This window comes from Polaribacter sp. L3A8 (assembly GCF_009796785.1).
In the GTDB taxonomy this organism is placed as follows: Bacteria; Bacteroidota; Bacteroidia; order Flavobacteriales; family Flavobacteriaceae; genus Polaribacter.
Genome location: NZ_CP047026.1, coordinates 2,200,172 through 2,315,514 on the forward strand (window position 1 = coordinate 2,200,172; position 115,343 = coordinate 2,315,514).

The window sequence follows — 115,343 nt, forward strand, 5'->3', positions numbered from 1 at the left end:
CCTAAATTTGCACGCTTAACAACACAACACTAAATGAGCACTTCAAAAACAATTAAATCCGCATTAATTTCGGTATTTCACAAAGATGGTCTAGAACCAGTTGTAAAAAAATTAAATGATCTTAATGTAACTATCTATTCTACAGGTGGTACAGAGAAATTTATTAAAGATTTAGGAATCAATGTTATTCCGGTAGACGAGGTTACTTCTTACCCATCTATACTTGGTGGTAGAGTTAAAACATTACATCCTAAAGTTTTTGGAGGAATTCTTAACAGACAAGATAACGAAAGTGATGTTGCTGAATTAGCAGAATTTAATATTCCACAAATAGATTTAGTAATCGTAGATTTATATCCGTTTGAAAAAACAGTTGCTTCTGGAGCACCAGAACAAGATATTGTTGAGAAAATTGATATTGGGGGAATCTCTTTAATAAGAGCCGCTGCAAAGAATTTTAAAGACACATTTATTGTTTCTTCTATGGACCAATATGAAGGTTTCTTAAATATTCTTAATGAGAATAATGGAGAGACAACTATTGCCGACAGAAAGAAATTTGCTGCAAAAGCCTTTAATATTTCTTCTCATTATGATACTGCTATTTTTAACTACTTTAATGAAGATGAAATAGTTTATAAAGCTAGCGAACAAAACGCAAACGTTTTACGTTATGGAGAAAACCCTCATCAAAAAGGATATTTCTTTGGAGACCTAGAAGCAATGTTTGATAAACTTCATGGTAAAGAATTAAGCTACAACAATTTATTAGATGTTGATGCTGCTGTAAATTTAATTCAAGAATTTAAAGGAGAAGCACCAACTTTTGCTATTTTAAAACACAACAATGCTTGTGGTTTTGCACAAAGAGAAACAATTAGTCAAGCTTACACAGATGCTTTAGCAGGAGATCCTGTTTCTGCTTTTGGTGGTGTATTAATTGCAAACACAGAAATAGACAAAGAAACAGCAGAGAAAATTCATACTTTATTTTGTGAGGTTGTAATTGCACCTTCTTTTTCTGATAATGCTTTAGCTATTTTAAAAGGAAAGAAAAACAGAATTATCTTAATTCAAAAAGACGCAGTGTTACCTACAACAACTGTAAGAACTTGTTTAAACGGTTCTTTAGTTCAAGATAAAGATAGTATTACAGATCAATTATCAGATTTAAAATACGCTACTAACAATAAACCTACTCAAAGCGAGTTAGATGATTTGTTATTTGCTTCTAAATTGTGTAAAAACACAAAATCTAACACTATAATACTTGTTAAAAACAAACAATTATTAGCTGGAGGAACAGGACAAACTAGTAGAGTTGATGCGTTAAACCAAGCTATTGAAAAAGCAAATTCTTTTAATTTTGATTTAAATGGATGTGTAATGGCAAGTGATGCATTTTTTCCTTTTCCAGATTGTGTAGAAATTGCAGATAATGCAGGTATAAAAAGTGTTATTCAACCTGGAGGATCAATTAAAGATCAATTAAGTATAGACTATTGTAATGAACACAATATATCTATGGTAATGACAGGAACAAGACATTTTAAACATTAATTTTTAATATGTATTTTGCACTCAGAAATTTAGTAAGTTTGTAGGGATACATCAAGAATAAAACAACAAAGATATTTTATGGGTTTTTTCGATTTTATGACGGAAGATATTGCGATTGATTTAGGAACCGCAAATACTTTAATAATTCACAACGGTAAAGTGGTTATTGATAGTCCTTCTATAGTTGCAAGAAATAGGATTACTGGAGAAATTATTGCAATTGGAAAGGAAGCCAATTTAATGCAAGGAAAAACCCATGAAAATATTAAAACAATTCGTCCTTTAAAAGACGGAGTTATTGCAGATTTTGAAGCTTCAGAACAGATGATAAAGGAATTTGTAAAGCAAATTCCATCAATTAAGAAGCGTTTATTTCCGCCTGCATTAAGAATGGTTATCTGTATTCCTTCTGGAATTACAGAAGTAGAAAAACGAGCTGTTCGTGATTCTGCAAAACACATGAATGCAAAAGAAATCTATTTAATTTATGAACCTATGGCTGCTGCTATTGGTGTTGGTATAGACATTATGGAGCCAAAAGGAAACATGATTATAGATATAGGTGGTGGTACAACAGAAATTGCTGTAATAGCACTAGGTGGTATTGTTTGTGATCAATCTGTAAAAGTTGCAGGAGATCTTTTTACAAATGATATTATGTACTATATGCGTACCCAACACAATTTACACGTTGGAGAATCTACTGCAGAAAAAATTAAAATTACCATTGGTGCAGCAACAGAAGATTTAGAAACTCCGCCAGATGAAATGTTAGTTCAAGGTAGAGATCTATTAAGTGGAAAACCAAAACAAGTGCAAGTTTCTTATAGAGAAATAGCCAAAGCATTAGACAAATCTATTTTAAGAATTGAAGATGCCGTTATGGAAACATTATCTAAAACTCCACCAGAATTAGCTGCCGATATTTATAATACAGGTATCTATTTAGCAGGAGGTGGCTCTATGCTAAGAGGTTTAGATAAACGTTTGTCTAGAAAAACAGATTTACCTGTGTATGTTGCAGAAGATCCGTTAAGAGCTGTAGTTCGTGGAACAGGTATTGCCTTAAAAGAATTAAAAAAATACAAAAATGTATTAATGAAATAGTAGTTTTTAAGTTCTAACAATGCAACAGATTATCTATTTTTTTCAGAAGTTTAAGTATTTTCTGTTTTTTTTATTGTTAGAGCTCATTGCACTAACATTCACTTTTAATAATCTTAATTTTCATAAGAGTAAATTTGTAAATTCTGCAAATAGTATTACAGGTGGTTTATACACAACTTTAGCCAACTCTACCGAGTATCTAGGACTAAAGACAGAAAATGAGTTTTTATCAATAGAGAACACAAAGCTTAAAAATCAATTAGAAAAAAACAATTTGTTTTTCTCTAAAGATTCTATAGTTATAGATTCATCAAAATACCATCAAAAGTACAATTATACTCAAGCTAAAATTATCAATAATAACTATTCCAAATCTTTTAATTTTTTAACTATTAATAAAGGTAAAAATCAAAAATTAGATAAAGAAATGGCTGTAATTAATAGCAGAGGAGTTATTGGTATTACAGAAAATGCTTCTAATAATTACACAAGAGTTCAATCTATTTTAAATAAGAATAGTAAAATTAATGCCCGCTTAAAAAATAGTAATTATTTTGGTACATTAGGTTGGAATGGTATCGACTATAAAACAGTACAACTTTCTGATATACCTAGACAAGCTCCTTTAAAAATTGGAGACACCATAGAAACCGATGGTAAATCTACAATATTCCCAGAAGGAATACCTATTGGAACTATTTCTAAAATAAACCATGGCAATACAGCAGACAACAAAGTAGATGTACTACTTTTTAACGACATGAGTAACCTTGGTTATGTTTATATCATTAAAAATTTAGATAAAGAAGAAATACGATCTTTAGAAAACTCAAGTAATGAATAAAAGTATTAATCAAATTTTATTTTTTTTATTCTTGCTGTTTTTGCAAGTTTTAGTCTTAAATCATATTATTTTTTTAGGCCATATAAACCCATACCTCTATATTTCGTTTGTATTCTTATACCCTGTTAAAGAAAAGAGGTTTACTTTTTTATTCGTTTCTTTTCTACTAGGTCTATTTGTAGATTTTTTCTCAGACTCTGGAGGAATCCATGCATTTGCTACGTTGTTTATCGCTTATATTAGACTGTTTTTTGTACGGGTTTATTTTAGAAAAATGCCGGCAGATTATCCATTCTTCACCCTAAAATCAGAATCTTTTGGTAAAGTTTTTAACTATGTAGTAACTTTAACAATAATTCACCACCTTATCTATTTTTCTTTTGCTAATTTTAGTTTTTTTAATTTATCAATGGTATTTTTAGATACATTATACGCTAGTGTATTTACATTGATTTTATTTTTTCTTGGAACTTATATTTTTACTAAAGACGAATAATGCAAAGAAGTTTTCTACTCTATTTTTTAATTACACTTATTGGTATCATTTTTATTGGAAGACTATTTCAACTTCAAGTAATTAGAGGCGATAATTATGACCCTATACATAATTCTGCAGTAAAAATTGAATATGATTACCCAGAAAGAGGATATGTCTATGATAGAAAAGGAAAACTTTTAGTAGCAAACCAACTCTCTTACGATGTTATGGTACAACCCAACCAAGTGAAACCATTAGACACTATAGAGTTTTGTAATCTATTAAAAATAGACAAAGAAGACTTTTTAAAAAGATTTCACAAAGCAAATAACTATGCACCGTATTTACCTTCTGTTTTTTTAAAACAATTAGCTAAAGAAGATTTTGCTTTTCTTCAAGAAAAATTACACAAATACACCGGTTTTTTTATTCAAAAAAGAATTATAAGAAAGTATCCAATAAACGCAGCTGCAAATGTGCTTGGTTATATTGGTGAAGTAAATGAAACTTTAGCAAAAGAAAACCCTTACTATCAACCTGGAGAATTAATCGGTAAAGACGGAATTGAAAGACAATACGAAGATTACTTAAGAGGTAATAAAGGAAAAAAACTATTACAAAGAAACAATTTAAATAGAGTTACCGGTTCTTATTTAAACGGTAAATACGATACATTACCACAAAACGGAAAAGATCTTACATTAACTATAGACATAGAACTACAACGCTATGCACAAAAATTAATGAAAGGTAAAAGAGGCGGAATAGTAGCTATAGAACCAGCTACCGGAGAAATTTTAGCTTTGGTAACAGCACCTTCTTACAACCCAAATATGTTAGTTGGTAGAAAACGGTCTTTAAACTCTACACTCCTTTTTAACGACACAATAAGTAAACCGTCATATGACAGAGGATTGTTAGCTACTTATGCCCCAGGCTCTCCTTTTAAAATGATGAATGCCTTAATTGGTCTTCAAGAAGGTGTTATTACAGAAGAGACAGGTTTTAAATGTTATCATGGTTTTAAGTACGGAAACAGAGCAGGTGCTTTTATGGGATGTCATTGCGGAATTACAGGAAGACCGGTTAAACTAAAATCTGCTATTGCTAAATCTTGTAACACTTACTTTTCTAACACTTATAAAAGGATCGTAGAAAAAGACAATAAACCTTCAGAAGGATTAGATACTTGGAAAAAACACATTAGTAGTTTCGGTTTAGGTGATTATTTAGGATATGATTTACCCGCAGGAAGTCCAGGGTTAATTCCGAGTGGAAAATATTATGATGATATCTATAAATATCATTGGAATGGCTCTACAACCATATCTAACGCAATAGGACAAGGAGAAGTATTGACAACTCCTATACAATTAGCAAATTTTACAGCTGCAATTGCCAACAAAGGTTTTTTTTACACACCGCACGTATTAAAAGAGGTGAATAAAAAAGCCATAAAGGACTCTACTTACACCATCGCAAAACATACAACCATAGATAAAAAATATTTTATTCCTGTTATTGAAGCAATGCACGAAGTTTTTAAAACAGGTACGGGAAAATACAACCAAGTAAAAGGAATTGAAATTTGCGGAAAAACAGGTACTGCAGAAAACTTTATAAGAATTGATGGACAAAAAATTCAGCTTCCAGATCATTCTATTCTCGTAGCATTTGCTCCAAAAGAAAACCCAAAAATTGCTTTAGCTATTTTTGTTGAAAACGGAGGTTATGGTTCTACAATTGCTGCTCCTATTACTAGTTTACTAATCGAAAAATATTTGACTGGTAAAATTTCTAAAGCAGACAAATACAGAGAACAACGCATGTTAGACTTAAGTTTAGAAGATATTTATGCCAAAATAAATCAAAAACCAAAAGCCATTGCGTCAGGAACGAAATAACATTTTTGCAGAAATCGATTGGATTTTAGTTTTTCTTTTCACCATACTTGTTGGTTTTGGGTGGATGAATATATATGCCGCATCAAAAACTGAAGAAAATCATCAGATATTAGATTTTTCAACAAAGTATGGAAAACAAATTCTATGGATAATTTTAAGCGTACCGCTAATTGTTATTATACTTTTTTTTAACTCGAAATTTTACGAAAAATATTCTAGCATTTTCTACATAATCTCATTGATTATATTAATTCTTCTATTCCCACTAGGTAAAGAAATAAATGGTGCAAAATCTTGGTTTAGCTTTGGAGGTATGAGTTTACAACCTTCAGAGTTTGTAAAAGCTTTTACAGCGCTGGCAGTTGCAAAACTATTGAGTGATAGGCAGTATAATTTTAGGCTAATTAAAAATCAAATAAAGGCTTTTATAATTATTTTTACCCCTGCGGTTTTAATTACTTTACAACCAGATGCTGGTTCTGCTTTAATATATTTAGCCTTCTTTTTTGTTTTAAATAGAGAAGGTTTAACACTAAACTATATCATATTTGGATCGTTATTTATCATAATTTTTATTTTAACAATTTTATTTGGATCTCTTTCTATTCTACTTTTCTTATTAATTATAATTACAATTGCTGTTTTATATGCTATTTATAGAGGAGGGCAAAGGTTTCTTAGATTCAATTGGCATAAAGTTTTAGCAATATATCTGATTACTGTTCTTTTTATATTTGGAACCGACTTTTCTTACAATAATATCTTTAAACAACACCATAGAGATCGCTTTGAAGTACTACTGGGGTTAAAAACAGACAAAACTAATATAGGTTATAATTCTTATCAATCTGAATTAACAATTAGTTCTGGAAGTTGGACTGGTAAAGGATATCTAAAAGGAGATATTACCAAAGGAGATTTTGTCCCAGAACAACACACAGATTATATTTTTAGTACTGTTGGCGAAGAATGGGGTTTTTTAGGAAGTAGTCTTGTTATTATTTTATTTATGTTGATGATGTATAGAATAGTTTACCTTGCAGAAACCCATAACAATAAATTTGGAAGAATATATGGGTATAGTGTTGCCTCTATTCTCTTTTTTCATGTTATTGTAAATATTGGGATGGTTATAGGCTTATTACCAACAGTTGGCATCCCTCTACCCTTTTTCAGCTATGGAGGTTCATCACTTTGGGGATTTACAATCTTACTATTTATCTTTATAAGGTTAGATGCTCATAAAAACTATGATTGGTAAAAAAGAGATAACAGTTCAATTAACTAACTCAGTCTATTTAGGCCCTTCTTTAACCTTGTTAGCAAACTCTTAATCAATGGCTACTTTTCTACTCTCTAAGTGATACTTAAAGAATTACAAAACATTAACATTAAAGCTTTTAAAGCACAGCTTAGAGATGCCAAAAACACAGAACTCTTCCTTTTAGATTAACAGTAGTATTGGATCAACACAAAAAGTTGTGGAGTAAATTAAAAAGCATGAACTTTACAGTCTAATAAATCTCTATTTTGGACACTTCAATTGAGCTTACAAAACTATTATTACCAGAAATTCTTGTTGACTACTTTAAACTAACGAAACACGAAGTTAAAAATGGAGAACTTCATTTTCATTTCACAGAATTAAATACAATTCCAGAAGAATTTAAAGCACTTAAATTAAGTTCTAAAGGTTTTTTTCCTGAAGCTACTATTCAAGATTTTCCAATTCGAGGTAAAAACGTTTTTCTACATGTTATTAGACGACGTTGGGTTGAGGAAAATTCTAAAAAAGTAGTTACAAGAGATTGGCAATTAGTAGCAAAAGGCACTAGAATAACTAGTGAATTTGCTGCTTTTTTTAAAGATATCAGTCAGTAATAACGCCACTATCACTAGTACTGTAGCTAATTTCTACGGAGTAAATCCCAGAAGTTTACAAAGACAGTATAAGGATTATTTAAGTGATTTTAAAGCATGGGATCAACAGAAGCACGCAACAGACTGGTTATTGTTTGCAAAGAATTTAGGGACTCACTTATCACTTGATGAAACTGCCTTTTCTTGTTTTGACCCCTATAAAACAAGAGTAATCTTTTAAATTTCGATTATTGGTTAAGCGGTTAACTTTTTCATTCTAATAAGATGTTCATCTGCATTCCATTTTTCCATTGGTGTTATACGTCCTAACAAGCCGTGAAGTCTTCTATTATTATAAAATTTCACGAAGCGTTTTAGTATTTGCTCTATTTCTCCAAAATATTGGTAGTCCCACCTATTAAAGACTTCTTTTTTCAATATTCCATGATAGGCTTCTATATGTGCATTCTCTTCTGGGGTTGCTACGTGTGTAAATTCTTGTTGCACTCCAATGAGACCTAAATATTCACGTACTTTTTTTGCTATAAACTGGCTTCCATTATCACTTCTAATGACCACGTTTTGAGGGTAGTCATAATTTTCAAACAACTCAGAAAGTAGCGCTATAACGTGATTTTGTTTAATAGTAAAAGAAAAATAGTCTTTTAATATTCTTCGAGTGTGAACGTCAATAACTGATAGTAAATAAGCATTCTTTCCTACACTTGGTATCCAAACCATCTTTATATCCATCTCCAGGCATTCTAAAGGTCTAGAAGTTTGCACCTTTCTAAACTTTACAAACTTGCGTCCAGAACCACTTCTATCTATCCTATTATCAAGTTTCAACAAGCCTTCTTCCTTCATAATTCTATACAACTTTTTATGATTGATAGTGTAACCATCTCTAGTTAAATAGCTGGTCATTAATCGATAACCACAATCTATAAACTCGTGCTTTAAAATCTCTTTTATAGACACAACTACAGCGTCTTGTAATACAAAACCTTTAGTCTTGTGGAAAGTCTCTTTAGATGGCTTATTTCCTTTTTTACCGCCACTAGGTTCTCTATAATAGCTACTCGATACAATACCAACCATCTTTATAATCTTAGCCTTAGAGATTTTATGTTTGTTATAAATAGTGTCTACTAGATCTTTCTTGGATCGGACGTCCCAAACTTTTTTTTAAAAGCTCACGTTGCACTTCAAGCTCGATTTCTCTATCACTCAGCAATTTTCGTAACACTCGATTCTCTTCTTCAGCTGCTTTAAGTTCTTTACTTTTAGTGTCATAGGTAACTTTTAAACCTGCTTCTCCTTTGTGCTCAAACTTCTTTTTCCAACTATAGAAAGTGCCAGTACTTACGCTGTATTTTCGGCAGGCCTCAACGATACCTATTTCTTCGGAAACAGATAGTATTTCTAACTTCTGTTCTAAAGTCCATTTCTTGTATTTCATATCTCAAATATATTAGTTTTGAAATTTAAAATATCACTCCGAACTTATTGGGGGCTAAAATATTTCTAACGGTGATTTATATACCATAATAACAAATAAATTAGCTAAAGGAAAGAAAGGCGCAATAGTAGCCATGATCAAAGGAACTAAAGCTGAAGTTGTCATAAAAATACTTCATAAAATTCCTTTAAAACATAGGAAGAAAGTCATGGAAGTAACCTTGGATATGGCAGGAAATATGGGGCTTATAGTCAAGAAATCCTTTCCAAACGCTGCCTTAGTAATAGATCGTTTTCATGTGCAAAAATTAGCATTAGATGCACTGCAAGAAATAAGAATTAAACATCGGTGGGAAGCGATTGATGTTGAGAATGATGCCATTGAAAACGCCAGAAGTAAATCTTTAAAATACACCCAAAAACTATTACCAAATGGAGATACACTCAAACAACTATTAGCTAGAAGCAGATATCTATTATATAAATCAAGTAGTAAATGGACTAAAAATCAATCTATAAGAGCAGAAATATTGTTTGAAAAATATCCTGATATAGAGAAAGCATACAAGTTATGTCAAAATCTATCTTGGATATTCAATAACACTACAGACAAAACATCAGCACTTATAAGACTTGCTAAATGGGATGAAAAAGTAAGACAGGCACACTTTAAAAGCTTCAACACTATAGCTAGAACGATGTCGATACATTATAAAAACATCTTAAACTATTTTGATAATCGAAGTACGAATGCATCAGCAGAATCATTCAATGCTAAAATTAAAGCCTTTAGAGCACAGTTTAGAGGCGTCAGAAATGTGGATTTTTTCTTATATAGACTTACTACTATTTTTGCGTAATTCTTAAATCCCACAACTTTTTGACTTGATCTCCCTTAACCCCGTTTGATTTATAAATAAACCTTTGTTGGTTTAATTTAAATTTAAAGCAAAAAAAACTCTGAATATAAATTCAGAGTTTTAAATTTTAAACTAATAAAATCTTACATTGCAGCAACGTGCTTTGTTAATTTTGATTTTAAATTAGCCGCTTTATTTTTATGGATAATGTTATTCTTAGCTAACTTATCTAACATAGAAATAACCTTACCTAATTTAGTTTGTGCATCTGTTTTATCTTCTGCAATACGTAAATCTCTAACAGCATTACGAGTTGTTTTATGCTGATATTTGTTACGTAACCTTTTAGCTTCGTTACTTCTAATTCTCTTTAATGCTGACTGATGATTTGCCATAATTCTTAATTTATTTAGTTTTTTATATTAAAACTTTGTAGTCCGTACGGGAATCGAACCCGTGTTACATGGATGAAAACCATGCGTCCTAACCCCTAGACGAACGGACCATAACAATTAATATATGATTTAATTGCGGGTGCAAATATACAAAGTTTTTTAATTCCTGCAAGGAAACTTAAAAAAACATAACTATTTTATTTAAAATAATTAATTAAGAGTCAAAAAACTAGTGTTTAAAAAACAGATTACCCTACCTTTAGTTAAATATTACACACCTATTCAACTCAAATTAAAAGCATTACAACAACACTCCCTTTCTCTACCTCTAGGTTTCCCCATAAAACCTTTAAACGGTGATTATAATGAATGCATTGCTAGAAATGGAATTTAAATAAAAAACCATTAGTTACCCTAATTCCTTATGTTACTAATTATAAATCTCTTGTAATGAGATACCCGTAGATTTGTCAATACGTATGCCTCATATTATAAAGACAATTATTTTAGCATTGTTTAGAATAAGTATTCAATCGTAATATAAAGAAAGCTGCCTTTGGGGATAAACTTGCATCTATTAAATAATAAAAAGATTATTTTGCCCCCTATAAATCATGAAATACAATTCCTTTAATTTCGTTTTTATTAAATCAAAATAAGTAACAAGTATTTCGGCAAACATTAAATTAGTAATGACTAAAAACATATCTAAAGATATTAAAGAAATGAATCAAAAATCTTCATTTCTTTGGATCAACACAAAAAGTTGTGGAGTAAATTAAAAAGCATGAACTTTGCTTTCTAATAAACCTCTATTTTGGATACTTCAATTGAATTAACAAAACTATTATTACCAGAAATTCTTGTTGACTACTTTAAACTAACGAAACACGAAGTTAAAAATGGAGAACTTCATTTTCATTTCACAGAATTAAATACAATTCCAGAAGAATTTAAAGCACTTAAATTAAGTTCTAAAGGTTTTTTTCCTGAAGCTACTATTCAAGATTTTCCAATTCGAGGTAAAAACGTTTTTCTACATGTTATTAGACGACGTTGGGTTGAGGAAAATTCTAAAAAAGTAGTTACAAGAGATTGGCAATTAGTAGCAAAAGGCACTAGAATAACTAGTGAATTTGCTGCTTTTTTAAAAGATATCAGTCAGTAATAACGCCACTAGCACTAGTACTGTAGCTAATTTCTACGGAGTAAATCCCAAAAGTTTACAAAGACAGTATAAGGATTATTTAAGTGATTTTAAAGCATGGGATCAACAGAAGCACGCAACAGACTGGTTATTGTTTGCAAAGAATTTAGGTACTCACTTATCACTTGATGAAACTGCCTTTTCTAACGGTGATTTATATACCATAATAACAAATAAATTAGCTAAAGGAAAGAAAGGCGCAATAGTAGCCATGATCAAAGGAACTAAAGCTGAAGTTGTCATAAAAATACTTCATAAAATTCCTTTAAAACATAGGAAGAAAGTCATGGAAGTAACCTTGGATATGGCAGGAAATATGGGGCTTATAGTCAAGAAATTCTTTCCAAACGCTGCCTTAGTAATAGATCGTTTTCATGTGCAAAAATTAGCATTAGATGCACTGCAAGAAATAAGAATTAAACATCGGTGGGAAGCGATTGATGTTGAGAATGATGCCATTGAAAACGCCAGAAGTAAATCTTTAAAATACACCCAAAAACTATTACCAAATGGAGATACACTCAAACAACTATTAGCTAGAAGCAGATATCTATTATATAAATCAAGTAGTAAATGGACTAAAAATCAATCTATAAGAGCAGAAATACTGTTTGAAAAATATCCGGATATAGAGAAAGCATACAAGTTATGTCAAAATCTATCTTGGATATTCAATAACACTACAGACAAAACATCAGCACTTATAAGACTTGCTAAATGGGATGAAAAAGTAAGGCAGGCACAGTTTAAAAGCTTCAATACAATAGCCAGAACGATGTCAATACATTATAAAAACATCTTAAACTATTTTGATAATCGAAGTACGAATGCATCAGCAGAATCATTCAATGCTAAAATTAAAGCCTTTAGAGCACAGTTTAGAGGCGTCAGAAATGTGGATTTTTTCTTATATAGACTTACTACTATTTTTGCGTAATTCTTAAATCCCACAACTTTTTGACTTGATCCTATAAAACCTTATCAATTTATTTTTTTGAAAAATTAGAACAAAAAAAAAGTCTCATCAATTAAGATAAGACTTTTTTGCTCCCTCTCAAGGACTCGAACCTTGGACCCTCTGATTAACAGTCAGATGCTCTAACCAACTGAGCTAAGAAGGAGTTTGCTTCGCATAATTGCGATTAGCGAGTGCAAATATACATCTTTTTATTACTTGTGCAAACATTTTAAAAAAAATTGAAAAAAATATTTTATTATTCATCAACACTAAGAACAGATTGCTCGTAACATTCTTTTGTAACTTATAAAACGGCTATAATTCGGATCAACACAAAAAGTTGTGGAGTAAATTAAAAAGCATGAACTTTACAGTCTAATAAATCTCTATTTTGGATACTTCAATTGAACTAACAAAACTATTATTACCAGAAATTCTTGTTGACTATTTTAAACTAACTAAGCACGAAGTTAAAAATGGAGAACTTCATTTCCATTTCACAGAATTAAATACGATTCCTGAAGAATTCAAAGCACTTAAATTAAATTCTAAAGGTTTTTTTCCTGAAGCTACTATTCAAGATTTTCCAATTCGAGGTAAAAACGTTTTTCTACATGTTATTAGACGACGTTGGGTTGAGGAAAATTCTAAAAAAGTAGTTACAAGAGATTGGCAATTAGTAGCAAAAGGCACTAGAATAACTAGTGAATTTGCTGCTTTTTTTAAAAGATATCAGTCAGTAATAACGCCACTAGCACAAGTACTGTAGCTAATTTCTACGGGGTAAATCCCAGAAGTTTACAAAGACAGTATAAGGATTATTTAAGTGATTTTAAAGCTTGGGATCAACAGAAGCACGCAACAGACTAGTTATTGTTTGCAAAGAATTTAGGGACTCACTTATCACTTGATGAAACTGCCTTTTCTAACGGTGATTTATATACCATAATAACAAATAAATTAGCTAAAGGAAAGAAAGGCGCAATAGTAGCCATGATCAAAGGAACTAAAGCTGAAGTTGTCATAAAATTCCTTTAAAACACAGGAAGAAAGTCAGGGAAGTAACCTTGGATATGGCGGGAAATATGGGGCTTATAGTCAAGAAATCCTTTCCAAACGCTGCCTTAGTAATAGATCGTTTTCACGTGCAAAAATTAGCATTAGATGCACTGCAAGAAATAAGAATTAAACATAGATGGGAAGCGATTGATGCTGAGAATGATGCCATTGAAAACACCAGAAATAAATCTTTAAAATACACCCCAAAACTATTACCTAATGGAGATACTCTCAAACAACTATTAGCTAGAAGCAGATATCTATTATATAAATCAAGTAGTAAATGGACTAAAAATCAAGCCATAAGAGCAGAAATACTGTTTGAAAAATATCCGGATATAGAGAAAGCATACAAGTTATGTCAAAATCTATCTTGGATATTCAATAACACTACAGACAAAACATCAGCACTTATAAGACTTGCTAAATGGGATGAAAAAGTAAGACAGGCACACTTTAAAAGCTTCAACACTATAGCTAGAACGATGTCGATACATTATAAAAACATCTTAAACTATTTTGATAATCGAAGTACGAATGCATCAGCAGAATCATTCAATGCTAAAATTAAAGCCTTTAGAGCACAGTTTAGAGGCGTCAGAAATGTGGATTTTTTCTTATATAGACTTACTACTATTTTTGGATCAACACAAAAAGTTGTGGAGTAAATTAAAAAGCATGAACTTTACAGTCTAATAAATCTCTATTTTGGACACTTCAATTGAATTAACAAAACTATTATTACCAGAAATTCTTGTTGACTACTTTAAACTAACGAAACACGAAGTTAAAAATGGAGAACTTCATTTCATTTCACAGAATTAAATACGATTCCTGAAGAATTCAAAGCACTTAAATTAAATTCTAAAGGTTTCTTTCCTGAAGCTACTGTTCAAGATTTCCCAATTCGAGGTAAAAACGTTTTTCTACACGTTATTAGACGACGTTGGGTTGAGGAAAATTCTAAAAAAGTGGTTACTAGAGATTGGCAATTAGTAGCAAAAGGCACTAGAATAACTAGTGAATTTGCTGCTTTTTTAAAAGATATCAGTAAGTAATAACGCCACTAGCACTAGTACTGTAGCTAATTTCTACGGAGTAAATCCCAGAAGTTTACAAAGACAGTATAAGGATTATTTAAGTGATTTTAAAGCTTGGGATCAACAGAAGCACGCAACAGACTGGTTATTGTTCACAAAGAATTTAGGTACTCACTTATCACTTGATGAAACTGCCTTTTCTAACGGTGATTTATATACCATAATAACAAATAAATTAGCTAAAGGAAAGAAAGGCGCAATAGTAGCCATGATCAAAGGAACTAAAGCTGAAGTTGTCATAAAAATACTTCATAAAATTCCTTTAAAACATAGGAAGAAAGTCATGGAAGTAACCTTGGATATGGCAGGAAATATGGGGCTTATAGTCAAGAAATCCTTTCCAAATGCTGCCTTAGTAATAGACCGTTTTCATGTGCAAAAATTAGCATTAGATGCACTGCAAGAAATAAGAATTAAACACAGATGGGAAGCGATTGATGCTGAGAATGATGCCATTGAAAACACCAGAAATAAATCTTTAAAATACACCCAAAACTATTACCTAATGGAGATACTCTCAAACAACTATTAGCTAGAAGCAGATATCTATTATATAAATCAAGTATAAATGGACTAAAAATCAAGCCATAAGAGCAGAAATACTGTTTGAAAAATATCCTGATATAGAGAAAGCATACAAGTTATGTCAAAATCTATCTTGGATATTCAATAACACTACAGACAAAACATCAGCACTTATAAGACTTGCTAAATGGGATGAAAAAGTAAGACAGGCACACTTTAAAAGCTTCAACACTATAGCTAGAACGATGTCGATACATTATAAAAACATCTTAAACTATTTTGATAATCGAAGTACGAATGCATCAGCAGAATCATTCAATGCTAAAATTAAAGCCTTTAGAGCACAGTTTAGAGGCGTCAGAAATGTGGATTTTTTCTTATATAGACTTACTACTATTTTTGCGTAATTCTTAAATCCCACAACTTTTTGACTTGATCCTATAAAACCTTATCAATTTATTTTTTTGAAAAATTAGAACAAAAAAAAAGTCTCATCAATTAAGATAAGACTTTTTTGCTCCCTCTCAAGGACTCGAACCTTGGACCCTCTGATTAACAGTCAGATGCTCTAACCAACTGAGCTAAGAAGGAGTTTGCTTCGCATAATTGCGATTAGCGAGTGCAAATATACATCTTTTTATTACTTGTGCAAACATTTTAAAAAAAATTGAAAAAAATATTTTATACAATATTTAAGAAAAAAAAATAACCTTTTATTTCAAAATTTGTATTTTTGCTAATACGTATAGCTTATTTACAAAAGCACAAACTACAATATGGACAAATTTTCGTTTTTAAACGCAGCACACACAGGCTTTATAGCTGATTTATATGATAAATATTTAATAAACCCCGATGCAGTAGAGCCAAGTTGGAGAAGCTTCTTTCAAGGTTATGATTTAGCAAATGAAAATTATTCTTTAAAAGAAGAAAATGTTTCCTCTGAAATACCTCATGAAGTTCGTAAAGAATTTTTTGTTTTAGATTTAATCAATGGATACAGAACACGTGGCCATTTATTTACCAAGACAAACCCTGTAAGAGATAGAAGACAATACGAGCCTACTTTAGATATTGATAATTTTGGTTTATCTGAAAATGATTTAAATACCGAATTTTCGGCAGGTGAAGTATTAGGCTTAGGTAAAACTACACTTACAAATATCATAAAAAACTTACAACGTATCTATTGTGAATCTATTGGTGTAGAATACATGTACATGCGTAATCCTAAGAAATTAAAGTGGTGGCATGATCGTTTTAATAAAAACGACAACCATGCAAATTACTCTATAGAAGCAAAAAAATATATTTTAGGAAAACTAAATCAGGCAGTTACTTTTGAAAGTTTTTTACAAACTAAATATGTAGGTCAAAAACGTTTCTCTTTAGAAGGAGGAGAAACTTTAATTCCGGGTATAAGTGTTATATTAAGAGATGCCGCAGAAATATACGGAGTTAAAGAATGTGTTTTAGGGATGGCACATAGAGGTCGTTTAAACACCTTAGTAAACATCTTTAAGAAACCTGTTAGAGATTTATTTAGTGAATTTGAAGGGAAAGATTTTGAAGATGAAGATATTGATGGTGATGTAAAATACCATTTAGGTTTAACACTAAGTAAAACCTATAGAGATGGTAACGAAATTAAAATGAATTTAGTTCCTAATCCATCTCATTTAGAAACGGTTGCAGCAGTTGCTGAAGGAATAACTAGAGCTAAGATTGATAGAAAATACAATGGAGACTCTAGTAAAATTTTACCAATAATTATTCATGGAGATGCAGCTATTGCTGGTCAGGGTATTGCTTATGAGGTAACTCAAATGGCAAAATTAAATGGATATAAGACTGGAGGAACCATACATATTGTTGTAAATAACCAAATTGGTTTTACTACCAATTACTTAGACGCTCGTTCTAGTACATACTGTACTGATGTAGCAAAAGTAACCTTATCGCCTGTTTTACACGTTAATGCAGATGATACAGAAGCTGTTTGTCACGCAATGGAAATGGCCTTAGAGTTTAGAATGAAGTTTAAACAAGATATTTTTATCGATTTATTAGGCTACAGAAAATATGGTCATAATGAAGGTGATGAACCTCGTTTTACACAACCAACATTATACAAAGCAATTTCTAAACATAAAAGTCCGAAAGATATTTATGCAGAACAATTGCTTGCAGAAGGTTCTATAAATAACTCTTATTTAAATGAGATTACTACAGAATTCAAACAAATGCTTGAAAGAGAATTTGATGAAGCAAAAAAAGTAGAAAAATCTATTGTTAGAGAATTTATGCAATCTACTTGGGAAGGATATGAGCGTGAAGATTTAGACGCCATGTTGCTTACCAACAACACAAAATATGATGAGGATAAATTAAAAAATATTGCAAAAGTTGTTTCTACAGTTCCTCAGAATGTAAAATTTGTTAGAAAAGCAGAACGTATTTTAGCAGGAAGAGCTAAAATGGTTTTTGAAACCAATAATTTAGATTGGGGAATGGCAGAAACTCTTGCCTACGGAAGTTTGATGGAAGAAGGATATAATATTCGTATTTCTGGACAAGATGTAGAAAGAGGAACGTTTTCTCACAGACACGCTATTTTACGTGATGAAATTACAGAAGAACGTATTAACTTACTAAACACAAACCCACATAATAAGGGACAAATGACGATTTACAACTCGTTATTGTCTGAGTATGGTGTATTAGGTTTTGATTATGGTTATGCCATGGCAAACCCAAACACCTTAACTATTTGGGAAGCTCAGTTTGGAGATTTTTCTAACGGAGCTCAAATAATGTTCGACCAATATATTTCTGCTGCAGAAGATAAATGGAAATTACAAAACGGAATTGTTGTCTTATTACCTCATGGTTATGAAGGGCAAGGTTCTGAGCATTCATCTGCAAGAATAGAACGTTACTTACAATTATGTGCCATAGATAATATGACGGTTGCAAATTGTACAACACCTTCTAACTTTTATCATTTGTTACGTAGGCAAATGAAACGTACGTATAGAAAACCATTAATTGTATTTACTCCTAAGAGTTTATTACGTCACCCGAAAGCCGTAAATACAATTCAAGATTTAGCTACTAGCGATTTTCAAGAAGTTATAGATGATACACTAGCACCTAAAAAAGTAAAGAAAATAGTTTTCTGTATGGGTAAATTCTATTATGATTTATTGGAAGAAAGAGAAATATTAGAAAGAGATGATATTGCTTTAGTAAGAATAGAGCAATTATTTCCACTACATTTAGAAAAGATTCAAAAAGTAATAGATAGATACCCTAATGTAGAAGAATATATATGGGCACAAGAAGAGCCAAGAAATATGGGCGCTTGGAGTTATATGTTAGAGCGTTTTGAGTTGGTTAAACTAACGGTTCGTTCTCGTAAATACTACGCAGTACCTGCAGCTGGTTCTAGTACAAGATTTAAAAAACGTCATAAAGCGGTTATCGATAGCGTTTTTAACAACGAGTAAGCGCGTTAAGGATTGAAACGACATCCTTTTTATTTGACTGTAAGGAAAATAAAAAGATATAGTGGAAAGCCTGTTAAAACGCCCAAGTAATAAAAGAAAAATTAAAATTAAAAGCTGAAAATAGTTCAGCATAAAGTAAAACAAGAACTGATGATTTTAGAAATGAAAGTTCCTTCTCCGGGAGAATCGATTACAGAAGTAGAAATTGCAACGTGGTTAGTCGAAGATGGAGATTACGTTGAAAAAGATCAACCTATTGCAGAAGTAGATTCTGACAAAGCAACCTTAGAATTACCTGCTGAAGAAAGTGGAATTATCACTTTAAAAGCCGAAGAAGGTGATGCCGTTGCTGTTGGTGCAGTTGTTTGTTTAATTGATACAAGTGCTGTAAAACCAGAAGGTGATGCACCTGCAAAAACAGAAGCGCCAAAAGAAGAAAAGAAAGTTGAAGTAAAAGAAGCGCCAAAAGCGGCAACTTACGCAACCGGAACAGCTTCTCCTGCAGCTAAAAAAGTATTAGCAGAAAAAGGAATTGCTCCTGCTGCCGTAACAGGTACTGGAAAAGCTGGTAGAATTACCAAAGATGATGCTGTAAAAGCAGTACCTTCTATGGGAACGCAACCTGCTAGTGGTTCTAGAGGTACAGAACGCAAGAAAATGTCTATGTTACGTAGAAAAGTTGCAGAACGTTTGGTAGCTGTAAAAAGCGAAACAGCTATGTTAACTACTTTTAACGAAGTAAACATGCAACCAATTTTTGACTTACGTACAGAATATAAAGAAGCTTTTAAAGCAAAACATGGTGTAGGATTAGGCTTTATGTCTTTCTTTACTTTAGCAGTTGTTAGAGCTTTAAAATTGTTTCCAGATGTAAACTCTATGATTGATGGAGATTACCAAATTAAGAACGATTTTCAGGATATTTCTATTGCAGTTTCTGGACCAAAAGGTTTAATGGTTCCTGTAATTAGAAATGCTGAAAACTTATCTTTTAGAGGTGTAGAATCTGAAGTAAAACGTTTAGCAATTAGAGCTAGAGACGGACAAATTACTATTGATGAAATGACTGGTGGAACTTTTACAATCACAAACGGTGGTGTATTTGGTTCTATGTTATCTACACCTATCTTAAACCCTCCTCAGAGTGGAATTTTAGGTATGCACAACATTGTAAACAGACCAATGGCAGTAAATGGCGGAATTGTAATTCAACCAATTATGTATGTTGCTTTATCTTACGATCATAGAATTGTAGATGGTAGAGAATCTGTTGGTTTCTTAGTGGCTGTTAAAGAAGCTTTAGAAAACCCAGTAGAATTATTGATGGACAACAACCCTGCAAAAGCATTAGAAATGTAGGCAACAATGTTGCTTAATACATATTAAAATCCTGAGCTTTTGCTTGGGATTTTTTATTTGTAGCTATTTCCTGCTTTCGCTACTCGCTTTTTTTTCGTACCTCAAAAAAGAGCTCAAACAAACCGCTCAATCAGGGCTAAAACTGTTTGTTGGCTTTATTTAAAGTAAGTAAACGAGTGTTTTACCTACTGCTTATAGTTAAATAAATTTCTTATATTTGGTTAAGAACAAAAAAGTTATGAAAAATATTTCTTTTAATGAACCTATTAATATCTCTAAAAATCATTTTAAAAATTTAGAAGACTTCCTATCTTATATTGCCCAAAATTCAGGGGAAATTGAATTAAATGATGCGCATAAAGAAATTTTAGATAAACGTATTTTAGAAGTTAATGAAAATCCTGAAAATTATATTTCTTTAAAAAATTTAAAATCTAGTATTGTAATGCGTAAAGTTTCTCTTGAACCTGAAACATTAGCATTACTAAAATTTCAAGCAGAAAAAAAAGGTGATAAATTAATAAATTATATGGAAACTATTTTAAAAGAAAAAGCAATTGAATTTGAATTATCTGACGAATACAAATTAATGATGGATGATTTATTGAAAAAACACGATCGTAAAGAATTGAACTATATTAGTGAAGAAGAGTTTTTTAAACGCGTAAAACGTTAATGGTTTATACTTTAAATTTTTTAGAGAATTCAACTAGAGATTACAAAGAAGGTTTAGATTATTACAATAAGATTTCCAATACATTAGCAGATAAATTTCAAGTATACTTTAAAAACACAATTCTAGAAATTAAAAATAATCCTCTCCTTTTTCAAATAAGATACAAAAATATACGAGTTGCAAATTTGAAGAATTTTCCTTTTTCTATTCATTATTTTATAGAGAATGACATCATATTTGTATTAAAAATACTCCATCAAAAGAGATATTATAAATAAAATAAAATCACTCTAATTTCTTTTAAACCGAATTAGTACCTTGCGCTAAAAAGTTAAAATGCCAAAAAACCCTGAACTAGAACTTGCCCTACAATTTATTGATAAGACAGATAGAAATATCTTTGTTACCGGAAAAGCAGGTACAGGAAAAACTACTTTTTTACATCAAATAAAAAAAGAATCATTAAAAAGAATGGTTATTGTGGCGCCAACAGGTGTTGCCGCAATTAATGCAAAAGGTGTTACAATTCATTCTTTTTTTCAAATGCCCTTTGGTCCTATTTTACCCGACCAAATTGCAAATACTTCGAATGCACAACGTAAGTTTAATAAAACCAAAATAGATATTATAAAATCGTTAGATTTAATAATTATCGATGAAATTTCTATGGTTAGAGCCGATTTATTAGACGGTATAGACCAAGTAATGCGTCGTTATAAAAACCGAAATAAAGTTTTTGGTGGGGCACAGGTTTTAATGATTGGTGATTTACAACAATTAGCTCCTGTTGTTAGACCAAACGAATGGAGTTTATTACAACAACATTATAATACGGTTTACTTTTTTAGTAGTAAAGCGTATCAAGAAGCTAATGTTGTATCTATAGAACTGAAACATATTTATCGTCAGAAAAACGAAGATTTTATTACCATTTTAAATGAAATTAGAACCGACACTTTATCAGAAAAATCTGCCGAAATTTTAAATAGAAACTACAATCCTACCTTCTCTCCTACCAAAGATGATGGTTATATTACATTAACAACACATAATAACAGAGCCAATTTAATTAACAGTTCTGAATTAAATAAACTAAACACCAAAAGTTACTTTTTTAAAGCAGAAATTTCTGGTAAGTTTAATGAGAACTCGTATCCGAATGCTGAAAAATTAGAATTAAAAATGGGAGCACAAGTGATGTTTATCAAAAATGATTCATCACCAGAAAAAAGATATTACAACGGAAAAATAGGAATTATAACCGATATTTCTCTACAAAATGTAACCGTACAATGCCCTAATGAAATTGATGAGATTGTTACAGAAAGAGAAACTTGGGAAAACATTAATTATTCTATTAACGAAGAAACAAAAGAAATAAAAGAAGATATTTCTGGTTCTTTTTCTCAGATTCCTTTGCGATTGGCTTGGGCAATTACCATTCATAAAAGTCAGGGTTTAACTTTTGAAAAAGCTATTATAGATGCAGAAGCTTCTTTTGCGCATGGGCAAACCTATGTTGCCCTAAGTAGATGTACTTCTTTAGAAGGTTTGGTTTTAAAAACGCCAATTACAAGCAACGCCATTATAAACGATAGAACCGTAAGTGTTTTTAATGAAGGTGTAGAAGAAAACCACCCAGATGAGCATGTTTTAAACGAATCTGAAAAGAATTTTCAGTTGAATTTAATTGCAGAATTGTTCGATTACCTTCCGTTTTTATACCCTATTTCTAGAATGATTGATATTTTCTATAAGAATCAAACTAGTATAAAAGGAGATGTTATAGATCATTTGCAAACCATAAAAGACGAAGGTGTTGTAGCTTTAATGAAAGTCTCTAATGGGTTTAGAAACCAATTAGCGCAATTTTCTGAAGACAACGTTTTACCTGAAAATAGTTCTCAAGTACAGGAGCGTTTCACAAAAGCGGTAGAGTACTTTATAACCCAAACAAAAGGAAACATCTTAAAACCTTTAAATGCTATTCAGTTTTCTACCGATAATAAAGCCGTAAAAAAAGACTTTTCTACACAGTTTGATTCTTTACAAGAAAAATTAATGGAAAAACTTTTTGCGCTTCAAAAAATGAACAATGGTTTTAAAGTACAAGATTATTTAAAGATAAGAGCTAAAGCTGTTTTACAAAAATCTGCTCCTATTAAAAAGAAAACGGTTGCCTCTAAACGCGACCCAATTTTAGCGTTAAAATTACGTGAATTAAGAGACGAAATTTCAAAGGATTTAGGAATTCCACATTTTCAAATTTTTACGCAAGAAACACTATATGCAATGTGTGATTCTTTACCAAGAAACGAAAGTGAATTGCTTAAAATTGTTGGAATGGGGAAAACTCGTGTTACTAAATACGGAGAACCTATTTTAGAAGCTATCGATGATTATTGCAAAAAAAATGGAATTAACAACCAGAACGAACAAAAGAAAGAAGACAAGAAACCAACCAAACAGATTACTTTCGAGTTATTTAAGTCTGGTCTTTCTATAAAAGAAATCGTTAAAGAAAGAAGTTTAACCACCGGAACCATAGAAAGTCATTTGGCTAGTTATATTCCTTCTGGTGATGTTGATATTTTAGAGCTAATAGATGTTAAAAAGTATAAAAAAATTATAGATGCTATAGAAAATACTAAATTTAAAAGCTTAACGGAATTAAAAGAAAAAGTAGATAAATCATTTACTTTCATGGAGTTAAGAATGGTTTTACTTTCTATGGAAAATTAATTTGTTTTTTTTGTAATAAAATGAAAGTTTTTCGAAAAACAAACGTCTAAAGATATATGACAAGATACTTTCTTATCATTTTCTTTTTCATAGCAATTTTCCCACTTCTGATTTAGGAGTGGGTTTTTTATTAAAATACAGCATATCACTCCGAATGAAGAATGAGGAGGAATCTAAAAAGGCTCATTTCGGAATGGCAGTTGGTATTTTATTTCAAATCTTTCAACAACAATTGTATCGATGTATTACCATTCCACACATTTTCATCTAAGGCGTACACAATATCAAAATCATTTTGAACAAACTCCATTTTATCACCCAAACCAAAGCCAATAGAATTAAAAGTCTTCTTATTATCGCCTTGAAAAACATTTAATTTTAAATGTTTTTTATCTGCTCCAACTTGTTTTCCGTAACCATTATCTCTAACACAACTTGTTTTAAAAGTTGGTCTCATATTCATTGGTCCAAAAGGTGCCATTTGCTGAATAATTCTAAAAAACTTAGGTGTAATTTCTAACAAATCTATTTCTGCATCTATAGAAATTTCTGGAGTTAGCTGCTCTTTATCAATAGTTTCTCTTACAACTTCTTCGAACTTCTTTTTAAAATTCTCGTAGTTTTCTGGCAGTAAAGTTAAACCTGCAGCATATTTATGTCCTCCAAATTGTTCTATAAACTCTTCACAGGCATGCAAAGCATTATATACATCAAAGCCTTTAACAGAACGAGCAGAAGCTGCTAATTTATCGCCACTTTTAGTAAATACTAATGTTGGTCTGTAATATTTTTCTATCAACCTAGAAGCTACAATACCAATAACACCTTTGTGCCAATCTTCTTGATACACTACAGAAGAATAATCTTGCTCCTCTTCATTATCAATAATCTGAATTAAAGCCTGATCTGTAATTTTCTTATCTAAATCTTTTCTGTCTGCATTAAAAATCTCTATGGCAGCGGCAAATTCAACCGCTGCATCAAAATCCATTTCAGTTAGTAATTCTACCGCATAATTACCATGTTTCATTCTACCTGCAGCATTTATTCTTGGTGCAATTGTAAAAACAACATCGGTAATCGTTAATTCAGATTTTTTAGTTTGATGAATGATGGCTTTAATTCCGTTTCTCGGGCTTTCGTTTATCACTTGTAAACCATGATAAGCCAAAACTCTATTTTCTCCATTCATTGGTACAATATCCGCAGCAATTGCGGTAGCAACCAAATCTAAATACGGAATAAAATCTTCTATTGTTTGATTTCTAGAAACACCCAAAGCCTGAATTAACTTAAACCCTACTCCACACCCACAAAGCTCATCGAAAGGATATGTACAATCCTCTCTTTTTGCATTTAAAACGGCAACTGCTTTAGGAATTTCATCTCCTGGTTTATGATGATCGCAAATAATAAAATCGACATTTTTTTCGGTTGCATACGCCACTTTATCAATTGCTTTTATACCACAATCTAGCGCAATGATTAAAGAGAAATCATTGTCGTGTGCAAAATCGATTCCCATATAAGAAACGCCATAACCTTCGGCATATCTATCTGGAATATAAGTTGCAATATTTGGATGAATCGTTTTTAAATAAGAGGCTACTAAAGAAACCGCAGTTGTGCCATCTACATCATAATCACCAAAAACCAAAATATTTTCGTTATTAGCAATTGCAGCTTCAATTCTGGCAACAGCAAGATCCATATCCTTCATTAAAAAAGGATCGTGAATTTCATCTAAACTTGGTCGAAAATAATTCTTAGCCTTCTCAAATGTTTCAATATTTTTCTGACAAAGAATAGCAGCTATTGTTTTATCAACCTGAAGCTCTTCTGCTAATTTTTCTACTTTTTCCTTATCTGGCTTTGGCTTTAACGTCCATCTCATACTAGATTTTTGAATTAAAGCTCTATTTTATGTAAATGAATTTCGATATCTACCTCAGCAAATTGACGAAACATTTCCATAACACCACAATACTTTGTTACAGATAAATTTACCGCTTTTTGTATTTTTTTTGGTTGTAATTCTGTGTCACTAAAATGATAATCTACCTTTACTTTTTTGTAAAACTTAGGATGTTCTTCTGTTAATTCTGCTGTAATATCTATTTTAAAATCGGCAACTTCTGCATGCATTTTCTTTAACAAAGAAATTACATCTAAACCAGAACAACCAGCCAAAGAAGCTAACATTAATGCTTTAGGCCTGTATCCTTTTCCTTCTCCACCACTTTCTTCTCCTGCATCCATTGTCAAATTTAATCCACTTGGATTATCAGATTCGAATTGCATATTTTCTTTCCAGGTAGTTGTTACAATATTTGTAGCCATATTAAATATATATTATTATAGATTTTTAAAATTGAAATAGTAAATTGTACTTCTTCTTACAAAAATAAGAAAACGCTTATAAGTTAAGTCTAAAATTGAATAAATCTATACAATCTAAAATAAAAATATGCCATTAGTAACACCATTATCATCAGAACACGATGTAGAAACAAAAGAATTAGCCCTATTTTTTAATGAAACATTAGGCTTTTGCCCAAATTCTGTTTTAACAATGCAACGAAGACCTGCAATTTCTAAAGCTTTTATTAACTTAAACAAAGCTGTCATGGCCAATGAAGGTAAGGTTACCTCCGCTTTAAAAAGAATGATTGCTTGGGTTTCTAGTAATGCTACAGGTTGTAGATACTGTCAAGCGCATGCAATTAGAGCTGCAGAGCGTTATGGAGCAGAACAAGAGCAATTAGATAATATTTGGGAATATAAGAAACACCCTGCTTTTTCTGATGCCGAAAGAGCTGCATTAGATTTTTCATTAGCTGCTTCTATGGTACCAAATGCTGTAGACTCTAAAATTAAAGACGAGTTATATAAATATTGGGATGAAGGCGAAATTGTAGAAATGTTAGGCGTAATTTCTCTTTTTGGCTACTTAAATAGATGGAATGATTCTATGGGAACTACACTAGAAAAAGATGCCATTGAAAGTGGAAATAAAATTTTAGGAAAACATGGTTTTGAAATAGGAAAACATAAATAAAAAAACAGTACATTGTACTTCTATAAAAAAAATACCTTCTCATTTTTACATGAGAAGGCTAAATAAATTATTAAGGTCCCCCAACCTCTTCAAATTTAACAATCAAAAATAGTAAAATAAGATTACTTTACTATTGTAAATAATGCAAAATTTAATTTATTATTTTGTATAATTTAAGATTTAGAAAATTTCATGGAAAAAGTAGAAGAAAAATTATTTAATTTAATTAAACTAAAGCTACCTAAAAATGTTTCTCTTATAGATGACATTTCAGATGTTTTAGATTTAAATTATGATGCAGCTTATAGAAGAATTAAAGGAAAAACATCTTTAAATTTAGTAGAAACATTAAAACTATCTAATCATTATAATATAGATTTAAATACGTTATTAGTTAAATCAAAAAATGACGTTGAAAAAATAGTTATAGAAAAGACTCATCATGAAATTTCTGACAGTTTTTTGGATATCTTTTTCGACAAATCAGTAAAGGAAATTCAAAGTTTATGTAATTCTAATAATTTACTAATAATTAACTCCCTTAAAGACTACCCTCTTTATCATGCAGGAAATGGTTATTTTTCTAAATTTAGAATCTATGCATTAACAAACATGTCTAGTGAAAAACCTGACGTAAAAAAACTTCCTTTTTCTAAATTCTATCCTTCGGATGAAATCCTAAAAAAATACAATACTTTTTTAAATAAATATAACAAAGTAGCGCTAATAGAAATTTGGAATTACTCTACAATAGATAATATCTTAAACCAAATACAATACTTTTTTGAAGTAGGACTCACCACAAAAGAAGAGTCCATAAGTATTATAGATAGTTTGACTGAATCTATAGAACAGGTTGAAAAACAAGCTAAAAATCAAAAAAGGAATAAAAGTGATAACAGTTATCTTTTATATCACAACAACTTAGTTTCATTATTAAATACAGTACTTATGGAATCTGACACCAACAAAAAAGTGTTTGTTCCCTACACTAATTTAAGTTACTTTAAGATAAGTGATGAAAACACAACAAACCAGATTCAAAAACATCTAAAAACTCAAATAGAGTTTTCTAATAATCTCTCTGGAGACGCTGCTGTAGAAAGAAAAAAATTCTTTAATGTCTTGTATCAGAAAATTGAAAATAGAAAAACAAAAATTCTACTTAAGTTTTTATCCGATAATTAAAGCGACTCTTTTTTGTAATTCAGGAATAACATTTCTTTCAAACCAGGGGTTTTTAGTCAACCAAAAACGATTTCTTGGTGATGGATGTGGCATTACAAAATATTTTGGTAAATACTCCGGATAATTATCTACCGTTTCTGTAAGCGTTCTTTTAGCCTTGTCTTTTAAATAATAGTTCTGTGCGTAGATTCCTATTAAAATAATCATTTCTAGGTTTGGCATTAACTCAAATAATTGTTGATGCCATTTTGGTGCACATTCTTTACGTGGTGGCTTGTCTCCACTTTTTCCTTTTCCTGGATAACAAAACCCCATGGGTACAATGGCAAAATTTTCTACATTGTAAAATTCTTCGTCAGAAACATTTAGCCATTTCCTTAGTTGTTTTCCACTTGCATCGTCCCAAGGAATTCCGGATGCATGCACCTTGGTTCCTGGAGCTTGCCCAACAATAACAATTTTAGAATTTTGGTGAGCACTAACAATCGGGTTAGCGCCCAAATCTAAATAAGGAACGCAAATTGTACATTGTTTTATTTCTGATAAGAGGTTTTGCATTTTTTATAATTCTGATAAAAATTCCAGCATTAGTAAAAAAAAATTAAAAATGAGATTTCTCAATCGTTAAAAAACTCATTTCGAAATGACAAACAGATTCTAAAACAAGTTTATGATTTCAATTCTAAAGCTTCACCATCAAAAGACAAACCATCGAAACCAGATTTCATAAAGTTTCTAATATTTTGATGAGCATCTCCATTTTCATCTTCTAAAACATTTTTATAATGTTCTCCAAAACAAAATAAGGCTTCTTCTTTTCTTAATTTTTGATGTTTTGCAAATGCAAATAACTTACAAGAACCAGAATTTTCGCCTGCGTTATTTTTAATATCTCCGTTTGTAAAAGTAGTTGGAGTAAAATTGTAGTTATCTTCAATTACTTGCATTGTGTCTGCAAAGTTAATTGATGTTGGATTTGATTTTAATTTTGTTATGAGTTCTTGAATGATCATTTCTTATTTGTTTTGAAGTTATTATTTTTTTTTAATTAATTAATTAATTAATTTTCAACTACTTGCACCTCACTCATCTTTTAGTCTCTATTAATTACCATCTTTTTTTAAAAGTAAATTTTAATAAAATACTTTAGCAAAAAGTATTGTTTTTTTATGCACTATTTTAAATCAAAGATAATTAGAAGCTTTGTTTTTAAATAGTTAATTAATGATTTTTTCATGTCTTAAAAAATAATATTGAAAAAAATACTTTAGCAAAATAAAATTAAAAATTATGGAAACATATTTAATCATAACTGCAATTTGTAGTCTTTTGGGAGTTTTAAAATTCGGGAAACTTATAAGGGTAATTTCTTTGAAGTTATTATTCCCTAAAGCAACAATTAAAGAAATTGAAAGCTTTGAAGAAAATACTAGCCCAAAATATTTTTGGAATCATAAAAAGAATAAAAATTCATAGTTATGGAGTCAGTTTATATACTTTCAAATATAAAAGGTAAGTACTTTTATAAATCAATTCGTTTGATAATCTTTAAAGTAATTCATCCAATCTTTTTTATTGCTATTTTATTTTTAGTTGTTTTTATTTTATTATTTATTTTCCAAAATGAAAAAACCATTAAATTCTTAGAAATAATCAACTTATGACTTCTTTTCAGGTTCAGGTGGTTTTCATTAAGTTCTCGACTGCGCTCAAACAGACATTGCTACATTTTAAAATTGATAAATTATTACATTAACCTACTTCTTCCCCTCTACAATAACAACAATTTCTCCTTTTGGTGGTTTTGCAGTGTAATGTGCTAAAACTTCTGTTGCAGTTCCTCTAATGGTTTCTTCAAACATTTTTGTTAATTCTCTAGACACAGAAACTTGTCTGTCTGCTCCAAAATATTCTACAAAATGCCCAAGTGTTTTTACTAATTTATGTGGAGATTCGTAAATAATCATTGTTCTAGTTTCTTCTGCTAATAAAAGAAAACGAGTTTGTCTTCCTTTTTTTACAGGTAAAAAACCTTCAAAAATAAACTTATCGTTTGGTAAACCAGAATTTACCAAGGCTGGGACAAAAGCCGTTGCACCAGGTAAACAATCTACCTCAATATTATTTTCTACACAGGATCTTGTTAGTAAAAAACCAGGATCTGAAATTGCAGGTGTTCCGGCATCAGAAATTAATGCGCACGTTTCTCCGTTTTGTATTCTTTGCACAATTCCTTTTACAGATTTATGCTCATTATGCATGTGGTGACTGTGCATTTGTGTAGCAATTTCAAAATGTTTTAACAATTTTCCGCTTGTACGCGTGTCTTCTGCTAAAATAAAATCGACTTCTTTTAGAATTCTAACGGCTCTAAAAGTCATGTCTTCTAAATTACCTATTGGTGTTGGTACTAAATATAATTTACTCATTTTATTTCAGTTATCAATTACCATTTATCAATTATCAGCTTGCTGTTATATTGATAAGTGATACTTATTCTTTGTTAAATTGATTGATAGGTTTCTACAGTAATATCTGCAATAACATCGCCTGTATGTTTTATGCTTAAAGGCTCAAATAATAAAACATGAACCTCTTCTTTTGCAATTGGTTTGTGTTCTACTCCTTTTGGTACAATGTAAAATTCACCTTCTTTTAAAGTGACTGTTTTGTTTCGCAACTCAATATCTAAAGAGCCTTTTATAACCATAAAAAGTTCATCTTCATAATCATGTTTATGAAAAACAAACTCACCTTTTAGTTTTGCTAATAAAATCTGTTGGCCGTTTAATTCGCCTATTTTTTTAGGTGACCAATGATCTGAAAATAATGTTAATTTATCTTGAAGATTAATTACGCTCATAAATACAAACTTACAAAAGAAATGTGTAAAATTCTTTTGTAAGTTTAGTAAATGAATTGATAAAAAATAGGATTCTTTTTTAAAAAATACGGTAGCTCCTTTTTGCTGTTATTTTAATTCTTCTAATTCGGTTACAGAGTACTCTAACTTATTAAAAACATTTAAATCTTCACGAATAATTTTAGCATATACACCGGGCTTATCAATAACCATCCAATATTTAAGCTTTGCTTCACCATCAAACCCTTCTACAACCTTACATTTAAACTCGCCTGCTGGCACTTTAATGATTTCTGTTTTTAAAACTCTAAATGGACCTAATTCTTTTTGTGGAAAAAAGTCATTGGTTCTATTTAATAAACCACCTTTATAACTTTCTGAATATTGAGTACTGTCTTTTTTAGTAATAATTAAATTGGCTAGACTAATACTTTTTCCTTTTATATTTAAGTCTATTTTAGACAATAAAAGATTGTCGTAAAAACTATTTGTATTGGAAATTAACTTACGTTCTCTATATTTTAAATAGGTTATATTTTCTAATCCTTTTAATAAAGCATCAAAACCGGTCCAAGGAGAAACATCACTTTGTCTGTTAGGAAAATCTGTAACATTAAAAGTTAAACGCGCTATCTCTGTTGATGAATTTTCTTTTTTAGCTGCAATTAGTACGCCCTCTTTTTCGAATATAAATTTATTTTCTGAAAGCTCTTTTATGATACTATTTCCTTTTAAAAGTTTTGACATCCCCATAAATAAAACTGATTTTTCCATAGAATTATATACCCAAGTACCTTTAGATTTTGAAGTCATTTTACCTTTAGAAGAAATTTCTATGAGTGTAAAAGTATCTGGAAGTTCTATTTTTAACAATTGCACATTATCAAATTCATTTTCTATTTTCCATTCTCCTATTAAATTTGATGTTGCATTTTCTTTAGCTATATTATCAAAATTTAGTTTTAAGTAAGTTGTTTTTACGTCCTCTTTTTCTAATATGAGTTCTTTATCTGTAAAGTTTAAAATTTCATTGGTTCCATTAAAATCTTTCTTCACATTGGATTTTAGTTTAATTAGATTCTTTTTTTTATTGTAAGACCAAGTAGCAAACTCGGTTCCTTTTATCAGTATTTTGCCACGTTTGGTAAAGTCTACAACCATATATGGCCTTTCCGTTTTATCTGGCGTTTCAATTTTAGTGATGAGCCAAGTTCCAATAATTTTAGATTTCTGAGCGTTTAAAGAAAAGCTACAAACAATCATTATAAGCGTACATATTCCTTTTTTCATAATTTACATTTTTTTAAAATTATTTTTTCATTGCATTTTTTTGCTTGCGGTAAGACAAACAATTGTTAGTGTATCAAAGACTTTTTTTTAAGCCTATATTTTTATTTTAGCATCTCTAAAAAAAACATAAAAACCTAAATACAAGCTAAATACACTCATTAAATGTACTGTTTTAAAAATTAAATTTCTCATGAATCATTATTTTAATATGATTGGATCTATTTTTTACAACTAATCTGAAACTTATCAATAAAAACAGTCTTTCTTCCGTTTAAAGCAATCGCTTTACTTTGTTTCTTTTTAATTTCTTTGGAAAGCATCTAAATAAAATGTGCAGATTTTTATTTCTGCCTTTTAGAGAAGGTTTAAAATTTATTTTTTAAAAGTGTATTCTCTTTTTTTTGACCACCAATTATAGATATACTTTGTATTTAAAGGTACAAAACGGATTTTGCGTTACCGATTGCAGCATTTGTTTGAGCTCTTTTTTATTCTTTTTCGGAATAAAAAAAGCGAGTGCGGAAAGCGGGGCATTTCTCTTTAGAAATGAACGCCCAAAAAACTAATATTCAATAGAAAATGATTAATTTTGCAGCTTCAATTAATGATATTTCTGCCTTCTAAGAAATGGTAGATAAGAATAAAAAATAAAGAAATGTATAGAAGTCATTCTTGTGGCGAGTTAAGAGCATCGCATATAAATACAGAAGTAACCTTAGCGGGTTGGGTACAAAAATCTCGTGATAAAGGTTTTATGGTTTGGGTAGATTTACGTGATAGATACGGAATTACGCAACTAATTTTTGATGAAGATCGTACGCCAAAAGAGATGATAGAAAAAGCAAAGTCTTTAGGTAGAGAGTTTGTGATACAGGTTACAGGTACTGTAATTGATAGAGAATCTAAGAATTCTAAAATGTCTACTGGAGCTATAGAAGTGTTGGTTTCTAAATTAGAAATCTTAAACGCATCTGTTACACCACCTTTTACTATTGAAGATAAAACAGATGGTGGGGAAGATATTAGAATGAAATATAGATATCTTGATATTAGAAGAAACCCTGTTAAAGACAGTTTAATTTTCCGTCATAAAGTGGCAATGGAAGTTAGAAAATATCTTTCTGATGAAGACTTTATTGAAGTAGAAACGCCTTATTTAATTAAATCTACACCAGAAGGCGCAAGAGATTTTGTGGTGCCTTCTCGTATGAATGAAGGGCAGTTTTATGCTTTACCTCAATCTCCACAAACATTTAAACAACTGTTGATGGTTGGTGGAATGGATAAATATTTTCAGATTGTAAAATGTTTTAGAGATGAAGATTTACGTGCAGACAGACAGCCAGAATTTACACAAATTGACTGTGAAATGGCATTTGTGGAGCAAGAAGATATTTTAAATATTTTTGAAGGATTAACGCGTCACTTACTTAAAGAAGTAAATAATGTTGAAGTGGAGAAATTTCCTAGAATGTTATATGACGATGCAATGAAATTGTATGGAAATGACAAACCAGATATTCGTTTTGGAATGGAGTTTGCCGAATTAAATGCAGTTACACAACATAAAGATTTTGGTGTTTTTAATAGCGCAGAATTGGTTGTTGGTATTGCTGTTCCTGGAGGAAATTCTTATACAAGAAAAGAAATAGACAATATTATTAAGTGGGTAAAGCGTCCGCAAGTTGGTGCTTTAGGAATGATTTATGCGCGTGTAAACGAAGATGGATCTTTTAAATCTTCTGTAGATAAATTCTACGATCAAGAAGATTTAGCGAAGTGGGCAGAAATTACGGGTGCAAAACCTGGTGATTTAGTGTGTGTTTTATCTGGAGACACCAATAAAGTAAGAGCTCAATTATCTGCTTTACGTATGGAATTAGCAGAGCGTTTAGGTTTGAGAGATCCTAAAGTTTTTGCACCTCTTTGGGTTATTGATTTCCCTCTATTAGAGTTAGATGAAGAAACTGGGCATTATCATGCAATGCATCACCCATTTACTTCGCCTAAACCTGGGCAAATGGAATTGTTAGATACAGATCCTGGTGCTGTAAAAGCAAATGCGTACGATTTGGTTTTAAATGGTAATGAAATTGGTGGTGGTTCTATCCGTATTCACGATAAGCAAATGCAAGCAACTATGTTGAAGCATTTAGGTTTTTCTGAAGAAGATGCAAAAGCACAATTTGGTTTCTTAATGGATGCTTTTGAATATGGTGCGCCTCCTCACGGTGGTTTGGCATTTGGTTTGGATAGATTGGTTGCTATTTTAGGCGGACAAGAAACTATTAGAGATTTTATTGCATTTCCAAAAAATAATTCAGGACGAGATGTAATGATCGACGCGCCTGCTTTTATTGATGATACTCAATTAAAAGAATTAAGTTTGAAGCTAGATCTTGAAGAATAAAATAGAATTTGTAAATATTTAGACCTCAAAGGTTTTGAAAACCTTTGAGGTCTTTTTTGTGATTTTAAAAATGTTTATATTTTTATTAATAAGTCGTTTTCTTGTTTACTTTTTTTTGTAATTTTAAAAAATACGTTAATTTAAAAATTTAAGTTAGAAAACTTAATTTAAAAAATGAAAAAATCTATTATTAATAATCTGGATATCATTGATTTCGCTGAAAAAAGTGAGGTTTTTGATATTGATATTTTTGATATTAAAAAAATTGGAATTGTTGAAGTTTATGGTAATGAAAAACAACCAGCTTTATTTTTAAAGGAAGTAAATTCTTTTGATGAAAATACTTTAAAAGTTATTGCTAAAATACAACATGACTGTTGGAATTTTCAAAAAGTTTTATTTTTATATGTATACACAAAAACAGAAATTAGAATTTATAATTGTTCAAAAAAGCCTTTTGGATATGATAAGAATACTTTAAATGTCAATTTAGAAAAAGAACTTCAAAAACTTGAACTTTTTTCGTGTAAACAAACCGATAAAGAAAAATTAAAAACACTAAACACCCTTTTTTCAAGGATTGCAATTGACACTGGTTTTATATGGTCTGCTCTTGAAGCAAAAGAAATTAGAGATAAATTAAATCTTCAAAATAGAGTAGATAAGTTTCTTGTAAAAAGTTTGATTAATGTTGCTGAAAAATTAGAAAAAGAAGGTTTAAGAGACAAAGATATTATTCATAAATTGATAATGCGTTCTTTGTTTTTATTGTATCTAGAAGATAAAGCAGCTACTACAAAAGAATTTTATAAATCTTTTGATAAGAATGCAATTACTTATTTTGATATTCTTAAAAACCCTGAAGCAACATATAATTTATTTGAAAGATTAGCAAGTGATTTTAATGGTAGCTTATTTACAATTATTGATAAAGAAAAAGATATTGTAAACTCAAATCATTTAAAGTTAATAGAAGAATGTTTTAGAAATGGTTATATAGATAGTAATCAAACTGTTTTTTTTAAAGATTGGCGATTATTTGATTTTAAAATTATAAGAATTGAACTATTAAGTGAAATTTATGAAAATTTTTTATCTGAATTAGATCAAAAAGGCAAGAAAGATTCAGGAACTTTTTACACTCCACCGTCTTTGGTTGAACTAATTTTAAATGAAAAGTTACCTATAAAAAATAATGAAACAAAATATAATGTAAAAACACTTGACCCTAGTTGTGGTTCAGGAATTTTTTTGGTTCAAACTTTTAAAAGGTTAGTAAAACGTTATGAAAATCAACATAAAAAGAAACTTACTGATTTTAATATTTTAACTGAAATTTTAAAAAATAATATTTTTGGTATTGAAATAGACGAAAAATCAATTAAAGTTGCTGCTTTTAGTTTGTATCTAGCTTTATTAGATAATCTTGATCCGAAAACTGGTTGGTGGAATGGGAATATTATATTTCCATATTTAATAAATGACCCTGAAAATAAAAATGAAGTTACACAAGGAAAAAATCTTTTTATAAGAGATACCATTTCTAATTTTGAAATTGAAGAACTACAAAATTTTCAATTGATTGTAGGAAACCCACCATTTGGAAAACTAATTTCTCCAGAAAAAGATATAAATAATTTACAAAAAAGCATAAGAGCTTATTGTAATGAAGAAAATTTTGGAAAAGAAATGGTTTTACCATTTATGCACAAAGCAACAATTTTAGCACCAAAAGGAGAAATTGCTCTAATTTTTAATACCAAGGTTTTAACAAATACAGGAAGAACCTATCAAAACTTTAGAAAGTGGTTGTTCAGTGATAACTATGTAGAAAAAGTTTACAATTTTTCTATTTTAAGGAAAGTTCCCGAAAATTCTGGCGGACAATTATTCGGTTCAGCAGTTGGGCCTATCAGCATTATTTTTTATCAAAAAGAAGAACCAAAAAATCCAAAAGAAACAATTAGTTATTATGCACCTAAAACCTTTATAAAAAATTCAGTATTAGAAGGAGTAATCATAGATTCTTCTGATGAAAAACATTTACCAAGAGTTGAATGCGAAAAAAAAGATACCAAAATCTGGAAAATTGCAATGTGGGGAAGTTATTCTGATTTTGAATTGATTAAAAATATCGAATCGAAATATAAGACATTAGAAGAGTACATTGAAATAAATAAAAAAAATTGGATAAAAGGAAGCGGGTTACATTCCCCCTCAAAAAAGCAAATTGAACAAAAGAAGTTTTTTTCACCTAAAAAAACGATTAAGACTGGTTTAATTGATAAATATTATACATCTAAGAATGCACTAATTCCTAATTCAAAAATTTTTAGACCAACAAATGAATTATTATATAAAAGCCCATTTTTAGTTGTAAAAGAAGGTCAAAAAGAAAAAGAATACTGTTCAAGTATAATTGATTTTGATTGTTATCATATGTCATTTAGTATAGTTCATAAAGATATTAGTGTTTTAAAAGTCTTATCGTCATTTATAAATTCAACTTTTTCAAATTATTATCTCTCATTAAGTTCATCTTCTTGGGGAATAGAAAGAGAAAGAGTTCAATCTAATGAAATGCTTCAACTCCCTGCTATTATAGAGAATTTAGAAAATCAAAATGTTTTAAAATTATCATCAAAAGTTGATGAAATAATAGCTACGAAAAAGTCAAATAAATTAATTCAAAACACGTCTCAAGTACAAGAAGAAATTGACCAAATTATTTATAATGATGTTTTAAAATTATCTAAGGATGAACAAATAATAATTAATGATACATTAAATTATAGTTTAGATTTATTTGAAAAACAAGCAAAATCAGATGCTGTAAAACCTATTGTAAAAATTAATCATTTCACAAATAGATTAACCAAAGATATAAATGAATGGTTAGATGATGATAATTTAAAGATATCTGCAACTCACTATACAATTACAGTAAATTGTCCTTTATATTTAATTAAATTATCATTTGGAAACAAGCAAAAAGAAACAGTTTTATCTGATGAAAATATTTATGATGAGCTTAAAAAATTAAACCAAAAACTTTGGAGGGAAGAAAGTCAAAATTTATACTTTAGAAAAAAGGTAAATTATTATGATGGAGATAATGTTTATATTATAAAACCAAACCAAAGAAGATTTTGGAGCGAAACTTGTGCTATGGAAGATAGTCAAACACTATTAGCAGAAATTCTTAATATGGAAAAATAATGACAGGAACTTTATCTTCTTCTATATTTCTAAACGTTCAAAATAAATTTGAAAATAGATGTATTACCTTATTTACAGAAGCTTATTATACATCAATTAACAATCAATCTATTGCATTAGATTTTGATGAAAATGATATAACTGCTATTCTTCATGGTTATGTAAATGAAAATCCTAAAAGAATAAATTGGAGGATTTCAACCAATGTAGAAAATTTCAATTTTGATAAAAACATTATCCCTTATAAAGGATTTGCAGCTAAACTTTCGAGAATTGATATGAGACTTACAAATATTTCTTGGCTTAAAAATGAATATATTTATTATGTCGAAGCAAAAAACTTGAAATCGAAAGATTCAGGATTAAAAAGAAGATATATTGATACAGGTATAGATAATTTTTTAATTGGAGGGAAATATCATCAATGTAATGGTTTATTAGTTGGTTATATTTTAGAAGGAAAAACAATTGATTGTGTTGATGGAGTTAATAAACTTTTAAAAAAGGATAAAAGAGAAACAGAAGTCATTTTAAATATTAAAGATATTAGCTATCAATCTAATCATACCGTAAGAAATTTAAAACATTTATTTTTTGATTTTGTAAATTAATATGTACGAATAAAAGTGAAATCAAAATATTGATGATGGGTATGTAATTGAAGTATACAACAAAGACAAAAATCTTTTGTCTTCTATAAAAATATAATTTTGTTCTCCGTTTTTACTAGATTTTTTTTTTAAGTTTTTAAAATGCCAAAAAATAGAGCGTAGTACTATAATAAAGACAATGGTTATTTAGCAACCGATATTTTATCATCAAAAAAAAAGTAAAACATAGAATTTGTATCTATTGTAATTCAAAAAAAAAGCTGCTAACTTATGGAAATAGTATTACTTGTTTTTATCATCATCTATTTACTTATTACAAACAAAAGTATAAGTACTAAACTAAAAGGGCTACAAACTTCTGTTTTTCAATTAGATGATAAGCTTCGTTATTTACAACAGCAATTAACTTCTAAAGAAGCAACATTAAAGAAAAAAACAGTTTCTAAAAAAGAGGAAGGATATTTAGAAAAAGAAGAAATAATAGTTGTAGCAGATGAAAAGACGACCATTATTGTTCCTGAAACTCCAAAAATAGAAAAACCTATTTTTAGTAGTGATGCCAAAAAAGAACCAATTTTAGCGGATATAAAAACAATTAAAAAAGAAGTTAAAAAGCAAGAAAAAGCGATTCCTAAAAAGTCTTGGTTAGCATCTTTTAAAGAGAAAAACCCAGATTTAGAGAAGTTTATTGGTGAGAATTTAATTAATAAAATAGGAGTTTTAATTCTTGTTTTAGGTATTAGTTTCTTTGTAAAATTTGCAATTGATAAAGATTGGATTAATGAACCTGCTAGAGTAGGAATTGGTGTTTTATGTGGATCTTTAATTATGATGATTGCACATAAACTAAAGAAAAATTATGCTTCTTTTAGTTCTGTTTTAGTAGCCGGAGCAATTAGTGTTTTTTACCTTACTATTTATATTGCTTTTCATGAATACCAATTATTTAGTCAGTCAGTTGCCTTTTCTATTATGGCAATAATAACGGCTTTTAGTGCATTGGTTTCTGTTTCTTATAACAGGCAAGAATTAGCCGTTTTATCTTTAATTGGTGGTTTTGCAGCACCATTTATGTTAAGTACGGGCGAAGGAAATTATGTAGTATTGTTTAGTTACATCGCTATTTTAAATTTAGGAATTCTTGCAATATCTTATTTTAAAAAGTGGAAAATAGCAACCATATTAGATTTTGTTTTTACGTACATTTTATTTGGCGGTTGGTGTTTCTTAAACATCTACAAAGGCAGTTTCGAACACTTAGGTGCATTAACTTTTGCAACCATATTTTACTTTATATTTAGCATTATCATTGTTTTAAATAACTTAAAAAACAAAGGTGTCTTCTCTAAAATTGAATATTTTATTTTAATAGCAAACACCTTTATTTTCTTCGGAATTGGAATGCTAATTCTAAAAGATTTAGAGTCTAACTTTACAGGGTTATTCACCTTATTATTGGCTGTTTATAATGTAGCGTATGCAACAATTCTATACAAGAAATTCGGGTTAGATAAAAATGCCATTTATATTTTAATTGGATTGGCATTAACGTTTGTTACGCTTACCATTCCTATTCAATTTAACGGAAACCAAATTACTCTTTTCTGGGCAGCAGAAGTAGTATTACTATTTTGGTTGTCTCAAAAATCTAAAATTGAATCTTTTAAACTAGGTGCAATTATAGTACAAGTTCTATCTATTATTAGCTTGCTTTTAGATTGGGATTTATATGGAAATTCTGAAGAATTATCTGTGATTATTAATCCGGTATTTATAGCTGGTTTTGTAGTTAGTGCTTCTTTATTTTTAACGTATTGGTTGTTAAAGAAAGAAGGAAATATTGTAACTAAATACTTTACCTTAAAAATTAACATTTACAAAACAATTGTATTCATTGCATTTGTACTTGTAACCTATTTTACGGGTGTTTTAGAAACAAACTATCAAGCACATCAGTTTTTAGAAAACACGTCTTCTGCAATATCGTTTCCGGTAACGTATCATTTTGTATTTGTAGCTCTTTTATTATTTTTTACATCAAAATTAAAAAAGAACAACCTAGAAAAAGCAGTTTTATTATTAAGTTGTATTTCTATCTTCTTTTACATTTTAAAGTTTTACAAGTTACCAATAGATGAACTTGCAGAAAACAATGCGTTTTCTTTACATAGTAATTACGCTTTCTATTTACATTATATAATTTTAGCGACTCTAATATATTTTGGCGTTCAATTATTTAAAAAGACCAGTACAATCTTTAACATAAAACCAAAACATGGTAAATGGTTGCCTTGGGTTTTTGTTTTTGCAATTGTATACACCTTAAGTAATGAAGTGATGGTACATGGAATTCATTTTTCTAGTCCTATAGAAACAGTTACCGATATAGAAGCACAAGGAAATGAATATGTAAAACATTCTATTATAGAGAAAAGAATAGACGCAAAACAAGATCAGATAATTAAAATTGGGTATCCTATTTTATGGGGAGTTTTCTCTTTTATATTCTTAATTATCGGAATTAAAAAACAGTGGAAAAACTTACGAATTATAGCACTTTCTTTATTGGGAATAACCATTATAAAGCTATTTGCGTACGATATTAAAAATGTTTCTGAAACAGGTAAAATAATTGCCTTTATATTATTAGGTGTTTTAATATTGATTATTTCGTTTGTGTATCAAAAAATAAAAAAATTAGTAAATGATGAATCTCCAGAAGATGAAAAAATATAGCTTTTTAATCGTTTTATTTATTGGCTTCACTTCTTTCAGTCAGAATTACAAAGGTGCTTTAAATGGTGTTAAAGAAGATGGTTTGCATAAAATAATGCTAACACCAGAAGTAAGATCTGCAAGTAAAAATAATTTTAATTTTATCAGAATAAAAGATAATGAGAATAAGGAAGTACCTTATGTTTTAAAATATCATTCAGATCAATTATTCTCTACATTTTTACCTATCAAAATTGTATCAAACAAAAGAATTAAAGATTCTGTTACTACGGTTTTAATAGAAAATAAAACGAAAGAGAAATTAACGAACCTTACTTTAAAAATTGCGAATACAGATATTTCTAAAAAATATAACCTCTTTGGAAGTAATGATGCAAAAACATGGTTTGGAGTTACCTCTAACAATACGCTATACCTTAACAATGGTGCCAACAAATCATCTTTAGAAAAAAGAATAAATTTTCCTACAACAACTTATCAATTTATAAAAATTGAGTTTAACGATAAAAATTCTTTACCTATAAATGTGTTGGAGGTTGGTAAATATATCAACAACTATTTTTCTGAAGCGCCAATTGCTATCACAGGTTATAATCAAAAAACGACTCAGTTAAAAGAAAGAAAAGTAACTCAGATTAAATTTTCATCTAAGAACTCTCATCTAATTAATAGTATTTCTTTTGATATTGAAACTGCTTTTTTTCTGCGTACTGCAAGGCTTATTATACAAAAGGAACGTAAAATAAAAAAAAGAGTTGAAACTTATGAGCAAGTAGTTGCTAGCTTTGAGTTGAATTCTAAAAATGAAAATACTTTAAGCTTACATAATTTTAATGAAAAAGAATTTATAATAGAAATAGACAATAAAGACAATCCTAGTTTGTCTATTTCTAAGGTAACACTATTACAGAAGCCTGTTTACATCATATCAAACTTAAAAAAAGCGCAACAATATCAATTTATAATAGATAGTACTCTTTCTAAACCTTCTTATGATTTAGGTAATTTTATATCAGAAAAAACACCTCTTAAAGAACAAGAAATCTCCGTTAATAATTTTACAAAGATTAAAACCAAAGCCGTAATTATAAAAGACAAACCTTTTTGGGAAACGGCTGTTTTTATGTGGGTTTGTATTATTTTTGTAGGCGTATTAATAACCTATTTTGCAATAGACTTATTAAAGGATATAAAACATCAAGAAAAAAAATAATATTATATCATAATTTCTTATCAACAAAACAAGTGCCAACAACAAAAACGATATACAGAAAAATATTAATTTGGAGATATAAATACATCTCTGAAAAGCAATTTATATACATACTTAGCATCCTTGTTGGTTTTTTAGCAGGTTTTGGAGCTGTTATTTTAAAAAATTTAACACATTTTTTTCAGCATCTTTTAGAAGGAAATTTAGTGAGAGATTATCACCATGCTTTTTACTTTCTTTTTCCTATTATTGGTTTAACAATTGTATACTTTATTATAAAATATGTTATTAGAAACAAAGTAAGTCACGGTATACCATCAACGCTTTATGCCATTTCTAAACGAAAAGGAATTATGAAACGTTATCAAATGTTTGGTTCTATTTTAACAGCTCCAATTACGGTTGGTTTTGGTGGATCTGTTGGGTTAGAAGGACCTACAGTTGCAACCGGTGCGGCAATTAGCTCTAATGTTGCCAGGTTATTTCATTTAAACCAAACTTCTAGAACCTTATTAATTGGTTGCGCTTCTGCCGGGGCACTTTCTGCTATTTTTAAAGCACCTATTGCTGCTATTATTTTTGCGATAGAGGTTTTTAGTTTAGATTTAACAATTGCATCTATGATGCCTTTACTTTTGGCTTCTTTGTCTGCAATTATTACTTCTCGATTCTTTTTTGGATCTGATGTTTTACTTCCGTTTAAAACAGAAGATATTTTTACCATAAACAACATTCCTTTTTACCTTATTTTAGCTACTGCAACGGGTTTAGGTTCTATCTATTTTACAGAGGTTTATGATAGAATTCAGAAGCTTTTTGATAAAATAGATTCTCCTATAAAACGCTTATTAGTTGGTGGTATTGGTTTAGGTGTTTTAATTTTTTTAATTCCGCCTTTATATGGTGAAGGCTTTGAAGTAATTAATAATTTAATTGCCGGTAACCCAGAAGAAGCTTTAAAAAACAACTTTATGAACTTAGATTTAACTAATGTTTGGGTTGTTATTATGTTATTAATTGGCTTAGTTTTATTTAAAGTTATAGCAAGTGCTTTAACATTTGGAGCAGGTGGTGTTGGTGGTATTTTTGCACCTACTTTATTTATGGGAAGTCTTTTAGGAAATTGTGTTGCTAAAATAATTAATACAACTGGCTTATCTAGTGTTTCTGAAAGCAATTTTACCTTAGTAGGAATGGCTGGTTTAATGGCAGGAGTTTTACATGCTCCATTAACAGCAATCTTTTTAATTGCAGAACTTACAGGCGGTTACGACCTTTTTATTCCGTTAATGTTAACGGCTACAATTTCTTATCTAATAGCTAAATTTGTACATCCGTATTCTGTTTACGCAATGCAGTTAGGTAGAAAAGGAGAGTTAATTACGCATAACAAAGACCATGCTGTATTAACTTTAATGGATATTGATAGAGTTATTGAAAATAATTTTGTGCCTGTATATTCTGATATGGATTTAGAAGGAATGATAAAACAAGCAGTTGTAAAATCTAATAGAAACATATTCCCCGTAATAAATAAAGAAAACAATAAACTAACGGGAATTATTTTATTAGATGATTTAAGACCAATAATGTTTGATAGCGCTTTGTATAAAACTGTTTTTGCAAGAGATATTATGCAACATCCACCAGAAATAATCATAATAGGTAAAGATAAAATGACCGACATTATGAAGAAGTTTAAAGAAAGTGGGGCTTGGAATTTACCTGTTGTTAAAGAAGGAAAATATATTGGTTTTATATCTAAATCTAAACTATTAACAGCCTACAGAAATAAACTGATTGAAGTTACTGGTTAAAAATAAGAAATGAGAACAAACAGTTTTACCACAAACATGAAGGCGAAATCTAACAAAGAGTTAGAAGCTATTTTTGATGAAAAAGAAAAGTATACAGAAGAAGCAATACAAGCGGTAATCTGGGAGTTAGAAAACAGAAATCTAATTGAAAAATCTGATATTTCTGTTGAAGAAACGTTAATAGAAAAAGATGTAATTGATGCGCCTAACTCTAAAGAGCCAGTAGTAAACAATGAAAGTCCTTTTGAAGGACTCGTGTTACCTCATTTGTATTCTAAAACAGCAATACTAGGTTTTACCATCTTCTTTTCTACCATATTTGGGGCAGTTTTATTGATGTACAATTTAAAAAAGATGAACAAGCCTAAAGTAAGAATTCAGGCACTTATTTTTGGAATTGTGTATACCATTTTTTCTGCAATTGCATTAAACTATCTTCCAAAGACATTTTTGATTACTTTTTTATTCAATATTATTGGATTTACAGTACTAACAGAATATTTTTGGAACAATAACTTAGGTAAAGATTTAACTTACCAAAAGAAACCAATTTGGCAGCCATTGGCTACCTCTATATTTATTGTACTTGGCCTTATTCTTTTACTACTTTTACCTCAGCTTTTAGCGGCTTAAAATAACACTTAAACAATTAGCTCCAAGGCTCATCATTAGGTTCTAATTGTTTTTGGCTTGTAATCATAGTTTTTGATTTCTGATCTACTTCTCCTATTTTTAAACAAGAAAATAGTAGAAAAGAAATTTCTAAATCTTTTTCTTCTAAAAGTTGAAGTTTAATAAGGTTCTTAAAACCTTTTTCTAAGAAATACTCATCTATCTCTACTATTTTATTACCGTTTTTAAATACAGATCTTTTCTTATTATGATGAATTTTTATTTCATATAACACCTCATCTATATCAATAGAATAGATTGTTTTCTTAGCATTCTCAGAAATTAATTCTGTTACAACATCATTATTATTCTTAATAGTAAATACCATTTTCCATTTCCAAAATTTGAATTTTTTAGAAATATAATAAATGATTTTTTCCTCCGAATTAAAAAGCTCAGAACCAAATTTACCAAACTCCATAAACCATTTAGAGCTGAATAATTTTTCTTCAGCATTAAAAAGATCTAAAGTATTATTAGAATGTCTTATGGAATAGATTTTTGTGCTCATAAAATATAGGTTAAAAAATAAAAATACTGCAACTAAATAGAAATTCAATTTATTTACGCCACTTTTTAATGTATTTCTTTATTTTTTAAGAATGTAGAAACTTTATCAGGAAAATCTGTAAAAGCGCCATCAATATTTGCATCAATTAAAAGGGTTTTCATCATTTCATCAAAACTAATAAATTCATCTAAAGCATCTGCCCTAAATGTATAAGGATGTACTTTTAAACCGAGTTTATGTGCATCAGCAACTAAGCTCGTAAACTGCCATTTACCAGCTACTTTTTTATCTAATATTTGTTTGTACCAAGGTCCTATTCCATCTGCATAAGTTGCAAAATGTGCTAACTGTTTTGCTTCTTCGGGGAATTCTATTAACTGAACTAAAAATAATGATGATTTTAATTCTTTCCGAATCCTTTCTAATTCTTTGGCATCAAAACATTGTAGAATACAATTGTCTGCTTTTGTAGTGTACCCATAATCAGAAAGTATTTTTAAAACAATTGCAGTTAAATTTTTTCCTTCTTTTTGATGAAAAGCAGGATCTTTAATTTCTGGATAAATTCCGATATTTTTACCTGTCGATTTATTTAAACCTTGTATAAATTCTATTTCTTCTTTAAAAGAATGAAGTTTAAAGTTTCCTTGCCCTTTCGGAAAACGGTTTACATACACTTGTTTGCCCGTTTCTGGATTAAAACGTTCAGACACTTTTAAGGTTTTTAACTCATTAAAAGTAAAATCGATTACATAATAACGATTGTCTTTTCTTTTTTTATCAGGAAACCTTGTAGCAACATCCGTTACGTCATCCAAATAAATATCATGAATTACAATAGGAACATCATCTTTACTTAACACCAAATCTTGCTCTATAAAATCTGGATTCATTGCATGCGCCATTGCCTTTGCTTCTATGGTATGTTCAGGTAAATATCCTGATGCACCTCTATGTGCAATCACAATTTTTGTATTCATAATAGTTTCTGTTTTAAGTGAATTGCAAGAAATGAATAGCAATCCAATCAAAAATAACAAAATTGATTTCATTTGGATGAAATTAGAAATTAAAGATATAACTTTTGTAATTTCGCAACATGAAATTAACGTTAAAAATAATGTTTGTCATCTTTCTAATTTGGATGGCAATTGGTTTGTATTTAGTAAACACAGATCACGAAAAAGCACAAGTAGTAATGGGCTTAGGTGTGTTATACTTTTCTTTTCTGTTTATGCCTTTCTTTATTTATTACAGATACAGAGATGGTAAATACAAAAAATACATTTTAAATGATGAAAAGCTAAAAAACGCTTTTAAAGATTTTGGTAAAGAATAATTATTCTTTTTTGGTAAAAAATTTTATTCCAACTACATAAACTAAACTTGGTATTCCAATCCATTTTAATTCGCTTATTAGTACGTTTATTCCTCTTTGAGAGAAAAACTTTGAGATTCCGATAGGCGATACTTTTATAACCTTCCAAGGAAAAAAGTAACGTGTATTATCAAAAGGACTAAATAACGCAACTCCTTTTCCTCCTGTAGTTAATGCATCTAAAAGACTGTGAGAAACGGTACATAAAAAGAAACAAAGAATCAATAAAATAACCTTTTTGTAATCCGCCTTAAAAAGCGGGTAATAAAAAATTAGTGAAAAGAAAAAACCTACTAAAAGTGCAAAAACGATGGAGTGAGAAAATCCTCGGTGCCCCCAAAAAGAACTGTAAGAAATACCAAAGTTAAAGCCTATAAGATCTAAATCTGGTACAACTGCACACCCTATACAAATTAACCAAAATTTTATTGATTTAAAAGGTTTAGAAAACGAAGAACCGATTGCTATAGCAGCAACAGCATGCCCAAATACTGAAGCCATTATTTATTCTTTTTAAAAAATACATATACCGGAAAATGGTCTGAAAAACCACCTTGATACCATGGACCAATATAGGTTCTAAACGGACTTCCTTTTAATTTCCCTTTAAATATCTTTAACCATTTTTTGTTAAAAACAGCAGCATGCTCAAAGTATAATTTTCCTTCTTTTTTCTCTAAGAAATTTTTAGAAATAATAATTTGATCAAATAAATTCCACTTTCCTTCATAAGTTAAAGAACCAACTGAATCCCTATCCAAAATTTTTTCCATAGGGTTGTAAAAATCTTCTGTCACTAAATATTCTTTCACACTTTTACTGGTTGGGTCGTCATTAAAATCACCCATTATTAAAATTTTTGCATCAAAGTTTTTAGCCTGAATAACCTCTACAATAGTACTTGCTAATTTTGCTGCTTCCACACGTTTGTATTCAGACTCTTCCGTTCCTTCTCTTCTAGATGGCCAGTGATTTACCAAAATATGAACCAATTCGCCATTTAATTTTCCGTAAACGACTAAAACATCTCGTGTATAATCCCTTTTGCCTTCATCATCCTCTAAATATAACGGAAAATGCTCTGATCCTAACAATTCAAATAATTGCTTATTGTATAAAAGCGCAACATCAATTCCTCTATCATCCGGAGAATCATAGTGTACAAAGCCGTAATGATGATTTCTTAAATCTTTAGAATTCACCAAATCTCTTACTACTTTGGCATTTTCTACCTCTACCAAACCAACAATTGCTGGCGCATAGTAAGACTGCTCATTCCCTAATTGAGAAATTACAGATCCTAATTTTTTAATTTTATCTCGATACCTTTTGTTGTTCCAATGATTTTTTCCGTTTGTGGTAAAATCATCATCAAACGTTTTTGGGTCATCTACAGTATCAAATAAATTTTCTACGTTATAAAAACCTATCGTAAAAATATCTTTACTTTTTTTTGATGATGAAAAAAATGAACCCATTTATATATATTGTTTTTGATGAATGGTAAAAATAGGTAAATAAACCAATGCTATTCATAACTTAAATTATATGTTTTGTTAACATTAATCTATAATATCTTACCTTTTTCTAATATAAATTTGCAATGATTAAAATCTGAACGAATAATAAACCTTTAAAACCACTGCTATAAGAAGAAAAAGTATTGAATTTGAATTTGAATTAATTATTAAAATCCTTAATCTTTATTGAGGATTTTTTTGTGCTTTTACAAATCAAATCTTTGTATTTTTGCAGTATATGATAGACGAACGCGAAGTTATTTCTGAAAAAGCAGTTTTAATTGGTATTATTTCTCAGCAACAAAACGAAATTCAATCTACAGAGTATTTAGATGAATTAGAGTTTTTAACGTTGACTGCAGGTGGAGTTGCCGTAAAACGTTTTGTTCAAAAAATGGAAAAACCAAACCCTAAAACGTTTTTAGGTATTGGTAAGTTAGAAGAAGTTAGTAGTTATATAGAAGCCAATAATATTGGTACTGCTATTTTTGATGATGAATTATCTCCTGCTCAAATACGTAATATTGAGAAGGTTTTAGATTGTAAAATTTTAGATAGAACCAACCTTATACTAGATATTTTTGCACAAAGAGCACAAACTAGTTCTGCAAAAACACAAGTAGAATTGGCACAATGCCAATATTTACTACCACGTTTAACAAGACTTTGGACGCACCTTGACAAGCAAAAAGGTGGTATTGGAATGCGTGGACCTGGTGAAACTGAAATAGAAACAGATAGACGTATTATTCGTGATAAAATTTTTCTTTTAAAGAAAAAACTACAAACTATTGACAAACAAATGGGTGTGCAACGTAAAAACCGTGGTAAGATGGTTAGAGTTGCCTTAGTAGGTTATACCAATGTTGGTAAATCTACCTTGATGAATGTAATTAGTAAAAGTGATGTTTTTGCAGAAAATAAACTATTTGCAACCTTAGATACTACCGTTAGAAAAGTAGTTATTAAAAACATTCCTTTCTTATTAACAGATACTGTTGGTTTTATTAGAAAGCTACCTACACAATTGGTAGAATCTTTTAAATCTACTTTAGATGAAGTACGTGAAGCAGATTTATTATTACATGTTGTAGATATTTCTCATCCTAATTTTGAAGATCATATTGCCTCTGTAAACACTATTCTAGCGGATATTAAATGTGCAGACAAACCAACTTTAATGGTTTTTAATAAGATTGATGCCTATTCTCATGAAACCATTGATGAAGATGATATTGTAACAGAAAGAGAGAAAAAACATTACACCTTACAAGATTGGGAAAAAACTTGGATGAATGATTATGAAGTAGAATCTATCTTTATTTCAGCTTTAAACAAAGACAACTTAGAAGATTTTAAAGAAAGAGCCTACGAAGAAATAAAGAAAATTCATATTAAACGTTTTCCTTATAATGACTTTTTGTATTACGAATACAAGGAAGAAGAATAATATATTTTAACAAAATTTCAATATAACTGTAGTAAACTCCATATAAAATGGATGAGAAACCAGAAAAATTAAATGAATATTTAGACAATCATTATATACACAAAAGTAATTGGTTAAGAGCTGCTGTACTTGGTGCAAATGACGGAATATTGTCTACCGCAAGTTTGGCAATAGGAGTTGCAGCTGCTTCAGATTTAAGAGCGCCTATTATTTTAGCAACTTTAGCTGGTTTGGTTGCTGGAGCATTGTCTATGGCAGCCGGAGAATATGTTTCTGTAAGCTCACAAACAGATATTGAAACTGCCGATATTGAAAGAGAAAGGATAGAGTTAGAAGAAATGCCAGAATTAGAATTACAAATGTTGGCAAATATTTATGAAGAAAGAGGTCTTAAAAAAGAAACGGCTTTAATTGTAGCCAAAGAACTAACTGAAAAAGACGCCTTAGCAGCACATGTTAGAGATGAACTAGGTATTAACGAGGTAAGTAAAGCAAATCCTATTCAGGCAGCAATAGCCTCTGGAGCTGCATTTACCGTTGGCGGATTACTACCTTTTTTAGTAACCTTTTTTATACCTTTAAAAAGCATGGAATATGCTATTTATGGTTCTGCAATTATCTTTTTAATGATTTTAGGAGCATTGGCCGCTAAAGCAGGTGGTTCTAATATTACAAAAGCTGTTTTAAGAATTACTTTCTGGGGAACCATCGCTATGGGACTAACTGCTTTGGTTGGGTATTTATTTAATGTTAATATCGCATAAACTTCATAGATCTTGTTACAAGTACTCACTTGTAACAAGATCTATGAAGCTGTAAAACTTTCTTTTCTAGTTTTTATTAATATTGTTGTGTTTAGAAAGTTGAGCTTAAAGTGAATGACTATTTCCCGTAGGAAAATAGAAGTTTCAAGAAGTACAAATAAATTTTAATTAAGCACTAATTTAGCAATTTTCACGATACTGTGTTGGCAGTAGTTTTTTTATTTTTCCCAGCTAATACTAGTATGAACAAAATAATTCCGCTTAAAATAACATTCAGAATGTAATTATATATTGGATTGTTGTCTATCAAAGGAATGAATGAGAATATTTTAGATAAAAGTAAAGCAATGAGGTATGCAAATCCTTCAATAAAAATAAATCCAAGTAGTGTATTGAAAACATCTCTCCTTTGAGTCAATAATATGAAAGGTATGACAATTGCAAATATTCCGAATGAAAGTATTATCCACCAAGATGAAGTAATGAAATGTATTCTAGAATTTCTTTGCGTTTCTAATTTTACTGTTTCAACTGTTTTCGAGGGGTCTCCTTCAGAGGTTTCAAAATTCAGATTTGTCAAATAATCATAAGCTTTATCTTTAAGAGTTTTATGTTCAATTATGTCCGTTCGCAGTTTTATTAATTTATTTTTTTCCAAAACAGAAAAAGTCGAATCCTTTAATCCTTCGTTGATTTCATTTATCTGCGTAATCTTTTGAGAAGTATTGTAATAGTATGAAAAACTAAAAGTATTATCTAAGAATACTAATATTATAACTCCAAAAACTATAAATAATGCTTTGGAAGATAAGTTTCTTGTTTTGTCAGTTAAGAAATGTATGATTGATGAAAAATCCATTCAATTTAGGTATTCGTGAGCTTAATTACTGCCAACCTTGTACAATAAAACTATTCCTCTTTTTTATCGTCTATAATACCCATTCTTTTAGCACGGTTTTCCCAAGACTTTCTAGCATGAGCTTGTAAATCTGCAACAGAATCACTTTCGTCCATAATTTCTAAACCTAGCAACGTTTCTATAACATCTTCTTGAGAAACAATTCCGCTTACAGAACCATATTCATCTACAACCAACGCAATATGCTCTTTTTCTTTTATTAATTTATCAAATAAATTAGCAATCGATAACTCTCTATTTGTAACTATAATTTCTCTTTTTATAGAAGCCAAAGTATTTTTACCTTTTCCATTAATCATTGCTTCTAATAAATTATCTTTTAGAAAATACCCTGTAATTTCATCAATATTTTCTGCAAAAACAGGAATCCTAGAAAAACGCAAGTTTTTATGATCGTTATAAAAAGATTGTATGGTCTGACTTTCATCTGCAATTTCTAAAACAGATCTTGGTGTCATTACATCGTTTACCTTTATCTCTTTAAAACCTAATAAATTTCTAATAACCTTACTTTCATTTTCATGAAAAACCCCATCTTTTTCAGCCATATCGGTCATTACTAAAAAGCCCTCTCTACTTAAAACACTTCCGTGCCCTTTACCTCCTATTAATTTTGTTGTAAGTTGTAAAACCCATAAAAAACCTGTCCATTTTAATGGGAAAATCATAATTTTTAAAGCCTTAGAAGTAAAATTAGCCAACTGTTTCCAATACGTTGCTCCTATTGTTTTTGGTATAATCTCTGAAGCTACAAGAATTAAAATAGTCATTATGGTAGAAACCACACCTACCATAACATCTTCTGTTAATTTAATACCGAAAATAGTTTTTACAGATGTCCCATACATTTCTGCATAGGCTACTTTAGCTTGTACACCTACCAAAATTGCCCCAACTGTATGTGCAATAGTATTAATTGTTAAGATTGCAATTAAAGGTTTGTCTACATCCTTTTTTAGTATTTCTAATTCAGTAGCAAATGCATGCCCTTCATTTTTTTTAAGATTGATAAAAGTTGGTGTAATACTTAACAACACCGCTTCTAAGATTGAACATAAGAATGAAAAGAAAATAGAAATCGTAGCGAAAATAATTAATAATGTCATCAATAAATGTTTAGAATGTAAAAGTAAGGAAAATAAAAAACCTTAAGAATTTCTTCTTAAGGTTTAAATAAAATATATTTTATATGCTAATTAAAAAGCATAGCTCATACCAAATAACCAGTAAGTTTGTAACTTATTATCTACAGTATCAAAAGTTGCCGAAGGAATCGGATTTATATCTCTTGTTTGTAAATAGTTTAAAGCTTCTTGTTTATTATCACGTAAACCAACTTCTAAACCTACACCAATTCCTTTCCAGATTGTGTAACCAAAAGAGTTTGTCCAAGTCCAGTTAGATAAATCTGCATCTTCATAGCTTTGAAAGATAGATAAGTTAGATTTTACACTTAATTTACCGTATTTTTTAGTGTAATCTGCAACAATTTTTGCCCCTAAAGAAGATTCAAAAACACTTTCTCCATTACTAAAAACAAAATTGTAGTTTCCTGGGTGCATTACAACAACTAAGTTGTCTGTAGGCGTCCAAGTAGCACCAACACCAAAGTCTAAATAACCTGGGTTATTAAAGTTTTCTATAATAGTAGTTCTGTATTCTGCTAAACCAGAAAGTGCCCACTTTTTGTTTAATCTTTTACCATATAAAGAGCTAATAGTAAATACATCTGTAGCAGCTTCAAAAGATCCATTATCACTTGGGTCATCTTTATCATCTAACTTTACCCAGCCTAAATTAATAGATCCAGAGTTTCTCCAGAAAAAATCTTCTTCAATTAAATTAGCAAAACCATTTACAGTAATACCAATGTTACCTGCAGATGAGTTTGCAGCAGATTTAGAATACCAGTTATTAAAACCAGAAAGACTACCACCAACGGTACCAAAAGCACCTTTTCTCCATCCTGGAAGTGCATCAATTTTTGCTTGTAAAGCTTTTACTTCTCCTTGTAATTTAGCAATTTGTGCTTTTTTAGGAGCTTGTTCTTTTTTTAACTCTTCTGCTGTTTGTCCATTCACAGAAAAACTAATGAATACCAATAATAGTAAGATTGATAATTTTTTCATTTTTATTTTTTTTAATATTTAATTTTTAAACGTGCAAAAATACACTTTTATTACTTAGACAAAAAAAAATTAATAAGTCACTTTTTCATGAAAACTATAGTTTAACCCTAAACCAAACAATTGCCTAAACTGCACTCTACTAGAGGCATTATCATCCATAACACCATGAAAAGTCATGTGCATTTTCATATGCTTATTCACTTTAAAACGAATATTAGTTTGATTTTCTACATCCATATTTTCCGGTTGATCTAGATAATCTGAATAGACTGTTAAAACATTTTCTACTTCAACGTTTTCCATTACCGTAAATTTAAAATAACTTGATAAGTTAAAACCTAAACTGAATGCAGTGTTATCTCCCTCATCTACCCCAAATTGCCCTGAAAAGAAATCGCTAACCATTGTTAACCTAGCTGTAGCGGGCGCTATATTTATATTTGAATTATCCGATTTTTTCCACAGCATACCTGGTCCTAGACTTAAATATGCAGGTGATAAAAAATCTGAAACGGGCAATGGTGGTGTTTTTTTGTAATTATAACCTCTTGTATACTGTGTTTTAAAGTTTACAAATTGAGAAAGAAACCAATTTTTACCAGATTTAATACCCAACAAAGAGTTTAATTCAAATCTATCATTTGTTTTTCGATATCCCTTACCATTTAAATGACTTAAACCGTAGCCAGTTAATATCCTTGTATCCCAGTTAATATTCTTCTTTTTGTAATTAAAATCGTAATGAACATTTATATCTCCTGCAACGGTGTTTTCTCCACCAGAAACCCAGTTTGTAAATGAAGACTGATTAAAAACAAACGTAAACCTTCCTAGAATTTTCCATTTAGGGATAGGTAATGTATCCTTTTTCTTTTTTTGTGCATAAAAAGAAGTGGAAATAATAAGTAGTAAAAGAAGTAATAGTCTTCTCATGATAAAAAAATAAATGGTTAAGTAATCGTATCTTCAATAATTTAAAATTATTTTTTAGTTTTATATAAAGGAACTGTAGAACAAGCTTCTCCAAACATAATAGATCTTGCTACTGGCTGTAATTTTTCTATTAAAAAAACATAAGCAGATTCTGGTATAGGTTTATTTGCACATCCTTTTATGATAACGGGTGCATCTACAAATTCTTTAAAATCTAAAAAACCTATTAGTTCTTGATAAAGAACGGTTTCTAATAGTTCTAAATTACCAATAACCACTTTGTTTGCAAACGGAATTAATTCTGACGCAACCAACATAAAAGCCCAAGAAGGAATTATAGCGTCTGCCGAACAAGAAATAGCTACAAAAGAATTTTTGTACTGAGACCAGTCATGGTTTTTTACAGATTCTCTAAAATCTGTCTCTTTTAAGATTAACTCTTTAAACAACCAATCTTTTACATCAAAAACAACTCTTTTTCCTTCTGGATAGATTTCCTCTAAATCAAAAGTTTTTAGTTTACTATTTGTAACTCTATTTATAATTTCTTCTTCCATTTTTCAAAGTTTCAAAGTTTCAAAGTTTTAAAGTTTTAAAGTTTTAAAGTTTGCACTTTTAACTAATCATTCAAAACTTAACATTAATAACTACTTACAACATACCAAGTTCTAGTTTTGCTTCTTCACTCATCATATCTTGTGTCCAAGTAGGATCAAAAGTAATTTCTACCTCACAATTTTCAATTTCTTTTAAGGATTTTACTTTTTCCTCTACATCCGCAGGTAAACTTTCTGCAACAGGGCAATTTGGAGACGTTAATGTCATTAATATTTTTGCATTACTATCTTCTGATACAAAAACATCATAAATTAAACCTAATTCGTAAATATCTACAGGAATCTCTGGATCGTAAATTGTTTTTAAAACATTTACAATTTTATCTCCTATTACTTCTAACTCTTTATCTGTCATCCTTAAAATCTTAATTTGCTAATTTAATTTCGTTTGTTGTGCTATGGCATACATTTTTATATACTTAATCATAGAAACTAAACCATTTGCTCTGGTAGGTGATAAATGCTCTTTTAAACCGATTTCATCAATAAAATCTGTGGTAGCACCTAAAATATCTATTGGTTTTTGATTCGAATAAACCCTCAATAATAATGCCACAATTCCTTTGGTTAAAATAGCATCACTATCTCCAGTAAACTTAATAGTATCGTTCTCTAACTCTGAATATAACCATACTTTAGACTGGCATCCTTTTATTAAATTTTCATCTAATTTATGCGCGTCATCAATAATTGGTAAAGATTTCCCTAACTCTATAATGTACTCATAGCGTTCCATCCAATCATCAAACATAGAAAACTCATCAATAATTTCTTCTTGTATTTCTTTGATAGTCATTTTTAAAACTTATTTTTGCACTTTTAAAAAAGCATTCTTATTGAATGCAAAATTACGTATAAAATCTAAGAAATGAGCAAATTATTAGCAGTCGGTACAGTAGCATTTGATGCTATTGAAACTCCTTTTGGGAAAACGGACAAAATATTAGGTGGTTCTGGAACTTATGTAGGTTTAGCTGCAAGTCAATTTGGAGTAAAAACTGGCGTTGTTTCTGTTGTTGGTGGAGATTTTCCTTCTTCATATTTAGAAATGATGAACTCTAAAGGAATTAATACTGATGGAATTGAAGTAAACAAAGAAGGTAAAACTTTTTTCTGGAGTGGTAAATATCATAATGATATGAATTCTAGAGATACTTTAATTACAGAATTAAATGTACTAGAAACATTTGCACCCGTTGTACCAGAAAGTTTTAAAGACGCAGGTATTGTAATGTTAGGAAACTTACATCCTTTAACACAAGCATCTGTTTTAGACCAAATGACAGAAAGACCAAAATTAGTAGTTTTAGATACTATGAATTTTTGGATGGACATTGCTTTAGCAGATTTACATACCGTTTTAAAGAGAGTAGATGTAATTACTATTAATGATGAAGAAGCGCGTCAATTATCCGGAGAATATTCTTTGGTAAATGCAGCTAAAAAGATTCATAAAATGGGACCAAAATATGTGGTCATTAAAAAAGGAGAACATGGTGCTTTATTATTTAATGAAGGAGATATGTTTTATGCACCTGCATTACCTTTAGCAGAAGTTTTTGATCCAACAGGAGCAGGAGATACATTTGCGGGTGGTTTTTGTGGCTATTTAGCAAAAACAGAAGACATTTCTTTTAACAACATGAAAAATGCAATTATATATGGTTCTAACCTAGCGTCTTTCTGTGTAGAAAAGTTTGGTACAGAACGCATGCAAGACCTTACAGAAGAAGAAGTTAAAAAGCGATTACAAGCTTTTAAAGAATTAACACAATTTGATATAAAAATATCTTAATTTTAATCCGCGGCTTTTTGCTGCGGCTTTTTTTTTTACAACAACACAACAAAAAAACTATAAATACCAATGAGTGATGCTATTAAACACGAATGTGGAATTGCACTTGTTAGACTAAAGAAACCATTACAATTTTATAAAGACAAATACGGTTCTGCTTTTTACGGAATCAACAAAATGTATTTATTAATGGAAAAACAGCACAATCGCGGACAAGATGGTGCCGGTTTTGCTAGCATAAAATTTAATGTAGCCCCAGGCACAAGATATATTAGTAGAGTGCGCTCTAACCAATCGCAACCCATACAAGATATTTTTGCTCAAATTAACGAACGTTTAAATGGAATTTTAGAACAAAATCCAGATAAAAAAGACGATGTTGCATGGCAAGAAGAAAACATGCCTTATGTTGGTAATTTGTTTTTAGGACACGTGCGTTATGGTACTTTTGGTAAAAATAGTATAGAAAGTGTACACCCTTTTTTACGCCAAAGTAATTGGAGACACAAAAACTTAATAGTTGCTGGTAACTTTAATATGACAAACTCTAAACAAATGTTAGAAGAGTTAATTGAGTTAGGTCAACACCCAAAAGAGTCTACCGATACGGTAACTGTAATGGAAAAAATTGGTCATTTTTTAGAAGATGAAGTGGGTAAATTATATCAACAAGCTAAAAAAGAAGGTTTTAATAAAAGAAACGCCTCTCCATTTATCGAAGAAAATTTAAGTCTTAAAAAGGTATTAAAAAGATCTTCTAAAAACTGGGATGGTGGATATGCAATGGCAGGTTTAGTTGGACATGGAGATGCTTTTGTTTTAAGAGATCCAAACGGAATTAGACCTACTTACTTTTATGAAGACGAAGAAGTAGTTGTTGTTGCATCAGAAAGACCAGTAATACAAACTGTTTTTAATGTAAAGATTGATGACGTACAAGAATTAAAAAGAGGCCATGCTTTAATTATTAAAAAGAGCGGAAAAACGTCTATCAAAAAAGTTTTAGAACCAAGAGAAAATAAAGCATGTTCTTTTGAGCGTATTTATTTTTCTAGAGGAAGTGATGCTTCTATTTATGAAGAACGTAAAAATTTAGGTAAATATGTGTTTCCTAAAGTTTTAAATTCTATTGATAACGATATCTCTAATACTGTTTTTTCTTTTATTCCAAATACAGCAGAAACTTCTTTTTACGGAATGACAGAAGCTGCTGAAGATTCTTTGAATGAGCAAAAAACAGCAAAAATATTAGCAGGTGGAACAAAATTATCTGCTCAAAAGGTTACAGAAATTTTATCTGAAAGACCTCGTTTTGAAAAAATTGCAATTAAAGATGCAAAACTAAGAACTTTTATTGCTGATGATAGCAGTAGAGATGATTTAGTAGAGCATGTATATGATATTACTTACGGTGTTGTAAAACCTACCGACAACCTTGTTATTATTGATGATAGTATTGTTCGCGGAACAACCTTAAAGAAAAGTATTATTAGAATCTTAGATAGATTAAGCCCTAAGAAAATAGTTGTTGTTTCTTCTGCCCCACAAATTCGTTACCCAGATTGTTACGGAATTGACATGGCTAGAATTGATGATTTTATTGCTTTTAAAGCTGCTTTAGAATTACTTAAAGACACAAATCAATATCATATTGTAGACGATGTTTACAAGAAATGTAAAGAGCAACAATCTAAACCAGATATAGAAATTACAAACCACGTAAAAGAAATCTATAATCCTTTTAAAGCTGAAGAGATTTCTGCTAAAATTGCAGAAATGTTAAAAACAGAAGATATTAAAGCAGGTGTAGAAGTTATTTATCAATCTATAGAAGGTTTGCACAAAGCGTGTCCGGATAATCTCGGAGATTGGTATTTTACTGGTAACTACCCTACTCCTGGCGGACATAGAGTTGTAAACCAAGCTTTTATTAACTTTTATGAAGGTAATAGCGAAAGAGCTTATTAAGACCAACTCTTTTATTATTTCTAAACTTTAAAAAACTCATCTACAATTAACTGTAGATGAGTTTTTGTTTTAAACACACTTATAAAAATTAAGTTCGTACACTTACTTATATACAACTTACAACTTAACATTATTAAGCACTCCCTCTTAAACACCTAAAATATTTACATAATAACTTCTTATATTTTAGTATTTATTCTCATTTAAACAACCTATCTTCCTTTAACATTTCTTTAAGATTCATTTTTTATAGTTTTCCTAAATTGTGTCATAATTCAAATAAAACTTAATGATGACAAAAAAACTACTTACTAAATTACTTTTAGTTGCTTTTGTACTTGGTTTTTCTACCGAAATGGATGCCCAGTTCTGGAAGAAAAAGAAAAAAGAGACAACACAGAAAGCTAAAAAACCAACCCCAAAAAAAGGCGATATACAACCTTACGGGAAAATCGTTACCAAAGAACATAAAACAGACGAAGGTTTATTTAAAGTCCACTCAAAAGACAATACCTATCTTTTTGAGATTCCAGACTCTCTTTTAACAAGAGAAATGTTAATGGTTACAAGAATTGCTAAAACTGCGAATGGTATTGGTTTTGGTGGAGGAAAAACCAATACACAAGTACTACGTTGGGAAAAGAAAAAAAAACAAATTCTTTTAAGAATTGTTTCTTACGACGTAGTTGCTGATACTATTTTACCCGTACATGAAGCGGTTGTAAATTCTAATTTAGAGCCTATTTTATTTTCTTTTCCAATAAAAGCAATAAGTAAAGACTCTACAGCAACAGTAATAGATGCTACCGCTTTATTTGCCACAGACATTAAACCATTAGGCTTACCTGCTAAAGACAGAAAAACGTATCAAGCTACAAGAATGGATAAAGATCGTTCTTATATCGATCGCATCAGTAGTTACCCACAAAACATAGAAATTAGACATGTAAAAACTTATATTGCAAGCAAAGCACCTTCAAACAGCGCACTAGGTTCTATTACTTTAGAAATGAGTAACTCAATGGTATTACTACCTAAGGTACCTATGAAAAGACGTTATTTTGATGAACGTGTAGGATGGTTTGCTCGCGGACAAGTAGATTATGGCTTAGAAGCTCAAAAAAGTAAAACCGTAACTTATTTAGATAGATATCGTTTAGAGGTTAAAGAAGAAGATATCGAGAAATTTAAAAGAGGAGAATTAGTAGAACCAAAAAAACAAATTGTTTATTATGTAGATAGAGCTACTCCTAAAGAATGGGTTCCTTATATTATTCAGGGTGTAAACGATTGGCAAGTTGCTTTTGAAGCTGCAGGTTTTAAAAATGCAATTGTTGGTAAAATGGCACCAACTAAAGAAGAAGATCCAGAGTATAGCCCAGAAGATGTTCGTTATTCTGTTATTCGATATTTAGCGTCTCCAATTCCTAATGCAAACGGACCTCACGTAAGTGACCCAAGGTCTGGAGAAATTTTAGAATCGGATATCAACTGGTATCATAATGTAATGACTTTATTACACAATTGGTACTTTATACAAACTGCAGCAATAAATCCTGATGCAAGAGGAAATAATTTTAAGACAGAAACGATGGGAGAATTAATTAAGTTTGTTTCTTCTCATGAGCTTGGTCACACTCTAGGATTACCTCATAATATGGGGAGTTCTACAGCGTATCCAGTAGATTCTTTACGCTCTGCTTCTTTTACTAAAAAGTACGGAACAGCACCTTCTATTATGGATTATGCTCGTTTTAATTACGTTGCACAACCAGAAGATAAAGGTGTTGCATTAATGCCAAATATTGGTACCTACGATAAATATGCAATTTCTTGGGGATACAGACCTATTTTAGATAAAAGTGCTATTGATGAAAAACCAATTTTAGACTCTTGGATTTTAAAACATGCAGGAGACCCAATGTACAGATTTGGACATCAACAAGCATCTGGAGTTGTAGATCCTAGTTCTCAAACAGAAGATTTAGGAGACAACGCTATGAAAGCTTCTATGTATGGTATTAAAAATTTACAAAGAATTTTACCTAGATTAGAGGAATGGACATCTGAAAAAGGTGAAAATTATGACGAATTATCTACCATGTACGGACAAGTTTTAAGTCAATTTAACAGATACATGGGTCACGTGACAGCAAATGTTGGTGGGGTTTACGAAAACTTTAAAACCACAGACCAAGAAGGTGCTGTGTACACTCCTGTAGATAAAGCAACTCAAAAAGAAGCGTTACAATTTGTTATTGATGAGTTATTTAAAACACCAACTTGGATGTTAGACCAAAACATTTTTAGCAAAACTGAATTTTCTGGTTCTGTAGAAAGAGTTAGAGGTTTACAAGCAAGAACTTTAAATAATATATTAGATGCTGGTAGAATGGCACGTATGATAGAAAATGAAACCTCTAATGGTTCTAAAGCTTATTCTTTAATTAGCATGATGAGCGATTTAAGAAAAGGAGTTTGGAGTGAAATTTATGCAGAAAAATCTATTGACACCTACAGAAGAAACTTACAAAGAGCTTATTTAGACAGGTTAGATTACCTACTAAATAAGGCATCAGACCAAAAAGGTGCTAATAGCGGTTATAGTAAAAAAACTGGTATTACAATCAACCAATCTGATGTAAAATCTGTAGCAATAGGAGAGTTAAAACGTTTACAACGTGATGCAAAATCTGCATCTAACAGAGGCAATACGTTAACTCGTTACCACTTACAAGATGTTGTAGATAGAATTGATACAATTTTAGATCCTAAATAATTTATTTAGAATTATAACATATTAAAACCACGTCTTAAATTGGCGTGGTTTTTGCTTTTTTAATAATTACAAGCATTCTATTTTGAAACAAAAAAGATTCTTCTTTATACTTTTTTTTAACTTAGTAATCACCTCATCTTTTTCTCAAGAAAAAATTACATGTAGAGTTTTAGATGTAACCTCTAAAGAACCTATAACGTATGCTACCGTAATGCTTAAAAAGATAGAAAGAGGTACACATGCAGACTTAAATGGAGGTTTCCAAATTCCTATTAAATACAAAAGCAACGGAATTATAAAAATATCTTCCATTGGATATCTATCTAAAGAAGTACAACTATCTAAACTAAATAGCAATGGTATAAATATCATTTATTTATCCACCTCAAATAATAAGTTAGATGAAGTTGTTATCAAAACCTCTAAAAAGAAAAAAAGAAAATTATTAGGCATCCAAATTGTTAAAAGAGCCATTAAAAACATATTGGATAACTATCCAACAGAACCACATTCTTATATTGGTTATTATAGAGATTACCAGCAACCCGTTGGAGACTCTTATCAAAAGAACAGACAATCTAAAGTAGCAATTAAATACCTAAATGTCCATGAAGCAATTATAGAATCTTTTGATGCAGGTTTTGATAGTGATAAATTAAAAGGCAATAAAAATCAGTCTCTTTTATATAATTATAAAATAAACACAAAGTTTATTAGAGACTCTACACTTACAATTCCTTATGACAATAAAAACAAAAAATATTCTGAAAGTGTATATATCACTCCTTTAGGCGGAAATGAGCTCAACTTATTAAACCTCACAAATACGATTAGAAGTCATGATAAAATGTCTTTTTCCTACAGCAATGTTTTTCAAAAAGACTTTGTAAAAAACCATAAATTCAGATTAAAAAACATCGTGTTTGCAGATAGTATCCCTTTATATGAAGTAACATTTTCTTCTATTTTAGAAAAAACAAGTTTTGAATACTCTGCTTATGGCAGTATCTATATTTCTAAACAAGATTTTTCTATTTATAAATTGAACTACAATCTCTACTATAGAAACAAGAAAAACCCACAATATGCTGTTACCATAGAATACACACCAAAAAAAGGTAAAATGTATTTGAATTACATCACTTTTAATAATTTCTTTGAAGCAACCAATGGAAATTATTTTAAAATTGATAAAACCTTTTTCAATAGCAAACAAAAAACTTTTAAAATCTATTTTAACAGAAGTGTAGCACTTACAAGCATTGATAAAAGAAATTTTAAAATCTATTACAAAAATAAAAGATTAAAAGTAACTGCTATTAGTCCTTTTGAAGGTAGTCTAAGAATTTTTAATGTTTTTATTGATGACAAATCTATTGCCGAAATAAATTTTGAAAACGAAAAAAATAACCCTAGATATACTTCTTTTTTTCAGTTTGATATTACCAAGTTAAAAGATCTAAGTGGTCATGAAATTGATAAAAGAGCGAGTATAAAGATGAATAAATACCGAGAATTCTTTGTACAAGAAACCTTTGAGAATAAAACAGCAACTCCACAAAACAAGTTTATAGATAAAAATGCTCCATTATCTAGAGCCAAAATAACCAAGTTAAAACTAGAACATGATTACTGGTTAAACACTCCTTTAAAATCTAGTAAAAATTAATTTTTGATTACATATGAGTATTTAAAAAAAAGCTAAAACTTCGTCTTAATTGATGAGGCTTTTTTATACCTAGTAATTTGGGTTGTTTCTAAACCTAAAAATTACTAATTTCGTTATCGTCTGATATATCAAATTAAAACTCGCCATATCAATAAAGTTAGCAATAATTAAACTCACGAAGTTGTAAGGAATTATAAAAAATATCAACTAATTATTTAAAAATATTAATTATAAAAAAACAAATCAAAATGAAAAAAAATAAAAATTACTTATCAATCCTTTTTTTGTTATCAATCTTCGCATTTGTAATTGTCGCTTGTAGAGATGATGATAATGATTCGGCTAATGAGCCTCAAAGCTATTTTGCAGTAGCCAATAGGGGGAGCAATACCATTACATATCATAACACAGAAAATTTATCTTTATTAGGAACAACTTCGCTACCCGATGGTACTCAACCTACTTATGTAGCATATTCTAGAAAAAAAAATAGAATTTATACAGGTGGTTTAGAAAATGGAATGTTGTATGAAATTAATTCTGAGACATTTAAAATAGAGCGTAGTGTTTTAGTTGGGTTAGGCGCATTCCACCTTTGGTTAAATGATTCTGTAGATCAATTATGGGTAAATAATATTAATAGTTCTGTAAAAACAACCACTGTTGTAGATTTAAATACATTTACTGTAAAACAGACAATTAATTTACCAAGTACTTTAGGTCTTTCTACTAATGCAATTCAACACGATGTTATAATTAATCCACAAGGCAATTTCGCATATGTTACTATTTTGGATGGGATGAATACTAGCCATCTTGTACAATACAATACAGATGATTTTTCAATCGCAAATACGTTTGAATTTGGTGGTGACGGACACGTTGGATTTTTCAATAATTCGCTATACTCGCTTTCCCAAAACGCTGGAGAAATTAAACAACACCAACCAGATAATTTAACTGAAATAGAAAATATTTCTTTTTCTGGTTCTCACGGAGTAACAGCTAGCGCTAATTATCTTTTTGCTGCCGATTTACCCAATGGAAGGTTAGGTGTTATCGATGCTCAAAACAATATCACTTCGACACTTAACACTAGTTTTGATGCCACACATAACTTAGCTGTAAATAATTCTGGTAACAAACTAATTGTTAGTTATTCGGGTGGAGCACAAACCAAGATAGAGTTATTTGATATAACTAATGGACAATTAACATCAAATACAACATTAGATTCTGGAACTAACCCATTTGGTGTAGCTTTTATTCAAAAATAATCGAATCCGAAAACAAAATTGGTTGTTTTTGGTGTTACAATCGTTTTATGGCAACACTAATTCGAATTATTTTAAAATAAATAACTATTGCCAACAAAGAACTGAGCTAAAAAACAACTCTTTTCTTCATTAAATTTACGCACTATTATTATAGGCTCATAATTCTATCAATTAGTATTTTGAGCTTTTATTTTTTATGTAATTACTATTTATTTTGATAAAACAGAAACGTACGTTTCGTCATATGGTAAACCTGATTTTGCGATAGCAAAACTCTGTTTTATCAATTTATTTGAAACCGCTATTAAAGCCAATTTCTTACTCTTACCCTTGTTAACAATTCGCTCATAAATCTCACGACATCCTTTATTATGTTTACAAGCTGTAAAAGCACAGAGAAACAAGAGGTTTCGTAGTTTCCTATTTCCAACCTTACTTATTCTACTTCTTCCACGTACACTACTTCCAGACACTCTTATCGTTGGAGTGATCCCTACATAACTACATAATTGTGAAGCCGTTTCAAACTTCCTAAACCCATCAGTAATTACGATTAAAAACAATGCCGTTTTCAAACCTATCCCTGGAATACTAGTTAGTAATGTTAATTGTGCTTGCTGGTCTTGTTTTACTAACGAAAGTACTTTTGTTTCGATTCCTAAAATCTCTTTATCTAAATGTTTTTTAGTCCGTTTTAAAGAACCATAAACCCACTTAGAGGGAATCCCTAAAACTTCTTCTCCGTGAATTTTATTCTTTACCGCTGTGCGTTTTTTAATATCACTATCTAATAATCTAAACAACTGTAAGCACTCACTCTGAACATTGGTAAGAGCAGTATACAATGGAACTTCATTGATGCCTCCATATTCACAGATAGCCTTTGCATCACTTTTATCCGTCTTTACTTTAGACAATTTCATTTGGATAAAACGCTTTACAGATAAAGGATTTACAATAGATACAAAAATGCTTTGTTTGTATAAAAACTGAGCTAACCTGTAATGGTAATAACCCGTTGCTTCCATAATTACTAATGAGTTTTTAGGGAGATTTTTTAAGAATATTTTAAACCCTAATTCATCATTTTTAAACTGATCATGACCACTTGTACTTCCATAAACATCAAAAACGTCTTTACTGATGTCAACTCCAAAAATTTCCTTATATTTATTCATAAGAACTGATTTATGAAAGAATAACCTACTTTTACTCACAACAACTTGAAAACGAGATCTAGGTCTCACAGAACTGAACGTGATTTTAGTAGAAAAGAGAGAGGATTACCAATGTTGTCGAAGTCTAAGCTTCACCGTATAAATTAACCTTAATTCTCTCTTTTATTCTTTCTGATTATATACTTAAATTTAGTCTTTTATTATAAAATGCTAACTTAAGAAGTATAAAAATAATAGGGTGGTTTTGGCTTAATACAAAGGTAATTTTGTATTTGCAAAGTCGCCCTTTATTGTTTTAGTTTTTAATTAGTCTAAATTGTAAAAACAAAAAAAGAGCCTGTGGCTCAACTGAATGGTTTGTGCATTTTTTATGCCCTACTATTCTTATACTAACCGATAACAAAACCATAACCCTACCTCAACTTAAAATAAGAAACTCGATAAACAATTTGTGAGTATTTATTCTAATATCTGATACTAAGTTTATCAAACGCATTAAAAAGTATTCTATATTTGCAGCAGAATATTTTTTATGAGTCAGACACTTTTATCTTCTCCTTTACAAGGATTTACAGATTACAAATTTAGAAATGCATTCAATCATTTTTTTGGAGGAATAGACACATTCTATTCACCTTACATTCGTTTGAATGGTAAAATGGTGATTAAAAATTCTTACAAGAAAGATATTCTTTTAGAGAATAATACTGAGTTAGAAGTAATTCCGCAAATTATTACCAACGATGTAGAAGAGTTTCTTTTTGTAGCTAAATACGTAAGAGAATTAGGTTACAAAGAATTAAATTGGAATTTAGGTTGCCCCTACCCGATGGTTACCAAGCGCGGAATGGGTTCTGGATTAATTGCAGATCCTGAAAAAATAAATAGTATTCTTCATAAAATTCATAATGAATCTGATATTTTAGTTTCTATGAAAATGAGAATGGGCTATGAAACTCCAGAAGAAATCCTAGATGTGTTGCCTATTTTAGATACTTATCCTTTAAAAAACATTGCTATTCATGCAAGAATAGGAAAACAGTTATACAAAGGCGGAACCAATTTAGAGGCATTTCAAAAATGTTTAGATAACAGCAAGCATAAAATGTATTATAATGGTGATATCACTTCCGTTGCTGCATTTAAAAAACTACAAGAACGATTTACATCAATAGATCATTGGATGATTGGACGAGGCTTAATTGCAGATCCTTTTTTACCAAGTATGATTAAAAACGATACCACAGAATATCCAAAAAATAGATTTGATATTTTTAATGAATTTCACAATCGTATTTTTACAGAATATGACGCTGCACTTTCTGGACCAACTCCTATTAAAATGAAAATGCTTGGTTTTTGGGAGTATTTTTCTCAAAGCTTTTCAAATCCTCAGAAAACGTATAAAAAAATTAAAAAAGCAAGCAACGTAAAGAATTACGAGATTGTCGTAAGAGAAATTTTTAAAGAAGCAAAAAACGGATAAATCAGTTCGTCATTGCGAGGTACGAAGCAATCTCCTTAACCTATAAGCAGATTGCTTCGTAACCTCGAAATGACAGTCTATTTTAAATTAAAGTGCTTTATGAACTAGTTTCTGATGGATTTCCTTTATTAAAATCACTTACAACATTAGTAATTACAGCATCAATTCTTGCTTGATCTATATTATATTTAGGATTTAATCCTTTTTTCTCCGGGAAATTTTCTATCGTAACTGTTGTAGAAGGGAAAGCAAAATCTACACCTAATTCTTTCGCTAACTTTACAATAGCAATATGCAATCTATGCTTTGATGATTGTTCTATACCCCAAGTTAAACTCTTAAAATATACATTTACCATAATTAGTAATGCAGAATCTCCAAAACCATTAAACTCAACATTATAAGAATCTGAACGTGTTTCTGGATGTGCAATAATAATTTCTCTTACTCCTTTTACAAAGGCCTCTATTAATTCTGGCGGTGTATCATAACGCAAACCTAAATTGGTATTGTAACGTCTAAACAAACGCAAACCTTTGTTATTAATAACCAATTCAGACAATCTACTATTTGGTATTTGATATATAGAAGTATCTGCTGCACGCACTTGTGTAGATCTAAACCCAACTCTTTCTACAGTACCTACTACTTCTCCAGCTTCTATCCAATCTTCTATATGGAAAGGTTTGTCAAGAAAAATCATGATGGTCCCAATTAAGTTTTTTACTGTGTCTTGAGACGCTAATGCAAATGCCAAACCACCAATAGTTGCTCCAGCTAACATGGTTGTAGTATCTACTCCAAAAAGCATTAACAACTTAAAAATACCAACAACAACTACTAAACCTGTAAGAAAACTATGCAAAATAGGCACTAATTGATCATCTAACCTACCGTGTGTTCTTTCTGTAAACTCTGCATAAATACGCATTATCACTTGTACTAATTTTAAGAAAACATAAATCCAGAACACTGTTTCTGCAATGTTTAAAACCAAAAACACCCACGTATTTGTTGTTAAACCAAATTGTAATGATGGAAAAACTTTATCTACAAAAGTTAACGTAACTAATAGACTTATTGGGTGTGCCAACTTTTTAATTACTTTGTTAACTTCTAAATTGGTGTTTTTTGTAATTTGATGTTGAATCTTTAATAAAATAAAAAAAGCAACTCTTTTAATAATTAAAAAAATAAGGTATCCTAAAGCTAGTATTATTAGCAAACCAACAATTTGCCACAGTTCTAAATTTAATATTTTTTTATGTCCAGAAACAGGTACTAATTTCTGTAACTTCTGCACATACCAAGGATAAACCCCTTTATATAAACTTTCTATTCTGGCAATTGTTTCTGTTGAATAATACCAGTTCTCTCCTATTTTCTCTATATAAATCTCTGGCATTCTTAAAGGAAACAACACATATCTATGATAAGAAGAATACCCAATAGTATCTTTGTAATTTGGGTTGGTAGGAATTTTATTTACATCTACATACAAGCCTTTACCATCTAAAACTTGTTTTATTTTTATTGCTTTTTCTATTGCCTGCTCTTCAGAAAGTCCTAAAATAGTTTTTGCCGCTTTTTTAGGCGCATAAGTGTCAGTTTGTAAAAAGTATAAATGTGTATACACTGTAGCGTGAGGATTGCTCATATCTACACGAATACTATCTTGAGCAACCGTAAACATTGGCAAGAAAACAAGAAACCACAAAAAATTCTTCATCAGTACTTTATTAAAAATGTGTTAAATAAAAAAGCAAATTTAAACCTTTTCATTTTTTAAGTGTCAAAGATGAGTAATTAATAAATAACAATAAAAAAATGAAAAAAATAGTAACCATATTAGTTTTAGTTTTCGCTTTTACATTTACTGCACAAGCGCAAAAAAAAGGTGGTAAACCTTCAGCAGAAAAAATGCTAAAAAAAATGACTAAAGATTTAAATTTAACGGAGGCTCAACAAAGTAAAATTAAACCTTTTTTAGCAGATCAATTAGCAGAAAGAGAAGCTGCTATGGTAAAAAGAAAAGCAATTAAAGAATCTGGACAAAAGCCTTCTAAAGAAGAGCGTCAATTAGACAGAAAAGACAGAATAGCTAAAGAAACTGCTTTTAACACAGAAATGGCTAAAATTCTTAACAAAGAGCAATTAGAAAAATTTGAAGCATTGGCTAAAGAAAGAAAAGAAAATGCTAAAAATAAAGGCAAAAAGAAAAAAAATAAAAAAGAATAAAACTAGTTTTGGGTTGATTAGTTTATTAAAAAACTCGGTTTCTTTATAGAGATCGAGTTTTTACTTTTACAACATTTATAATATGTTAAATACTTGTTAAACATAAAACTACATTAAACCTTTTTCTTTTTAAACAGTCAAAGAAGTATACACATTAACATAAAAAATAATATAAATATGAAAAATTTAGTAAGCATTTTAGTATTAGTATTTGCAATTACATTTACTACACAAGCACAGAAAAAAAGAGGAGGACATGGAGATAAATCTTCTAACTTAACCCCAGAGCAACACGCTACTTTAGCTGTTAAAAAAATGACATTGGCTTTAGATTTATCTGATAGACAACAAAATGAAATAAAGCCTCTTATAACGGCTAAAATGGCAGAAAGAAAAGCTGCTATGGAACAAAGAAAAGCTAACAAAGGTGATAAAAAAAGACCTACTGCAGATGAAAAATATGCCATGCAAAACAAGCGGTTAGATGATAAGATTTACATGAAAAACAAAATGAAAGACATTTTAAACAAAGAGCAGTTTGAAAAGTTTGAAAAAATGCAAAAAGGTAGAAACAAAATGGCAATGAATAAAATGAAAGGAAAAAAAGGTTCTAAAAATAACAAGGGAAGTAAAAGAGGTAATAGATCTCAACAAGGAAAGTAAACTAGTTTTGGTTGATTAGTTGATTGAAAAAAACCCGATTTCTTAATTGAAATCGGGTTTTTGTTTTTATAACAAATTGATATTTTGCGTTAGGGATTGAATCTTTCGACTTCGCTCAAGACAGGCCATCTGTTTGAGCTCTTTTTTGTTTTTACAAAAAAAGCGAGTAGTAAAAGCCTTACCTTATGCAACGTCCAAAACCTACTCCTTAAACCAACTTGAATATTTTACATAATTATTTGCAATTCTATCGATTTCGCCTGAAATTAATTCTTCAGAAATGTCTTTTACTTTTTTAGCAGGAACTCCAGCATAAATACTTCCACTTTCTACAATTGTATTTTTGGTAACTACCGCTCCAGCGGCAATAATAGAATTAGATTCTATTACACAATCATCCATAATAATTGAACCCATACCTACCAAAACATTATCGTGAATAGTACAACCGTGCACCAATGCATTGTGCCCAATAGAAACGTTATTACCAATGGTTGTTGGCGATTTTTGATACGTTGCATGAATAACCGCTCCGTCTTGAATATTGACTTTATTACCAATTTTTATAAAATGCACATCTCCTCTTAGCACTGCATTAAACCAAATGCTACATTCTTTTCCTAGAGAAACTTCGCCAACAATAGTTGCATTTTCGGCTACGTAACAATCTTCTGGTATTTGCGGATAATTCCCTCTTACTTCTTTTATAATTGCCATAATTTAAGTTCTAAAAATGAACTATAAATTTACTTAAAATAAGATAATAAATTCGCTTTTTGAGAGGCAGAAACTAAAATTTCTTTTCCGTTAGAAACAAGTACGCTTCCTCCTTTCCCCTTTTTATACTTGGTTATGGCATTTACATTTACCAAGTAAGATTTATGAATTCTGGCAAACGTATATTCCGTTAAAGCTTCTTCGAAATATTTTAAGGTTTTGCTCACTAATTTCTTAGAATTTGCCAAATGAATTTCGGTATAATTATCGTCTGCTTTACAAAAAACAATGTCATTTATATCTAAAACCTCAAAACCATCTTGTTGCGGAATGGTAATTTTACCGGTTGCCGAATTTGTTTTTGGCGCTAATATTTGATGTTGTAACTGGTTTTCTTTTTCCTTAATTTCTGTAACAATATTTACCGCTTTTATCAGCTCATCAATAGAAATTGGTTTTAGTAAATAATAGCTTGCATGACTGTTTAAGGCCTCTATTGCATAATGATCGTAGGCGGTTACAAAAACGGTTTCAAAGGTTCTGTTTTCTACTTTTTCTAATAAATCGAACGCATTACCAAAAGGCATTTCTACATCTAAAAACACCAAATCTAATTCGTGTTCTTGTATTAATTTGTAACCATCATCAATATTACTTGCCTCTCCCAATAACTGAACATTAGGGCAATATTTACCAATATAATTTCGCAAAATATCTCTACTAATTTGCTCGTCTTCTACAATGATTGCTTTTAATTTCATTCCTTTTTTTTGTTATTACTCAGAGATACACAGAGCATCTTCACAGAGATTCACCGAGTTTTTACTGTTTTATTTGTGTTATTTCGCAGAGATACACTGAGGTTTCTTTATTTGAATTTTCATCAGAAATAGTATAGGTTTTCACGAACGAGTATGTTTCTTTTTAAAATAATTCTCAGTGAAACTCAGCGTCTTTCTCTGTGAATCTCTGTGTTACAACTACTTTTTTTTCAACAACAATACTACTTTGGTTCCTTCTCCGTTTTCTATAACATCAGAAACCTCCACAGAAACTCTATCTTTATACATATCATTTAAAATAGCAATTCTATTTTTTATATTATTCATTCCTTTAGATTTCTGTTTTAGCTGATTTTTCGTCTTTAATTCTTGCGATTTTTCCCGTCCAATTCCATTGTCTGTTATGGTAACAGAAACTGTATCATCATCTTTTTTATCGATAGAAACAGCTAACTGCCCAATCTCTTTTCTATATCTTAATCCGTGCCAAATTGCGTTTTCTATATAAGGTTGCAACAACATTGGCGGAATAGAAAATTGTTTTAAATCGATGTTTTCATCCACAGAAATCGTATAATCGAATTTATCCTTAAAACGATTATGCTCTAACTTTACATACAATTCTAGCAGTTCAATTTCTTTGGTTAAGGGAATAAAATCTTCATCAGAATTTTCTAAAACAGCACGCATTAATGAAGAAAATTCAGACAAATATCTGTTTGCATTTCTTTCATCATTAACAGCAATAAAACTATTTACAGAGTTTAAAGCATTAAAAATAAAATGCGGATTCATTTGAGAACGCATCGATTTTAATGCCAACAAATTATTGGCTAATTTCTGTTGTTTAATATTTCTAAACATAAAATACGCTAACAAACTCATCAATAAAAAACCACCAACTAAAGAGTAAATAATCATTCGTTGTTTTTGATTACTTTCTTCAGATAATTTTTGATCTATATACGCCAAACTAATTTTACTTTCTGCCAATTCTTTGTCCTTTTCTAAACTAGAAATTCGGTTTTGATTGTCTGATATTTTCTTAGAAAACCTTTTTACTTGCTGAATTTCTTGCTCTTTTTGTATGTAAGATTCATCTACCAACTTTACATAATCTTGGTAACTTTTTAAAGCCTTGTCATACGCACCAACAGTTGCATATACTTCAGATAATTTTCTGGTAGCATCTTTTTCTATGGTAATGTCTTTCTTTTCGTCGGCATCTTTTTTACTTTTTTCTAAAAACGGAATTGCTTTTTTATAGTCTTCTTTTAAAATATAAGCGTTACCAATCTTGTAATTTATTTTTTGAGAAGTAATCGAATCTGGTTCTAAATTAAGTTTCTTTTCTGATGTTTTATGACTCTCAGCCTTAATTAAACTTTCTTTTCGTAGTTTAATTTCATCATCAAACTGACGATTAGAATTGTAAAAATCGGCTACTTTATCTTCCTCTTCTAAAGATCTGTCTACATTTTCTTTGGCGGCTAAATTCAGTGAATTATTAAACTGAATATTTGCTTCTGCAACATTTCCTTCAGATGCAAAAACAGTTGCCAACTTAGAGTTTAAATCGGTAATTTTAGAAGTAACCAAACGCTCTTTGGCGAGTTCTAAAGATTGTTTATAATACGTTTTAGCGGTGTTGTATTTTTTTGATGAAAAATCTACATCTCCCAAACCTTCTAAAACAAGAATACGCTCATAATTGCTTAGTTTCTGGTTTAATAAATTAGTGTATGTATTTTTACTTCCTTTAAATTCTTTTAATAAAAACTGAGCATTTGCTAAAGCAATTTCTGTGGCAGTATTTTCCTTTATTTGAATAGATAATTTATAATTATTGACCGCTAAATCGTACTGTTTCCAATACAAATAAACATCTGCTAAGGTTTTATAAGAAACAGCATTTCGTTGTTTAGATTGATTATTCTGCAACGCTTTTTCTACAAAAGACAAACTTAAATCGATATCTTTTTTCTTGTAAAAATTTACCGAATCTAAATATTGATGATAAAGATCTGTTGCGCTAATCGATTTCATTTTACGAGAACTTTTACTAAGAACAGCTTCTCTTTCTGCAGGTAAACCTTCTACCAAAATCTTTATTTCTTCATCCGATTTTATCGTATAATAAACCGTTTCAAAATCTGGATGAGAAACCCTTAACTGATCGCCTACTTTGGCCTTTATTAAGTAATAACTATAAATCTCATTATAATTAAAATACTTACCGCTTACAAAAACCTCTGCATTTTTAATATAATCCCCAGAGTCTTTATTTTCTACAACAACCTCTACATCGAATTCATTGTTTTGCAAACCTGTATGTATTTCTTGTGCAGAAACAGTTACAAATAAGCATATAAAAAGGCAGGTTATGTAATTTCTTAAAATCATTTTGTTATTTAATACTGTAAACATACACACAAAAAAGCATCAAAAAAAATAGCTAATCTTCTAATATATCCATTTTACTTATTAAAAATTAAGGTTTACTCATTTTGATTTCCCTTTCACTCAAGCAAAAGGAGGTTTTACTCATTGGCTGTTTTTTAAGAATTAAGTTGGTGTTAATATTGACTTATCAAAAACAACCAAACTTTTAATCATTTATAAAACATTAAAACAATCTATCATGAAAAAAATCGCATTAAAAGTCGTATCCGTATTACTCTTATTTGTTTCCATCAACAACTTTGCTGTAGACAAGCCATCATCAGAAAAAACAAAAAAACAAACTATTAAAGTCGCTTTACTACTAGACACCAGTAGCAGTATGGATGGACTGATAAACCAAGCAAAAGCACAACTTTGGGAAATTGTAAACGAACTTTCGTATGCTAAATACGGCATTGAAAAACCGAATTTAGAAATTGCTTTGTATGAATATGGAAACTCTACTTTATCTTCTAGAGAAGGATATATTAAACAAGTGTTGCAGTTTAGTAATGACTTAGATGAAATCTCCGAAAAACTATTTTCTTTAACTACAAGTGGAGGAAATGAGTTTTGCGGACAAGTAATAAAAACGTCTTTAAACGAACTTTCTTGGGGCGAAAATAAAAACGATTTAAAAATAATTTTTATTGCAGGTAACGAACCTTTTACACAAGGTAAAATCAATTATAAAGATGCTATTACAGACGCAAAAGAAAAAGATGTAATTATCAATACGATATTTTGTGGCAACTATTCTACCGGAATTTCTGGAATGTGGAAAGATGGTGCCGATTTGGGGGGTGGCGATTATATGACCATAAATCAAGATAAAAAAATTGTGCATGTAGTAACTCCTTATGATGATGACATTATCATTCTAAACAAAAGATTGAACAAGACTTATATTTATTACGGAATCAATGGATATTCTAAATTTTCTTCTCAGAAAGAACAAGATATGAATGCTGAATTTTTAGATGAAGTGGTTATTGTTAAACGTGCCGTTAGTAAAAGTTCTCGTTTGTACGACAATTCTTCTTGGGATTTGGTAGATGCTGATAAAAAGCAAAAAGTAGATTATAATAAAATTGAAAAAGAAAAACTGCCGAAAGAATTACAAAATAAATCTGAAATTGAAATTAAAAATTATGTAAAATCGAAAGCAAAAGAACGAACTGAAATTCAGCAAAAAATTAAAGAATTAGATGCAAAAAGAAGAAGTTTTATTGCTAAAAAACAAAAAGAAGGCAGTAATAAAAATGAGCTAGACAATGTTATGATCAAGGCTATAAAAAGACAAGCAAAATTAAAAAATTACGCTTGGTAAAAGGTAATATTGCAGCTACCTAGAGCATTTCATAGAGATTCACGGAGAAAAAACATTAGACCTTCTCTATGAGTCTCTGTGATTTTACTCTGTGAATCTTTCTGTTATAACTATACTTATTTTACACCTCAATTGAAACCACCAAACCTTCGTTACTTCTTACATTAAAGACAGTTTCGTCTTCAAAAATTAAATATTGTCCTTTTATTCCAACCAATGTTCCTGTATAAGTTGGCGTTTTAATTAAGTTTAAACTTTTAGGTTTTAAAGGATATTTTACAACCGGAAAGTTAATATGTGTCTCAACATTATCTTCAATAAAATACTGTTTTGCTTCTTCTGGGATAAACTCTTTTAATCGATCTCTCCATTCCATTAAGCTTACATCTTCAACGTCATTCTTTAACATTTTACGCCAATTGGTTTTATCTGCCACATAATCTTTTAAAGCAACCTCGGTAATACCTGCTAAATAACGGTTGGGAGTTTCTACTATTTCAATAGCTTCATGCGCTCCTTGATCTATCCAACGTGTTGGCACTTGTTGTTTTCTTGTAACACCAACTTTTACATTGCTAGAATTTGCCAAATACACAATATGTGGCTTTAATTGCACTGCTTGCTCATAAGCCAAATCTCTATCTTCTATGCCTAAATGTGCTTTACTTAATTCTGGTTTCATAATCCAATCTGCAGCACTAGGAATCTCAAAAAAACAAGATTTACAAAAACCTTGTCTATAAATTGTCTTTTCTAAATGGCAGTTTAAACATTCATAAGTAATAAACTTTATTGTTATTTCTTTATTTAACAACTGATTCATGTTTATAAAATCAGTTTTCATATCTAAATAATACTGAATTTGTTCTGCATTTTCAGTCATCATTTTTTTTAAAACTCCTTGGTAAATCATCGCACAAATTTTAGTATTTTTAAACTTCGGTTTTAAAACGATAATTGTTCTAAAATCGTTCAAAACAAACTTACGAATTTCTATGGCTTTTCAAATTATCAATTCTATAATTTCTTGGTTTTTAAAGAAACGGAAACATCAAATAGAACTATTTTTAAAATACCCTATTGATGTACAAAATGAATTATTGTTAAAGCTTGTAAATACCGCTAAAAACACAGAAATTGGTAAAAAACATAACTTTGCTAGTATAAAAAATCATAAAGATTTTTCAAAAAATGTTCCTATTCAGAAATATGAAACTTTTGAACCTTTAATAGAACGATGTAGAAAAGGCGAGCAAAATTTATTTTGGCCAACAGAAATTGAATGGTTTGCAAAAAGTAGCGGAACCACCAACGCAAAAAGTAAATTTATACCTGTTTCTGATGAAGCTCTTGAAGATTGCCACATGAAAGCAGGTAAAGACATGTTGTGTAATTATATAAACAACAATCCAGATACGCAGTTATTTACAGGTAAAGGCTTAAGATTGGGTGGCAGTTCTGAAGTATATCAAGATAATGGTTCTTATTTTGGAGATTTATCTGCAATCATCATAGAAAACATGCCTTTTTGGGCAGATTTTAGCTCTGCTCCTAGTCAAGAAGTTGCTTTAATGAGCGATTGGGAAACAAAAATGGATGCTATTATTGATGAAACCATCAACGAGAATATTACCAGTTTAGCAGGCGTACCAAGTTGGATGTTAGTTTTACTAAACCGTGTTTTAGAACGTTCTGGTAAAGACAATATTTTAGAAGTTTGGCCTAATTTAGAAGTCTATTTTCATGGAGGTGTAAACTTTAATCCCTACAGAGAGCAATACAAAAAAATTATACCCAAACAGCGTTTTAAATATTACGAAATTTACAATGCTTCCGAAGGATTTTTTGCCATTCAGGATAGAAATAACTCCAAAGAATTATTGTTGATGTTAGATTACGGAATATTCTATGAATTTATTCCGATGAGTGAATACAAAGGTGAAAACTCGAATACAATTACACTTGCTGATGTAAAAAAAGACATCGATTATGCTTTAATTATTACTACAAATGGTGGTTTATGGCGTTATTTAATTGGTGACACCATTCGTTTTACATCTTTAGAACCATACCGAATTAAAATTACAGGACGTACAAAACATTATATAAACGTCTTTGGAGAAGAATTAAACATCGAAAATGTAGAAGATGCTTTAAAACTAGCTTGCGAAAAAACAGCAGCTACCATTTCTGATTATACTGTTGGACCTATTTTTATGGAAGGTAAAGAAAAAGGTGGTCATGAGTGGATTATAGAATTTAGTAAAAAACCAGATTCTATGGGGTATTTTTCTGAAGTCTTAGACAACGCCTTAAAATCTATAAACTCAGATTACGAGGCAAAACGCTATTTAAACATTACTTTAATGGCACCAAAAGTGCATCAAGCAGAAGAAGGTTTATTTTACAGTTGGCTTAAGAAAAAGCACAAATTAGGCGGGCAACATAAAGTACCAAGATTATCTAATTCTAGAGATTTTCTAGAAGAATTATTACTCTTAAAAAAATCTTAAAATTATTTTTATTTTTACTTAATAGGCATGATTTTTGATAAATGAACATAGATTTCATCAACATCAAAAAAAGCCTTACTATGATTAAAAAAGTTACTTTTATTTTATTTCTTTTTTCTTTCAGTTTCACATCAAATGCACAAATTTTAACCATCGTTAATACAGAAACTAAAGAACAATTAGAGCAAGTAACTATCTTTAATAAAGAAACTAACGATTACGTTACAACAAACGGAAAAGGACAAGCAGATATTAGTGATTTTAAAAATACTAAAGAACTAGAAATACGATTTCTTGGTTTTAAAACACAAATTAAAAGCTACCAAGCGTTAGAAAAAAACAACTTTCTGGTAAAGTTAACTCCTACTATTTTAAGAATTGATGAAATTGTTATTTCAGCGACCAAATGGAAACAGAAAAAATCTGATTTAGCCTCTAAAGTGAGTATTATTTCTCCGAAAGAAGTAGAATTAATGAACACACAAACCGCCGCAGACTTACTTACAGTTTCCGGAAAAGTATTTGTTCAGAAAAGTCAACAAGGTGGTGGAAGCCCAATGATAAGAGGTTTTGCTACCAATAGATTGTTATACACCATTGATGGAGTTAGAATGAATAACGCCATTTTTAGAGCGGGTAATATTCAGAATGTAATTTCTTTAGATCCTTTTACAATAGAAGAAACAGAGATTATTTTTGGACCTGGTTCTGTTATTTACGGAAGTGATGCTATTGGTGCTGTTATGAGTTTTAAAACGTTATCTGCAAACTTATCTTTAGATGACGAAACCTTAATTACTGGTAAAGCAATTACACGCTTCTCTTCTGCAAATGAAGAAAAAACATATCATGCAGATTTTAATTTAGGGTATAAAAAATGGGCGTTTGTTACCAGTTTAAGCTACAATGATTATGGCGATTTAAAAATGGGAAGCAATGGACCTGAAGAATATCTAAGAAATTCTTATGTAGAAAGACAAAACAATCAAGATGTTGTAATTACAAACAAGGATCCTAAAATGCAAGTACCTTCTGGCTATACGCAAACCAACTTAATGCAAAAAGTACGTTTTAAACCTAATGAAACTTGGAACTTTGAATATGGTTTTCATTTATCTGAAACCTCTAGCTATTCTAGATACGACAGACATTTAAGAACAAAAAAAGGAGATCCTCGTTATGGAGAATGGAGCTATGGCCCACAAAAGTGGATGATGAATAATTTTGAAATCAATAAAAAAGGAGCGAGTTCTTTTTATGATGATGTTACTTTAAGATTAACCTATCAAAAATTTGATGAAAGCAGAATTAGTAGAGATTTTAATGATAACGGAAGAGAAACAAGAACAGAAAGAGTAGATGCCTATTCTACCAACTTAGATTTCTCTAAAAGTTTAAGTAGAAAAAGCAAATTATTTTACGGGGCAGAATATGTTTATAATGATGTAAATTCTAACGGAGTAAACACAAATATTGACACCAATGTTTCTGTAGAAGGACCAAGTAGATACCCAGATTCTAACTGGTCTTCTTTAGGTATTTATGCTTCTAATCAGTACGATTTTTCTAAAAAATGGGTTTTGCAATCTGGTTTACGTTATAACTTTTACAGTTTAAACGCTACGTTTGATACCACATTTTATCCTTTACCATTTACAGAAGCAAAAATAAATGACAGCGCATTAACAGGTAGTTTAGGTTTGGTTTTTAGACCTAAAGAAGATTGGTTGTTAAGTGCAAACTTCTCTACTGCTTTCCGTTCACCTAATGTAGATGATGTTGGTAAAATTTTCGATTCAGAACCTGGTTCTGTAGTAGTTCCCAATCCAGATTTAAAAGCAGAATACGCTTACAATACAGATATTTCTGTTGCTAAAACTTTTGGCGATTACTTAAAAATAGAAGTAACTGGTTTTTATACCAATTTAAAAGACGCTATGGTAAAAAGAGATTTTACGTTAAATGGCGAAACCGAAATGATGTATGACGGAGAATTAAGCAATATACAAGCAATTCAAAATGCGGCTGTAGCTAATGTATATGGTTTTCAAACAGGTTTTGAAGCTGAACTAGGAAGTGGAATTGGATTTTCATCAACAGTGAGTTATCAAAAAGGAGAAGAAGAGTTAGACAACGGAGACACCAGCCCTTCTAGACACGCTGCTCCTTGGTTTGGTACAACTAGATTAACTTATAATGCAAATAAATTAAAAGCACAATTATACGCAGACTACAGTGGTTCTGTTGCTTATGATGATTTACCTGATAGTGAAAAAGCAAAAGATTATATCTATGCAATTGATGGTAATGGAAACCCATATTCGCCTTCTTATTTAACATTAAACTTAAAAACATCTTATCGATTTACCGATAATTTATTAATTTCAACGGGTTTAGAAAACATCACAGACAAACGTTATAGACCTTATAGTTCTGGAATTGTTTCTCCTGGCAGAAATTTTGTAATCTCTTTAAAAGCTACTATTTAATCTAAATTTTACGTTCTACAACGTAATCGATCATTCTTAGTAAAGAATCTTTATATGCAGATGTAGGGAAATCTTCTAAAATTGCCAAAGCTTTGTTTTTGTAATCATTCATCTTGGTGGTTGTATACTCTATACCACCTTTTTCTTTTACAAAAGCAATTACCTCTTTAACTCGTTTTTTATTTTTGTTATGTTTTTTAACAGAATTAATCAACCAAGATTTCTCCTTTTTAGAACAGTTATTTAAGGTGTAAATTAAAGGCAATGTCATTTTTTGTTCTTTAATATCAATACCTGTAGGTTTGCCAATATTGGCTTCTGTATAATCAAACAAATCATCTTTAATCTGAAAAGCAATACCAATATACTCACCAAATTTTCGCATTTTTCGAACACAATCTTGATTTGCACCAACAGAAGCAGCTCCAATACCACAACAAGCAGCAATTAATGTTGCTGTCTTTTTTCTTATTATATCAAAATAAACGGCTTCTGTAATGTCTAACTTTCTGGCCTTTTCTATTTGCAGTAATTCACCTTCACTCATTTCTCTAACAGCAATAGAAATTAATTTTAGCAAATCGAAATCTTCATTATCTATGGATAATAACAACCCTTTTGATAATAAAAAATCTCCCACTAAAACCGCAATCTTATTTTTCCAAAGTGCATTTACAGAGAAAAAACCTCTACGCCTGTTACTATCATCTACCACATCATCATGTACCAAAGTTGCTGTGTGAATTAATTCTACCACAGAAGCACCACGATAGGTTCTTTCATCAAAACCACCATTAGAAACCATTTTTGCTACCAAAAAAACAAACATTGGTCGCATTTGTTTCCCTTTTCTACGAACGATATAATAGGTTATCCTGTTTAAAAGCGGAACTTTAGACAACATAGATTCTTTAAACTTTTCTTCAAAGAGTTCCATTTCATTTTTAATGGGAAGTTTTATAAGCTCTACTGGTTTCATTAACGACTGTTTATCCTGATAAAAAACCAAAAGTAAAGAAATAAATTAAGATGTTTTTGTTTGAAACCTTAATCTTTTAAAACGGATATTTATTATTAATTTTTAGGATAAAGTAATTAGCGATTATTACAAGAACAATCTTTTTTTACTTACCTAATAAATCTATTTAATTCGTATTGAATTTTAAATTTCGATTATCTTTCGCTTTTAAAAATTACAAATTAAATTACTATGCAAAATATTCATTTCCCGGTTACTTTCGAGTTTAAAATATCTACGTTCGCCAACGATTTTACAGCAAAAGATAGTAGCGGAAAACCGATTGCTTATGTGCGTCAGAAAATGTTTAAGCTAAAAGAAGATATTAGTATTTACGAGAATGATACCAAATCTAAATTAAACTATAAAATTAAAGCTGATAAATGGTTAGACTTTTCTACTGCTTATTCTTTTTTTGATGAAAAGGATAAAGAGTTTGGAAAAGTGGCTAGAAAAGGATGGAAATCTCTTTGGAATGCTCATTATGAAATTATTGACCAACATGAAAAACAGCAATATGTAATTAACGAGAAAAATCCTTGGGTAAAAGTATTAGACTCTTTACTTGGTGAAATTCCTGTTTTAAGTTTCTTTACAGGATATCTTTTTAACCCAACTTACCTAGTTAAAAATAACGAAGGTAAAACGGTTGTTGAACTTAAAAAGTTAAAGTCCTTTTTTGGTAGAAACTTCGAGGTTTCTAAAATTGGAGAACTAGATAGCGATGATGACGATAGAGTGATGCTTTCTTTAATGATGTTTGTCTTATTAGAAAGAAGAAGAGGTTAAAACCAACATCTTAAAACATAAAAAAAGCGCTCAACAGATTTTAAAATCTGTTGAGCGCTTTTTATTTTGTGTATAATTTTCTAAACAGAAATATTAAGATTTATTTGCTAATTGTCCGCAAGCAGCATCAATATCTTTACCTCTACTTCTTCTTACATTTACAGTAATATCATTCATTTCTAAATTAGAAATATAATTGTTTATTGCAGAAGAACTAGCTTGTTGAAACTCGCCATCATCAATAGGGTTGTATTCTATTAAGTTTACTTTACAAGGCACTGCTTTACAAAATGCTACTAATGCCTTTATATCTTCTTTTTTATCGTTAATACCATCCCAAACAATGTATTCGTAGGTAATTTCTCTACCTGTTTTTTCGTACCAATATTCTAAAGATTCTTTTAAATCTTTTAATGGAAAAGTAGTATTAAAAGGCATAATTGTAGTTCTAACCTCATCGATTGCAGAGTGTAAAGAAACAGCTAAATTAAATTTAGCGTCTTCATCTGCCATCATTTTAATCATTTTTGGCACTCCAGATGTAGAAACTGTAATTCTTTTAGACGACATACCTAAACCTTCTGGAGAGGTAATCATCTCTATAGATTTCATCATGTTTTTATAGTTCATTAAGGGTTCTCCCATTCCCATAAAAACAATGTTTGTTAATTTTTTATTATAGTACAATCTGCTTTGTTGGTCTATTACTACAACTTGATCGTAAATTTCATCTGGGTTTAGATTACGCATTCTTTTTAAGCGCGAAGTTGCACAGAATTTACAATCTAAACTACAACCAACTTGACTAGAAACACAAGCTGTTGTTCTTTTTTCTGTAGGTATTAAAACAGACTCCACAATTAAACCATCGTGTAATTTAATTCCGTTTTTTATGGTTCCGTCTTTACTTTTTTGCATAGAATCTACTTTGATATGATTAATCACAAAGTTAGCTTCTAACATTTCTCTAGTTTCTTTAGAAATGTTTGTCATTGCATCAAAAGTATGTAAAGACTTACTCCAAAGCCATTCATACACTTGGTTTCCTCTAAAAGCTTTATCGCCATTTTCTACAAAAAAATCGCGTAATTGTTCTTTAGTTAAGGCTCTTATGTCTTTCTTTTTATCCAAAATAATTATTATTTAAAAAAATCAAAGTTTAATGATTAAAAATTGACCGCTGCAAAAATACGTATATAATTTGAGGTTATACCTTTTGTTGGCAAGTAGGTTGCGTTAGCGATTACTCATCCTTTAATATTGTTATTGAAATCGTGAATGCTTTGCATTTGAAATGGAAATCCTTTTGTGAGGTACGAACAAAAGATTGTAGTGTAAAGCGCGACCTTTTTAGGGAACGCCCAAATAAAAAAAAGGTTGATAATTTAATAATTATCAACCTTTAAATTTTAAATTCTTAAAAGAATTATATAATTAACATAGCGTCTCCGTAAGTAGAGAATCTATATTTTTCTTTAATTGCTTCTTTGTATGCTTCCATTACAAAATCGTAACCACCAAAAGCGGCTGCTTGCATTAATAATGTAGATTTTGGAGTATGAAAGTTTGTAATCATTGCGGTAGCGATACTGAACTCGTGAGGTGGGAAAATAAATTTATTGGTCCAACCTGTAAATCCGTTTAGTTCACCTTTAGATGAAACTGAAGATTCTATAGTTCTCATTACCGTTGTACCTACTGCACAAACTCTTCTTTTTTCTTTTTTAGCTTTGTTTATTTTATCTGCAGTTGCATCTGAAATATCAATCTGTTCAGAATCCATTTTATGCTTAGATAAATCTTCTACTTCTACTGGGCTAAATGTACCTAAACCAACGTGTAATGTAGTTTCTGCAAATTCTACTCCTTTAATTTCTAAACGTTTCATTAAATGTTTAGAGAAGTGTAAACCTGCTGTTGGCACTGCTACTGCACCTTCGTGCTTTGCATAAATAGTTTGGTAACGTTCATCATCTATAGGTTCTACATCTCTACCAATTGCTTTTGGTAATGGTGTTTGACCAAGTTCTAATAATTTTGCTCTAAATTCTTCGTAAGAACCATCAAATAAGAAACGTAAAGTTCTTCCTCTAGATGTTGTATTGTCTATAACCTCTGCTACTAAACTATCATCGTCTCCGAAAAATAATTTATTACCAATTCTAATTTTTCTTGCCGGATCTACTAAAACATCCCACAATCTATTTTCTGCGTTTAATTCTCTTAATAAGAAAACTTCTATTCTAGCGCCTGTTTTTTCTTTGTTACCAAACATTCTTGCAGGAAAAACCTTGGTATTATTTAACATCATAACATCTCCTTCTTCGAAGTAATTTATAACATCTTTAAAAACTTTGTGTTCTATGGTACCTTCTTTTCTATTAAGAACCATTAAACGAGATTCGTCTCTGTGTTCTGCAGGATATTTAGCTAAAAGCTCTTCGGGTAAATCAAATTCAAAATGCGATAATTTCATATGTCTATTTGCTTATAAAGTGCGCAAATATACGATATCGGAATAGGCGTTGTCAAGTGTTTGACCGTTTATTTATAGTTTATCTATTTTAATACCAATTTGTTGCATGTCGTCCCAAAATTTTTGATATGATTTTGTAACCACTTCTGCTTCTAATATTTTAATAGGAACTCTTAATGCCAAAGGCGCAAATGCCATTGCCATTCTATGATCTTTATACGTTTTTATAGAAATATTTGAGTTTACGGTCGCAGAAATTTCTAAATGTAAACTTTTGTCTGTTACAGAAATAATGGCTCCTAAATTGGTTAACTCGTCATTTAAAGCAACTAATCTGTCTGTTTCTTTAATTTTTAACGTGTGTAAACCACTTAAATTACAGGCAATATTTTCTGCAAAACAAGTTACTGCAATGGTTTGTGCAATATCTGGTGCGTTTTTTAGGTCTATTTCTAAGGTTTCTTTTTTAGTTTCTTTTACTTTTTTAAGGGTGATGAAATTCTCACCAAAGATAGTTTCCACTCCAAAATGCTGATAAATTTCTGCCAAACAAGAATCTCCTTGTAAGCTTTCTTTTTTATATGCCGATAAAGAAATTTCTGATCCAATATCTGATAATGCTATAATTGAATAAAAATAACTAGCAGAAGACCAATCTGATTCTACAACAACAAGTTGTTTTTCTATTGATTTTTTAGGATTCACTTTAATGAAGTTTCCTTCAAAATTAGTTTCTATACCTAATTGATTCAACAAACTCAACGTCATGTTTATATAAGGAACCGAAGTAATTTTACCCAATAACTCTATTTCTAATCCGTTTTCTAGCTTAGAAGCAATCAATAATAAAGAAGAAATATACTGGCTACTTACGTTTCCGTTAATCTGAACTTTATCTGTTGTAATTTTAGATCCTTTAATTCTAATTGGCGGATACCCTACTTTATCTTCATAAGAAATAGTTGCTCCTAAATCTTTTAAAGCATTCACTAAAATTTCAATCGGTCTATTTTGCATTCTTTCAGAACCTGTTAAAACCACTTCTCTACCTTCTTTTACGGCAAAGTATGACGTTAAAAAACGCATTGCTGTACCTGCATGACCAATATCTACTGTTTCTTTATCTGTAGAAAGGGCATGTTGCATGTGCACAGAATCGTCTGAATCTGATAAATTCTCAATAGAAATTTCTGGAAATAAATTCTGAAGAATTAACAATCTATTCGATTCACTCTTAGAACCAGAGATTGTTATTTTCTCATTAATCTTTTTATTACCTACAACATTTAACAATATATCCATTTCCTAAAATTCTATAAATTAGTTTTTCACTAAGCGTCAAAGTTACCATTCAAAAGAAATATAACAAAGTTTATTTCCTTTAAATAAGTGTAAAAATTCACCTCTTTTATTAAGAATTAATAGAGATATCGCTCTTTAAATCCAATTCAATTGCATTTTCTAAATCTAGTAAATGCTGTTTTCTAACTTTTAACTTTGTTTCGGCGTGTGCTTTCTTATTTAGTTTGGCAAACATACCCGCTACTTTTATAGCTGTTGGCAATAGATGAGTATCAGGAACAATCATATCTAAAAAACCTGCTTTTACGGCATCGTTAGGATTATAAATTTCAGCATTATTTACACTTCTATTTAAATACACTTCAGACAATCTAGATTTTGCAATTGCAATTCCGGCATTGTGCATCGTCATACCAATCATCACTTCATTTAAACCTATTTTAAAATCGCCTTCGGTACCAATTCTATAATCTGCAGAAAGCAGTAAAAAAGCTCCTTTAGCAATGGCATGCCCAGAACATGCAACAATAATTGGTTGCGAAAAAGACAACATTTTTAATGATAGCTGAGATCCTTTTGTAACTAATTCTTTAGCTGTTTCTGGCGATTTTGTCATCACTTTTAAATCGAATCCTCCAGATAATATTCCTTTTTGACCTGTAAGAATTACTACTTTATTTTCTGCTGCTGCTTTATCTAAACCTGCATTTAATCCCGCCACAACTTCATGCGAAATTGCATTTGCTTTTCCATTATTAATCGTAATTAAAGCGTAATTTTCTTCTGATGTATATGTAACAAATTCATTCATTCTATCTATGTTTTTTATCGACTTACAATATAATTTAAAAATACAACACCAACAATTCATGGTACATAATTCATTTTATTTGGGCGTTCCCTTACAGGTCGGGCTTTGCGCTACAATCTTTTTAAATTTGTCATTGATAATAAAGCTTTTTCTGCTTTATGTGGCAATCTCTTTTAGATAAACAGATTGCTTCGTTCCTCGCAATAACGCATTTCTAAAACATTTAAAAAGGATTTTCACTGCAATCCCTAACGCGATCAATCTACCCCAATAAAAACTCTTAAAAAGATATTAAAAAATAAAATGAGTCAAGAATCAAATCTTTTGAGCTAATCTAAACTTTTAATCTCCCATAAATTTGTGGTATTATAAGATGTGAAACAATACGCATCTCAAAACAATCTATTGGAATTTAAAATGAAAATGATACGATGAAGTACACAGAAAAAATTTCGAACAAATTAAATGAGTTATTAGAAAAAAATTACGATGCAGAAAAAGGGTATTTAAACGCTGCAAAAAATGTAGAGAGTGCTAAATTAAAAATTTTCTTTAAAAATAGAGCCTCAGAAAGAAGTCAGTTTGCAAAAGAACTTAGAACTGAGATTTTATTACACGGACAAATACCAGAAGATAGTGGTACTTTTAAAGGAACAGTGCATAGAAATTGGATGACACTAAAGTCTCTATTTAGCGCAAATGATGAAGTGGCAATTTTAGAAGAAGCAATTAGAGGAGAAAGGGCCAATTTAGAAGAGTACAAAGAAATATTATTAGAAGATGCTTTTGCTCTTTCTACTAGAAAAATGATAGAAGAACAGCAACAAAAAATTCAAGCTGCTATTAATTTACTAATGGTGAAGGAAGAGTTAGCCTAATCATAAAATACAAATAGGCTGTAACCTATTATTCATGTTTTTATAAGATACTTTAAAAGTCAATTCTTAACTGAGTTGACTTTTTTTTGGTGATTCTTTTAAGATACAGCAACTATTAATAGCGTCTATAAATTTAACAAACAGTAAAACATCATAAAATAATTCCAATTTAATTTGTTAAATAATGATTGCTTAACATCAAATTTATTCTAATCAGCTACTTTTACTTATTAACCCCCTTTCATTATGAATAATACGATTCGACCTGTTAATAAAGATTTTGAAGAATTCGATCTTTTTACAGCCCTTAAGAATTTAAATATACAGTACAACGAAGAAGATATAATAGAAATAGATGTAAAAAAAAATGGGTACATCTACCTACCATCAAATAAAGATAATTATATATATGAAGTAGTTTCTGGCGGAGTAAAATTAGGTGGATATTCTGACGATGGTGATAGTTTTATTTATGAAGTTTTACCATCTACGGAATTCTTTGGCAACTTAAAATATTTAAATGGACAGTTTCAAGAATATGCAAAAGCATTAGTAGATAGTAAAATTAGATTATACAATTTAGATTTTTTTAAAACACTCATAGTAACAAATCCAATCATTACAAATTGGTTTATTTCTTACCTTGTAAAAAGATGGTGCTCTGCAGAATTAAAGTTAAAAAACATTAAAGAAAAGCAAATTGAAGAAAAAATAACCGCTCTTCAAAAACAACTGAATATAGAAATCATAGATACAAAAGGAACTCCTTATCTTCTTTTTAATGTTTTATCAAAAAAAGATATGGGTGACCTTATTGGGGTCACCCGTCAAACTGTTGCTTCTATACTAGAAAAACAATTAGCCTTTTAAAATCCCTGAACATAAAACCCTTTCTTTAGCCTTAAAATTAAGTTTAAGTAACACAATATATTTCGTATTCTACATAAAAAAACTCTAATTTTAAGAGTTGTATGCAAAGGGCATATTACTCGTAAGACCTTTATAAATTATTATAAAGGATAAACTTGTACTATTTTTTGTTGTAACGTGTTATCTCCACGCATTTCCATTACAACCTCTTTTTTATCAAAATTAATTTTTAATACCCCAAAACTTTTTTTGGAAACAACGCTACCTACTCTTGCAGGATTGTATTCTTTAGTAAAGTTTTTACTTGCGTGTGTCATCCCACTCGATGTAAAATCAATTAAAGGATAGGTTAAGCCGCTTACTTCTTCTTTAGAAAACTCCGATATATGACGATCTCCAGACAATAAAATAACATTATTAGCTTTTGAAGATACAATTACATCAAGTAGTTTTTTACGTTCTAACGGAAAGTTTGCCCACTTTTCATAAGGATGTTTTTCTGCAATTACCTGTACACTACTTAAAATGATATTAAATTTTGCAGCTGAATTAACCAACTCACTTTCTAACCAAGCCCATTGTTGTTCTCCTAAAATAGTGCGATTCTCTTGAACACCATTTACACTTTCTTTGTTTATACTTGTTCTAAAATAACGAGTATCTAACAAAATAATTTTTACAGATCCTTTAGCTGTTTCTATAACTTCAGAATGATACACCCCTTCTTTTTTTCTTCTTGGAGAATTTTTATCAACTCCCAAAAAATTCAACAATAGTTCCTGACTTTTTTCTTTTTTAGGATATTCTACACCAGCATCATTGGCTCCAAAATCATGATCATCCCAAGTTCCCAAAACTTTAGTTTCTTTTAAAAGGTTTGCATATCCTTTTTGCTTTTTTTGAAGATTATAATCTGCTTCCATTTTATCCATATTCTCTGTGTCTGCATAAATAATATCTCCTCCCCACAACCATACATCTGGATTTAACCCAGCAATATCATCCCATAACAGATTCGTTTGATCTGGTTTATTACAAGAGCCAAAAGCAAGTACAAAATCTGCTGTTTTTTCTTTTGATGACTGCTTAAAATAAGCTTTATTTTCACTTGATTTAGAAGTTGTTTTACAAGACAAAACTGTAAAAACAAGAAGTACTATGATAATTTTTTTCATTTTTTATTTAATTATAAATGTTGTTATTACTGGTAAGTGATCACTAATTTCCCTCATTTTTTGTGGCATAAAAAGTTGAGGTACTTCCGCAGAATTCTCTTTATATTCTTTGTACATATTGGTATTTATCAACATATAATCTAACCTACGTTTAGGATCATCAGAAGTATGTGTCATTACCGTTTCTGGCAATGGATCTATAAATTTTTCTCTCTTTCTTTTTTCATTTAAAAATAAATTAATCTCCTCGCTTCCTTGTACACTATTAAAATCTCCAACCACTAAAATATTTTTGTTTTTGTCTTCTTTTAAAAAACGTTTAAATTGTTGTTTTAAAAAATTAATCTGCCCTTTTCTCATCGCGATGTTTCTTTCTCCTCTACCTGCTTTTAAATGGACACCTGTAAGTAAAAAATTATAACCTCCATTAGGATACACCTCAACAGACCACATTCTAGTATTTAACGTATTTTGTGTCTCTGGAGCTCCTTTATCGTTTTTATATTCTAACACAGGAGTGGTTACATTTCCATAACCATAAATAACACCTAATGGAAATTTACTCATTACAACTACATTCATATACCAACCATGACTCGGTACATCTGCAAAATATATGTACCCCATATCTTCTAAACGATTACTAGCAATACTTCTTAAAAATTTTGCACTTTCAAATTCTTGTAAAACAACAACATCTGCATCTATATCCTTTAAAGAGGCAACTAAATAAGCAACCTTATTTGACATTAAAGAATCTGGTTTATTTTCTCTTTTTGAATCTATATAAGGATCATCAAAAGAATCTACAAAATGTTCTACGTTCCAAGAAAGCACTTTAAAACTATCTTTTTTAGGAAATTGATATTCAACAGGTCTTACCTCTCCATGGTGCTTGGCTATGTAGTTTTCTTTAGAGAAAAAAGAATCATTTTCTATTAAGTTTTTAGACCCAACACATCCTGTTAAAATTAAAAAGACGATACTATAAATACTATTTTTCATAAGCTATAAATATAAAAGGGGCTCGATAGAGAAATACCCAACCCCATAAAAACAAACTATTCTTTTAATTAAATGAATATCTCACCCCAACTTGCAACCTCCAAGGAGTACCATTAATAAGCTCTGTACCAGCACCCGTTTGTACATTATACTCATAACTGCTTGTTGCCTGATCGAAACCATTAATATTCATAAAATCTCTATTTCCAAAATTATGACTACGTCCCCATTCTTTATTTAATAAATTCATAAAATTAAAAACATCGGCAGAAAGCTCTAAAGAATGTTTATCATTAGATAGATTAAACTTTTTCTGAAGACGAAGGTCTACGGTTGCACTAAAAGGATTTTTCCCTCCATTTCTTTCTGCAAAACCACCAAAACTTTCTTTTAAATACTCTTTAAATCCTTCTGATGTTTCTGGATCATTTAAAACTTCATTATAACTATCTTTAATGTATTGTGGTGTATTTGCATCACTTGGATCAAAAACATATGCAATTTCATTACTTAAATTAAAATCTCCGTTTGCACTTCTTCCTCCACCAGATTTTAAAGAATACCTTGTACCTCCTGTACCTACAATTGTTGCTCCTAACGTAAACCCTTTCCAAGTAGGGCTTGCTCCATTTACGACAATTTTAGTATCAAAATGATTGTCTGAATACCCATAATTTAAATCTCTTGGATCTCCAGAAACAGGAAGAAATGTAGATGTATTTGCTACACAACAGTTGTATGATGAGTTGTCTTTTGATTGATTTACAGTAAAACTTGCGTTTACATAACCATCTTCTCCTATTTTAGCAGACCCCTCTACAACTAACGCAAGGTTATCTAAAATGCCATCAGAATTTAAAACCAACGTTCTACCTACTAAATCAGAAACTCTAGATTTTGTCCAATCTGCACGACCATTCTCTGCAATAGTATTTGCTGGCACAAAAACCTCTCTACCTTGTGGCGTTACAAAATAAGGTTCTGCCACTAAATTGGTTTCTTGATACACGTAATTATTTTTAGTGTGACTAAAAACAGCATTAACTCCTAAGCTATATCTATCTCCAAAAAAGTGTGTATAATTTATATTTGCTTTATAGATGGTAGGTACTTCAAAATCTGGACTCACAGCATTTATTGTTGAAAACGGAGTAACTCCCGCTGGTACACCTGGTACAGTACTTGGATCATTTCTGTAGCCAATAAAATCTGGAGTAGGTACATCTGCTCCTGTAACATCAATAGCACCTAATAAAGTTCCACTATTCTGAATGTTATTTACTTGTGCATAATAATGTGGTTGCGATGTAAATACACCTCCACCAATTTTTAAAATATCGGTATCATTTCCTTTGATATTCCACGTTAATTGAAATCTAGGTTGAATGTTATCAAAATCTTCTGGTTTTTCATCTGTACGAATTCCTAATTCTTGATATACCAAAGGGTTAAATTCTGCTGCATCTACAAATGCTGTTGCATCATAACGTATACCACCCGCAAAGTTTAAATTCGGATTTATATCAAATTCTACCTGACCAAAGAAAGACAAATCTAAAACAGTTTGTTTTACTAAAGTAGACCCTTGTAAAGGTACTTCACGAGCGTATCTAGAAGGATTTAAATTATCAAAATCATCTAAAGAATCAAAGAAAAAACGACCATTTTGCTCATTAGACAACTGTGTTTCTAAAGAGGTTATTAAATTATCTGTACCTAAAGTAAAGTTAAACTTCCCTACATTAATATAAGTTGTATTAGATAGCTGAATTTGATTTTCTAAATTGGTTTCTGGCGTAAATCGTTGTCCACCTAATTGTATGCTTTTACTGCTAGTATTACCATTAGGCAACACAGAAGCTACTTGTACAATGGCTCTTGGAATATTTTGTGATGGCAATTCTGAATTTGGACTAAAAATACGTTCTGCACGTTGATACTGTACTTTAAATTCATTGGTAACACGAGATGAAAAATTAGAACGTAAAGAAAGAAACATACTATTTTCATGAGACACAAAATCTGAATAAGACTCTGCTACTTCTACATTAGAATTATCACTAACACTAAAAGGGTTATCCCATTTATTATAAAGGTTTCTAAATGTTAACCTATGTTTATCATTAATTTGCCAATCTAATCTTAAAAATAAATTATTTGCCTCGGTAACTCTATCAAATTGACCTACTTGCTTTGAGTTACTTAAACCATACTTGTCTCTACCAATTTGTAAAAAACGGTTTAAACTACTTTCTGAAACTCCCAAACGATTCGCATCATCATCATTTTGAATATTTGCAATAAATTGAGGATCTCCCGCATCTTGTCTTTCGTACACTAAGAAAAAATGTAATTTATCTTTAATTAAAGGTCCTCCAATACTTAACCCAGATTGAGAGTTATAAAAATCGGCATCTCTTTTTTGTCCTTGTATGGTGTATTGACTCTGAAGATTGTCTGCTCTATGATAAAAAAAAGCACTTCCCTCAAATTCATTGGTTCCAGATTTTGTTACCGAAGTAATAGATCCTCCTCCTTGGCGCCCTTGTGTTACATCATAATCATTTGTAGAAACCTCAAATTCCCTAATCGCTTCTTGAGAAATTGTGTAAGGTCCTCTACCAATTTCACCTGCTGTAAGTGTATTTCTAAAATTAACACCATCAATAGTTACATTTGTAGAAGTTCTTCTTTGTCCTCCTAAATTAAGACTTCCGGCTCCTTGTAAGGGCGATAAACTTGTAAGTCTGGTAAAATTTCTTCCTTCTGATGGTAAATTTTTAATTTGTCCAGCACCTATTTTTGTAGAAGCACCTGTTTGCTGAATTCTTTTTACAATACTATTAGAAGAAACAACAATTTCATCTAAAGAAGTAGCAGATTCTTGTAACAAAAAATCTATTGTAATTACATCACTTAAGTTTAAAGTAAAGCCTTTTTTAACCACATCTTGAAACCCAAGGTATTTGGCTGTTACATTATAAGGTCCACCTAAAGGTAATTGCTGAATTTTATAACCTCCAGATTCATTTGTTATAGTACCTGAGCTAAACCCTGTTGAAATATTTTTAACAATAATAGTAGCCCCCATTAGTGGCTCTCCGCTACTATCTTTTATAATACCTCTTATAGAAGCATTGGTTGCTTGCCCAAAAGACTCATGAGCATTTAAAAAAAATAAACCAAAAGCCATCATTAAACAAATGGTTATACGAATTTTTACTACTGATAATTTCATAAGATATGTTAGTTTTAATAAGTACCAAAACTAGACTTGGATACTCAGCTACCTATGTTAAATATTAACATTGATACAGATTTAATCTTAATTTAAACCTTTGTTAATATTCAAAAAGGCAATCCTCATCACTTTTATTTAAATTGTAGAACCCTTAAAACAAAGAATAACAACAACTAACAATCTAATTCCTTTCTATTCAATTAATTTTATATGTTAATAAAAAGATCTCCGTATTTCATTATTTTTAAATAACAAACCTTTAATTTTACAGTCCGTAAATCACCAATAACTCATTATACAAAAAATCATTTATGTACTTAATTTTTGATACAGAAACTACTGGTTTACCTAAAAGTTGGAACGCGCCAATTACCGATACAGACAACTGGCCTCGATGTATACAAATTGCATGGCAATTGCATGATGAGATGGGTAACGTATTAGAAAACAACGACTTTCTAATAAAACCAGACAACTTTAACATCCCTTACGATGCAGAAAGAATTCACGGAATTTCTACGGAATTAGCTGCAGAACAAGGAATTTCTTTAAACGAAGGTTTGGTTTTGTTTAATGAAGCATTAGAGAAAACGAAATTTATTGTTGGTCAGAATTTAAATTTCGACCTTAATATTATGGGATGTGAATTCCATAGATTAGGTGTAGAAAACAAGATGCTTTCGCTACCTGTCTTAGATACTTGTACAGAGAAAACAGCTACCATGTGTCAGATTCCTGGTGGTCGTGGTGGTAAATTTAAATTACCAACCTTAACAGAATTACACAATCATTTATTTGGTGTTGGTTTTGGCGATGCCCATAATGCAACTGCCGATGTTGAGGCTACCACACGTTGCTTTTTAGAGTTAATTCGTATTAGAGAATATACCAAAGAACAATTAGACGTTGATGATGATTATTTTACCAATTTCTCGGAAGCAAACCCAAAACCTATCCAGGTAATTGGTTTAAAACACATCAACCTTAAAAAGGAAAGCGATCTAATTCGCCAACGTTTAGAGAAGTTAAAGGGTACTGCAGAAACTAAATCTACATCAGATGGTTTAGCAGAATTAGAAAACGTACAATTTTCGCATTTACACAATCACACACAATACTCTGTTTTACAATCTACCATGCAATTGGGTAATATTGTAAACGCTGCTGCAAAAGACAATATGCCTGCGGTTGCCATGACAGATACTGCAAATATGATGGGCGCTTTTCACTTTGTGAACGCCGTTTTAAATCATAATAAAAACGCGGCAACACCAATGAAACCGATTATTGGTTGTGAGTTTAATATTTGTGAAGATCATAAAAACAAATCGCAAAAAGACAATGGGTATCAGGTTGTTTTATTAGCAAAAAATAAAAATGGCTACCACAATTTAGCAAAAATGTCTTCTGCTGCCTTTGTAGACGGTTTTTACTACGTACCAAGAATTGATAAAGAACTTGTAGAAAGATACAAAGAAGATATTATTGTTTTAACGGGTAATTTATATGGAGAAGTACCTAGTAAAATTTTAAATCTTGGAGAAAAACAAGCTGAAGATGCCTTAATTTGGTGGAAAGAACAATTTAAAGACGACTTATATATTGAGTTGATGCGTCATGATCAACAAGATGAAAAAATTGTAAATGAAACTTTATTAAAGTTTTCTAAAAAACACGACGTTAAAATTATTGCAACCAACAATACGTTTTACTTAGAAAAAAAGGATGCAAATGCGCATGATATTTTATTATGTGTAAAAGATGGCGAAAAGCAATCTACACCTATTGGTAAAGGGCGTGGTTACAGATATGGTTTGCCAAACGATGAGTATTATTTTAAGTCTACCGACGAAATGAAAACGTTGTTTGCAGATATTCCTGAAGCAATTAGCAACATACAAGAAATTGTAGACAAAGTAGAAATATTTACACTTGCAAGAGACGTTTTATTACCTGCCTTTAATATTGGTGATGAGTTTAAAGATCCAGCTGATGAAGAAGATGGAGGAAAACGTGGAGAGAATAACTTTCTAAAACACTTAACTTTCGAAGGTGCAAAAAAACGATATGGCGAGATTACCGAATCTATTAAAGAACGTTTAGATTTTGAATTATCCGTTATTGAAAAAACGGGCTATCCTGGGTATTTCTTAATTGTAGAAGATTTTATTAGAGAAGCTAGAAAAATGGATGTTGCCGTTGGTCCTGGGCGTGGTTCTGCAGCAGGTTCTGTGGTTGCCTATTGTCTTTGGATTACAAATATTGATCCAATAAAATACGATCTACTTTTTGAGCGCTTCTTAAATCCGGAACGTGTATCCATGCCCGATATTGATATTGATTTTGATGATGAAGGGCGTGGTAGAGTAATGGATTATGTAATTGATAAATATGGCGCAAACCAAGTTGCACAGATTATTACATACGGAACCATGGCGGCAAAATCTTCTATTAGAGATACTGCCAGAGTTTTAGATTTACCGCTTTTTGAAGCCGATAGAATTGCAAAATTAATTCCGGGAATTAAGCTAAAAAATATTTTTGGTGATGATGCTAAAAGTAAAGGTAAGGTTGATGCTTTAAGAGCAGAAGAAAAACAATTAGTAGAAGAACTTAAACAAATGTCTTACGGAAACGATTTGGTTTCCGAAACGATAAACAAAGCCACTATTTTAGAAGGTTCTGTTAGAAACACTGGTATTCACGCCTGTGGGGTTATTATTACACCTGGTGATATTACCAATTATGTACCGGTTGCTTTGGCTAAAGATTCCGACATGTACGTTACCCAATTTGATAACTCTGTTGTAGAAGATGCAGGTTTATTAAAAATGGATTTCTTGGGATTAAAAACGCTGACTTTAATTAAAGACACCGTTAAAATTGTAAAAGCAAGACACAATATTCTATTAGATCCAGAAACGTTTCCTTTAGATGATGTAAAAACTTATGAGCTTTTCCAGAAAGGAGAAACGGTAGGAATTTTTCAATATGAATCTCCAGGAATGCAAAAACACATGCGCTCTTTAAAACCAACCGTTTTTGCCGATTTAATTGCCATGAATGCCTTGTACAGACCTGGACCGATGGAATACATTCCGTCTTTTATTAATAGAAAACACGGTACAGAAGATATTGAGTATGATTTACCTGCCATGGAAGAATATCTGGCAGAAACCTACGGAATTACAGTGTACCAAGAGCAAGTAATGTTACTCTCGCAAAAGTTAGCAGACTTTACCAAAGGTGAAGCCGATGTTTTACGTAAAGCGATGGGTAAAAAGCAAATTGCGGTGCTAGATAAAATGAAACCAAAATTTGTAGAACAAGCAGCTGCAAAAGGACACGATCCAGAAAAATTAGAAAAAATTTGGAAAGATTGGGAAGCCTTTGCAAGTTACGCATTTAACAAATCTCACTCTACGTGTTATGCGTGGATCGCATATCAAACAGCCTATTTAAAAGCCCATTATCCTGCAGAATATATGGCTTCTGTACTTTCTAATAATATGAAAGATATTAAAGCTGTTTCTTTCTTTATGGAAGAATGTAAACGAATGGAACTGCAAGTTTTTGGTCCTGATTTAAATGAATCATTTTTAAAATTCTCTGTAAATAATGAAGGCGCTGTTCGTTTTGGAATGGCAGCCGTAAAAGGTGTTGGAGCCGGAGCAGTTAGAGCTATTATTCAAGAAAGGGAAGAAAACGGAAATTACAATTCAATTTTTGATTTAGCAAAACGGGTAGATTTAAGAGCTGCAAATAAAAAATCTTTTGATAGCTTGATAAAAGCAGGTGCTTTCGATTCTTTTACAGACACACACAGAGCACAATATTTTGACACCGATGAAAAAGGGATGACTTTTTTAGAACGTGCCATGAAATTTGGTAGTAAATATCAAGAAAACGAAAATTCTGCACAAGTTTCTATGTTTGGAGAAGCTTCTACAGTTCAATTTCCAGAACCAGACATTCCACAATGTGAAACTTGGGGAACCATGGAATTATTACAACAAGAAAAAGAAGTTATCGGTATTTATATTTCTGCACATCCTTTAGATGATTTTAAAAACGAATTAAAATTTTGTAACGCTTCTTTAAAGTATTTTAAAGCAGATCTAGCAAAATTTGTAAACATGAATTTAGCTTTTGCTGGTATTGTTACCGATGTACAACACAGAGTTTCTAAAGCGGGAAAAGGTTGGGCTATGTTTACAGTAGAAGATTATGGAGATAACCATGAGTTTAGAATTTTTGGGGAAGATTACCTAAGAATGCAACACTTCTTGGTGCCTAATCAATTTCTATTTATAAGATCTACGGTTCAGCCAGGTTGGACTAATAAAGAAACAGGTGTAGCCGGAGAACCAAGATTAAAGTTTACAGAAATGAAATTATTACATGATATTATGGATGAACTCTGTAAAAAAGTAACGATTCAAATTCCATTAAACGAAATTAAAGAAGACACTATTTTAAATTTAGAATCTATTTTAAAACACAGTCCAGGTAAACAAGGTTTAAATTTTACTATTTGGGATGAAAAAGAAAAATTAGAAATTAGTTTACCAAGTAGAAATACCAAGGTTCATATTAGTAATGAATTATTGGCAACTTTAGATAAGCAACAAATTGCTTATAAGTTAAATTAATTCTAATTAACAGAATAAAACAAAAAAGAGGCATCATAAAGAAATATTATTACTTAATTTTGTTTAATCTTTTAAAAAATAAATGAAACAAAGTAAAAACGGTGTTTGGGTAAGTTGGAACGAAAATATAACCAATAATTACAAATCTCTTTATAAAATTACTTCCGAAGAGGAATTACAAGAAGTTGTAAAAAAATCTGAAAAAATAAGAATTTTTGGTAATAAACAATCTTCTTCTAATATTGCTTCTGGTACAGAAACTTTAATAGACATTAAAGAGTATAACAAAATTTTATCTTACAATGATATCGCACAAACAATTACTGTTCAGTCTGGTATTATTTTAGGAGATTTAATAGAAGCTGTAGAAGCAAAAGGCTGGTGTATTCCTTGTTTGCCAGATATTAACACAATTACCATTGGTGGTGCTTTAGCTACGGGAACACATGGTACAAGTGGAAAATTACTATCCGAGTACATTACAAAATGCAACCTTATTTTAGCTGATGGTTCTATTCGTAAAATAACAGACAAAGACGAATTAATGGATGCCGTTAGAGTATCTCTAGGGGTTTTAGGTATATTCTCTGAAATTACTTTTAAATGCGAACCTATTTATACTTTACACGTAAAAGAAGGACCAGAAGATGATAGTGTTTGGTTACCTAAAATTGAAGAGCGTTTAAAAAAACACGATTTCTTAAGAATTTTATGGCTTCCTCATACAGACAAAGGATATGTAATTACAGGAGATAAAATAGACCCAAATACAGAAATTACAGAAGATTTAGGTCCAAAATATTTAAAACATAGAAGAACTGCTTCTAAAATATTGTATAAATATTCTCACGTTTTTCCTTGGATAACAGCCATTGCAAACAAACTTTTATACAGAGGCTTCTTTAGCTCTACTAAAGAACACAAAGGCTCCTTATACCAAGCAACGGTTACAAAATCTAGAGGTTCTACTTTAGAACTGGCAGAATGGACCATTGGTTTAGATGTTTTTCCTACAGTTTTTGAAGAACTAAAAGCAGAAATAAATAAGTGGAGCAACAAATCTTTTATTCATATTCCTATGGATGTTCGTTTTGTATATAAAGACAAAACCTGGTTAAGTTATGCCTATGGTAAAGATACGGTTACAATGGGCTGCGTTTCTAGAAATGCAGCTACTGCAGATACGTATGAAGCTTTTAAAAGCATTGAAAAAATATTCTTAAAATACGGAGGAAAACCGCATTGGGCAAAACGTTTTACAGCAAAAGATGCTGAGCTATCTAAAGTCTATACTAAATGGGAAGATTTTAAATATTTGAGAAGAAAATTAGATCCAACCAATAAATTTTTAAATCCGTATTTAACGGAAATATTCAACGAAAAAACAATTAAATAATGACAAACCCTAAAGGATTTTTATTTGATTTTGACGGCGTAATTGTAAACAGTTTCGAAAGTCATTATTCTGCTTGGACCTCTGCTTTTAAAGAATTATTCAACAAAGAAATAGCTCCGTTTCCAAAAACTCATGCAGGGAAATCTCCAATGATTATTGCAGAATATTATTGCAGCGTAATTTGTGAAGAAAAACGCACAGAAGAATTATTTTTTCTAAAAGATAAACATTTAGACAAATACTTTACAGTACCTAAATTATTACCTGGTGTTAGAGAATTTACCGAACTTTTAACCAAAGAAAAAATACCTTACGGAATTGCAAGTAACGCTACAAAACAGTTTTTAAAAAACAGTGTTCATCACTTAAATTTAAATTTTCCAACAGTATTTGGTGTGCAAGATTACGTGAAACCAAAACCAGCACCTGAAGCTTATATTTTACTTGCAGAAACTTTAGGTTTTAAAGAAAGTGATTTTAAAGATATTTGGGTTTTTGAAGATAGTTTAACAGGAACAAAAGCAGCAAAAGCAGCAGGAATGGTTGCTATCGGAATTACCACACAATATACTGATGAAGAACTAAAAGAAGCAGGAAGTGTTTTAGTTTTCCCTACATTGTTGGAAGCTTATGAGTATTTGACAAAATACTATTTTTAGAATTAGGTAACTTTCACAAAAGTAACAAGTTTGAAAGTTCTAAGTACAGTTTGTCATTTCGACCGGAGAGAGAAACCTCATAAAACACTAAGTTTTGTATGATCACTGTTATGTGACTTCTCATAACTTCGAAGTGACAAATTTTATACTTTATCGATATATAGCGCTTAAAAACCTAAGCCGTTACTTCTCTAAAAAGCGTTTCTAAGTTTTTATTCTGTGTATTTAAGCTCAAAATTTTCAGGCCATTTTCTTGAGCAAAATCAAACACTTTAGAACGCATATCTTCTTCACTTTCAAAAGTGATATACCAAGTATTGTCGTAATTGTTTTTGTAAGAAACTACGTTTTTTAATCTTTTTATAAACTGTTCTTCAATTTTATAATCGAAAGTAACTTCTATTACTTGTTGATTATTTTCTTTGAGATCTGCTAGTTTTTTATCAACCAGAATTTCTCCTTTTTTAATGATAATTACTCGATCGCAAACCGCTTCTACTTCTTGCATAATATGCGTAGAAAACAACACTGTTTTTTCTTTACCTAATTCTTTAATTAGTTCTCTAATTTCTACCAGTTGGTTTGGGTCTAAACCTGTAGTAGGTTCGTCTAAAATTAACACTTTTGGGTTATGTAAAATAGCTGCTGCCAAACCTACTCTTTGCTGATATCCTTTAGATAATTGATTGATTTTTTTATGTGCCTCAGCAGTTAATCCTACTTTTTCGATACAAATTTCTATTTGGTTTTTATCAACCTTAAAAATGGAGGTATGAAATTGTAAATATTCTCGCACATACATATCTGCATACAATGGGTTATGTTCTGGTAAATAACCAATTGTTTTTTGTGCTGCCAATGGATTTTGTAACACATCTATTTCATCAACAAAAACTTCTCCTTCATTTGGTTTAATAAAGCCGGTTAAGATTTTCATCATTGTAGATTTCCCTGCTCCATTTGGACCTAAAAAACCAATTATTTGACCTTTATCCGCAGAAAAAGAAACATTGTTTAATGCATTTTGAGTTTTATAAATTTTAGAAACGGATGTTACTTTTATAGACATCTTACAAATGTAATTTGATTTAATTTAAAAACGAAAAGATTCGTTTTTTAGTTTGCTACAACACCTTTAATTTGTCTAATTTTCCTAACATTTTTCATTCTAGACCAGGCTATTTTATGTCTCTTTTTATAAAAATACAAACAACCTAAATCTAAACCAAAATAGAAAAAACTAATGCCACTTGGCGGATTTGCACTTGGTAAAAATGATATTTTATTCCAAGCTGTTGTTGGCCACCACCAACACTCATAGCTGGTACCTATAATTTCTAAATAAGCAACGGCTAAAAACATGGTTAAATAAAACAAACGTTCTCTTGGTCTTTTACTTAAAAAATATAACATTAAAGCAGATAGCACAAAGCCAAAAACATCATTTTTCAAGATTAAAAAGGCAGTTGTATATACAATTACAAGAACAGTAAAAACCTTTTCTAATAATTTTACATTATTTTTTGCATACGCTGTTTTTGTAAAATACAATACACCAGCATAGACCAAAGCATGCCCCATAGGTATGTAATGTGGTATGTTTTCTAAGCGATAGGTGTACATGCCCATCCCTAAAGAAAAACCGTACTCGCCTGCAATAGCAATCAATACTGCATACACCATTTGTTCTCTAATTCTTGGATTTACTTTAAAAAGTGTAATTGAGAAAATTACAACCATTATTAGATTGGCTAACCATTGTAAGTCTTGATAGCCTTCTGCTACAGTAACGCTATCTAAAAATAACCCTAGAAAGATATAGAGAAATAAAATTCCCAAAGTCTTTAAAAATGCAGGTAAAAAAGTTTTAGTTGTTGATACACTCATACTTCTATGAAAAAATAGCGTTTTTTAGTTTCCTTTTTATCGTTTTCATGATATCTGTTGGGTAGGTACTCTCTCCCATCATAATCTGAATCATTTTTTCACAGATTCTTTCACCATATTTTTTAATCAAAAGATTTCTCATTGTTCCGTTTTCATAAAACAATTTAGACAATTTAAAGGCAGATCTTAGCGCAGGTAAAAGATGCTCTTCTAACTTTTCATTGTATAATTTCTCAGCTAATTCACCATTCAATTTACTTTCAATGATTGATTCTGCTGCCATATTACCAGAAAGAATAGCATTTGTAATTCCTTCTGCAGATAACGGGTCTGCAAAACCAGCAGCATCTCCCACTAAAAAAACATTATTTCTTACAAAACCATCTTTTCTTAAAGAAACTGGCACTTGAAAACCATGCATTTCTTCGCTAATAACTTCTGTTACCTTTAGAGTATTCACTAAATAATCTCTGTAACACTGTTTAAAATCGACCTTTACTTTTCGTAATGCTCCAACCCCTATAGATAAGTGATTTTTCTTTGGAAAACACCAACCATATCCCATAGGAATGGCATCAAAATCTAAACGAACGGTTTTAGACAGTCTTTTAAAATCATCATCATTTACCTCAACTTCATATTCTAATGCAGGTATTAACAAACGTGTTTCTTTCCATCCTGCAAATTTTGCAGTCTTACCTAAAGCACCATCAGCAGCAATTACAAATTTGGTTTTTACCTCTCCTTTAGAAGTATGTAAAGTGATATCATCTTTAAAAGTAATATCTGTAAGTTTATGATTTTCTAATAATGTAACTCCTAATTCTTGTGCTTTTTTAACAATAAAATTATCGAAATCTGCACGCATCACCATGGTAATGATAGGCTCGTCTTTTTGAATGGTAAATTTTTTATCAATTTTATCAAAAAAAACATCAACATTAAAACATTCTTTTTCTACAACCTCAGTAATATCAAAAGGCATTATTTTTCTACCCGCCAAACCAAAAGCACCTCCACAAGTTTTATATCTTGGTAAAGTTTCTTTTTCTATTATAACTGTTGATATTCCTTTTTCTGCTAATTTAAAAGCTGCAGAAGCCCCTGCTGGCCCCGAACCTATTATAGCTACATCAAAAATCATAGAATGTTATTTTTTTTACAAATATATTGTTTCTTATTTTAAATTTATAGCATAAAAAAAGACTCAATAAATTGAGTCTTTTTTTATGCTATAAATTCTACTTAAATTACAATTGATATTTTACTCTAAGACTAATAAACCTTGGTAAAATAAAAGTTTCATTTATAGAGTTTGACGTAAGACCGTAATTGAAACTAGTTGTAGAACCTGTTGCCAAAAGATTACTACCTACTAATTCGTATTCCCACTTGGCATCTTTATCTTTTCTGTAAGCTAAAGTCAAATCTAAAATTTTATAAGAATTTGCAATATTTCCATTTTGTTTTACTTCATTAAAAGAAAAATCTGAACGAACGGTTAATGAATTCCAAACATAAGCATCAAAACTAATAGAAGGCGCATTTGTAACTCCTTTTACAATCTCTGCTCTTGCACTATTATCTTGGTCAGACAGACTTAATCTATAGTTAAAAGTAACATTTGGTGCTTTTGTAAAATTAGTACCAATACTTGCATTATAGCTTTGAGAATTAAGCTTATTTGTATTTTCTATTGAATTTAGAAACTGATACGACTTACTGTAACTATAATTGGCACTTAAAGATGTTTTAATTTTATTAAACGTCTTACCAACTCTACCAGATGCAGAAAAACTCTCATTATCAAAAGGTGAATTTAATGATGTACTGCTAGATACTACAGAAGCTGGTTCAAAATTTGCATTTGTATTAATTTGATCTATCGTTTTCTTATAATTAATTCTAGCAAAAACATTTGTATAATTAAATAGATTAAAACTAGAATAATTTAAATTTACATTATGTAAGTGAGCATTGTTTAACTCTTCATTACCATAATAAAAAGAATTGTAACTATTAGCAACAATACCTCTGGCTAGTTTATTAACATCTGTAAAATTAACTTCTTGCTTGTATGAAAACCGCAAACTTTCACTTTGTTTAAATTGTGCAATTATAGAAAGTTCTGGAAAAATTTTATCAAACTTGTCTTCAAATATTTCTGTTTGATATTGAGTATTTTTAACATTATAGGCATGCAATGTAAAACCTGGTGTAAAAGTAAAAATACCCGCTTTTAAACGATACCTTAACCCTGCATAAAGATCAGAAAAAGTATATTCTGTATCATTTGTGGTTCTTGGGTCTGTATTGCCAGGAATTGTAGGTGTTGGATCTACAATGCTTTCATCATCTAAAATCTGAAAAAACTTAGAATCAAAATTCTGCTTACTTTGTATGGTACCCAAAACAAAATTTAAATTACTCTTATCATTTAAAATATTATAATAATCTAATTTAACGTCTAATTGATTAGACTTAACTTTTCTGTCTTGTTCTAATTTATAAAATAGATTTGTTCTATCTAAACCTAATGAAAATGCTGCATCATCAAAACCATCTTTGTCTACATCATTATTATTTGATGAATCGTTTTCTAAAGATGCTACATAAAAAGGATCTTCATCTTGCAACAAATGTTGTGCTTCTAAAGCAAAAATATTTTTTTCATTCGCAGTATAGAAATAACTAAAATTTTGATTGATTTTATAAGGTGTAGATCTTTCACTTTCATTAATATCACTTAAAACTCTAGAATTTACAGCATCGGTTCTAAATTCATTAGAAAAACGACCAATAACATCATAATTGAATTGCTTTCTTGTATTTTGTTTATAGTTTGCACTAAATTTAAACAAACCTGTATTACTAGTTTGGTCTGTTAAATTCTCTACAAGGTCATCTGGTATAATAGAAGTTTCGTCTGCTGATGTATTAGGATCATCTGCAATATCAAAATAATCGATATCGTTTATACGTTTTTGTCCATTACTATTACTAGAAAAAATTAAAAATCCACTTAAATCTAATTTTTTATTAGGTGAATAGCTAAAATTTAAAGCAGTAAGTTTTGTTTCTATTCTATTTGCATTTCTAGCATTTGCGGTTAAAAACCCAATTCCTGCATCTGCTAAACTTAAGTTTGTTCCGTTAGAAGGACTTTGACTTCTAAAACCTCCACTAAAGTTTCTAACATCTCTTCTAGACAAAACAACTTCACCCATATTATTAACATCACCAATAACATTAATCGTATATTTTGGAGAGTAATAAAATAGTTTTGGTTGCAATAAATACAATGTTTCATCTGGAGCATTACCAGAACCTGCAGTAATATCTCCAAACCAAAAATTCTTTTTCCCTTCTTTTAATTTAATATTGATAGCAACCCTATCTTGGTTGTTTTGCACACCACTAAGCTGACTAACATCTGCGTAATTTCTTAAAACTTCTATTTTATCTAAAGCATTAGAAGGAATATTCTTGGTGGCAAGTTTTGTATCTCCATCAAAAAAATCCTTACCATCAACCATAATTTTTTCTACTTTTTTTCCTTCAACCTCTATTTCACCATCATCATTAATTTCTACACCAGGTAATTTCTTTAAAACATCTTCTAGTTTTCGTTCTGATCCATTTTTAAAAGAATCCGCATTATAAACAATGGTATCTCCCTTTATAGTAACGGGCATTTTAGACACAATATTTATTCCATCTAAAGCATTATCGAAAGCAAGCATTGCATTTGTTACAATATCTTCAGACTTTGTTTCAATAGTAAAGTCCGACGACTTCATACCTACATAACTTATTTTCAGTAAAATAGTGGTGTTTTTTTCTACATTTAATTTATAAAAACCTTTAGTATCTGTAAAACCATAAGATGCTATTTTATTAGTAACCTTGTCAATTGCTAATACATTTGCCATCTCTAAAGACTCCCCTATACTGTCTTTAACAACACCAGTTAATTTTACTTGCGCATTTGCACAAAGTGTAACCATAAAAATGGCGAGTAGTACTATGTTTTTCATTTAATATAATTAAGATACAGTTATTAGATTTCTTTAGAAACGTCCTCCTCCACGATTACCACCTCTACCTCTATTTTGAAAATTCTGTCTTAATTCTTCCATCTTTTTAGTTACAGATTCAGAATACTTTTCTCTTGTTATTTTTTTACCTTTTGATGGCGCTTCTATAGCTGCTTTTTCTGATGGATTCAATACAATTTCTGTACATAAAATAGTGGTGGTTCCTTCATTAATTTCTAATATTAAACCCGGTAAACCCCAATATTCTCCAGGACCGTTACTAACTGGTATTTGTGGCGTATACCAAGCTGTTACTACAACTTGTTTAACTTCTACCTCTTTTTCTGTATCTTCTTTCTCTTTTTTATCATCCTCTTTTCTAGGTCTTCTAAAATTAGAGAAATCTAAAGGATTTGCATCTTTAAGCAGTGTAGCTTTATAACAAAGGTAATTACCAATTTGTTTCGTTTCTGCTCCTAGCTCCCATTGTGGTTGTTTCATATCATCAGACACTAAAAACTTTTTTCCAAAAAACTCTGTAGCCTCAAGTGCCACTTTATCCTTTGTGTTTTTATATTTTGTTCCTCCACTAGAAAAACTTCCAAACCTTGGACCTCTTCCACCTCCACCTGTTGTTGGTGCTTCTAATTTTGCATCTTCTTTATAAATAGAAGAACTTTTATCAAAATTTAGAATAAATGTTTTCTCTAATTGAGATTTCATTCTATCTTGAATTTGTTTTTTTCTTGCATCAGAAAGCTGTTCTCCGCCTCTAGCAAAGTTATTTAAGTCTACAGAGGTCTTAGACATATAGGTTGCTTTCCCTTGAAAATCTTTTTGTCCCAAAGTAATCATTGAAACAATACTAAGAATAAATGTAAATAACGATTTCATGTAAGTATATTTAGTTTGCTATAAACAAATCTGTTTATATATATTATGACTAAAAAAAAGTCTAAAAGTTTAATTACTAAAAAAAATAAAAAAGAACTGCTATTAAATTAAAATGTTAAGATTGCTTTTTTTAGGTTTAATTAAAGCATTAGATACATTCTGTTTATTATTTTCACTATTTTAGCACCACTTTTAATCTTATTAGAATTTAATTTATGCACGTTGCAATTGCAGGAAATATTGGTGCTGGTAAAACCACACTAACCAAGTTATTAGCTAAACATTACAAATGGAAACCACATTTTGAGTCTGTTGATGAAAATCCGTATTTAGACGATTTTTATACAGAAATGGAACGTTGGTCTTTTAATTTACAAGTCTATTTTTTAAATAGTCGTTTTCGTCAAATTTTAGAATTAAGAGAATCTGGTAAAAATATTATTCAGGATAGAACAATCTATGAAGACGCCCATATTTTTGCACCCAATTTACATGCTATGGGGTTAATGACTAATAGAGACTATGGCAATTATAGTTCTTTATTTGAATTGATGGAAAACTTGGTAACACCTCCAGATTTATTAATATACTTACGTGCAGATATTTCTACCTTAGTGGGCCAAATTCACAAACGTGGTAGAGATTATGAAAACTCTATTAGTATTGACTATTTAAGCAGATTAAATGAACGTTATGAAGCTTGGATATCTACCTACACAAAAGGAAAACTACTAATAATTGATGTTGATAATCTTGATTTTGTAGACAACCAAGAAGATTTAGGCTATATTATAGACAGAATAGATGCTCAAATAAATGGGTTATTTTAAAAATATCATTTTTTATAAAAAATAAAAGAGACCGTTTTCACGGTCTCTTTCTTTTTGTGATAAATCACAGATGATAGATTGTCCCCCAACATTCTATCAAGTCTTAAAAAATCAATTGATTACTTCAATTCGATTGTCCACTATATCTTTTATAGGTAAGATTACCTTTCCTTCTTTTGTTATTAATATTACACAAATATTATCGATTACTCCAACAACTCCTTCTACACCATTTACAATAACCTTATCCCCTTCTTGAATATTTTTTCTAGTGTAATACCCAAATAATAATCTTTTTATAACATCTCTAGAGCCTAAGCCAAAAGCAATTGTAAACGAAGCTAAAATTGCACCCAAAATTATAGATAAATTACTCGTAATTAAATCTGTATTAACACCTGCTTGGTTTAAAGCCGTTACTGTAACTACAATTGCAATTAAGTAAAATGCAATATTACCAACCAAGTTCCCTCCAGTTAATTCTAACGATTTAAACATAGAAAACAAGGCTTTTTTTACCAGGTTAGCAACATAAATACCTATTGCAAAAATGATAAGTGCACTAATTAGTTTTGGCAAATACGCTATTAAACCACTTAATTGCTCAGAAACCATTCTTAAACCTAATAGCTCAGAGCCTACAATTATAAAAACGAGGATTAAAACCCACTTAATAGCAGTTATAATTATTTTTGTTGGTTGAATTTTTAATGATGATTCTCCAAAAATTTCATCAACATTTAATTTTTCTGGTAAGCTATCTATTTTGGTATAACCCAATGCTTTTTTAATAACATACAGTAGTAATTTTATTAACAACCATCCAATTATTAAAAAACCAATTCCTTTTAATAATTGTGGTAAAAAATCTATAAAATTATTCCAAAGTGTTTGTAGAAAACTAAAATCCATTTCAGAATTTAGTGCAAGCAGTAATTTATTTGTCATTATTTTTAGCTTTTATGATTCGAGTTATTGTTACCGTTGTTCAACAAGTCTCCAATTGTATTCGGATATTTGACTAAAAATAAATCTGCAATATCTAAGGTAAGTTTAATCATACCAATATCACTTAAAACTTTTTCTTTAAGAACTTCAGGCACACTATGGTGGTGTATAATTCTTTTAAAAGGATTGCTCATATTTATAACTCTTCATACGTTCTTACAAGTTTTTGTTTCGCTCTTTTAATTCTCATTTTAACAGCGCTTTCACCAATATTTAAAGATTCTTTAATTTCTTTAATGGTCATATCATCTTGATATTTCATTAAAAGAATCATCTTTTCTGTTGGATCAATTAAAGCCAATGCTTTTGCCAATTTTTCTGATTTTAACTCAAATAGAGTTGCATCATCAATTTCTTGCAAATCATCATCTTCTTTTATATTATCTGTAACAACCGTAACTTTTTCTTTCTTCTTAAAATCGTTTCTTTGTACATAATTTACACAGAAATTATAGGTAAAAGAATACAACCAAGTAGAAAACTTAGAGTTACCTTTAAAGGTCTTTATTTTTACAAATAACCTGATAAAAACGTCATGTGTTAAATCTTCTGCTTCTTCCTTATTTTTAGAAAAACCATAACACTTATTATAAACAACTTTAGAAAACCTGTCATATAAAACAGCAAACAAATGCGTATTGTTTGTTTCTACTATTTTAAAGACTAGCTCCTCGTCACTTAAATTTTTTACATCTATCGCTTTCAACTCAGTTATTGTTTTGACACAAAGAAACTTTATAAGTCACAATTAAAATAAATATAAAGATGACACGTTCTTTTATATCGATGAACGGTAAGAAACCTTCTTTTAAAAAAAACACCCTAATTAAATGCCATTTTTATACTCTAAAAATAGTTGTAAAACTTGGTTTATCCATACAGGTAAACAATTCTTAATAATAAATTAATCTTTTTCTTACTCATAAATCTTAAGAATAACAACCTATCTAATTACCTTTTAACGAGACTAATAATTATATATTTAAGATTTACAAACCCTAAAAAAAATTAAAATGATAAAAAAAACAATTCTTTTTGTAACATTTTATAATATTCTTACGTATAATAAATTGTAGCAATACATTAATCCTTTAAAAAGTCATAGAGAATTAGATGAGACAACTTAAAATTACCAAGCAGGTTACTAATAGAGAAACTGCATCATTAGATAAATATTTACAAGAAATAGGTAAGGTAGATTTAATTACCGCTGATGAAGAAGTAGAATTGGCACAACTTATTAAAGCTGGAGACCAAAGAGCTTTAGAAAAATTAACAAAAGCCAATTTAAGATTTGTTGTATCTGTTGCAAAACAATATCAAAATCAAGGATTAACATTGCCAGATTTAATAAACGAAGGAAACTTAGGTTTAATTAAAGCAGCAAAACGTTTTGATGAAACTCGTGGTTTTAAATTTATATCTTATGCCGTTTGGTGGATTCGTCAATCTATCTTACAAGCCTTAGCAGAACAATCTAGAATAGTACGTTTACCGTTAAATAAAATTGGTTCTATCAATAAAATTAACAAAATGTACGCTTTCTTAGAGCAAGAAAATGAGCGCCCACCAAGTGCTGAAGAAATTGCTAAGAAACTAGACATGACTGTTAATGACGTAAAAGAATCTATGAAAAATTCTGGACGTCACGTATCTATGGATGCACCTTTAATTGAAGGTGAAGATTCTAACTTATACGATGTATTAAACTCTGGAGAATCTCCAAACCCAGATAGAAAATTATTACACGAATCTTTACGTATCGAGATAAACAGAGCATTAGAAACTCTAACTCCACGTGAAGCAGATGTTGTAAAATTATACTTTGGTTTAGGTGAGCACCAACCAATGACTTTAGAAGAAATTGGTGAAACTTTCGATTTAACTCGTGAGCGTGTTCGTCAAATTAAAGAAAAAGCAATTAGAAGATTAAAACACACTTCTAGATCTAAAATTTTAATGACATACTTAGGTTAATCATTAATTTTTATAAAACTTAAAAACTCTCAAATTTATTTTTGGGAGTTTTTTTTATACACGTCATTACAAGGCACAATCTTGTCTTTTCGACGAAGGAGAAATCACATAAAGTTACTTTATTTTTTTTGAAGCTATTTCCCGCTTTCCGTTATATCTTTTTATTACTTTCTTTCCAAAGCTCACTTTTTTATAAACTATAGCAAGCTCATCATTAGAAACAGATTGCTTCGTACCTCGCAATGACGTTTTTTTTTATAGAGGTAATAAAAAGGATGCCACTTCAATCGGGGCTAAACCTCACTCAGTATTCATCAATGGAAAAGAAAAAGAGATAAAATAAACATACAGATTATTTATTTATCGTAATCATCAATTAAATTTAGCACAAAAAAGGATGCCTTTTAAAAAGGACTAAACCTATTTATTACTTTTCTTTTTACCACAAATTCTATATTTTCTATATCACTATGTGGTCGAAATTTATAATAAATTATTGTTATATTTTTAAGAGATTGCTTCGTTCCTCGCAATGACAATTTAAGTACCTTTGCAAAAATAAAATCACAACACAACAACAAAATAATGAGTAATTTACTTGCACCTTCAATTTTAGCAGCAGATTTTGCTAACCTACAAAGAGACATCGAAATGGTAAACAATAGTGAAGCAGATTGGTTTCATATTGATATTATGGACGGTGTTTTTGTACCAAACATTTCTTTTGGAATGCCTGTTTTAAAAGCGATTACTAAACACGCTAAAAAAACAATTGATGTACATTTAATGATTGTAAACCCAGATCAATACATACAAACATTTGCAGATTTAGGCGCAGATATTTTAACCGTACATTATGAAGCTTGTACACACTTACATAGAACCGTACAAGCCATAAAAGCAGCAGGAATGAAAGCTGGAGTTGCTTTAAACCCACACACACCAATTGCTGTTTTAGAAGATATTATAGATGATTTAGACGTTGTGTGTATTATGAGCGTAAATCCAGGTTTTGGCGGACAATCATTTATAGAAAACACCTATAAAAAAGTAAGTCAATTAAAACACTTAATAGATTTTACAGAATCTGAATGCCAAATTGAAATAGACGGAGGCGTTACCTCTTATAATGCAAATGCATTAATAGAAGCCGGAGCAAATGTTTTAGTTGCTGGTAGTTTTGTTTTTGGATCAGAGAATCCTACACAAACTATTGCCGACTTAAAAAAGACAATCGAATAATTGTTATACACAGTTGTAGATATAGAAACCACAGGAAATGGATATAAAGGTTCTAAAATAACCGAAATATCCATTTTTGTTTTTGATGGAAAAAAAATTGTAGATGAGTTTACTACTTTAGTAAATCCAGAACAAAATATCCCTGCATTTATTACCGATCTTACAGGTATAACAGATGCAATGGTAAGAAATGCGCCTAAGTTTTATGAAATTGCAAAAAAGGTTGCAGAAATTACCAAAGACACTATTTTTGTAGCACACAATGTTAATTTCGATTACAACATTATTCTAGAAGAATTTAAAAACTTAGGATTCGATTTTGAACGACAAAAGCTCTGTACCGTTCGTTTGTCTAGAAAAATTATTCCAGACTTAAGTTCTTATAGCTTAGGGAACATTTGCACCATAGAAAACATCCCTATAAACGGAAGACACCGAGCAAAAGGAGATGCAGAAGCAACTACAGAATTGTTTAAAAGGTTACTAGAAAGAGATGATAATTTTACTATTAACTCCTTTTTAAATCCTAAATCGAAACCAGCAACCGTACCACCTCTTTTAAATAAAAAAGTAGTAGATAACTTACCAGAAACTTTTGGCATTTATGAGTTTAAAAACTCAGATAATGAAATTATTTATATTGGTCAGTCTAACAATATAAAACAACGTGTTATCAGTCATTTTTCTGATAAAAAGAAAACAGCACAAACCATGTGTTTAGAAATTGCAGCTATTTCTTTCACAGAAACTGGTAACGAATTACTGGCTTTATTATTAGAATCTACAGAAATTAAACAAGCTGCCCCTAAATTTAACAAACCACAAAAAGAGAAAAAAGAAACGTTTGGTTTGTTTGTTTACGAAGATCAAAAAGGTATTATGCATTTAGGCCACAATCGGTTAAAAATGATTCCGAACCCAATAATAAAATGCTATTCTGTAACAGCATGTAAAACTCATTTAGATACTTTACGTAAAGAGTTTCTGTTATGCCAAAAATATTGCCACATAGAACCTAATACTTCTAGTTGTACTCTTTATCCGCTAGAAGAATGCAAAGGTATTTGTTGTAATGCAGAAGCTATTAATGATTATAACGCTCGCGTAAAAGAAGCCATTAAATCCGTTGAAATTAGCACTGAAAGTTTAGTTATCAAAGAAAAAGGAAGAACTGAAAATGAAGTTGGTTTTGCGTTAATTTTAAACGGAATTTATCAAGGTTTTGGCTATGTAGATATGCATCAATCTGAACAATTAGAAAACCCAGAAGATTATCAGTTTTTTGTAACACCTAAAAAAGACAGCAAAGATATTCAACGTATTATTTCTAGTTATTTAAAGAAAAAAGAGGCTTAAAAAAAAGCCTCTTTCTTACTAACTAACCAATATAAAAACCACTATAATTTTGCTACCAAATATTTTACTAAATCCCTTGTAGTAACTATTCCTACCAGTTCAGAATCTTCAATTACTGGTAAAGCATGAAATCCTTTATTTGTAAGTAACTCTGCCGTATCTTTTATAGAAGTATAAGGCGGAATTGCTATTATATTTTTTGCCATAACTTGCTCTATAGAAAAAGTATTTTTAACAACACTATTAATCGTCTTTTTATCATCGTTCATATCAGAATAACTAACTCTCTGTATGTCCGAGTAACTTAACATACCTATGATTTCTTTTCCTTTTACAACAGGGATATGTTTAATTTTTTTATCAAAAAATAATTTTTCTGCGGTAACTAAATCATCATTAACACTAAGTGTTACTAAATTTGTTGCCATTATTGTTGATATCGGCTCGTCTCTTTTCATAATATGTTGTTTTAAATCGTACTTCAAATTTCTGAATAAAAGCAATTGTAAAAGATGATTTATGTCAGTTTTATTCTTTTTTTTTATATTTAAGAAACAATACAAAATAAACCTTAAAATAATAGACACAAAACCAAATAGTTATTTGTTTCGTATATACTTAAGAATAAGAGGTGAAATTAATTTATTGATTATCTTTAAATAATTCTCTTTCATATTAAAATATTATTTCTGTACCTCGAAAACAATTGTTTGATTTAGATATTCTTTCTATACAATTCTAAATTTAATACACCTAGCAATTAAAAGCTATTATAGATAAAAATTAACTATTAATAATTGTCACTAAAGGTCTAAAATTGGTACAAAAAGTAAAATATTAAAACAATAGTTAAGAAAAATTTATTAACAACCATGTGACTTCTAATAAATTACGGTGTCCAAATATAGTAAATAGCCCATAATTAATTTGTTTCAAAATAATTATGAGGTATAAATTAAAAATTAATAAATTATGAAAACCCCCACCCTATTTTTAAAATTAATATTATTTATTAGTCTTATAAATCCTTATACAACAAAAATAATGAGTCAAACTGTAGTTGCAACTACTACAGTAGAATCTAGCACTTACACAATTTCTGGTGGACCAAAACAAATTGCTTTTGTTATTGCTGGGGGTAATGGAGGAAATGGAACCAATACTTTTGGAGGTAACGGTGCTACCATAAACGCAATCTATAACCTAAACAACGGAGATGTTATTAGATATCTAGTAGCAGAAGGAGGCTTCGGTGGCTCAGAAGCCGGTGGTGGTGGTAGTACGGGTATTTACATTAACAGTACTTTAATTTTAGTTGCTGGTGGTGGTGGTGGTGGTGATAACTCAGCCAATGCTGTTGGCTTTGGCGCTAATAACACTACAAATGGAGACAATGGAACGGTTGCAGCTACTTTTACAAATAATGGTAGTGGTGGTACAGCTGGTAATGGAGGTACTTCTAATTCAGATTCTGGTGGTGGTGGTGGTATTAACTCTGCGGGTGGTAATGGTTCTTCTGGTCTTGGTGGTAAAGCAGCTAAAGTAGATTTTACTCTAGCTCTAGGAGGTACTGCAATTTCTGGAAACGGAGCTGGTGGACGAGGTCTTACTG

The 115,343-nt window shown here is 30.3% G+C and carries 100 protein-coding genes and 3 tRNA genes (1 of these 103 cut by a window edge); 56 read left to right on the forward strand and 47 right to left on the reverse strand.

Annotation, left to right across the window (positions count from 1 at the left end):
- Nucleotides 1-33 precede the first annotated feature (33 nt).
- The 7 genes from purH (at nt 34) to GQR92_RS09100 (ending at nt 7,774) form a co-directional block, all read left to right on the forward strand.
- Nucleotides 34-1,560 carry a bifunctional phosphoribosylaminoimidazolecarboxamide formyltransferase/IMP cyclohydrolase gene (gene purH / locus GQR92_RS09070; RefSeq protein WP_158838915.1) on the forward strand — a complete coding sequence of 509 codons (1,527 nt, stop codon included), beginning with the start codon at nt 34-36 and terminating at the stop codon, nt 1,558-1,560.
- Nucleotides 1,561-1,638: 78 nt separating this feature from the next.
- A complete protein-coding gene (locus tag GQR92_RS09075) occupies nt 1,639-2,667 on the forward strand; it encodes a rod shape-determining protein (RefSeq protein ID WP_068449442.1) in 1,029 nt (342 codons plus the stop codon).
- 19 nt (nt 2,668-2,686) lie between these two features.
- Nucleotides 2,687-3,511 carry a rod shape-determining protein MreC gene (gene mreC / locus GQR92_RS09080; RefSeq protein WP_158838917.1) on the forward strand — a complete coding sequence of 275 codons (825 nt, stop codon included), beginning with the start codon at nt 2,687-2,689 and terminating at the stop codon, nt 3,509-3,511.
- Nucleotides 3,504-4,007 carry a rod shape-determining protein MreD gene (mreD, locus tag GQR92_RS09085; RefSeq protein ID WP_158838919.1) on the forward strand — a complete coding sequence of 168 codons (504 nt, stop codon included), beginning with the start codon at nt 3,504-3,506 and terminating at the stop codon, nt 4,005-4,007. The genes mreC and mreD overlap by 8 nt, the downstream gene beginning before the upstream one ends.
- Nucleotides 4,007-5,893, forward strand: coding sequence for a penicillin-binding protein 2 (gene mrdA / locus GQR92_RS09090; protein ID WP_158838921.1), 1,887 nt, complete (start codon nt 4,007-4,009; stop codon nt 5,891-5,893). The genes mreD and mrdA overlap by 1 nt, the downstream gene beginning before the upstream one ends.
- Nucleotides 5,874-7,154, forward strand: coding sequence for a rod shape-determining protein RodA (gene rodA / locus GQR92_RS09095; protein ID WP_158838923.1), 1,281 nt, complete (start codon nt 5,874-5,876; stop codon nt 7,152-7,154). The genes mrdA and rodA overlap by 20 nt, the downstream gene beginning before the upstream one ends.
- Before the next feature lie 269 nt (nt 7,155-7,423).
- On the forward strand, nt 7,424-7,774 hold the full coding sequence (locus tag GQR92_RS09100) for an ISAon1 family transposase N-terminal region protein (protein WP_158838925.1): 351 nt from the start codon (nt 7,424-7,426) through the stop codon (nt 7,772-7,774).
- Nucleotides 7,775-8,008: 234 nt separating this feature from the next.
- Here GQR92_RS09100 and GQR92_RS09105 read toward each other — a convergent pair whose 3' ends face one another.
- The gene (locus tag GQR92_RS09105) at nt 8,009-8,854 is read right to left on the reverse strand and encodes an IS3 family transposase (RefSeq protein ID WP_233269810.1); all 846 of its coding nucleotides are present in this window, start codon (nt 8,852-8,854) and stop codon (nt 8,009-8,011) included.
- 34 nt (nt 8,855-8,888) lie between these two features.
- On the reverse strand, nt 8,889-9,215 hold the full coding sequence (locus GQR92_RS09110) for a transposase (RefSeq protein WP_233269814.1): 327 nt from the start codon (nt 9,213-9,215) through the stop codon (nt 8,889-8,891).
- A gap of 61 nt (nt 9,216-9,276) precedes the next feature.
- Between GQR92_RS09110 and GQR92_RS09115 the strand changes: the two genes are divergently transcribed.
- The gene (locus tag GQR92_RS09115) at nt 9,277-10,074 is read left to right on the forward strand and encodes an ISAon1 family transposase (RefSeq protein ID WP_158842075.1); all 798 of its coding nucleotides are present in this window, start codon (nt 9,277-9,279) and stop codon (nt 10,072-10,074) included.
- A gap of 143 nt (nt 10,075-10,217) precedes the next feature.
- Here the strand turns inward: GQR92_RS09115 and rpsT are convergent, their stop codons facing one another.
- Complete coding sequence (gene rpsT, locus GQR92_RS09120) at nt 10,218-10,469, reverse strand: 30S ribosomal protein S20 (protein ID WP_158838927.1); 252 nt, start codon at nt 10,467-10,469, stop codon at nt 10,218-10,220.
- A gap of 38 nt (nt 10,470-10,507) precedes the next feature.
- Nucleotides 10,508-10,579 (reverse strand) — tRNA-Glu (locus GQR92_RS09125).
- A gap of 707 nt (nt 10,580-11,286) precedes the next feature.
- On the opposite strand from GQR92_RS09125, the gene GQR92_RS09130 reads away from it, so the two are divergent.
- Together GQR92_RS09130 and GQR92_RS09135 are read left to right on the forward strand one after the other, a co-directional pair.
- Nucleotides 11,287-11,637: an ISAon1 family transposase N-terminal region protein gene (locus GQR92_RS09130; RefSeq protein ID WP_158838929.1), complete on the forward strand. Its 351-nt coding sequence runs from the start codon at nt 11,287-11,289 to the stop codon at nt 11,635-11,637.
- Nucleotides 11,624-12,613, forward strand: coding sequence for an ISAon1 family transposase (locus GQR92_RS09135; protein WP_158842077.1), 990 nt, complete (start codon nt 11,624-11,626; stop codon nt 12,611-12,613). Before GQR92_RS09130 ends, GQR92_RS09135 begins: the two co-directional genes overlap by 14 nt.
- Before the next feature lie 110 nt (nt 12,614-12,723).
- On the opposite strand, the gene GQR92_RS09140 is transcribed toward GQR92_RS09135, so the two are convergent.
- Nucleotides 12,724-12,797: transfer RNA gene (locus GQR92_RS09140), tRNA-Asn, on the reverse strand.
- Nucleotides 12,798-13,025: 228 nt separating this feature from the next.
- Here GQR92_RS09140 and GQR92_RS09145 point away from each other — a divergent pair.
- The 6 genes from GQR92_RS09145 (at nt 13,026) to GQR92_RS18080 (ending at nt 15,725) form a co-directional block, all read left to right on the forward strand.
- The gene (locus GQR92_RS09145; RefSeq protein ID WP_158838034.1) at nt 13,026-13,403 is read left to right on the forward strand and encodes an ISAon1 family transposase N-terminal region protein; all 378 of its coding nucleotides are present in this window, start codon (nt 13,026-13,028) and stop codon (nt 13,401-13,403) included.
- Between the two features lie 104 nt (nt 13,404-13,507).
- Nucleotides 13,508-13,672 carry a hypothetical protein gene (locus tag GQR92_RS18165; protein ID WP_233269879.1) on the forward strand — a complete coding sequence of 55 codons (165 nt, stop codon included), beginning with the start codon at nt 13,508-13,510 and terminating at the stop codon, nt 13,670-13,672.
- Nucleotides 13,673-13,707: 35 nt separating this feature from the next.
- On the forward strand, nt 13,708-14,361 hold the full coding sequence (locus GQR92_RS09150; RefSeq protein ID WP_368074156.1) for an ISAon1 family transposase: 654 nt from the start codon (nt 13,708-13,710) through the stop codon (nt 14,359-14,361).
- A gap of 162 nt (nt 14,362-14,523) precedes the next feature.
- On the forward strand, nt 14,524-14,751 hold the full coding sequence (locus GQR92_RS18240; protein WP_441339143.1) for an ISAon1 family transposase N-terminal region protein: 228 nt from the start codon (nt 14,524-14,526) through the stop codon (nt 14,749-14,751).
- A complete protein-coding gene (locus GQR92_RS18075; RefSeq protein WP_441339144.1) occupies nt 14,738-15,325 on the forward strand; it encodes an ISAon1 family transposase in 588 nt (195 codons plus the stop codon). Before GQR92_RS18240 ends, GQR92_RS18075 begins: the two co-directional genes overlap by 14 nt.
- Before the next feature lie 91 nt (nt 15,326-15,416).
- Nucleotides 15,417-15,725, forward strand: a complete 309-nt coding sequence (locus GQR92_RS18080) for a transposase (RefSeq protein WP_254712457.1) — start codon at nt 15,417-15,419, stop codon at nt 15,723-15,725.
- Between the two features lie 110 nt (nt 15,726-15,835).
- Here the strand turns inward: GQR92_RS18080 and GQR92_RS09165 are convergent.
- A tRNA-Asn gene (locus GQR92_RS09165) sits at nt 15,836-15,909 on the reverse strand.
- 185 nt (nt 15,910-16,094) lie between these two features.
- Between GQR92_RS09165 and GQR92_RS09170 the strand changes: the two genes are divergently transcribed.
- The 5 genes from GQR92_RS09170 to GQR92_RS09190 all read left to right on the forward strand — a co-directional run bounded on the left by GQR92_RS09170 (nt 16,095) and on the right by GQR92_RS09190 (nt 23,604).
- Nucleotides 16,095-18,827, forward strand: a complete 2,733-nt coding sequence (locus GQR92_RS09170) for a 2-oxoglutarate dehydrogenase E1 component (protein WP_158838932.1) — start codon at nt 16,095-16,097, stop codon at nt 18,825-18,827.
- A gap of 150 nt (nt 18,828-18,977) precedes the next feature.
- Complete coding sequence (gene odhB / locus GQR92_RS09175) at nt 18,978-20,186, forward strand: 2-oxoglutarate dehydrogenase complex dihydrolipoyllysine-residue succinyltransferase (protein ID WP_199269120.1); 1,209 nt, start codon at nt 18,978-18,980, stop codon at nt 20,184-20,186.
- A gap of 238 nt (nt 20,187-20,424) precedes the next feature.
- Nucleotides 20,425-20,862, forward strand: a complete 438-nt coding sequence (locus tag GQR92_RS09180) for a hypothetical protein (protein WP_158838934.1) — start codon at nt 20,425-20,427, stop codon at nt 20,860-20,862.
- Nucleotides 20,862-21,140: a type II toxin-antitoxin system RelE/ParE family toxin gene (locus GQR92_RS18170; protein ID WP_158838936.1), complete on the forward strand. Its 279-nt coding sequence runs from the start codon at nt 20,862-20,864 to the stop codon at nt 21,138-21,140. Before GQR92_RS09180 ends, GQR92_RS18170 begins: the two co-directional genes overlap by 1 nt.
- Nucleotides 21,141-21,198: 58 nt before the next feature.
- Nucleotides 21,199-23,604 (forward strand): helix-turn-helix domain-containing protein, encoded by a 2,406-nt coding sequence (locus GQR92_RS09190; RefSeq protein WP_158838938.1) that lies wholly within the window; start codon nt 21,199-21,201, stop codon nt 23,602-23,604.
- Between the two features lie 208 nt (nt 23,605-23,812).
- Here GQR92_RS09190 and recJ read toward each other — a convergent pair whose 3' ends face one another.
- Entirely contained in the window at nt 23,813-25,498 is a 1,686-nt protein-coding gene (gene recJ, locus GQR92_RS09195; protein ID WP_158838940.1) for a single-stranded-DNA-specific exonuclease RecJ, read from the reverse strand.
- A gap of 14 nt (nt 25,499-25,512) precedes the next feature.
- Complete coding sequence (locus GQR92_RS09200; protein WP_105047599.1) at nt 25,513-25,944, reverse strand: OsmC family protein; 432 nt, start codon at nt 25,942-25,944, stop codon at nt 25,513-25,515.
- Nucleotides 25,945-26,071: 127 nt separating this feature from the next.
- Between GQR92_RS09200 and GQR92_RS09205 the strand changes: the two genes are divergently transcribed.
- Together GQR92_RS09205 and GQR92_RS09210 are read left to right on the forward strand one after the other, a co-directional pair.
- On the forward strand, nt 26,072-26,662 hold the full coding sequence (locus tag GQR92_RS09205; protein ID WP_158838942.1) for a carboxymuconolactone decarboxylase family protein: 591 nt from the start codon (nt 26,072-26,074) through the stop codon (nt 26,660-26,662).
- Nucleotides 26,663-26,854: 192 nt separating this feature from the next.
- On the forward strand, nt 26,855-27,850 hold the full coding sequence (locus tag GQR92_RS09210) for a hypothetical protein (protein ID WP_158838943.1): 996 nt from the start codon (nt 26,855-26,857) through the stop codon (nt 27,848-27,850).
- On the opposite strand, the gene GQR92_RS09215 is transcribed toward GQR92_RS09210, so the two are convergent.
- Nucleotides 27,836-28,408, reverse strand: coding sequence for a uracil-DNA glycosylase family protein (locus GQR92_RS09215; RefSeq protein ID WP_158838945.1), 573 nt, complete (start codon nt 28,406-28,408; stop codon nt 27,836-27,838). The two genes, GQR92_RS09210 and GQR92_RS09215, sit on opposite strands and share 15 nt — an antisense overlap.
- Before the next feature lie 110 nt (nt 28,409-28,518).
- Nucleotides 28,519-28,863, reverse strand: a complete 345-nt coding sequence (locus GQR92_RS09220; protein WP_158838947.1) for a HopJ type III effector protein — start codon at nt 28,861-28,863, stop codon at nt 28,519-28,521.
- A 277-nt stretch (nt 28,864-29,140) separates the two neighbouring features.
- On the opposite strand from GQR92_RS09220, the gene GQR92_RS09225 reads away from it, so the two are divergent.
- The gene (locus GQR92_RS09225) at nt 29,141-29,326 is read left to right on the forward strand and encodes a hypothetical protein (protein ID WP_158838949.1); all 186 of its coding nucleotides are present in this window, start codon (nt 29,141-29,143) and stop codon (nt 29,324-29,326) included.
- Between the two features lie 281 nt (nt 29,327-29,607).
- Here the strand turns inward: GQR92_RS09225 and rsmI are convergent, their stop codons facing one another.
- The 3 genes from rsmI to GQR92_RS09240 all read right to left on the reverse strand — a co-directional run bounded on the left by rsmI (nt 29,608) and on the right by GQR92_RS09240 (nt 32,003).
- Nucleotides 29,608-30,279 (reverse strand): 16S rRNA (cytidine(1402)-2'-O)-methyltransferase, encoded by a 672-nt coding sequence (rsmI, locus tag GQR92_RS09230; RefSeq protein ID WP_158838951.1) that lies wholly within the window; start codon nt 30,277-30,279, stop codon nt 29,608-29,610.
- Nucleotides 30,280-30,353: 74 nt separating this feature from the next.
- The gene (locus GQR92_RS09235; RefSeq protein ID WP_158838953.1) at nt 30,354-30,713 is read right to left on the reverse strand and encodes a cupin domain-containing protein; all 360 of its coding nucleotides are present in this window, start codon (nt 30,711-30,713) and stop codon (nt 30,354-30,356) included.
- A 108-nt stretch (nt 30,714-30,821) separates the two neighbouring features.
- Nucleotides 30,822-32,003 (reverse strand): hypothetical protein, encoded by a 1,182-nt coding sequence (locus tag GQR92_RS09240; protein WP_158838955.1) that lies wholly within the window; start codon nt 32,001-32,003, stop codon nt 30,822-30,824.
- A gap of 655 nt (nt 32,004-32,658) precedes the next feature.
- On the opposite strand from GQR92_RS09240, the gene aspS reads away from it, so the two are divergent.
- The 7 genes from aspS to GQR92_RS09275 all read left to right on the forward strand — a co-directional run bounded on the left by aspS (nt 32,659) and on the right by GQR92_RS09275 (nt 44,642).
- Nucleotides 32,659-34,413 (forward strand): aspartate--tRNA ligase, encoded by a 1,755-nt coding sequence (aspS, locus tag GQR92_RS09245; protein WP_158838956.1) that lies wholly within the window; start codon nt 32,659-32,661, stop codon nt 34,411-34,413.
- Nucleotides 34,414-34,587: 174 nt separating this feature from the next.
- Nucleotides 34,588-37,632 (forward strand): HsdM family class I SAM-dependent methyltransferase, encoded by a 3,045-nt coding sequence (locus GQR92_RS09250; protein WP_158838958.1) that lies wholly within the window; start codon nt 34,588-34,590, stop codon nt 37,630-37,632.
- Nucleotides 37,632-38,243, forward strand: coding sequence for a hypothetical protein (locus tag GQR92_RS09255; RefSeq protein ID WP_158838960.1), 612 nt, complete (start codon nt 37,632-37,634; stop codon nt 38,241-38,243). Before GQR92_RS09250 ends, GQR92_RS09255 begins: the two co-directional genes overlap by 1 nt.
- 270 nt (nt 38,244-38,513) lie before the next feature.
- Complete coding sequence (locus GQR92_RS09260; protein WP_158838961.1) at nt 38,514-40,979, forward strand: DUF2339 domain-containing protein; 2,466 nt, start codon at nt 38,514-38,516, stop codon at nt 40,977-40,979.
- Nucleotides 40,948-42,192, forward strand: a complete 1,245-nt coding sequence (locus tag GQR92_RS09265) for a hypothetical protein (protein ID WP_158838962.1) — start codon at nt 40,948-40,950, stop codon at nt 42,190-42,192. Before GQR92_RS09260 ends, GQR92_RS09265 begins: the two co-directional genes overlap by 32 nt.
- 32 nt (nt 42,193-42,224) lie before the next feature.
- Entirely contained in the window at nt 42,225-44,009 is a 1,785-nt protein-coding gene (locus GQR92_RS09270) for a chloride channel protein (RefSeq protein ID WP_199269121.1), read from the forward strand.
- Between the two features lie 9 nt (nt 44,010-44,018).
- The gene (locus tag GQR92_RS09275) at nt 44,019-44,642 is read left to right on the forward strand and encodes a hypothetical protein (RefSeq protein WP_158838964.1); all 624 of its coding nucleotides are present in this window, start codon (nt 44,019-44,021) and stop codon (nt 44,640-44,642) included.
- Nucleotides 44,643-44,658: 16 nt separating this feature from the next.
- Here the strand turns inward: GQR92_RS09275 and GQR92_RS09280 are convergent, their stop codons facing one another.
- Together GQR92_RS09280 and glpQ are read right to left on the reverse strand one after the other, a co-directional pair.
- Complete coding sequence (locus tag GQR92_RS09280; protein ID WP_158838965.1) at nt 44,659-45,192, reverse strand: hypothetical protein; 534 nt, start codon at nt 45,190-45,192, stop codon at nt 44,659-44,661.
- Nucleotides 45,193-45,257: 65 nt separating this feature from the next.
- A complete protein-coding gene (glpQ, locus tag GQR92_RS09285; RefSeq protein ID WP_158838966.1) occupies nt 45,258-46,244 on the reverse strand; it encodes a glycerophosphodiester phosphodiesterase in 987 nt (328 codons plus the stop codon).
- Nucleotides 46,245-46,291: 47 nt separating this feature from the next.
- On the opposite strand from glpQ, the gene GQR92_RS09290 reads away from it, so the two are divergent.
- The gene (locus GQR92_RS09290; protein ID WP_158838968.1) at nt 46,292-46,531 is read left to right on the forward strand and encodes a hypothetical protein; all 240 of its coding nucleotides are present in this window, start codon (nt 46,292-46,294) and stop codon (nt 46,529-46,531) included.
- Here GQR92_RS09290 and GQR92_RS09295 read toward each other — a convergent pair whose 3' ends face one another.
- Nucleotides 46,532-47,071, reverse strand: a complete 540-nt coding sequence (locus GQR92_RS09295; RefSeq protein ID WP_158838970.1) for a metal-dependent hydrolase — start codon at nt 47,069-47,071, stop codon at nt 46,532-46,534.
- Nucleotides 47,071-48,048: an endonuclease/exonuclease/phosphatase family protein gene (locus tag GQR92_RS09300; RefSeq protein WP_158838985.1), complete on the reverse strand. Its 978-nt coding sequence runs from the start codon at nt 48,046-48,048 to the stop codon at nt 47,071-47,073. The genes GQR92_RS09295 and GQR92_RS09300 overlap by 1 nt, the downstream gene beginning before the upstream one ends.
- A 280-nt stretch (nt 48,049-48,328) precedes the next feature.
- Between GQR92_RS09300 and hflX the strand changes: the two genes are divergently transcribed.
- Nucleotides 48,329-49,540, forward strand: coding sequence for a GTPase HflX (gene hflX, locus GQR92_RS09305; protein WP_158838987.1), 1,212 nt, complete (start codon nt 48,329-48,331; stop codon nt 49,538-49,540).
- Between the two features lie 47 nt (nt 49,541-49,587).
- The gene (locus GQR92_RS09310) at nt 49,588-50,304 is read left to right on the forward strand and encodes a VIT1/CCC1 transporter family protein (RefSeq protein WP_158838989.1); all 717 of its coding nucleotides are present in this window, start codon (nt 49,588-49,590) and stop codon (nt 50,302-50,304) included.
- A gap of 190 nt (nt 50,305-50,494) precedes the next feature.
- Here GQR92_RS09310 and GQR92_RS09315 read toward each other — a convergent pair whose 3' ends face one another.
- The 7 genes from GQR92_RS09315 to GQR92_RS09345 form a co-directional block, all read right to left on the reverse strand.
- A complete protein-coding gene (locus tag GQR92_RS09315) occupies nt 50,495-51,163 on the reverse strand; it encodes a hypothetical protein (protein ID WP_158838990.1) in 669 nt (222 codons plus the stop codon).
- Nucleotides 51,164-51,213: 50 nt separating this feature from the next.
- Nucleotides 51,214-52,329, reverse strand: a complete 1,116-nt coding sequence (locus tag GQR92_RS09320; protein WP_158838992.1) for a CNNM domain-containing protein — start codon at nt 52,327-52,329, stop codon at nt 51,214-51,216.
- A gap of 90 nt (nt 52,330-52,419) precedes the next feature.
- Entirely contained in the window at nt 52,420-53,352 is a 933-nt protein-coding gene (locus GQR92_RS09325; protein WP_158838994.1) for a DUF3078 domain-containing protein, read from the reverse strand.
- A gap of 69 nt (nt 53,353-53,421) precedes the next feature.
- On the reverse strand, nt 53,422-54,285 hold the full coding sequence (locus tag GQR92_RS09330; protein WP_158838995.1) for a DUF3078 domain-containing protein: 864 nt from the start codon (nt 54,283-54,285) through the stop codon (nt 53,422-53,424).
- A 47-nt stretch (nt 54,286-54,332) separates the two neighbouring features.
- The gene (locus GQR92_RS09335) at nt 54,333-54,842 is read right to left on the reverse strand and encodes a DUF2480 family protein (RefSeq protein ID WP_158838997.1); all 510 of its coding nucleotides are present in this window, start codon (nt 54,840-54,842) and stop codon (nt 54,333-54,335) included.
- 94 nt (nt 54,843-54,936) lie between these two features.
- A complete protein-coding gene (locus tag GQR92_RS09340) occupies nt 54,937-55,257 on the reverse strand; it encodes a DUF59 domain-containing protein (protein WP_158838999.1) in 321 nt (106 codons plus the stop codon).
- Nucleotides 55,258-55,275: 18 nt separating this feature from the next.
- Nucleotides 55,276-55,698 carry a SufE family protein gene (locus GQR92_RS09345; protein ID WP_158839001.1) on the reverse strand — a complete coding sequence of 141 codons (423 nt, stop codon included), beginning with the start codon at nt 55,696-55,698 and terminating at the stop codon, nt 55,276-55,278.
- Between the two features lie 72 nt (nt 55,699-55,770).
- Between GQR92_RS09345 and GQR92_RS09350 the strand changes: the two genes are divergently transcribed.
- The 5 genes from GQR92_RS09350 to GQR92_RS09370 all read left to right on the forward strand — a co-directional run bounded on the left by GQR92_RS09350 (nt 55,771) and on the right by GQR92_RS09370 (nt 64,390).
- Entirely contained in the window at nt 55,771-56,697 is a 927-nt protein-coding gene (locus GQR92_RS09350; protein WP_158839003.1) for a PfkB family carbohydrate kinase, read from the forward strand.
- A 69-nt stretch (nt 56,698-56,766) separates the two neighbouring features.
- Nucleotides 56,767-58,665, forward strand: coding sequence for an amidophosphoribosyltransferase (locus GQR92_RS09355; RefSeq protein WP_158839005.1), 1,899 nt, complete (start codon nt 56,767-56,769; stop codon nt 58,663-58,665).
- A 292-nt stretch (nt 58,666-58,957) separates the two neighbouring features.
- Entirely contained in the window at nt 58,958-61,444 is a 2,487-nt protein-coding gene (locus tag GQR92_RS09360; protein WP_158842083.1) for a zinc-dependent metalloprotease, read from the forward strand.
- 82 nt (nt 61,445-61,526) lie between these two features.
- A complete protein-coding gene (locus GQR92_RS09365; protein WP_158839007.1) occupies nt 61,527-63,113 on the forward strand; it encodes a carboxypeptidase-like regulatory domain-containing protein in 1,587 nt (528 codons plus the stop codon).
- A 248-nt stretch (nt 63,114-63,361) separates the two neighbouring features.
- Nucleotides 63,362-64,390 carry a hypothetical protein gene (locus GQR92_RS09370; RefSeq protein WP_158839009.1) on the forward strand — a complete coding sequence of 343 codons (1,029 nt, stop codon included), beginning with the start codon at nt 63,362-63,364 and terminating at the stop codon, nt 64,388-64,390.
- 209 nt (nt 64,391-64,599) lie between these two features.
- Here GQR92_RS09370 and GQR92_RS09375 read toward each other — a convergent pair whose 3' ends face one another.
- On the reverse strand, nt 64,600-65,568 hold the full coding sequence (locus tag GQR92_RS09375) for an IS110 family transposase (RefSeq protein ID WP_158838331.1): 969 nt from the start codon (nt 65,566-65,568) through the stop codon (nt 64,600-64,602).
- A 532-nt stretch (nt 65,569-66,100) separates the two neighbouring features.
- On the opposite strand from GQR92_RS09375, the gene GQR92_RS09380 reads away from it, so the two are divergent.
- Nucleotides 66,101-67,054: a tRNA dihydrouridine synthase gene (locus tag GQR92_RS09380; RefSeq protein WP_158839010.1), complete on the forward strand. Its 954-nt coding sequence runs from the start codon at nt 66,101-66,103 to the stop codon at nt 67,052-67,054.
- 97 nt (nt 67,055-67,151) lie between these two features.
- Here the strand turns inward: GQR92_RS09380 and GQR92_RS09385 are convergent, their stop codons facing one another.
- Entirely contained in the window at nt 67,152-68,783 is a 1,632-nt protein-coding gene (locus GQR92_RS09385; protein ID WP_158839012.1) for a mechanosensitive ion channel family protein, read from the reverse strand.
- Nucleotides 68,784-68,881: 98 nt separating this feature from the next.
- On the opposite strand from GQR92_RS09385, the gene GQR92_RS09390 reads away from it, so the two are divergent.
- Nucleotides 68,882-69,292, forward strand: coding sequence for a hypothetical protein (locus GQR92_RS09390; protein ID WP_158839014.1), 411 nt, complete (start codon nt 68,882-68,884; stop codon nt 69,290-69,292).
- Between the two features lie 177 nt (nt 69,293-69,469).
- Nucleotides 69,470-69,955 carry a hypothetical protein gene (locus tag GQR92_RS09395; RefSeq protein WP_158839016.1) on the forward strand — a complete coding sequence of 162 codons (486 nt, stop codon included), beginning with the start codon at nt 69,470-69,472 and terminating at the stop codon, nt 69,953-69,955.
- 201 nt (nt 69,956-70,156) lie between these two features.
- On the opposite strand, the gene GQR92_RS09400 is transcribed toward GQR92_RS09395, so the two are convergent.
- From GQR92_RS09400 to GQR92_RS09410, 3 genes are all read right to left on the reverse strand, one after another.
- Entirely contained in the window at nt 70,157-70,672 is a 516-nt protein-coding gene (locus GQR92_RS09400) for a gamma carbonic anhydrase family protein (RefSeq protein WP_158839018.1), read from the reverse strand.
- 29 nt (nt 70,673-70,701) lie between these two features.
- Nucleotides 70,702-71,433 (reverse strand): LytR/AlgR family response regulator transcription factor, encoded by a 732-nt coding sequence (locus tag GQR92_RS09405; RefSeq protein WP_158839020.1) that lies wholly within the window; start codon nt 71,431-71,433, stop codon nt 70,702-70,704.
- A gap of 219 nt (nt 71,434-71,652) precedes the next feature.
- Nucleotides 71,653-73,857 carry a tetratricopeptide repeat-containing sensor histidine kinase gene (locus tag GQR92_RS09410; RefSeq protein WP_158839022.1) on the reverse strand — a complete coding sequence of 735 codons (2,205 nt, stop codon included), beginning with the start codon at nt 73,855-73,857 and terminating at the stop codon, nt 71,653-71,655.
- 238 nt (nt 73,858-74,095) lie between these two features.
- Here GQR92_RS09410 and GQR92_RS09415 point away from each other — a divergent pair, with 238 nt between their 5' ends.
- Entirely contained in the window at nt 74,096-75,226 is a 1,131-nt protein-coding gene (locus tag GQR92_RS09415) for a vWA domain-containing protein (RefSeq protein WP_158839024.1), read from the forward strand.
- 121 nt (nt 75,227-75,347) lie between these two features.
- Here GQR92_RS09415 and GQR92_RS09420 read toward each other — a convergent pair whose 3' ends face one another.
- Nucleotides 75,348-76,139 carry a DUF2797 domain-containing protein gene (locus tag GQR92_RS09420; RefSeq protein ID WP_199269122.1) on the reverse strand — a complete coding sequence of 264 codons (792 nt, stop codon included), beginning with the start codon at nt 76,137-76,139 and terminating at the stop codon, nt 75,348-75,350.
- An 82-nt stretch (nt 76,140-76,221) separates the two neighbouring features.
- Here GQR92_RS09420 and GQR92_RS09425 point away from each other — a divergent pair, with 82 nt between their 5' ends.
- Both GQR92_RS09425 and GQR92_RS09430 read left to right on the forward strand, forming a co-directional pair.
- On the forward strand, nt 76,222-77,739 hold the full coding sequence (locus tag GQR92_RS09425; protein ID WP_158839025.1) for a GH3 auxin-responsive promoter family protein: 1,518 nt from the start codon (nt 76,222-76,224) through the stop codon (nt 77,737-77,739).
- Between the two features lie 80 nt (nt 77,740-77,819).
- Nucleotides 77,820-80,228, forward strand: a complete 2,409-nt coding sequence (locus tag GQR92_RS09430) for a TonB-dependent receptor (RefSeq protein ID WP_158839027.1) — start codon at nt 77,820-77,822, stop codon at nt 80,226-80,228.
- 1 nt (nt 80,229) lies between these two features.
- Here the strand turns inward: GQR92_RS09430 and GQR92_RS09435 are convergent, their stop codons facing one another.
- Complete coding sequence (locus GQR92_RS09435; RefSeq protein ID WP_158839028.1) at nt 80,230-81,207, reverse strand: polyprenyl synthetase family protein; 978 nt, start codon at nt 81,205-81,207, stop codon at nt 80,230-80,232.
- A 231-nt stretch (nt 81,208-81,438) separates the two neighbouring features.
- Between GQR92_RS09435 and GQR92_RS09440 the strand changes: the two genes are divergently transcribed.
- Nucleotides 81,439-82,035: a hypothetical protein gene (locus GQR92_RS09440; RefSeq protein WP_158839030.1), complete on the forward strand. Its 597-nt coding sequence runs from the start codon at nt 81,439-81,441 to the stop codon at nt 82,033-82,035.
- A gap of 93 nt (nt 82,036-82,128) precedes the next feature.
- Here GQR92_RS09440 and rlmN read toward each other — a convergent pair whose 3' ends face one another.
- The 4 genes from rlmN to GQR92_RS09460 all read right to left on the reverse strand — a co-directional run bounded on the left by rlmN (nt 82,129) and on the right by GQR92_RS09460 (nt 86,624).
- Nucleotides 82,129-83,166 (reverse strand): 23S rRNA (adenine(2503)-C(2))-methyltransferase RlmN, encoded by a 1,038-nt coding sequence (rlmN, locus tag GQR92_RS09445; protein ID WP_158839032.1) that lies wholly within the window; start codon nt 83,164-83,166, stop codon nt 82,129-82,131.
- A gap of 295 nt (nt 83,167-83,461) precedes the next feature.
- Nucleotides 83,462-84,511: a tRNA preQ1(34) S-adenosylmethionine ribosyltransferase-isomerase QueA gene (gene queA / locus GQR92_RS09450; RefSeq protein WP_158839034.1), complete on the reverse strand. Its 1,050-nt coding sequence runs from the start codon at nt 84,509-84,511 to the stop codon at nt 83,462-83,464.
- Nucleotides 84,512-84,583: 72 nt separating this feature from the next.
- Nucleotides 84,584-85,813, reverse strand: a complete 1,230-nt coding sequence (locus GQR92_RS09455) for a 3-phosphoshikimate 1-carboxyvinyltransferase (protein ID WP_158839036.1) — start codon at nt 85,811-85,813, stop codon at nt 84,584-84,586.
- 109 nt (nt 85,814-85,922) lie between these two features.
- Nucleotides 85,923-86,624 (reverse strand): crotonase/enoyl-CoA hydratase family protein, encoded by a 702-nt coding sequence (locus GQR92_RS09460; RefSeq protein WP_158839037.1) that lies wholly within the window; start codon nt 86,622-86,624, stop codon nt 85,923-85,925.
- 431 nt (nt 86,625-87,055) lie between these two features.
- Between GQR92_RS09460 and GQR92_RS09465 the strand changes: the two genes are divergently transcribed.
- Both GQR92_RS09465 and GQR92_RS09470 read left to right on the forward strand, forming a co-directional pair.
- Entirely contained in the window at nt 87,056-87,502 is a 447-nt protein-coding gene (locus GQR92_RS09465) for a ferritin-like domain-containing protein (RefSeq protein WP_158839039.1), read from the forward strand.
- A 246-nt stretch (nt 87,503-87,748) separates the two neighbouring features.
- Entirely contained in the window at nt 87,749-88,372 is a 624-nt protein-coding gene (locus tag GQR92_RS09470; RefSeq protein ID WP_158839041.1) for a Crp/Fnr family transcriptional regulator, read from the forward strand.
- 140 nt (nt 88,373-88,512) lie between these two features.
- Here the strand turns inward: GQR92_RS09470 and GQR92_RS09475 are convergent, their stop codons facing one another.
- The 3 genes from GQR92_RS09475 to GQR92_RS09485 all read right to left on the reverse strand — a co-directional run bounded on the left by GQR92_RS09475 (nt 88,513) and on the right by GQR92_RS09485 (nt 93,790).
- Nucleotides 88,513-89,547, reverse strand: coding sequence for an alkaline phosphatase D family protein (locus GQR92_RS09475; protein WP_158839043.1), 1,035 nt, complete (start codon nt 89,545-89,547; stop codon nt 88,513-88,515).
- Nucleotides 89,548-89,550: 3 nt separating this feature from the next.
- On the reverse strand, nt 89,551-90,552 hold the full coding sequence (locus tag GQR92_RS09480; RefSeq protein WP_233269819.1) for an endonuclease/exonuclease/phosphatase family protein: 1,002 nt from the start codon (nt 90,550-90,552) through the stop codon (nt 89,551-89,553).
- 64 nt (nt 90,553-90,616) lie between these two features.
- Entirely contained in the window at nt 90,617-93,790 is a 3,174-nt protein-coding gene (locus tag GQR92_RS09485) for a TonB-dependent receptor (protein WP_158839045.1), read from the reverse strand.
- 314 nt (nt 93,791-94,104) lie between these two features.
- On the opposite strand from GQR92_RS09485, the gene dnaE reads away from it, so the two are divergent.
- From dnaE to GQR92_RS09500, 3 genes are all read left to right on the forward strand, one after another.
- Complete coding sequence (gene dnaE / locus GQR92_RS09490) at nt 94,105-98,445, forward strand: DNA polymerase III subunit alpha (protein ID WP_158839047.1); 4,341 nt, start codon at nt 94,105-94,107, stop codon at nt 98,443-98,445.
- Nucleotides 98,446-98,527: 82 nt separating this feature from the next.
- Complete coding sequence (locus tag GQR92_RS09495; protein WP_158839049.1) at nt 98,528-99,841, forward strand: D-arabinono-1,4-lactone oxidase; 1,314 nt, start codon at nt 98,528-98,530, stop codon at nt 99,839-99,841.
- The gene (locus GQR92_RS09500) at nt 99,841-100,500 is read left to right on the forward strand and encodes an HAD family hydrolase (RefSeq protein WP_158839051.1); all 660 of its coding nucleotides are present in this window, start codon (nt 99,841-99,843) and stop codon (nt 100,498-100,500) included. The genes GQR92_RS09495 and GQR92_RS09500 overlap by 1 nt, the downstream gene beginning before the upstream one ends.
- A gap of 175 nt (nt 100,501-100,675) precedes the next feature.
- Here GQR92_RS09500 and gldA read toward each other — a convergent pair whose 3' ends face one another.
- The 5 genes from gldA to GQR92_RS09525 form a co-directional block, all read right to left on the reverse strand.
- Nucleotides 100,676-101,569 carry a gliding motility-associated ABC transporter ATP-binding subunit GldA gene (gene gldA / locus GQR92_RS09505; protein ID WP_158839052.1) on the reverse strand — a complete coding sequence of 298 codons (894 nt, stop codon included), beginning with the start codon at nt 101,567-101,569 and terminating at the stop codon, nt 100,676-100,678.
- Between the two features lie 47 nt (nt 101,570-101,616).
- The gene (locus GQR92_RS09510; protein ID WP_158839055.1) at nt 101,617-102,387 is read right to left on the reverse strand and encodes a hypothetical protein; all 771 of its coding nucleotides are present in this window, start codon (nt 102,385-102,387) and stop codon (nt 101,617-101,619) included.
- Between the two features lie 4 nt (nt 102,388-102,391).
- On the reverse strand, nt 102,392-103,531 hold the full coding sequence (locus GQR92_RS09515) for a geranylgeranyl reductase family protein (RefSeq protein WP_158839057.1): 1,140 nt from the start codon (nt 103,529-103,531) through the stop codon (nt 102,392-102,394).
- 106 nt (nt 103,532-103,637) lie between these two features.
- Nucleotides 103,638-106,424, reverse strand: a complete 2,787-nt coding sequence (locus GQR92_RS09520; protein ID WP_158839059.1) for an outer membrane beta-barrel protein — start codon at nt 106,422-106,424, stop codon at nt 103,638-103,640.
- 33 nt (nt 106,425-106,457) lie between these two features.
- On the reverse strand, nt 106,458-107,318 hold the full coding sequence (locus GQR92_RS09525; RefSeq protein ID WP_158839061.1) for a GLPGLI family protein: 861 nt from the start codon (nt 107,316-107,318) through the stop codon (nt 106,458-106,460).
- A 215-nt stretch (nt 107,319-107,533) separates the two neighbouring features.
- On the opposite strand from GQR92_RS09525, the gene GQR92_RS09530 reads away from it, so the two are divergent.
- Nucleotides 107,534-108,148, forward strand: a complete 615-nt coding sequence (locus GQR92_RS09530; RefSeq protein WP_158839063.1) for a deoxynucleoside kinase — start codon at nt 107,534-107,536, stop codon at nt 108,146-108,148.
- A 111-nt stretch (nt 108,149-108,259) separates the two neighbouring features.
- Here GQR92_RS09530 and GQR92_RS09535 read toward each other — a convergent pair whose 3' ends face one another.
- Genes GQR92_RS09535 through GQR92_RS09545 form a run of 3 tightly spaced genes read right to left on the reverse strand, consistent with a single transcriptional unit; the run spans nt 108,260 to nt 109,862 of the window.
- Entirely contained in the window at nt 108,260-109,096 is an 837-nt protein-coding gene (locus GQR92_RS09535; protein WP_158839065.1) for a mechanosensitive ion channel family protein, read from the reverse strand.
- A gap of 5 nt (nt 109,097-109,101) precedes the next feature.
- Nucleotides 109,102-109,290, reverse strand: a complete 189-nt coding sequence (locus GQR92_RS09540) for a hypothetical protein (RefSeq protein ID WP_105047461.1) — start codon at nt 109,288-109,290, stop codon at nt 109,102-109,104.
- Nucleotides 109,291-109,292: 2 nt separating this feature from the next.
- Nucleotides 109,293-109,862 carry an RNA polymerase sigma factor gene (locus GQR92_RS09545; RefSeq protein WP_158839067.1) on the reverse strand — a complete coding sequence of 190 codons (570 nt, stop codon included), beginning with the start codon at nt 109,860-109,862 and terminating at the stop codon, nt 109,293-109,295.
- A gap of 407 nt (nt 109,863-110,269) precedes the next feature.
- Between GQR92_RS09545 and GQR92_RS09550 the strand changes: the two genes are divergently transcribed.
- From GQR92_RS09550 to GQR92_RS09560, 3 genes are all read left to right on the forward strand, one after another.
- Nucleotides 110,270-111,133, forward strand: coding sequence for a sigma-70 family RNA polymerase sigma factor (locus tag GQR92_RS09550; protein WP_036827110.1), 864 nt, complete (start codon nt 110,270-110,272; stop codon nt 111,131-111,133).
- 585 nt (nt 111,134-111,718) lie between these two features.
- Nucleotides 111,719-112,375, forward strand: a complete 657-nt coding sequence (gene rpe, locus GQR92_RS09555; RefSeq protein ID WP_158839069.1) for a ribulose-phosphate 3-epimerase — start codon at nt 111,719-111,721, stop codon at nt 112,373-112,375.
- Nucleotides 112,376-113,731, forward strand: coding sequence for an exonuclease domain-containing protein (locus tag GQR92_RS09560; RefSeq protein ID WP_158839071.1), 1,356 nt, complete (start codon nt 112,376-112,378; stop codon nt 113,729-113,731). It begins immediately after the preceding gene.
- A 41-nt stretch (nt 113,732-113,772) separates the two neighbouring features.
- On the opposite strand, the gene GQR92_RS09565 is transcribed toward GQR92_RS09560, so the two are convergent.
- Nucleotides 113,773-114,189 carry a CBS domain-containing protein gene (locus GQR92_RS09565; RefSeq protein ID WP_158839072.1) on the reverse strand — a complete coding sequence of 139 codons (417 nt, stop codon included), beginning with the start codon at nt 114,187-114,189 and terminating at the stop codon, nt 113,773-113,775.
- A 586-nt stretch (nt 114,190-114,775) separates the two neighbouring features.
- On the opposite strand from GQR92_RS09565, the gene GQR92_RS09570 reads away from it, so the two are divergent.
- Nucleotides 114,776-115,343, forward strand: partial view of a PA14 domain-containing protein gene (locus tag GQR92_RS09570; protein ID WP_158839074.1) — the start only. It continues 3,992 nt past the right edge of the window; the window shows 568 of its 4,560 coding nt (coding positions 1-568); its start codon is at nt 114,776-114,778; its stop codon lies beyond the right edge, outside the window.

Coding starts and splice junctions, on each gene's coding strand:
- recJ (WP_158838940.1), bottom strand. CDS start 25,498: ATGAGATGGACGTTAAAGCCAAAGCCAGATAAGGAAAAAGTAGAAAAA.
- GQR92_RS09420 (WP_199269122.1), bottom strand. CDS start 76,139: ATGATTTACCAAGGAGTTTTAAAAAAAATGATGACTGAAAATGCAGAA.
- mreD (WP_158838919.1), top strand. CDS start 3,504: ATGAATAAAAGTATTAATCAAATTTTATTTTTTTTATTCTTGCTGTTT.
- GQR92_RS09500 (WP_158839051.1), top strand. CDS start 99,841: ATGACAAACCCTAAAGGATTTTTATTTGATTTTGACGGCGTAATTGTA.
- queA (WP_158839034.1), bottom strand. CDS start 84,511: ATGAAATTATCGCATTTTGAATTTGATTTACCCGAAGAGCTTTTAGCT.
- GQR92_RS09275 (WP_158838964.1), top strand. CDS start 44,019: ATGAGAACAAACAGTTTTACCACAAACATGAAGGCGAAATCTAACAAA.
- GQR92_RS09340 (WP_158838999.1), bottom strand. CDS start 55,257: ATGACAGATAAAGAGTTAGAAGTAATAGGAGATAAAATTGTAAATGTT.
- GQR92_RS09405 (WP_158839020.1), bottom strand. CDS start 71,433: ATGAAATTAAAAGCAATCATTGTAGAAGACGAGCAAATTAGTAGAGAT.
- GQR92_RS09455 (WP_158839036.1), bottom strand. CDS start 85,813: ATGGATATATTGTTAAATGTTGTAGGTAATAAAAAGATTAATGAGAAA.
- GQR92_RS09255 (WP_158838960.1), top strand. CDS start 37,632: ATGACAGGAACTTTATCTTCTTCTATATTTCTAAACGTTCAAAATAAA.
- GQR92_RS09325 (WP_158838994.1), bottom strand. CDS start 53,352: ATGAAAAAATTATCAATCTTACTATTATTGGTATTCATTAGTTTTTCT.
- GQR92_RS09565 (WP_158839072.1), bottom strand. CDS start 114,189: ATGAAAAGAGACGAGCCGATATCAACAATAATGGCAACAAATTTAGTA.
- purH (WP_158838915.1), top strand. CDS start 34: ATGAGCACTTCAAAAACAATTAAATCCGCATTAATTTCGGTATTTCAC.
- hflX (WP_158838987.1), top strand. CDS start 48,329: ATGATAGACGAACGCGAAGTTATTTCTGAAAAAGCAGTTTTAATTGGT.
- gldA (WP_158839052.1), bottom strand. CDS start 101,569: ATGTCTATAAAAGTAACATCCGTTTCTAAAATTTATAAAACTCAAAAT.
- rsmI (WP_158838951.1), bottom strand. CDS start 30,279: ATGAGTAAATTATATTTAGTACCAACACCAATAGGTAATTTAGAAGAC.
- GQR92_RS09465 (WP_158839039.1), top strand. CDS start 87,056: ATGAAGTACACAGAAAAAATTTCGAACAAATTAAATGAGTTATTAGAA.
- GQR92_RS09395 (WP_158839016.1), top strand. CDS start 69,470: ATGAAAAATTTAGTAAGCATTTTAGTATTAGTATTTGCAATTACATTT.
- GQR92_RS09380 (WP_158839010.1), top strand. CDS start 66,101: ATGAGTCAGACACTTTTATCTTCTCCTTTACAAGGATTTACAGATTAC.
- GQR92_RS09110 (WP_233269814.1), bottom strand. CDS start 9,215: ATGAAATACAAGAAATGGACTTTAGAACAGAAGTTAGAAATACTATCT.
- GQR92_RS09295 (WP_158838970.1), bottom strand. CDS start 47,071: ATGGCTTCAGTATTTGGGCATGCTGTTGCTGCTATAGCAATCGGTTCT.
- GQR92_RS09440 (WP_158839030.1), top strand. CDS start 81,439: ATGCAAAATATTCATTTCCCGGTTACTTTCGAGTTTAAAATATCTACG.
- GQR92_RS09550 (WP_036827110.1), top strand. CDS start 110,270: ATGAGACAACTTAAAATTACCAAGCAGGTTACTAATAGAGAAACTGCA.
- GQR92_RS09335 (WP_158838997.1), bottom strand. CDS start 54,842: ATGGAAGAAGAAATTATAAATAGAGTTACAAATAGTAAACTAAAAACT.
- GQR92_RS09315 (WP_158838990.1), bottom strand. CDS start 51,163: ATGGATTTTTCATCAATCATACATTTCTTAACTGACAAAACAAGAAAC.
- GQR92_RS09350 (WP_158839003.1), top strand. CDS start 55,771: ATGAGCAAATTATTAGCAGTCGGTACAGTAGCATTTGATGCTATTGAA.
- GQR92_RS09220 (WP_158838947.1), bottom strand. CDS start 28,863: ATGATCATTCAAGAACTCATAACAAAATTAAAATCAAATCCAACATCA.
- GQR92_RS09260 (WP_158838961.1), top strand. CDS start 38,514: ATGGAAATAGTATTACTTGTTTTTATCATCATCTATTTACTTATTACA.
- GQR92_RS09540 (WP_105047461.1), bottom strand. CDS start 109,290: ATGAGCAATCCTTTTAAAAGAATTATACACCACCATAGTGTGCCTGAA.
- rpsT (WP_158838927.1), bottom strand. CDS start 10,469: ATGGCAAATCATCAGTCAGCATTAAAGAGAATTAGAAGTAACGAAGCT.
- GQR92_RS09210 (WP_158838943.1), top strand. CDS start 26,855: ATGGAAAAAGTAGAAGAAAAATTATTTAATTTAATTAAACTAAAGCTA.
- GQR92_RS09170 (WP_158838932.1), top strand. CDS start 16,095: ATGGACAAATTTTCGTTTTTAAACGCAGCACACACAGGCTTTATAGCT.
- mreC (WP_158838917.1), top strand. CDS start 2,687: ATGCAACAGATTATCTATTTTTTTCAGAAGTTTAAGTATTTTCTGTTT.
- GQR92_RS09430 (WP_158839027.1), top strand. CDS start 77,820: ATGATTAAAAAAGTTACTTTTATTTTATTTCTTTTTTCTTTCAGTTTC.
- GQR92_RS09200 (WP_105047599.1), bottom strand. CDS start 25,944: ATGGCTACAAATATTGTAACAACTACCTGGAAAGAAAATATGCAATTC.
- GQR92_RS09515 (WP_158839057.1), bottom strand. CDS start 103,531: ATGATTTTTGATGTAGCTATAATAGGTTCGGGGCCAGCAGGGGCTTCT.
- GQR92_RS09320 (WP_158838992.1), bottom strand. CDS start 52,329: ATGACATTATTAATTATTTTCGCTACGATTTCTATTTTCTTTTCATTC.
- GQR92_RS09385 (WP_158839012.1), bottom strand. CDS start 68,783: ATGAAGAATTTTTTGTGGTTTCTTGTTTTCTTGCCAATGTTTACGGTT.
- GQR92_RS09360 (WP_158842083.1), top strand. CDS start 58,958: ATGACAAAAAAACTACTTACTAAATTACTTTTAGTTGCTTTTGTACTT.
- GQR92_RS09400 (WP_158839018.1), bottom strand. CDS start 70,672: ATGGCAATTATAAAAGAAGTAAGAGGGAATTATCCGCAAATACCAGAA.
- GQR92_RS09480 (WP_233269819.1), bottom strand. CDS start 90,552: ATGAAAAATAGTATTTATAGTATCGTCTTTTTAATTTTAACAGGATGT.
- GQR92_RS09330 (WP_158838995.1), bottom strand. CDS start 54,285: ATGAGAAGACTATTACTTCTTTTACTACTTATTATTTCCACTTCTTTT.
- GQR92_RS09240 (WP_158838955.1), bottom strand. CDS start 32,003: ATGAAAAAAGGAATATGTACGCTTATAATGATTGTTTGTAGCTTTTCT.
- GQR92_RS09535 (WP_158839065.1), bottom strand. CDS start 109,096: ATGACAAATAAATTACTGCTTGCACTAAATTCTGAAATGGATTTTAGT.
- GQR92_RS09205 (WP_158838942.1), top strand. CDS start 26,072: ATGCCATTAGTAACACCATTATCATCAGAACACGATGTAGAAACAAAA.
- GQR92_RS09105 (WP_233269810.1), bottom strand. CDS start 8,854: ATGGTTGGTATTGTATCGAGTAGCTATTATAGAGAACCTAGTGGCGGT.
- GQR92_RS09530 (WP_158839063.1), top strand. CDS start 107,534: ATGCACGTTGCAATTGCAGGAAATATTGGTGCTGGTAAAACCACACTA.
- GQR92_RS09280 (WP_158838965.1), bottom strand. CDS start 45,192: ATGAGCACAAAAATCTATTCCATAAGACATTCTAATAATACTTTAGAT.
- GQR92_RS09520 (WP_158839059.1), bottom strand. CDS start 106,424: ATGAAAAACATAGTACTACTCGCCATTTTTATGGTTACACTTTGTGCA.
- glpQ (WP_158838966.1), bottom strand. CDS start 46,244: ATGAAATCAATTTTGTTATTTTTGATTGGATTGCTATTCATTTCTTGC.
- GQR92_RS09460 (WP_158839037.1), bottom strand. CDS start 86,624: ATGAATGAATTTGTTACATATACATCAGAAGAAAATTACGCTTTAATT.
- GQR92_RS09075 (WP_068449442.1), top strand. CDS start 1,639: ATGGGTTTTTTCGATTTTATGACGGAAGATATTGCGATTGATTTAGGA.
- GQR92_RS09375 (WP_158838331.1), bottom strand. CDS start 65,568: ATGAATAAATATAAGGAAATTTTTGGAGTTGACATCAGTAAAGACGTT.
- GQR92_RS09290 (WP_158838968.1), top strand. CDS start 46,292: ATGAAATTAACGTTAAAAATAATGTTTGTCATCTTTCTAATTTGGATG.
- GQR92_RS18170 (WP_158838936.1), top strand. CDS start 20,862: ATGGTTTATACTTTAAATTTTTTAGAGAATTCAACTAGAGATTACAAA.
- mrdA (WP_158838921.1), top strand. CDS start 4,007: ATGCAAAGAAGTTTTCTACTCTATTTTTTAATTACACTTATTGGTATC.
- GQR92_RS09355 (WP_158839005.1), top strand. CDS start 56,767: ATGAGTGATGCTATTAAACACGAATGTGGAATTGCACTTGTTAGACTA.
- aspS (WP_158838956.1), top strand. CDS start 32,659: ATGTATAGAAGTCATTCTTGTGGCGAGTTAAGAGCATCGCATATAAAT.
- GQR92_RS09150 (WP_368074156.1), top strand. CDS start 13,708: ATGGCGGGAAATATGGGGCTTATAGTCAAGAAATCCTTTCCAAACGCT.
- GQR92_RS09510 (WP_158839055.1), bottom strand. CDS start 102,387: ATGAGTGTATCAACAACTAAAACTTTTTTACCTGCATTTTTAAAGACT.
- GQR92_RS09425 (WP_158839025.1), top strand. CDS start 76,222: ATGGCTTTTCAAATTATCAATTCTATAATTTCTTGGTTTTTAAAGAAA.
- GQR92_RS09410 (WP_158839022.1), bottom strand. CDS start 73,857: ATGATTTTAAGAAATTACATAACCTGCCTTTTTATATGCTTATTTGTA.
- GQR92_RS09215 (WP_158838945.1), bottom strand. CDS start 28,408: ATGCAAAACCTCTTATCAGAAATAAAACAATGTACAATTTGCGTTCCT.
- GQR92_RS09435 (WP_158839028.1), bottom strand. CDS start 81,207: ATGAAACCAGTAGAGCTTATAAAACTTCCCATTAAAAATGAAATGGAA.
- rpe (WP_158839069.1), top strand. CDS start 111,719: ATGAGTAATTTACTTGCACCTTCAATTTTAGCAGCAGATTTTGCTAAC.
- GQR92_RS09300 (WP_158838985.1), bottom strand. CDS start 48,048: ATGGGTTCATTTTTTTCATCATCAAAAAAAAGTAAAGATATTTTTACG.
- GQR92_RS09370 (WP_158839009.1), top strand. CDS start 63,362: ATGAAAAAAAATAAAAATTACTTATCAATCCTTTTTTTGTTATCAATC.
- GQR92_RS09470 (WP_158839041.1), top strand. CDS start 87,749: ATGAATAATACGATTCGACCTGTTAATAAAGATTTTGAAGAATTCGAT.
- GQR92_RS09495 (WP_158839049.1), top strand. CDS start 98,528: ATGAAACAAAGTAAAAACGGTGTTTGGGTAAGTTGGAACGAAAATATA.
- dnaE (WP_158839047.1), top strand. CDS start 94,105: ATGTACTTAATTTTTGATACAGAAACTACTGGTTTACCTAAAAGTTGG.
- GQR92_RS09415 (WP_158839024.1), top strand. CDS start 74,096: ATGAAAAAAATCGCATTAAAAGTCGTATCCGTATTACTCTTATTTGTT.
- GQR92_RS09180 (WP_158838934.1), top strand. CDS start 20,425: ATGAAAAATATTTCTTTTAATGAACCTATTAATATCTCTAAAAATCAT.
- GQR92_RS09250 (WP_158838958.1), top strand. CDS start 34,588: ATGAAAAAATCTATTATTAATAATCTGGATATCATTGATTTCGCTGAA.
- GQR92_RS09525 (WP_158839061.1), bottom strand. CDS start 107,318: ATGAAATCGTTATTTACATTTATTCTTAGTATTGTTTCAATGATTACT.
- odhB (WP_199269120.1), top strand. CDS start 18,978: ATGATTTTAGAAATGAAAGTTCCTTCTCCGGGAGAATCGATTACAGAA.
- GQR92_RS09190 (WP_158838938.1), top strand. CDS start 21,199: ATGCCAAAAAACCCTGAACTAGAACTTGCCCTACAATTTATTGATAAG.
- GQR92_RS09310 (WP_158838989.1), top strand. CDS start 49,588: ATGGATGAGAAACCAGAAAAATTAAATGAATATTTAGACAATCATTAT.
- GQR92_RS09475 (WP_158839043.1), bottom strand. CDS start 89,547: ATGAAAAAAATTATCATAGTACTTCTTGTTTTTACAGTTTTGTCTTGT.
- GQR92_RS09265 (WP_158838962.1), top strand. CDS start 40,948: ATGATGAATCTCCAGAAGATGAAAAAATATAGCTTTTTAATCGTTTTA.
- GQR92_RS09485 (WP_158839045.1), bottom strand. CDS start 93,790: ATGAAATTATCAGTAGTAAAAATTCGTATAACCATTTGTTTAATGATG.
- GQR92_RS09235 (WP_158838953.1), bottom strand. CDS start 30,713: ATGAGCGTAATTAATCTTCAAGATAAATTAACATTATTTTCAGATCAT.
- GQR92_RS09345 (WP_158839001.1), bottom strand. CDS start 55,698: ATGACTATCAAAGAAATACAAGAAGAAATTATTGATGAGTTTTCTATG.
- GQR92_RS09390 (WP_158839014.1), top strand. CDS start 68,882: ATGAAAAAAATAGTAACCATATTAGTTTTAGTTTTCGCTTTTACATTT.
- GQR92_RS09225 (WP_158838949.1), top strand. CDS start 29,141: ATGGAAACATATTTAATCATAACTGCAATTTGTAGTCTTTTGGGAGTT.